Raw genomic sequence first — 115,343 nt, 5'->3', positions numbered from 1 at the left:
AAAGGCTTATCTTACCTATGGATGGTGGCTCGAAAACCCAAATAATATTCCAACTTATCCGGATAGTCCAAGAACAGATCCTGATGGACATAATGCGCAATGGTATTTTCAACAGGCTTATGATCTGGCCGTAGAAGGAATAAATAATCCGGGATCTTACGGATTGCTTGATTCTTATTACGATGTTAATGCGGGAGCAAATGACAGAAATAAAGAAGTAATGCTTTTTGCTGATCATACACAGGAGAGTGAATATTATAATGGAGCCAGCCTTACTTATGGCAGCGGTGGTGCCCCAGATAATTTTGCAGGATGGATGGTAACTTGGAATTATACTGCTATCAGAAGCAAAAACGGAACGGCAGCTGTTTCCTCGGTACAAAGAGAAGCAAATCAGTTTTTAGGGCGTCCATGGACAAGAATGGCTCCTCCTATTGAAGTTTTCACCAACACTTTTGCAGATAAAACAAATGATTCCAGATACGACGGAACATTTGCCGCAGTTTTTAGAGGGAATTGGAATCTTCAAGGAACAGGTCTTACAGAAGTAGCAACGCTGACCAATGCGAATGGTTTAACGATTAAACCGGGAGATGCTGTTTTAACATTCCTAAATGATGAACCGCTAACGGCAATTACTTATCCTTCAGGACAAGGAGACAGTGGAGTTGGAGCAGGAGTTTTGCCGGGAAGAGCAGATTATGTGATTTCTCCAAAAGGTATCAGCAGAATTGTTTATCCGGGTTTCTGGAAATTAGGGCCTTACAGAACAGATAATGCTGGAGGACTAGGGCAGCCAAATGCCGGAAGCACAAGACCTTTCCCGGTAGCAAAATTCTCAGAATTGTACCTTGTTGCAGCCGAAGCAGCGGTAAAAGGAGCTACAGGATCTTGGAGCGCCAGATCGCTTGTAAATGTATTGAGAGCCAGAGCAGGAAAATGGAAATGGGATAATAATGGAAATACGGCTAAAATACAGGATAACAGTGCAGCAATGACAAGCGCAACTCCAGCAGTAATTGATATTAACTATATATTGGCAGAACGTTCTCGTGAATTTTTTGGCGAAGGATACCGCTGGTATGACTTAGTGAGAACACAGAAATGGAATGAAATAGCTGGCAAATATTCTATAGGAGGTTCTAATTACGGACAGCATACGCCTGAAGTTATAACCAGAACTATTGATCCACATCATTATCTGAGACCTATTCCGCAAGGACAGCTGGACGGTATGGAAATGTCTGCTGACGAAAAAGCAGCTTATCAGAATCCAGGATATTAATTTGATTTATTAAACTAGCATTCATAATAGCGTTAATCTTACAAGCAGCTTCTATTAAGATCTAAGTTAGTTTGGTTGGGGCCGGGAGCCATGCTCTCGGCTTTTTACTATTCTTTAAAATATTTATCAATAATAATGAACATGAACATTAAAAGAGTATTTTTTTTAACTGCAGCCATACTGCTGTGCTCACTGCTTTTGCAGGCGCAGAATAGCACAAAAAAAATAAAAAATGGCAAGCCTCCCATTTTTTTAAATGTTGTATACAATGGAGATGACCGGATTTATAAAAACAATCCGCTAAAAGAAGATGAGTTTTATTCTCCAATTCTTCAGGGATGCTATCCCGATCCAGCCATTACCCGAAAAGGTGATGACTACTATATGGTATGCTCTTCATTTGCCATGTTTCCTGGAGTGCCAATTTTTCATTCTAAAGATTTGGTAAACTGGACTGATTTGGGTGGGGTATTAAATAAAGTTTCAGAGTTTAATCCTCATGATACAGGAATTAGTGCTGGAGTTTATGCACCTGGAATTACTTATAATCCACATAATGATACTTTCTACATGATTGTTACTGCTTTTACAGGAGGCTTAGGAAATATCATTGTAAAAACTAAAGATCCTAAAAAAGGTTGGGGAAGTCCAATTAAATTAGCTTTTGACGGAATAGATCCGTCTATCTTTTTTGATGGCAACGGAAAAGGTTATGTAGTGCACAATGATGCTCCTGACAAAGGAAAAGAGCTGTACAATGGACATCGTGTAATCAAAGTTTGGGAATATGATTTGGAAAAAGATCAGGTAATTCCGGGAACTGATAAAATTATTGTAGATGGCGGAGTTGACCTTTCTAAAAAACCAATTTGGATAGAAGCTCCTCATTTGTATAAAAAAGACAACCATTACTATTTGATGTGCGCTGAAGGAGGTACAGGAGGAAATCATAGTGAAGTTGTCTTTATTAGCGATAGTCCAAAAGGGCCTTTTAAGCCAGCATCTAATAACCCAATTCTAACACAGAGATATTTCCCTCAAAACAGACCAGACAAAATAGATTGGGCTGGACATGCAGATTTAGTGCTTGGCCCGGATAATAAATATTACGGCGTGTTTTTAGGAATTCGTCCAAACGAAAAAGACAGAGTAAATGCAGGACGTGAAACCTTTATGCTGCCGGTAGACTGGTCAGGTACTTTCCCTGTTTTTGAGAACGGTTTAGTTCCAATGGTACCAAAACTAAAAATGCCAAATGGTGTTGTAAACAAAACCGGAAAAGATGGTTTTTTCCCTAATGGCAACTTTACATTTACAGAGAATTTTACTTCAAAAAAATTAGATTACAGATGGATAGGATTGCGTGGACCTAGGGAACATTTTAGTTCTATTGTTAAAAAAGGATTGCAGATTAATCCATTTCCGGTTAACATTAAAGAATTAAAACCAACCTCTACCTTATTTTACAGGCAGCAGCACAATACTTTTTCTTTCACGGCTACATTAGATTATAAACCAGAATCAGAAAAAGATTTGGCAGGAATAGTATGTCTGCAGAATGAAAGGTACAATTACGTTTTTGGTATCACTAAGAAAGGGAAAGACACCTATATATTGTTGGAAAGAACAGAAAAAGGGCAATCGGAAATTGTGTCAAGTGCAAAAATAGAAATGAAAGGCTCTGTACGCCTGCAAGTTAAAGCAGCGGGAGATAATTATCAATTTAGCTATGCTTTGAATGGTGGCGATTTTGAAAATCTGGGAAATCCGGTTTCAGGAGATATTCTTTCAACAAATGTCGCTGGCGGATTTACAGGTGCTTTGGTAGGATTATATGCCACTTCATCGAATAATTCACATCCAAAATAAAAATTTAAAACTCCCATTTATTTTAATTTAAAAAATGATTTATGGGAGTTGCTTTTTAATTACAGCAGTCATCAAATTTTAGTAGAAATGATAAAAAGATATTTAAAATATGTATTGCTTTTACAGCTTTTCACTTTAATAATAGGATGTAAGGCCAATCAGCCACTAGCGAATTCATCTGACACAGCAACTGTAAATTGGGTCGGATCATGGGCTTGTGCGCCAATGCTTGTAGAACCAAACAATATGCCTCCAGTTCCAGGTTTGGCTGAAAATACTCTTCGTCAGATTATAAAAGTTTCGATTGGGGGAGAGCATATTCGACTGCGTTTTTCAAATGTATTCAGTGATCAGATTACAGTTTTAAAAAAAGTTAGTATAGCCAATGTTCTTGAGGCTCCCGCAATTGATAAAAACACACAGAAAAATCTCAGTTTTAATGGAAATCAAGAAATAACACTAAATCCAGGACAAGAAGTATTTTCAGATAAATTGAATTTTCAGTTAAAACCAGGGCAGCTGCTCGCCATAACTATTTATTACGGAACTTCATCACAAAAAACAACTGGACATCCTGGATCGAGAACAACATCTTATATTTTACAAGGAGATAATCTGGATAATGCGGCTTTTTCAGGTGCAGTTAAAACAGATCATTGGTATTCCATTACCGGACTCGATGTGATAGCGCCAAAAAATGCTTCTAATATTGTTTGCTTAGGAAACTCCATTACAGACGGCCGAGGTTCCGGAACAAACAGACAAAATCGCTGGACAGATATTCTGGCAGCTAGACTGGCAGTGGATAAAGCAACTCAAAATATTGGGGTTTTAAATTTAGGAATAGGAGGAAATTGTGTTGTGAAAGGTGGATTAGGCCCAACAGCATTGGACCGTTTTGATCGTGATGTACTTTCGCAGAAAGGTATAAAATGGGTTGTAATTTTAGAGGGAATAAACGATATAGGAGGAATTAAACGTCCGGAAGATGCTCCTGTAAAAGCACAGGAAATTATAGATGCTTATAAGATCATGATAGAAAAAGCACATGCTAAAGGAATAAAAGTGTATGGTTGTACTATTCTGCCCTTTCAAAAATCATTTTATGATGCATCTTTTAAACAAGAAGCAAGAGATATCGTAAATGCATGGATTCGAAATAACCATTTTGATGCAGTAATAGATTTTGATAAGGAAATGTCTTCGGAAACGGATTCAAAAACTATTTTATCTAATATGCATGATGGCGATTTTTTGCATCCTAATGAATTAGGATATCAGAGAATGGGAGAAGCAATAGACTTGAATTTATTAAAGTGAAATTCTATTTAGTTCAAAAAACAATTTAACAAGATATCATGAAATCAATAATCAGATTTTTCGCAATAGGGGTTCTTTTTTTAACAGCACAGAATGGATATTCTCAGGATCCAAATTTTCATGTTTATTTAAGTTTTGGACAGTCCAATATGGAAGGTGCTGCCCCGATAGAAGCTGAAGACAAAATAAACGTCGACCCGCGATTTCAGGTTCTGGAAGCCGTAAACTGTCCGGACTTGAATCGAGAAATGGGAAAATGGTACACCGCAATACCGCCATTATGCAGATGCAAAACAGGATTGACATTAACAGACAATTTTGGAAGAACCATGGTGGCAAATCTTCCTAAAAACATAAAAGTAGGAGTAGTAAATGTAGCTGTCGGAGGATGTAAAATAGAACTTTTTGATAAAGATAACTTTGAGAATTACATGAAAACAGCGCCAGACTGGATGCTGGGTATGATCAAAGAATATAACGGAAGTCCATATGCAAGATTGGTTGAAATGGCAAAAATTGCACAAAAGACAGGAGTTATAAAAGGTATTTTACTGCATCAGGGAGAATCTAATACAGGCGATACGCTATGGCCCAAAAAGGTCAAAATAGTATACGATAACTTAATGAAAGACCTGAACCTTGATCCTAAAAAAGTGCCATTGCTTTCCGGTGAAACAGTTCATGAAGAACAAAAAGGAAAATGCGCGAGCATGAATAAAATCATTGCAACACTGCCTAAGACCATTCCAACCTCTTATGTCATTTCATCAAAAGGCTCTGCAGCAGCTCCAGATTTCCTGCATTTTAGCGCAGAAGGATATGGAGATTTGGGGAAGCGTTATGCCGAAAAAATGCTTTCATTACTGGGTTATAAATCAGATAACCGCAATGAGCCTTTTATAGTTCAAGCGCCAGTCGGTTTTGACGAGTTAGATCCAGCAGTTCCAGCAGGAAAAGTTGACACGGTAAGTTATGATTCAAAGACAGTCGGGACAGTTAGAAAAGCAACTATTTATACGCCGCCTGGATTTAGTAAAAGTAAAAAATATCCAGTTTTATACCTTTTGCACGGAATTGGCGGAGATGAAAAAGAATGGCTTAACGGAGGAAGTCCGCAGATTATATTGGACAATCTGTATGCAGAAGGAAGATTAGAACCAATGATCGTGGTAATGCCAAACGGAAGAGCCATGAAAGATGACAGTGCTACTGGAAATATAATGGCGCCCGACAAAGTACAGGCATTTGCAGATTTTGAAAAAGATTTATTGAAGGACTTAATTCCTTTTATCGAAAAAAAATATAACGTTTATAAAGACAGAGAGCATCGCGCGATTGCTGGACTTTCTATGGGAGGAGGGCAGTCTTTGAATTTCGGTTTAGGAAATCTGGATAAATTTGCCTGGATAGGCGGTTTTTCTTCCGCACCAAATACGAAGAAAACAGAAGAGTTGGTGCCAAATCCGGAGGAAAGAAAAAAGAAACTAAAACTGCTTTGGATTTCCTGCGGCGATAACGATTGGCTGCTAGAAAACAGTAAACGTACTCACGATTACTTATTTAAAAATAATGTGCCACATATTTATTATCTGGAACCTGGAGTTCATGATTTTAAAGTATGGAAAAACAGTTTGTATATGTTTTCGCAGTTGTTGTTCAAACCTGTTGACGAATCAAGCTTTTCAAAATATACAGTTCTGGGAACCATAGCCCAAACCAACATACGAAATGCTAAATATCCCCAAATTCTGCCTGACAACAGAGTGATTTTTAAAGTCAACGCCCCTGAGGCATTGAAAGTGCAGATAGATCTCGGCCGTAAGTACGATATGCAGAAAGACGGACAGGGAGTTTGGAATGTTACAACCGATGTGATAAACGGCGGATTTAATTATTACTCGCTTTTGATTGACGGTATGGCAGTTGCGGATCCGTCAAGCGAAACTTTTTACGGAATGGGACGCATGGCCAGCGGAATAGAAATTCCGAGAAGAGAAAGCGATTTTTATGAATTGAAAACCGTTCCGCATGGCGAAGTAAGGATAATGAAATACTTTTCTAAAGGAACCAATTCATGGCGCGAAATGTATGTGTATACGCCGCCAGGTTACGATGCTTCGGCTGAAAAATTTCCTGTTTTATATCTCCTGCATGGCGGTGGGGAAGACCAACGAGGATGGAGCATGCAGGGAAAAGCAAATGCGATTTTAGATAATTTAATAGCCGAAAACAAAGCAAAGAAAATGATCATTGTGATGCTTGACGGAAATATGGGAAATACAGGCGGTATTGCAGGTTTTGGAGAAGAAACATTAAAAGCATTTGAGAATGAGTTAAAAAACGCAGCAATACCTTTTGTAGAAAGTAATTTTAAGGTGGCAACAGACAGTAAAAACAGAGCTTTAGCCGGTTTGTCAATGGGAGGATTACAGACACTTTACGCTGGAATTAAAAACTCAAATATGTTTTCAAGTTTGGGCATTTTCAGTTCAGGATGGTGGGCAAACAATCCGAAATTATCAGATCCTCAATATGAGTTTATAAAAAATAATGCACAGTCTATTAATGCTAATCTAAAAGATTTTTGGATTTCGATGGGCGGAAAAGAAGATATCGCCTATGACAACTGTAAAATTATGATGCAGAAATTCGATCAATTTGGAATAGAATATAACTATAGTGAATACTCCGGCGGACATACATGGCCGGTATGGAGACATGATTTGTTCCAGTACTCGCAGTTATTGTTCAAATAAAAAACAGAATTAAAAGATTTTTGATTTAAAGTAAACAGAATCTGGAATGAATAGATAAAAAATACCTGATGAAAAACTATTTGAAATTTATAAGCACTGTAATTATTATTTTAGCAAGTATTATATCAAAAGCGTCTCAGCCTTTTATAACTGAAGATAAAAACCAGAATGTTATGGTGCTGAAAGAAAAGTCTCTATCGCTATCTTTTTTGTTAAATTCAAATTTAGATGCAGGTGTTTTGCGGGCTGTAAATAATCTCCAGTCAGATTTTGAAAAAGTTACGGGGCAGCGTCCCATTATTTTAAATCAGAACCCCAACGTAGCAGCACCGCTCATTATTATTGGAATGATCGGATCTAATTCGATTATTGATGATTTAATTAAACAAAAAAAGATAGAAGTAAAAGAACTCAAAGGCAAAAATGAGAAGTTTATCATACAACAGGTTAAAAATCCTTTCAAAGGCGTAGATGAGGCACTTTTAATAGCAGGAAGCGACAAACGCGGTACCATTTACGGAATCTATGAATTATCTAAACAGATCGGTGTTTCTCCATGGTATTACTGGGCAGATTTACCAATAAAAAAGAAGGAAAATATTTATTTCATTAAGGGAACTTATACAGAAGGAGAACCTGCTGTAAAGTACAGGGGAATTTTCCTTAATGATGAAGCACCAGCATTGAGCGGTTGGGCAAAAGCTACTTTTGGTGGTTTTAACAGTAAATTTTATGAAAAAGTTTTTGAATTAATACTTAGACTGAAAGGCAATTATGTCTGGCCCGCAATGTGGGGAAATGCATTTTATGACGATGATGCGGCCAGCGGGCCTTTGGCAAATGAAATGGGTGTTGTAATGGGAACTTCCCATCATGAACCAATGGCTTTGGCACAGACAGACTGGCGCCGCTACATAAAGAAAAATAATTTGCCCAATATTTGGGATTATTCCAAAAACAAGACTATTCTGGATGAATTCTGGAAAACCGGTATACAGAGAAGCAAAAATTGGGAAAAACTGGTAACCATCGGGATGCGTGGCGATGGAGATGAAGCAATGAGCGAAGGCACTAATATAAGTCTGCTGGAAAATATTGTAAAAGAACAGCGCAGAATTATTCAGAATGAAACGGGCAAAAAACCAGAGAAAACACCGCAAGTTTGGGCTTTGTATAAAGAAGTTCAAGACTATTATGATCAGGGAATGCGCGTCCCTGATGATGTGATTTTATTGTTTTGTGATGACAATTGGGGAAATGTCCGCAAGCTACCTGATCTTTCCAAACCGCTGCATAAAGGCGGTTATGGAATGTATTATCATTTCGATTATGTTGGAGGTCCAAGAAACTCAAAATGGATAAACATAAGTCCAATACAAAGAGTTTGGGAACAGATGAACCTTAGTTATGAGAACGGAGTCGATAAAGTCTGGATTGTGAATGTTGGGGATTTAAAACCAATGGAATTCCCGATCAGCTTCTTTTTAGACATGGCTTGGTATCCTAAAAACTTCAACTCTCAGAATCTATTCCAATATACAGAAAGCTGGGCAGCAGAACAGTTTGGAAATAAGTATTCTAAAGAAATTGCCAGACTATTAAATACTTATCCAAAATTTAATCGACGTGTCACACCAGAAATGCTGGACAGCAAAAGCTATTCCTTAGAAAATTATAATGAGTTTGAAACAGTTGTTGCTGACTATAAAAATTTAGCGCTGGACGCTTACAGAGTGTACAATGAGCTTCCAAACGAATATAAAGATGCATATTTTCAGCTGGTTTTATATCCTATAGATGCCTGCTGCAATCTTTATGAAATGTATTTTGCACAAGCAAAAAATAATAAACTGGCATCCGAAAGAAATAGTCTTGCCAATTATTATGCAGATGAGGTTAAAGTAAAATTTGTGCGCGATTCTATTCTTCAAAACAAATACAACAATGAAATTGCGGGAGGCAAATGGCCTCATATGATGGATCAGATGCGAATAGGTTATAAAGCCTGGCATGATGGACCTAAAAATATCCTTCCTGAGGTAAAATATCTTTCTGATAGCGAAATTATTGTCCCGAAAGTTTTTGTAGAAAAAGAGGGTTATGTTTCGATTCATGCAGAACACTTTTCTAAGGCCAATAATTCAAAAAAAACACATTGGGATGTGATTCCGGATTTTGGAAAAACGCTGAGCGGTATTACAACATTTCCGCAAAATATTTACCCAACAGCAGAAGATAATGTCTTTGTAGAGTATGAAATCAATTTTGCTTCAACGGGAGAATTTAAGGTGGAACTTTTATTGGCGCCAACACTGAATTTTAACAGCAACAAAGGCCTTCGATACGAAATATCTTTTGATGAAGAAAAACCGCAGCTTGTCAATTTTAATGGGCATTATAAAGGAGAATTAGGTAAATGGCAGGCAGAACACATGATTCATTCTGTAACTAAACATACCATCTTGAAACCGGGAACGCACAAGCTTCGTTTCAGAGTTTTAGACCCAGGAATTGTACTTCAAAAAATATTGATTGATACTGGCGGTTTAAAATCTTCTTATTTAGGAGCTCCTGAAAGTGAAAGAGTGTCTCAATAATTTTGCAGGCTCTTTTGCCAGCTGAGAAGAATATTAAAATGAGTAATTAAATATGAAAAAACATTTGTTTAATCTTCTGTTTTTGTTTTCGATATCCATATTCGCTCAAGAGAAATCAGATCTAAAGCTTTGGTATAAAACTCCTTCTGGGAATGTTTGGGAAAACGCATTGCCAATAGGAAATGGTTTTCAAGGCGCCATGGTGTATGGAAATGTCGGAAAAGAAATTTTGCAGCTAAATGAAAGCACGGTTTGGAGCGGAAGTCCTAACCGAAATGATAATCCGCTAGCAAAAGAAGCTTTGGCTCAGATAAGACAATTTCTTTTTCAGGGAGAATATAAAAAAGCCGAAAAACTGATCAATGAGACTATCATTACCAAAAAATCTCATGGGCAGATGTTTCAGCCTGTCGGGAATTTGGAACTGAATTTCCCAGATCAGAATTATTCAGATTATTATCGTGAACTGGATATTGAAAATGCAGTTGCAAAAACAATGTATAAAGTAAATGGAGTGACTTTTACCAGAGAAGCTTTTACCTCTTTTGCAGACAGAGTTTTGGTTATTAAACTTTCTGCAGATAAACCTGGGCAGCTATCATTTAGAGCTGGTTTTACATCAGAACATAAGAAGCAAAAAATTACAGTTAATAATAATGAAATTTCACTTTGGGGAAAAACCAGTGATCATGAAGGAATAGAAGGAAAAGTTGAGTTTAATGCATTAGCGCAATTAAAAGCAGAAGGCGGAATCATAAGCACTGCTGGCAATACGCTGAAAGTCGATAAAACTGATTCTGTAGTGATTATGGTTTCTATAGCTTCAAACTTTGTAAATTATAATGATTTAAGCGGCGATGAAAATAAATTGGCTAAATCTTATCTAGATAATGCATTTGTAAGGAATTATGATAAGATGAAAACCGCTCATATTGCCGCTTATCAAAAGTATTTCAAAAGAGTAAAACTTGATTTAGGAACTACAGAACAAGCTAAATTGCCTACAGATGAGAGATTATCTAATTTTAGAAATGTGTCAGATCCCTCTTTTGTAACCTTATATTATCAGTACGGCAGGTATCTGCTAATTTCTTCTTCGCAGCTAGGCGGACAGGCTGCAAATCTGCAGGGAATCTGGAATCGCAGTATGACACCGGCATGGGATAGCAAGTATACCATCAACATTAATACAGAAATGAATTACTGGCCAGCTGAAAAAACAAACCTTTCTGAAATGCATGAACCTTTATTGAAAATGATTCAGGAACTTTCGGAAACAGGACAGGAAACGGCCAAAGTAATGTACGGTGCTAGAGGATGGATGGCGCATCATAATACAGATATTTGGAGAGTGAATGGAGCAGTCGACGGCGCAACGTGGGGAGTTTGGAATGCCGGCGGAGGATGGTTAAGCCAACATGTTTGGCAGCATTATTTGTATACAGGAGATATAGTATATTTAAAGTCTGCTTACGAGATATTAAAAGGAGCGGCGGCTTTTTATGCTGATTTTCTTGTTGAAGATCCCAGAAACGGATGGCTGGTGGTGGCTCCTGGAAATTCGCCTGAAAATACACCGATGGCACATCAAAATTCGGCAATGACAGCAGGTTCTACTATGGACAATCAAATTGTGTTTGATGTTTTTAGCACGCTTATAAAAGCTTCAGAAGTTTTACAGAAAGACGCAGCATTTGCAGACAGTCTTAGAGTACTGAGAAAGAAACTGCCTCCAATGCAAATAGGAAAATACAATCAGCTTCAGGAATGGCTTGATGACGTAGATGATCCAAAAGATAATCACCGACATATTTCACATTTATATGGCTTGTATCCGTCCAATCAGATTTCGGCCTATAGGACTCCAGAGCTTTTTGCCGCTGCAAAAAACACACTGCTGCAAAGAGGCGATGTGTCTACAGGATGGAGTATGGGCTGGAAAGCAAACTGGTGGGCAAAAATGCAGGACGGCAATCATGCCTACAGCTTAATTCAAAATCAATTGACACCGCTTGGCGTAAATCACGAAGGAGGCGGAACCTATAATAACCTTTTTGATGCGCATCCGCCATTTCAGATCGATGGTAATTTTGGCTGTACTTCTGGCATTACCGAGATGCTTATGCAAAGTTCAGATGGAGCAATTCATCTGCTTCCTGCTTTACCTGATGCTTTAAAAAAATACGGATCGATAAGCGGTTTAAAAGCGAGAGGAGGTTTTGAAATAAAAGATTTAAAGTGGAAAAATAGAAAAGTAATCGCTTTAACCGTTTATTCTAATCTTGGCGGAAATCTAAGATTAAGAACTCCTAATAAGCTTATACTAAAAAAGAACAAAAATTTAAAAGTAGCATCAGGTGCAAACCCAAATCTATTTTATGCGGTGGAGGAAACCGAAAAACCGATTATTTCTAAAGATTCAAACATTCAATTGCTAAATATTAAAGCATCTTACTTGTATGATATCATGACAGAAAAAGGGAAAACCTATACTTTTTACTTTTAATAAATTCAAATTCAATCTATAATGATAAACAACATTTTATTTTGCCTATTCGCCTTAATGATAGGAGCCAATACATCGGCCCAAATGAAGTTATTTGATTTAAGCGAAGTACAACTGAAAGATGGACCGTTTAAAAATGCTCAAGATGTAGATCTAAAGTATATTTTAGATTTAGATCCTGACAAACTTCTAGCGCCTTATTTATTAGAATCTGGACTTCCGCCAAAAGCAGATCGTTATGGCAATTGGGAAAGTATAGGATTGGATGGGCATATCGGCGGACATTACCTTTCGGCTTTAGCTATGATGTATGCATCTACTGGAAACAAAGAGCTTAAAGATAGGTTAGACTATATGCTTTCAGAATTGGCGCGCTGTCAGACTAAAAATGGCAATGGCTATGTTGGAGGCATTCCGCAGGGTAAAGTTTTTTGGGATCGAATCCATAAAGGAGACATAGACGGAAGCAGTTTTGGTTTGAATAATACCTGGGTTCCTATTTACAACATTCACAAACTTTTTGCTGGTCTAATTGATGCTTATCAGTATACTGGAAGCAAGAAAGCGAAAGAAATAGTAATAAAATTAGGAGATTGGTTTGTAGAATTACTCCATCCGCTTTCTGATGAGCAGATCCAGAAAGTTTTAGCTACTGAGCACGGAGGCATAAATGAATCTTTTGCCGATCTGTATATCATTACAAAAAACAAAAAATATCTTGAAACGGCTGAACAATTATCTCAAAAAGCTTTCCTGAATCCGTTATTGCAGAAAGAAGACAAACTCACAGGACTTCACGCTAATACTCAAATACCAAAAGTGGTTGGTTTTGAAAAGATTGCCGCACTATCTGATAATAAAGAATGGTCAGATGGCGTGCAGTTTTTTTGGGATAATGTAACGCAAAAAAGAACAGTTGCATTTGGCGGAAACAGTGTGGCAGAACATTTTAATCCTGTAAACGATTTCAGCGGCATGGTAAAATCTAATGAAGGACCGGAAACCTGCAATTCGTACAATATGGAACGTCTTGCAAAGGCTTTGTTTCTAGATAAAAATGATGTGCATTATCTGGATTTTTACGAAAGAACACTTTACAATCATATCCTTTCGAGCCAGCATCCAGAAAAAGGAGGTTTTGTGTATTTCACGCCTATTCGTCCAAACCATTACCGTGTGTATTCTCAGCCCCAGACAAGCATGTGGTGCTGTGTGGGAACGGGACTTGAAAATCACACCAAATATGGAGAATTAATTTACAGCCATACACAAAATGATCTTTTTGTAAATCTTTTTATTCCGTCGATTTTAAAGTGGAAAGAAAAAGGTATAGAGTTGGAACAAACCACAAAATTCCCTTATGAGAATCAGACAGAGTTAGTTTTAAAACTTAAAAAATCAAAACACTTCGCTTTGGATATCCGTTATCCAAAATGGGCTGAAAGTTTTGAAATATTAGTGAATGGAAAAGAACAGAAAATAGCGTCTAAACCCACTGAATATGTCACGATTTCAAGAAAATGGAAAACGGGAGATAAAATAAGTGTCAGATTTAAAACGTCAATACATTTAGAAAATCTGCCGGACGGTTCCAATTGGAGTGCATTTGTCAATGGGCCAATCGTATTGGCTGCCAAAACTTCGACAGAAGGATTAGACGGCTTGGTTGCAGATGAAAGCCGAATGGGACACGCTGCAAAAGGAAAATTTATTCCGCTTGATAAAGCGTATGCATTGGTTGGGGACAAAGCAGATTATGTATCGAAACTTAAAGCAGCAGGCAGTTTAAGATATCGCTTAGATTCATTAGAATTGGAGCCTTTTTTTGAAGTGCACGATGCCCGCTATCAAATGTATTTTCAAACGTATTCCAAAGAAGAATATAAGGAAAAGCAGGAGTTGCTGAAGAAGCAGGAAATTGAAGCTATGGCACTTGAGGCCAAAACAATAGATAAAATAAACTGCGGTGAACAGCAGCCGGAAGTCGATCATTTGTACAAAGGGGAAAAAAGCAATTCTGGTTACGAGGACGGAAAGTTCTGGCGAAATACACGTGCCTATATCTCTTATCAAATGCTGAACAAAAATAGCAAAGGTCAGTTTTTGAATATAGATGTTTTAGATGAATTCAACTTGGACAATATTACTATTTTAATCAATGAAAAGCCAGCGGTAATAACTTCAGCCAATACAAAAACAATCAAAATAAAAATAGATAATAAGGAAGTGCTGAACATTAAAATTCTAACAAAAGATGGCAAGATCAGCCCAAAATTTTCCCAGCTTAGTATTGTTACGAATTAACGAATAAGATCTCTTTTAGACATTTTTCAGAGATCCCGAAAATAAACAACAACAATGAAAACAAAAGATTTTATTTATGGTTTTTTAGCGATTACATTTACCATTGTAACAAGTCATTCTCAAAAAGTAAAAGCCCAAAATCCCATTATTTTTGCAGATGTCCCTGATTTATCTATAATCAGGTTTAATGATGCTTATTATATGAGCAGTACCACAATGCATATGAATCCTGGGGTTCCTATTATGAAATCTAAGGATTTAGTGAATTGGGATCTTGTTAATTATGCCTATCAAACCTTGGAAGATCATGATGACCGGCTGAATTTAGATCATGGGAAAAATGATTATGGCAGAGGTTCGTGGGCGAGCAGTCTGCGTTATCAGAATGGTGTATATTATGTGAGTACTTTTTCGGGAACAACGGGTAAAACCTATATTTTTTCTGCAAAAAATATTGAAAAAGGCCCATGGAAAAGAACTGTTTTAAATAATTCTTATCATGACCATTCTCTTTTCTTTGATGATAATGGAAAAGTGTACTTGATTTGGGGAGGAGGAAAACTTCAAATAGTCGAATTAAAAGAGGATTTATCAGGAGTAAAAGAAGAAACCAAGAAAGTTTTAATAGAAAATGCCAATGCGCCTGCACAAAGCGAGATTATGCTTCCGGCAGAAGGATCACAGCTTTTTAAGATTAAAGGAAAATATTATCTGTTTAATATCTGCTGGCCAAAAAATGGCATGCGTACCGTAATTATACACAGAGCAGATGCTATTGAAGGACCTTGGGAAGGAAAGATCGGACTGCAGGATTTGGGCGTTGCTCAAGGCGGACTCATTGATACTCCAGACGGCAGATGGTTTTCGTATTTATTTAGAGATGCAGGAGGTGTGGGACGTATTCCGTATCTGGTTCCTGTAAAATGGGAAAATGGCTGGCCAATATTGGGAGAAAATGGCAAAGTCCCTCAAAATTTAGATCTTCCTGCCAATAAAAGCCTTATTCGCGGAATCGTAAACTCAGACGAGTTTAATCGTAAAAGCGAAGAAAGTGATCTGCCTTTGGTTTGGCAATGGAATCATAATCCCGATAATGCAAACTGGTCTGTCAAAGAAAGGAAAGGCTATTTAAGATTAAAAACATCCAGAATAGACAGCAGTTTTACGCAGGTAAAAAATATTTTGACGCAGAGAACTTTTGGTCCTGTATGTTCAGCATCCACAATGCTTGAACTTTCAAAGATGAAAGAAGGAGATTTTGCTGGACTTTCGCTACTGCAAAAAGATTTTGGCTTGGTTGGAGTAAAAATAGGTAATTGGGAAAAAAGAATTATGATGATGGATGCTGAAAAAGGAAATCCAAAAGAAATAGAAATTATTCCATTAAATCAGAACAAAATATATTTTAAAGCCGAATGCGATTTTAGAAATCAAGCAGATCAGGGAAGATTTTATTACAGTTTAGACGGCAAAAAATGGATCAGCATTGGAAAATCTATTAAGATGCCATATACCATTCCGCATTTTATGGGCTATAGATTCGGGTTGTTTAATTACGCTACTAAAACTGCTGGAGGTTTCGCCGATTTTGATTATTTCAGAATTGATGAAAAGATTTCAGAAACGAAATAGTCCTTATAAAATGCATATTAAAATGAATATAAAATCTAGATTCAGTCTTGTTTTGTTTCTGCTTACGATTGCTTATTCGTATGGACAGAAAGTAGTTTTGACTTCTCCGAATCAAAAAATAGCGGTTGCATTATTTGACAGTCAGAATGCTAATTCTGGAAATTGGTATTTGCAGGTGAATTACGGCAACAAAGACAAACATGATGAAATAATTCTAAAAATAGATTTGGGAATTGTACGAAACGACCAGACCTTTTCAAAAGACTTAAAACTAAAAAAGATTAGTAAGTGTGTGCTGATTAAAGAACAGTATACCGCATTGCATGGCAAGAAAGCGCAACGATCCAATACAGCAAATGAAATGGTTTTGCATTTCGAAAATGAGCCAAAATCGCTTTTAAATGTGATTCTGAGAGTCTATAATGACGGAATCGCATTTAGTTATGAATTTCCAGAAAAAAAAGGAACTTATACGATTTCAGATGAATTGACAGCATAACCATCAATAAACAACAGGGATCGTTTCCTGAAATGATAAAGCAACGCAGATTTAAAATTATAAAAATATCTTCAGATCACTTAGAATCAGATGCATCTGCAAAGGAATTGGAAAAAATAATTAGTTACAACGGAAATCAAATTTCGGTAAAGTTGTAAGGAATAATGAAGTATCAAATTATATAATTCAAAAATTTTTAAATTAAATATTATGAATAAAAGCACTCATAAAATTATAGTTTTCTGCTCTTTTATAATGATTTCTTTTCATGGAATTGCTCAAAGTGATATTAAGCAAAAACCGATAATCCAGACGAAATATACCGCCGATCCAGCCCCAATGGTTTATAAGGATATTGTTTTTTTATATACTTCTCATGATGAAGATGATGCAGAAGGATTCAAAATGCTTGACTGGCTTTTGTATACTTCCACAGATATGGTAAACTGGACCGATAGAGGAGCTGTAGCCTCTTTAAAAGATTTTAGCTGGGCAAGACAAGACAACGGGGCTTGGGCAATTCAGACTATTGAGCGTAATGGGAAATTTTATCTATATGCACCAATGCATGGAAATGGAATAGGCGTTTTAGTTTCAGATAGTCCATATGGCCCTTTTAAAGATCCATTGGGTAAACGATTAATAGATACTGATCATAAATGGAATGATATTGATCCGTCTCCTTTTATAGACGATGATGGACAAGCTTATTTGTACTGGGGTAATCCGGATGTTTATTACGTAAAATTAAATGAAGATATGATCTCTTATTCGGGAGATGTGATAAAAGAACCAACAAAACCAAAGAATTATCAGGAAGGACCATGGATTTACAAAAGAAAAGGAAAATATTACCTGTCTTATGCTTCAACCTGTTGTCCGGAAGGAATTGGATATGCTATGGGCAATTCTCTAACAGGACCTTGGGAATACAAGGGAATGGTCATAGAAGCGAGCGAAAAAACAAGAGGAAATCATCCCGGAATTATTGATTATAAAGGAAAATCGTATGTTTTTGGACATAGTTATGATGTTATAAAAAGACAAACTTCTACATTTTATGAAAGGCGTTCGGTAGATCTGGATGAAATCATTTATAATCCAGATGGAACGATAAAGACGCTATCTTACTTTTCTGTAAACGGTCCAGAAGCAGTAGGGGATATAAATCCTTTTAATCGTGTTGAAGCCGAAACAATTGCTTGGAGCGAAGGGGTAAAATCGGATAAAAATGCTAAGAAGGGAGTTTTTATAACCCAAATAGACAACAACGATTACATTGAAGTTAAAGCGGTTAATTTTAAGAAATCACCAAAAACCTTTTTAGTAAATGCATCTTCTGTTTCGGGAGGCAAAATAGAAATTCATTTAGATGATAAAGAGGGGACGCTTTTAGGAGTCTGCGAGATAAAAAATACTGGAAGCTTGGATAATTGGAAAGATTTTACCTGTAAGGTTAATAAAATAAAAGGTCTTCACAATATCTTTTTTGTATTTCAGGGAGAAAAATCTATGTTTAATCTAGATTGGTGGATTTTTAAATAATTTTTGTCTCTAAATTTTTAAATTATAAATAGTTAATAAGTCATATTAAAATGTATTTAAAAAAAATAAAATTTTTAGCAGCTTTTATTATTCCCGTATTTGGTTTTTCTCAAAACCCTATTGTACAGACAAGTTATACCGCCGATCCAGCTCCAATGGTTTACAATAATAAGCTATATCTGTATACATCGCATGATGAAGATGGCTCTACGTGGTTTACTATGAATGACTGGAAGCTGTATACGACAGAAGATATGGTAAATTGGACAGATCATGGTGCTGTACTATCATATAAAGATTTTAGCTGGGCCAAAATGAATGCATGGGCAATTCAATGTATAGAAAGAAAAGGCAAATTTTATTTGTATGCTCCAATTACAGACAATCAAGGCAGAAATGGCATTGGAGTGGCAGTATCAGACAGTCCTTATGGTCCATTTATAGATCCGTTGGGAAAATCATTGATACAAAATAGCAATGCCGATATAGATCCAACGGTATTTATAGATGCTGATGGACAAGCTTATTTGTTATGGGGCAATCCAGTTTGTCACTATGTGAAATTAAACGAAGACATGATTTCTTATAATGATGAGATTAAAATATTTCCAAATACAGAAGAGGCATTTGGAAAAAGAACAGGAAAAGAAGATGCTCGCAGGCCTACCACTTATGAAGAAGGACCTTGGCTTTATAAGAGAAATAAGCTGTATTATTTGTTTTTTGCTGCAGGGCCAATTTCTGAGCACATAGGTTATTCAACAGGTAAAAGTCCGCTTGGGCCATGGAAATATCAGGGTGTGGTAATGCCTACACAGGGAACGAGTTTTACAAATCATCCCGGAGTAATAGATTTTAAAGGAAAAACATATTTCTTTTATCACAATGGCGCATTGCCAGGCGGGAGTGGCTTCACAAGATCTGTAGCTGTAGAAGAGCTGCAATTTAGTTCTGATGGAAAAGTTAAAGAGATGAATATGACCGAAGGCATAAAAAAAGGAATCAGTACTTTAAATCCTTACATGAAGTCAGAAGCAGAAACGATAGCTTGGTCAAAAGATGTGAAAGCAATGCAGAACAAAGAAGTGGGAGTTTTTATAACAGCGATGAAAAACGATGCTTATACAAAAGTAAAGAATGTTGATTTTCGCGAATCAGGAGCTTCAAAATTTACGGCTCGAGTAGGTACTACGCATAATGGAAATGTGTCAATGGAAATAAGATTGGATAGTCTGGATGGAGAATTGATAGGAACAGTAAAAGTGCCCATGACAGGAGGAGATGATAGATGGGCTCTAGTTACAACAGATGTCAAAAAAGTTTCGGGAGTGCATGATCTTTATTTTATTTACAAAGGAAATGCTGCGGATAAAATCATGTATTTTGATTATTGGATGTTTTCAAAGTAATTTTCTTAAATAAGACTCATTTTTTTTGAATAAAAAGAGTTTCAAATATTAGCCAGCAATAAATCTATAAATTTTATGAATTTTAAAAGTTTAATATTCTTGTGGTTAGTTAGTTTCTGTAAACTAAACGCCCAATCGACAATAAAAAGCCCAGACGGGAAACTTATCGTTTCGGTTTCTGTAAGCAATGGAGTTCCCCAGTATAGTGCTACGTACAATGATAAAATGTTTATTGAAAAATCTCCATTAGGCCTAAAAACCAATGCAGGAGATTTCAGTACTGGATTAACTTTAGAAAAAAATGGCAATCAGAATACAATTGATGAATCCTATCAGCTGCGCAACATCAAAAAAAGTAATGTCCATTATACGGCTAACGAAACTGTTTTTCCATTCACAAAAGATGGCAGATCAGCTCTGGATATAATTTTTAGAGTAAGCAATAATAATTTTGCATTTAAATATAAAGTTTACCCACAAAAAGAAACGCTTTCTTGCGTAGTTCAGGAAGAAGCTTCGGGTTTTTTACTGCCAAAAGGAACTACTACATTTCTTTGTCCGCAAAGCAACCCGATGACTGGATTTGCGAGAACAGGTCCCAGTTATGAAACTTCGTATACGTTAGATGATGCTGTTGGAAAAAATGGCTGGGGAAATGGATACACTTTTCCGTGCTTGTTTAAAGTAAATAACAACGGTTGGGTTTTAATTTCTGAAACTGGAGTTGACAGCGGCTATTGTGCGAGCAGATTGATTGGGAATGAAAACGGATTATATACTATTGGATTTCCAATGCCGGGCGAAAACAACGGAAACGGAACTGCTGCTCCAGGAATACCTCTTGAAGGAGAAACACCATGGCGTACTATCACTATTGGAGAAACACTCGCTCCTATAGTCGAAACGACTATCCCATTTGATTTGGTTAAGCCAAAATATGAAGCTTATAAAGAGTATCAGTATACAAAAGGCACTTGGAGCTGGATCATCAAGATGGATAACAATACTACTTTTCCCGTGCAAAAGCAATACATTGATTTCAGTGCTGCGATGGGATATGAAACCATTTTAATTGATGCGCTTTGGGATACGCAGATAGGCCGTGATAAAATAGCAGAATTAGCAGAATATGGCTCAAAAAAAGGAGTAGGACTGTATTTGTGGTATAATTCTAATGGTTATTGGAATGATGCTCCTCAAGGGCCGAAAGGATTGATGGATAATACAGCAATGAGACGCAGAGAAATGGCGTGGATGAAAAGCATTGGAATTAAAGGCATTAAAGTTGATTTTTTTGGAGGAGACAAGCAGGTGACCATGAAACTATATGAAGATATTTTGACAGATGCTAATGATTTTGGAATTATGGTTATTTTTCATGGCTGCACTTTACCCCGAGGCTGGGAGCGAATGTATCCTAATTATGCATCTAGCGAAGCGGTTCTGGCAAGTGAGAATCTCCATTTTGGACAGCAGAGCTGTGATAACGAAGCTGTAAATGCGGCAACACATACTTTTATAAGAAATGCGGTGGGGAGCATGGATTATGGGGGAAGCGCTTTAAACCAATTCTACAACAGCGATAATATTCCAAACAAAGGCTCAAAGAGAAAGACCTCTGATGTCTTTGCCTTGGCCACTTCGGTACTATTTCAAAGTGGCGTGCAGCATTTTGCCTTAGCACCAAATAACTTACATGATGCACCCGATTGGGCTATAAAATTTATGAAAGAAGTTCCAACAGTTTGGGATGAGGTTCGCTTTTTAGAAGGCTACCCTGGCAAGTATGCGATATTGGGCAGAAGAAAAGGGACAAAATGGTATATAGCTGGAATTAATGCCCAAAATCAAGTGTTGAAAACAAAAATAAAATTAGAAATGCTTGCTCCTGGCACAGAGGTAAACTATTATGGCGATGATGATCAGTTAAAAGGAAAAGTAAGTTTGTTAAAAATAAATAAAAGCAAAGAAGTCGAAATAAAGATACCTCATAATGGAGGAATGCTCATAACAAATTAAAATGATTTTCATGCTTATCATCATATGAGCTTTAATTCATTCTGATAAAAGCCAGCTTTAGTAGAGCTGGCTTTTTTGCGTCTGTATATGTCTGAATAACAATCAGCTATGTTGGATTTATCTTTTAAAGAATTATTTCTGAATGATTTACGGAAAACATTTTGAGTATTTTTTCTAAATTGTGTTTCAGTTATTGGCTGCAACAGGAAAACTTATTAAAGTATCTCAATTAGATGTGGCAGTAGCAACTACAGATGTAGCGGATAGTATTCTTCAAAAGCAAGCTGAAATGTAAAAATATGTTGTAGATAGGTATTCTAAGTATATTCCAGCCAAGCAAAGATATGGCATTACAGTATGGGGCTTTACTGATAGCACAAAAGATTCTTCTTGGCTTCCAGGTGAAAAGCAAGTTTTATGGAATGTTCAGTTTACACGTAAAAAGTGCGTATACAGGCTTTTCGGATGGATTAAACGGAATGAATAGACAGAATTTAAATTAAATTTTATCGCCCAGTGCAGATTATTCCCGAATCGAACTGTTTTTTTTGTTTTCAAAAAAATGGTTGTAGTGCCTAAAAAATATTTTGTTTTATAGCAACCGATTGTTTTTTGCTCTTCTTTAGGCATCTTTTTGGTTTTTATGCTATAGGATAAATTGTAAATTTCTTCTTTTTAACTAATTTTAGTAAATTTTTACTTATAATTTTTATGTTTTTTTGACATTCTATTTATTTTTTCAATATTGTATTTTTTGTATAAAATTTGTCAGTTGACTATTTAATTACTATTTTTTTATTTTAAATTTATTTTTAAAATGAAAAATTGTTAATTATTTAGACTTAAATTTTTTTTTATGTTTTTATTCTAACTATTTTTTATATATTTTTTAAAAATTTTGCAAAGCAACCGATTGTTTTATATGTTGTTTTTTTATATTTGTTAGTGCCATATTGTAAATCATATTGATCTGCAATGAAGTTTCTTTTTAAACCAAAAAGAGATTCAAAATAATAAACTGAATATAAATAATATCACAGATGAAACTTTACTAGAATTAAAAAGCAAAAAAACATTAACTATTTAAACCAAACAAAAACAATTAATATGAAGTTAAAACTCAAAATTGCACTAATCGGATTGCTGATAGTTGGCAGTCATCGTATAATGGCACAATCAAAGACCATTACTGGAGTGATTACCGACCCTTCAGGGTTTCCATTGCCAGGTGCCAGTATTAATGTAGAAGGTACGCAGAATAGCGCATCAACAGATTTTGACGGTAAATACTCTTTAAAAGAAGTTAATCCGACCGATAAAGTAACGTATTCTTATGTTGGCTTAATCTCACAAACTATTACTGTGGGCGAAAGGAATTCAATTAATGTTACTCTCGTTCAATCCACAGAAAATTTGAATGAAGTTGTAGTAGCGTATGGTACTCAAAAGAGGACTAAAGTTACTGGAGCGGTTTCAACGGTAAGTTCAAAAGATATTACAGCGGTGCCTATTACCAATGCTGAATCTGCTTTGCAAGGACGCGCAGCGGGGGTTACAGTTGTAAATAGTGCTCCTGGTTCTAATCCTACCGTTAGCATCCGTGGATTGGCGACAATGGGAAATAGTGCTCCTTTATATGTAATTGACGGAGTTTTAACAGGGAATCTTTCTGGTTTAAGCCCTAATGACATTGAGAGCATTTCTGTTTTAAAAGATGCTTCCACTACAGCCTTATATGGTTCTAAAGCTTTTAACGGGGTTATTATGGTAACAACTAAAAAAGGGAAAAAAGGCCCGGGGCAGTTATCTTTTAGCACTTATGTGGGCGGACAGGAAGTAACGAAAAGATATAGTGTTTTAAATACACAGCAATATTTGCAATATGCTAAAGATTTAGGAAGCGACTTGACGGCGAGAGCAGCAGAGTTTGGAAACATCAATACCAACTGGCAAGACCAAATTTTTCAAACAGGAGTTATGCAGGATTATAACCTAAGCTTTTCAAATGGTACAGAAACTTCAACAGGACGGTATTCTGCAGAATATATGAAGCAGGATGGAGCTATTATAAATACAGGTTTCGAACGTTACTCTTTTAGAGCCAATAACACACAGGATATTGGTAAACTAAAAATAGGAAGCAACATGGGAGTTTCTTTCAGCACGATTAATCCAGAACGAAGCTCAGGCGGAAGAACATTATTAGAGCACGCCATTAAGATGGCGCCTTATTTCCCAATTTATAATGAAGATAGCATAGGCGGATATCAAGGGCCTAGCGCTATTGATGGAAATGATGCTGAAAACCCAGTGCGTGTAGCTAATCTAGGATATCAGAAAATTAATAATTTATCTATTATTGGAAATATTTATGCAGAATTAGAAATTTACAAAGGTTTGAAATTCAGATCGCAAGTTTCTTTAGATTACTATACAAGTAAAGACCATACTTTTATTCCAAGCTTTCAGGATGGTTCTTATCACAAGCAAGCATTTTCTTCAACCAACGAAACAAATTCTCAAGGACAGACCATCGTTTTTGATAACAGCTTAACATATAAAACGACAATCGCCCAAAAGCACAATCTCGAGGTGTTGGGGGTTATCACTAAAATTGACGGAAAAGCTCAAAGCTTAGCAGCGGGAAGCCGCTACTACATTTCAAATGAAATTGATCAGTTGCGCTACAATGAGGGTAGTTTAGGCTCTGCAAATTCAGAAGAAAAAAATATTGGATACATTGCCCGTATTAACTACGACTATGAAGATAAATACATTTTAGCTCTTTCAGGACGTAGAGATGCCTCTTCTCGTTTTGGAGCTAATAACCGTTGGGGAAATTTCTATTCTGTTGCTGTAGGTTGGAATATAGCTAAAGAAAGTTTTATGGAAAACTCTATTTTCAGCACATTAAAGCTAAGGGCGAGTACTGGAACGACAGGAAATGACAGAATAGACAATTATCAATACAGCGCTACTTTATTGGCCAATTATAATTATCCAATTGGAGGGGCAAATGCGCCAGGTGTTTCTTTAGGTGTTGCTGCAAATCCTGACTTAAAATGGGAATCAAAACTAGATAGAAATATAGGTATTGATTTTGGTCTTTTTGACGAAAAACTCACCGGATCATTTGAATATTTTAACAATAAAAGTAGTGATATTCTTTTTGCAGTTCCTCTTGCTGCTTCTGTCGGATCTGCAGGTGGCGGAACTCAAATTCAAAATATTGCAGATGTAAGAGTAAGCGGTTTCGAAATTTCGCTTGGCTACAATGACAGAAAAGGAGATTTTACTTGGTCTGCAATAGCAAATTTAGGAACAAGTAAGAATGAAGTACTAAGCTTAGCACCAGGAGTAACCAGCGTATTAGGAGGCCCTTCGGCAAGAGCAGGTTTGGAAAATTTCTCTAGATTAGAAGTAGGGCAGCCATTATTCTATTTTTATGGATATCAGACCAATGGCATTTATCAAAATCAGGCAGAAGTAGATGCTGTTTTTGGACCGGGTCAGACTGCTGTAAAACCGGGTGATATTAAAATTGTAGACCGAGATGGCAATAAAGTGATCAATTCGGATGATAAGACAAACATCGGAAATCCATATCCTGATTTTACTTACGGATTAAACTTAAGTGCAGCGTATAAAAACTTTGATTTTAACTGTTTTCTTACTGGAGTTGCGGGCAACGATATTTATAATGCAAACACTTTTGATCTAAAAGGAATGAACCGTTTGTTTAACGCCAGCACAGATGTTTTAGACAGGGCAAATGTTGTAAATGGTGTTGTAACAAATCCTTCAGCTACATTGCCAAGAGCTCAAGGAGCAGATATTAACTGGTCTTCTGCAAACCAGCGCTATATAGAAGATGGTTCTTTTACAAGATTAAAAAACATCGCTTTAGGATATACATTGACAGGAGATGCATTTAAGAGTTATTTCTCAAAAGCAAGATTCTACATAAGCGGACAGAACCTTATAACAATTACAAATTACTCTGGTTTAGATCCTGAAATTGCACGTGCAGATGGTAATGCAAATTCAGCGGGTATCGATTTAGGAAGATATCCGCAGCCAAAGTCGGTAATTTTTGGAATTGATGTTACATTTTAATATTTAAAGACGATGAAAAAAATTAAATATATGCTTATAGTACTGTCTGGAGTTTTAACCTTAACTTCTTGTGACAGTAGCGAATTGGAATTGACTAATCCCAATACTTTATCGCCTGAAACTTTCTTTAAAACGGAAGCGCAGGTACAGTCTGCTGTAAATGCTTCGTATGCAAATCTTCAGACAAGAGGACTCTATGGAAGAAATCTTTTTTTTGCGATGGATCTTATGGGACATGATGCTTTAGGAAATCCACAATTAGAAGGCAACAAAAAGCCTTTTCAGGATTTTTCTTTTAACGGCGGAAATGATATCATTCAATATTACTGGGAATCTTGTTATATCGGAATATCGAGAGCCAATTTTGTACTGGATAATGAGCAAAAAATTAAAACGCTTCCAAATTCTGTTTTATCCGAAGAAAAAAAGAATAAATATTTAGGAGAAGCCCATTTTTTAAGAGCGTACTATTACTTTTTGCTGGTAAGACGTTTTGGTGATCTGCCTATTTATAAAACAGGTACTATTGTAGGAAACGCAAGAAGCCCTAAAGCAGAGGTGTATGCCTTGATTGAAGAAGATCTTGTATTTGCATCTCAAAATCTTTTGCCAAAAGCTTCAGAATCATCTGGAAGAGCTAATAAAGAAGCCGCTTATGCGCAATTAGGTAAAGTATTGTTGTATGAAAAGAAGTATAATGAAGCTTTAGCTGCCTTGAATAATGTGACAAGTTACAGTCTTGAGGACAAAGGTAATTTTTACAACAACTTCATGGAAGAGACGGAACACGGTAAAGAATCGATTTTTGAAATTGAATTTGATGAAAAAAATGGAACTGGGGATCAATGGGGAGCTGTCGGCGATAGCGGCGGAACTGGTTTTGACGAGTCAACACTTAGAGGTCAGGAATATGGTAATCTTAGCTGGTATAATGTCTATCCGTCGGATGAACTTTTAGATTCTTATGAAGTAGGTGATAACCGTTTTGGAGATACTTTTTATGTGCCTGGTTCATCTTATTTAAAAGGAACCAAGGTAATGGTAGCAAGTAACTTTACTACTTCTGCTGGTATTAGAAGAGCAGGCTGGAAAAAATACCAAAACTATTACAACAGAGAGGATGAAGCGACACGATCAAGCATTAACTTTAAAGTAATGCGTTACGCAGATGTATTGCTAATGAAAGCAGAATGTGAAAACCAGAGAGATGGCGGTTCTCAGACAGCAGCAATAGCATATATTAAAGAAGTTCGCGACAGAGCAAATCTGACAACTACTATTGCACCAACAAAAGATGCGGTTTTTGCTGCAATTGTGCACGAACGTCAAATTGAATTTGCTGGAGAACAATCTCGTTTTGATGATCTTATAAGATGGGGCACAGCTGCGACGGTATTGCAGGGCACAGGTTTTACTGCTGGTAAAAGCGAGCTATGGCCAATACCAAACAGAGAAACATCTTCTAATCCGAAAATAAAACCAAGTGATAATAATCCTGGCTATTAAGATAATTAAATTTTGGTTAGTTTAAGTTAAATAAAGTCAAGTTAAGTTAAGTTAGTTTTTTTATAAACAGCGCAGTAAATGCGCTGTTTATTGTTTAGAGAAATGCAACTGAAGAAAAAAGATTGCATTCTAGAACCATTTTATTAAATGAAAACAAAAATGAAAAATACAGGTAAAATTTTATTTGTGCTTCTTTGTAATTTATTTACCGCAAATACAGAAGCACAAAACCCTATAATCAAAGGCATTTTTACTGCTGATCCGGCTCCTCTGGTGCATAAAGGCACTTTGTATTTATACACAGGTCATGATGTGGCCACTCAGGAAGACACCAATTATAAAATGGCCGACTGGCATGTGTTTTCTACAACCAACATGAAAGACTGGAAAGATCATGGAGCATTGCTTTCGCCCAGTACATTTTCGTGGGCAACAGGCGATGCATATGCTGCTCAGTGCATAGAAAGAGACGGAAAATTCTACTGGTTTGTTTCTACATTTCATAAAAAAGATACAGTAAGCCAAGATGGCGCTGCAATAGGTGTTGCGGTTTCAGACAGTCCTATTGGACCTTTTAAAGATGCCATTGGAAAAGCGCTTATTACAAATGAAATGACAACAGATATGAAATATGGTTGGGATGATATTGACCCAACAGTATTTATAGATGATGATGGACAAGCCTATATGTTTTGGGGAAATGGAAGCTGCAAGTGGGTAAAACTCAAGAAGAACATGATAGAGACGGATGGTGAAATTACCACTTTCACACCTAAAAATTATATCGAAGGACCGTGGGTATACAAAAGAAAAGGGCTTTATTATTTAGTATATGCTAGCGCTGGGACAAAACCAGAAATGATAGAATACTGCACTGCAAAAAAAATTACTGGACCTTGGACTTATCAAGGAATTATTCAGGAGAATGTCCAAAATAGTTTTACTACTCATCCTGGCATTATAGACTATAAAGGGAAATCGTACTTTTTTTATCATAACGGGAGTTTGCCAACAGGAGGCAGTTACAGACGTTCAATTTGTGTAGGCTATATGCATTATAATAAAGATGGAACTATCCAAAAAATAATACAGACCACTGATGGTGGCGCTATAAAATAAAAATCACATTTTATTTTTTCTGGTGGATATTTAAACAGATAAATATGACTACATATAAAAAAAAATCAAACCGATATTGGATTATAATTTCCGCTTTGATAACAACTTTTGCACTGACTTCTCCATTTTCACTCTTTGGACAAAATAAAAAGAAGATGGCAAAAACAGTAACTGAAAGACCCCACTATCGAAATCTTTTTAAAGAAGCGGGCTATAGCCAAGATGAAATAGAAAAAAAAGTAGATAAAGCCTATTATGATATTTTTGAAGGGCCAAATAAGGTATATTTTACTGAAGGAGATTCTCTTGGATACGTCTCAGATGTCAAAAATAAGGATGCTCGTACTGAAGGAATGTCCTACGGAATGATGATTGCTGTCCAGCTTAACAAAAAAGAAGTTTTCGATCGTCTATGGCGCTGGTCTGTGAAATACATGCAGCATCAGGATGGACCAAGAGAAGGTTATTTTGCATGGAGCGTGAATCCGCTTACTAAAAAACAGAATTCTCCAGGCTCTGCTTCAGATGGGGAATTATACTATGTAAGCAGCCTACTTTTTGCTTCTAATAAATGGGGAAATAATACAGGAATAGACTACTACAAAGAAGCCAGAAGAATACTGGATGCAATGTGGAAAAAAGACGGTACGGGAAATGTGCGCAATATTATAAATACTGAGCATAAACAGATTTCATTTGTTCCTGAGGGAGGTGGCTATAACTGGACAGATCCTTCTTATCATGTTCCAGCATTTTATGAAATATGGGCATTGTATGCAAAAGATGGGCATGAACAATTTTATAAAGAATGTGCAGAGGTTTCTCGTAACTTTTTGCATAAAGCGTGCCACCCCGCAACAGGTCTTAATTCCGATTATACTGAGTTTTCTGGAGAGCCGCATCCAACACCTTGGATGCCTGCAGGATTTCGCTATGACTCTTGGCGAGTGCCTATGAATATAGCCATGGATTATGCTTGGTACGGAAAAGATAAAAAATGGCAGGAAGAATACGCTAAACGATTCCAAAATTTTCTGAGATCTAAGGGATTGGACAAATTCGAAGATCAGTTTAATCTGGATGGTTCCACTCCTGATTTTATTCTTCAGGCTGGTCCAGTGAAAAAATTAAGGCATTCCATCGGATTGGTGGCAACTTCGGCTACAGCGTCACTGGTGAATCACGATAAAGAAAGTATAGATTTTGTTCATTCCTTATGGAATGCTAAGCTGGAGCCTTACAGCGACGGTTATTTTGATCCATACTATGACGGTCTGATGTATCTTTTTAGCTTAATGCATCTTAGTGGAAAATATCAAATTATAGTTCCAGAAGTAAAATAACTTTTTAAACAAAAAATTATGAAACGGTATAAAATTGCTTTATTATTAATTTTATTAGGATTTGTTGGGTCCGCACAGCCAACCGCGGCATCGATTATTGAAGATTTTAAGCCGTCGTCACTCAATCAGCCAGGACAGGAATATCCAAAAGTTAATTCACAAGGGTACGCAAGATTTCAAATTTTAGCTCCCGATGCCAGATCCGTAGCAGTAAGCCTAGGATTGGGGGGAGTAAAAGGAGGGACTGTTTTGGAAAAAGATCAGGATGGCTACTGGAGGGGTACTACAGCAGGCGCAATGGATGAAGGGTTTCACTATTATCACGTAACAATTGATGGCGGTGTTTTTAATGATCCTGGCGCGCTTAATTTTTACGGATCCGCTCGCTGGGAAAGCGGTATAGAAATTCCGGCTCACGATCAAGATTTCTATGCCTTGAAAGAGGTCTCTCACGGAAATGTGCAGCAGATTCTTTTTCCTTCAAAAAGCACTAAGGCCTCATGCAGAGCCTTTGTATATACTCCGCCTTCTTATTATAAAGATAAGAATAAAAAATATCCGGTTTTGTATCTGCAGCACGGTTGGGGGGAAGATGAAACGGCATGGAGCAATCAAGGTCGCGTCAACTTAATTATGGACAATTTGATTGCAGAAGGCAAAATAAAGCCATTTATTGTAGTGATGGCTTACGGAATGACAAATGAAGTAAAATTCGGCGGTCTGTCAAGCTTTAAAATAGAGCCTTTTCAAACGGTTCTGGTAGATGAGCTGATTCCCTACATCGACACAAATTTCCGCACCATTTCCAATCGAGCAAATCGTGCAATGGCAGGGCTATCGATGGGCGGAATGGAAACCCATTCCATTACGTTAAATAAACCGGATGCCTTCTCGCATTATGCCCTTTTAAGCGGTGGCACATACAAACCTGAAGAGATTAAAGACAAATCAAATGTAAAGCTGATTTTTATAAGCTGCGGCAGCCGCGAAAGACCAGAATCTGTGCAGAATGCCGTAAAAACACTTAAAGATGCAGGATTTAATGCTGTCGCTTATATCTCTGAAAATACGGCTCACGAATTTTTGACTTGGCGCAGAAGTTTCAAAGAATTGGCTCCTCTTTTATTTAAATAATATCGAATTGGCATAAAACGATAAACTAAAAATAAAAAAATATGAGACTATCTATTAGCGCAGTGATTGTAATTTTGAATTTGTGTTTCCAGTCAGTAAATGCTCAGTCAGAACAGACCATAACTGAAGATTTTAAACCTTCATCGTTGAATCAGCCAGAAAAAATATTTCCTCAGGTAAATTCCCAAAGGCGCGTTCGCGCCAGTATTTCGGCAACAAATGCAAGCAAAGTACAGCTTGATATTGGCGGTGTAAAATATGATATGCGAAAAGACAACAATGGAGTATGGACGGGAGAATCAAATCCGCAGGATGAAGGGTTTCATTATTATCAGTTAAATATTGATGGAGCTTCTGTTCCAGATCCGGGAAGCCTTTATTTTTATGGGGCGGCAAGATTAGGAAGCGGTATAGAAATTCCATCGGCAGATCAAGATTTTTTTGCTCTAAAAGATGTGCCTCACGGTCTGGTAAGCGAAAATATTTACTTCTCAAAACTGACCAATTCTTTTAGACGCTTTTTTGTTTACACTCCTGATGGTTATAACGAAAACACCAAAATGCGTTATCCCGTGCTTTATCTACAACACGGAAGTTTTGAAGACGAAACAGGATGGTCTTCACAAGGTAAAGCAAACCTGATTTTAGATAATCTGATTGCTTTGAGAGACGCAGTTCCGATGATTATTGTAATGGACAATGGTTACGCTTATAAAACTCAAGATGGTAATTCTTCGCATAAAAACAAGCCCAAGGAGTCTATTTTTGAAAAGGTGCTTATTACCGAACTTATTCCAATGGTTGATGCTAAATTCCGTACCATTGCCAAACGGGAAAGTAGGGCTATTGCGGGTCTTTCCATGGGAGCCAACCAGACCATGAGAATTATGATGAATCATCTGGATACTTTTTCTTATTACGGAGGATTCAGCGGTACGGCAAATTATCCAAGCTCTGATGCGATTGATGCTTCGACATTTTTAAATGGAAAATATAAAAACGGAAATGTTTTGAACAAGCAAATTAAACTTTTCTGGCTGGGATTAGGGACAAAAGAACCTGCACCATTTCCTAAATCAGTTGGTGCGTTTAGAAATATGCTAGAACAACAGGGAATTAAGTATCAATATTACGAATCGCCTGAAACAGCTCATGAATGGCTTACTTGGCGAAGATGTTTGAAAGAGTTTGCATCTCAATTATTTAAATAGATAATGGCGATACACTCAAGGACAGCAACTAAGTTTGGTATTAATAGTTTGCGGCACCAATGATTTTCAAAAAGATCTAAAATCTGTTCAGATGAATATTTATCGTTACTGTTGATTTGAATAAGAACGGGATAGGCAATCCTAATAAAACTGAAACCAGCGTTAAACAGACACTGAATGAATCCATTGGTAATAGGTTTTAAGCTAGTAAAAATCTTTAAATTTAAAGATAAGAGTCAAATTTATGTAAAATGAATCTTACTGCCTTAAGTATTTTTAGTAAAATATATTAACAAAACAGGACATTGGCAGGCTGCAGGGAACAAGCAAATTAATTAAGCTATTTTTTCTTTAAATTGGGTAGTCAAAATAATAAGCTGCCGGAGGATTTACCGACGGCTCTTTTTTGTTTTTACTGTCTCTTTCCTACTGCCAATCCCGCAAGTTTTTCACTCAGTTCGCTAAGACCAGCCCTGCTTAAACAGTCCGCAGAAAGCTGTCTGAGTTCGTTAATGTTTTCTGTTGCGGTGTGCTGTAAAAGCACCGAAGGACTGCCGTTATTTTCCAGCAGGCCAAGCTCTGGACGCAATGGATGAGCTTGATCTGCATATTAGAGTTGGGCAGGCCGCCGACGGAGGGCAGCTTCTGCAGTGCCTTTGGGGGAGCGGGGCAGAGATGCCAGAGCTGCTGTTTTTAGATATCAACATGCCCGGAAAAAACGGGTTTGAATGCCTAAGGGAGATAAAAGGCGCAGAGGGGCCTTTTGGCTGCCTTAAGGTGATTATGCTCTCCACAAGCAGGAATCCTGAGAACATTGAGCTTTCCTACGCGCTGGGGGCTGATCTCTATGCCGTGAAGCCCGCCACGTTTCAGGAGCTTAAAAAGCTGCTGTGGGCTATTTTTATGATCGACTGGAGCGCATTTGCAAGAGATAAGAAAGGGTTCATTCTTACCTGAAAAGGCTGGGATCCTTACAGAAGACAGCACCGCAGCTCAGATGCGGACTGTATTTTTATGATTGTAAGGTAAGGTGATGCGGTGTTATGGACAGGTCAGGCGTCGGCCTCGGACTTCTCCGGGTTATGTTCTGATGCTGTCATCTGAGTTGTATTCTCTTGAGCTGCGGTTTCCTCTTCGGGAATTGCTGGCGCAGGATTCTGCTGGCTTTTTTTCATCAGGATGTAAAAATCCCGCAGGTGCCAGAAGGCAGGGCATCTCTCCACGGGGCCGCTGAAATTTCTAATGGTGGAGTAGCAGCTCTTAAGGAACACCTGGGTATCGGTGATATTGGCCCAGGGGGTCAGCTGCACTTCTTTCGGCGGGGGATGGTTCTCGAAATGGCGTTTGATCTCTTCGTAATTCATGGGGCAAAAGTAGGCAATAAGCGCGCGCGTGTCAAGGTTGGTGAAGTGTTTCTGTTATATTTAGTGCCAGTATTGTTTTGATAGGAGAAAGAAAGCTTTTGTTTTTTTCTTGCAGATGGAGTGGATTCTGCAGGGCTTGAATAATGACCTGTTGGAACGTTTTTAGCGTAATGCAGTTGGGTATGCGCGAGCCGCCGAGTGCATATAATTTTTTTGGAGCTAATCCCGCTATCCGCTCAAATCTTCTGCGCCGAACCCCGGCGCGGAAGGATTTCCGCTTCTATCGGGGCTAGGATGCCGGATTGTATTGTGAAAAAAAAGCGTCAGATCCGCTTGTTTAAAGTCCTTTGGAAATAGTAATCTGGATTCTGATTGGCTATATTAAGCCGGCATTGCATTATAAAGAAATGATCATCGCCCTTGGCGCAGGCTTTTCCAGTTTAATAATACACATTAGATGGGCTTTTTGCAGCAAAATTTTCCACAGCCTTACAGTGCATTCAAACACAGGGGAGATCTTCATGTCACTGTTTAAAAACCTTCAACAGCCTGATCACTTTTGGTTACACGGCAAATCAAGGAATGATAGTAATATTTTGCCTGCCTGCTGTGGGATTTATTGATCAGCAGGGTTTTGCCGTTTAGCTTCCAATAGGAAACCTGTCTCAGCCCTTCAGGCAGAATTTCCTCGCTCTGCTTCATTGGGGCGCAATTATAGAGCTGTGAGTATTTAGAATATAATTCATTGTAGCTGCTGGAAAATTCCTGTTCTTTAAAAACCTTTCCTGAATCCCATAAAATCTGCTTCTGGTAGCCGATTATTTTATTGTCTTTCACAAGTATTGATATATCCCCTGTCTTTACTGTGCCGTATAGTATATTAACGGGAAGAAAATCAAATTTCAGATCTGTGCTGTAAAAGTCATAAGAGCTTTTAGGCTGATACAGGTCAAACCTGGTTCCTTTAGTGAGTTTGTATTTCTTTTCTCCCAGGGCATTTGGGTATTGGGACAGGAATTCATCAAGGGTGATGTCAAAAGGCAGGCTGTCGATTGAAAGTGCATCAAAGCCTTTTGAGCATTTATCCGATATCTCCTGTTTTTCTTTTGCTATGCGCGTGCTTTCCTTCAGGTATGCCGCTCTGCTTTTTGGCAGATTCAGGCTTTTTAATTTTTCGCTGATGGCGTATACCTCCTTGAATTTATCGTCCAGCCCTTTGCTCTCCATTGCTTTGATATATTTCTCTGCATCAGCCGATAGGGAAAGGTATAGGTCAAATTGTTTCTGGTCATCGTAAAAAGTAGAAGGGTCAAGCAGTTTGTCCTGGGACACTACCCTTAGATAAAGCGACTTATCGCTCACCCCGCCGACGGCTTTTTCAAATTCGTTAACTTTTTGGATTGTGAGTTCGTATCTGCCCTGGTTATAAGCGGTCTCAGCCTCTTCAAATTTCAGTTCAGCAATGGCCTGGGCAGAAGCTGGCGCAGCAGCAAGCAGGAAAAAGTAAAGTATCAGCTTCATAAATTGTTCATTTTTGGGTTTGGTGTACTCTGGCTGTTATCATCTGCAGAGCGCTTATTCGATAATTGTGCCGTAATTTTTTTCAGGCTTCTTTTGTGTGGATTTTGCAGCTTGGGTTTTTGGCGCGGCCGCATCTGCGGGGCGCAAATCGGCTTTTGCCGGTTTTTCAATTAAACTGCCATAGTTTGGCCCCTGGTTTTCTATTGTTTGAGCCGCCCCTGCAGCGCCGGGCTTTCCTTTATAAGTAATATAGTTTATCATAACGCCGTAATTCTGCAGGCTGCCGATCAGCTCCGATCTTTTTTGTTCGGCCTGATCCAGGGTGTAATAATAGCCATGCAGTGTTTCAGGGTAAGGGGTAAGGCCGGCAATTTCATTTTTAACTGTGGCCGTGTAGGCCCGGGTGCCGTCATTGTATCTTCCCACTTCAAAAACATTCGAAACGTAGGCGCTTGCGCCATACTCGCTTTCCAAACCGTTATGGGAATAGATGAAATAATAAATGGTTGGGGCTTTTTCCTGAGATGCCAGCGGAATATCTTTCCCGGGGAGTGCCTGGAAGGCGTTTTTTCGGCCGCTTATTTTCAAACTCAGCTCATATTGGCGCTGCTGCTCTTCCAGAGCGCGCTGCTCTTCCAAGGCTTCTTTTCTTTCTTTGTCGGCGCGGTTCTGCTGTATATATCCCGATATCAGGTTTGTCATATCGCTGACGCCTTTATTTATAGTCTCTTCACGCTGTGCATTGTATGCCCGATCCGCAGCCAGTTTCTGCCGGTACTGGGCCTGCTGCTCTGCAGGGCTGCTTTGTACAGGCTGGCGCTGGATATTGGGCTGGGCCTGCCCTTGAAGGGCTGCTGGGTTCTGCAGTTTTTCCTGCCTCTCCTGCTGGGCGGATCTTTGCTGGTCTTGCTGCTCTTTGCGGATCTGCTGGTTTTTTCTTTCCGCTTCCATTTTCTGCTGCTGCTGTGCGTTCTTTCTCGCCGCTGCATCTTCATTTTCCCTGCTTATGTCCACCACGCTGCTGATGAAATAGCGCAGGCTCTTAAAAAGGGTATATGATTTGCCTTCCGCAATTGCGCAGTCTTTGTTTCCGAAATAATTATGCACATAATCCTTGGAAGGGGTGAATTTTTCATTGGCCCGCAGATGCACTATGCTGTTTACGCCAAGCTTGAATGATTTTGTCCCTTCACAGGCCAGCTCAAGATCGATCTGGACAACAATTTCATATTCCCGTGCGGTATTGTTCTGGACATAAAACAGATAGCTTTCATATCCGCTTCCCAATCCGCTGCGGACAGCCGTGAGGGTGAAGTTTGGATTGGTCTGCTCTATGGGGATGGCGATGCTCTGCGCGTGGGATGAAAAACCCATCAGGGTTATGCCCAAAGCAATGCAGTGCCGCAGGCAGGCATTAAGCAGGAGGTCAAAACCGATCTTTATGCGGGCTGGATTTGATTTTTTCATTTTGTTTGTTTAATCACTGGCATAATCGCTGCAAATTAACATAAATTCGTCATTATTTGGAAATTATATGCAAATATATTTATGTTTTGATTTGTGAAGCTTCATTGTCAGATTCTTTCAGCCCCCAGGTCCGCTTTAGGAGCAGGAATGCAAATTATAAAAAAAGCCTGCGGAATGCTCTCATCGCGCAGGCTTTTCTTTTTTGTATCGTTAAGATGAAATCTTAATGCTCATCGTCCTTGTCCTCGTCCGCCTGGGACTCGTCAAGGGTCCTTCTGTCGGCGTCGTCATGGTCAAGTTCGGTGGGCTGGCGGTCGGCAGACCGCTCCTCGCTCAGATGAAGGCTAGCGGCCTCTTCTGAGTGCTCCATTTCTTCCCAATGGTGTTGTTCTTCCCCGATGTGATAGGCATTATCATCCTGATAGTGCGTATCGTGGTTCTGCTGTGGTGTCATAATGTTTTAATTTAATGGTTTGTAATTTTTGTAAAAGCCCTGCTGTGTGTTAGGGGCCTGTTAGAATTTCCGCTCCGAGGGCTTGTGGAAGCGGGCAGGGCCGCCTTCTGACTCGTCCCTTGCAAGTTCATCCTGCTGAAGCTCTTCACTGCCGAGCTGGCTGATCTCGAATTCCCTGTTTACGGGATTGCCATCATCGGGATCGATCGTTTCAAAGGAATCATTTTGTTCCCCATCTCTCTTCTGGGTATCAATATCTGTTTCAAACCCCTCAGATGGGTCGTTCTCCATAAGGTCTTTTTCGATGTCCTTTTCGGTTATGTCCTTGGAGGGGCTGTCTGATTCCTGGTCCAGGTCCTCCGAGTCGTAAGGGTTGGTGTTTGGGTTACTGCTATTGGGGCCTGCGGCCTGGTTCTGGGGATTGCCTTTGTCCTGCGGCGTATTCTGCGGTGTGTCTTGATTTTTCATTTTATTGTTTTTTAAGGTTGACTGCTGGTGTTTTTTTTTAGCGGCCTGCCCGTAAAGCGGCTGTATCGGCTTTCAGGTGCGAGCCTGCGCTCCGGGCTTTCAGCTCTGCGCCCTGCGTTCTGCCTCTGGGTTTTGGATTTTGGTTTTCTGCTTTCCCTTTATGTTCTGCCTTATGTCAAATGTAAGGGAGGCGGGGGCAGTTTTTCTTACAGAAAAATGGTTTTCATTTATAAAATGGCAATCAGATGGGCAAGGCGGACGGGACAGCCGGACAGGGGCGGCTGTGTATGGGCGGCAGGATGCAGGTGATAGAATATGTGCTGGCAGGTATGGGTGGCGGTGTTTGGGCGATAGGGTAAGAGAATGGGGTATGGGGATGGGGTATGAGGTATGAGGTATGAGGTATGATGAATAGGGTATGAGGAAAGGGTATAAGTATTGGTTTAGTTTTATTTTTTTTATTTTTTTTTTTGGAGCTGTTCCCGCTATCCGTTCCACACGAGCGATAGCGAACTTACGAAGTAATCTTTTGCGCCGAAAACCGGCGCAAAAGGATTCCCGCTGCTATCGGGGCTAAAAGTTGTAACGGCTGCCATTTGTATTAATTGCATATTCTTCTTCCAGTCTTTTGTCTATTTTTTTGTTTTAGAAATATAAATTCAATTACTAATTACCGACACTATTAATAAGTATTCCAATAAAGCTTCATTTAATAAATTACTGGCGAAGAATGACTTAAATCGCTACAAGCTAGGAGGAGATTCAAATGGGTTAAAAAGAAATAATGACGGCTCCTTTGAAATTATTATACAGAAATGCGATGCCGAAAAACACAGATAACTGCTGCCGGCTCGAAATGGGGCATTTTATGTAATGTTGACAATGTACCAGCCAAAAGAAGAAGCGCTTAACGGAACTTATAAACTGTCTCAGCTTGTTAAAAAATAGGATGGACCGACAGCTATTTCTAAGTTTTTTTATATAAAAGCATAAATACTAAAAAGTAAATTCATTATTGATCTCATTTGTAGGTAAATCATACTCCTTAAATATTATGGAAGCAAAACAGATATTCACAGTTTTGATTGTATGTTTTCCTAGTTTGCAATGTAAGCAGCAGGAGGAAAAAATGATGCAAATTCATTGGAGGGCTGAAAAGTATTTTTCAGGTCGTGCATTTTAATTATACAACAGAGCAAATTTTAATTTATAAGGAATAAAATCCTGAATATTAGCAGGTTTCTATTTTAAAAATGGTATCCTTGAGCAATTAAATACATTAAAATGCAAGAAGGTACAGTAAAATTTTTCAATGAAGAAAAAGGATTCGGATTCATAACCCCTAATAATGGAGGAGCTGAAATTTTTGTTCACGCTTCAGGCCTGTCAGAAAACATCCGCCAGGACGACGCAGTTCGATATGATATCCAAGAAGGCCGCAAAGGTCCAAACGCAGTAGACGTAGTCGTAGCATAGCCATACTATCACAGTTAACTTGTAAAGCACCTTTAACCAGGTGCTTTATTATTTTATGGATATCGCTAAGATTGTTTTCAGTGATAAAAGGCTTAAAATTAAAGACGCCTTTTTTATATAATAACCATGCGGACCGCTAGAAAAAAGAGAGCAGCTTTACAACATACCAGAACGTGATCAATAAAATTGTCAGCTATTGGCAGTGCCGCAACAGCCCCTCGGCAATGTAATGATTATACCGCTGTATTATATTTTATCAGCCTGCAATATTTGATGCTCCCAAGGACAATGCTCGAGCCTTAAAAGATCTTTCCTGAAATCACTTTTATTTGTAATAATTAAATTAGTATAATGATTTTTCTAATAAACATATCTCTATGGAAACATGTAATTATGGGTCTGTTTTTTGTAAATTCATGGGAAGATATTTCAGGATGCTTGTAAGATAAGTTTTATATTTAATAAAACATTTAAGTTATTAATTAAAAACATGGAGATCATGAAAAATGTAATTTTATCGTTGGCAGCAATGTTTGCTTTTGGAACAGCCTCCTCACAGGATACACCTAAGAAATTGACCGCCACTAAGACCCAGACCGATACTGTAGTGCATAAAAAAAGCACTAAAGGATTTAAGGGCGCATAGACCCCTTCCAAAACTAGTGCTGAGAAAAATAGCACCACAAAAACCACAACAACCAAAAAGTCAGCTTCCACTTCAAGAAGCAAAGACAGTGTAGGCACTCCAAGGCCTTAGTTGATTATTAATTCTTGAAAGAGCCTGTAATTTTCGGGCTCTTTTTTGTTTTACAGCCCGGGGAGTTCTTCCCGAGGTGAAAATCTCAATTATAAGACCAAAACGGGCAATATGCTAGACAGCCAATCCTTGAGTTTATTTAAAGTTCTGCCGTAAATCAATTATCGTTTGATTCGGCACATTAAGATTAACAAATCCTCGGCGCGGTCTGTCCAGATCCAGTGTAAAGAATACCACCAAGGATACCAGAAGACAGAATCCTATTTGTATGAGCCAGTCCACTCCGCCTTTACGGGCTTCGTTGTAAACGCTGTAGAAGGATGTTATGGCTGCCAGAAAAAAAAGCATTATTAAAATACTTTGAGGGACTTTTGCTTTCTCACCTGAAAGCCTAGTAGTAGCAACATCAATCATTGCATTTAGGGCGGGTATCATCTGCTGGGTCGCAGCGAGATGTGCAGGATGCTGTGAAAGCCCCGCTGCACGTTTCCATAATTTTGTGGCAATAACTTGGGAGAGGCTATCAGACTTTAAGACTGCATTTACATTGGCACTGGCTTGGTAATAGTCTATTCGGGTCTCGACATAATCTTGGAAATCACGACGGAAAGCTGCTCTAATGGTATCTGGATATAAGTCACTGCGCAATATTGCGGTGCCAATATCATTGGCTTCTTCAACCACAATTTGTCTTCTGGAATCATAACGGCTGCTGCTCATCCCATAGGTAAAGGCCAGCAGAAAAAAAAGCAGGGCGGTAAGAGAAGAAGCTTCGCCGGATCTGCCTTCGCCGGCTTTTTGCCGAAAATAATTTCCTGTAATTTTTCCCAGAAAACTGGCCAAAAGCATTGATGCAAATAAAAGCAGGGTAATAACCCAAGCGTCGGTATCTAGTAGTGTATCATTTTCCATATCATATTATGTTAAAGTCTGCAGAGAGTTTTTTTACATTTTGGTGATGATGAATTCGCTTCGGCGATTGATTTGATGCTGTGCTTCTGTGCAGGGAACTCCGTTGGAGCAATTATTGATTAATTGGGTTTCGCCGTAACCAATGGCGCTTTCGATTCGTTCGGGTGCTACGCCTTGAGAAATTAGATAATCTCTCGTTGCTTTGGCTCTTCGGTCAGAGAGTTCTAAGTTGTATTGATCGTCGGCTCGTGAGTCGGTATGTGATTCTATTTTAATGACTACAGAGTTATACTGATGCATTAAGAGAACTACTTTATTTAATTCTATTGCAGCATCATAACGAATATCAGATTTGTCTAAATCAAAGAAAATAATTCCGATTTTTATTTTTAAAAGTCCGTTTTCACGAACAATCAAGGCGGGATCTAAACCAATCGGAACTTCTGTTATTCCAGAGTAATTTGGCATTATAACGGACTTATTATTGCTGTTGAAATTGTCTTTTGAAACTTCAATTGTATAAGTCGAATTACAATTTAAAGTGCTGCCGAATTGATATTTTCCGTCAATCTGCGAAACTGTTTCTGCTATTTTTTCGCCATTTTGGTTTTTAAGAATCACTATAGCGCCTGCAATTTTACTGTTGGAAATGGCATCAAAAACATAACCATTGATCGATTGATTGCAAAAGCGCTCAAACGAATAAATATCGTCGTCGCCTTTTCCTGTTTTTCTATTCGAACAGACAAAACCGCGATTGGTTTCTTCGTTTACAATAAAAGCAAAATCGTCAAGATTGCTGTTTAAAGGCGCTCCAAGATTGGAAGGAGAATCAAAATTGCCATCTGCTATACGGCTTTCAAAAACATCAAGTCCGCCGAGGCCTAAAAATCCGTCAGAGGCAAAGTACAAGGCTTGATCGGTAATGTACGGAAACATTTCACGTCCGGTTGTATTGACTTTTTCGCCCAAATTTCTCGGATTAGAAAATTGATTATTGCCTAGAATGTCCACTACAAAAATATCGGTAGAACCAATAGTTCCGGGCATATCAGATACAAAATATAGTTTTTTGCCGTCTTTGCTTACTGTAGGCTGCCCAACTGAATAATTGTCGCTGTTAAAAGGAAGTTCTTTCACGTCTTTCCACGAAACGGTTCCATTATTGTTTTCTACCGCTGTAGCAGAGAAAATCTTTAGGTTATTAATTCCTTTGCTGTCGCGTTTTAATTTGCCGTTATAATTGTTTCTGGTAAAATAAATTGTTTTTTCGTCAGGCGAAAATGCCACGCAGGCCTCGTGATACTGTGTCGTAATGTCTTTTCCGAATTTTTCTTTAAAAGTAACGTTTGATTGCGTTTCGCTAATTTTTCCCAATTGCATGTTGAGATAAGGCTGATCGTTCCAGCCGTATTTGCTTGTTTTCACATACGAAGAATCGATTGTTGTGGAGTAGACCAAATCTCCTTTGTAAAACATTGGCCCAAAATCAGAATATGCGGAATTGATTTCAAGATTTTCCAGTACAAATGAAGGTTTAATGTTTTCAATATCTTCAATTGTCACATTTTTGAGCGAATAATTCTGTGCTCGAACATCGGTAGTTTTTTGTTTAGCTGCAAAAGCTTTCATCCATTTTTTCGCCAATTCATAATTTTGAATTCCCTGCAATGACTGGGCGTAACGAAATAGATATTCTGGAGCCACTTCATTCGGATATTCGGCAATCAATTTTCCGTACCAATTGCTGGCTCTTCGCATTTGCGTATTAAAATAGTGCGCGTCGCCAATACGCTGCAGTATTTCTCTGGAGTTGTCGCCACTGTTTATAGACATTTCATACGATTTTGCTGCTTCGACATAGTACATTTTGTCAAACAACGCATCGGCGGCCTTGTTTTTGGTCTGCGAAAATGCCATCTGAATGATGAGCAGTACGAGTATAGTAATTCTTCTTTTCATAGACGGTCGTATTAAAAGAATCTTGGTGATCTTAGTCCTTTTTTGCGGTTAACCAATTCAAAACGAAGCACGATTTCGTGGGTTCCGTTGTTGTAGTTATTCAGCTGTGTCGTGGTGTAATCATAAGAATATCCAACCATAAACATGGGCGAAATCTGTATTCCTGCCAAAGCACTTACCGAATCTGAAGTTCGATAAGAAGCACCAAGCGTAAAAGCATTATTAAACATGAAATTGGCTGAGAAATCGGCAATTATTGGCGCTCCGGAAACATATTTAAATAAAACCGCCGGTTTGAATTTAGTATGCGCCGAAAGATCAAAAACAATTCCTCCAATCAGATAAACATGTATCCTTTGGTTAACAAGATCATCGCTTATATCATCATAGGTATAGCGTTCTCTGGTCATGAAATTAGGAACCGAAAGTCCGATATAATCTCTTTCGCCATGCCAGTATAATCCAGCGCCAACAACAGGAAGAAATTTATTGGTTATATTTTCTCTAAACTCGGCATCTGGGTCTCGGTAACTTCCTTTTGTCCAGTCAATATTGATCACGCGTCCGCCTCCTTTAATACCAAAAGAAAGTTTGTGCGTTTCTCCCGATTGAATGGTATAAGAGAAGTTGGCGTCGAGATATTGTTCTTCTGAAGGGCCAATTTCTTCATTAACGATCGAAATTCCTAACCCCAGATTTTTGGCAACTGGAGTGTCTAACGAAAAGCTCTGCGTGTCTGGCGCGCCTTCAATTCCGACCCACTGCGTTCTTATAAGTCCGGTAACGGTTAAATGTCCTAATGAACCTGCATAGGCTGAGTTTACGGTCATGGTATTATACATATACTGCGTGTACTGCGGATCTTGCTGCGCCATTGCTCCAGAAACCGAAAGCAATGTGATGATGGCGAAAACCTTTTTTATATTTTTAATCATAGCCAATTTGAATTTTGGTTAATCCTATTTCTTAATTTGTAGTGCCCTGCTGTTTTATTTTAGATAAAGCCATCCAGAGGTTTTTTTAGAACCGTCGCCTAAATCGAGAATATAGAAATAGGTGCCTTCAGGGAGTGTTTTGGCAGAGCCATCTGCTTTTCCGTCCCACGTATTGTCGTAACCTTTTTTATAGTAAACCAAATTACCCCAGCGGTTGAATATTTCGAGCTGATTGTCTGGATAGCGTTCGATACAGTCAATGTAGAACGTATCGTTTTGTCCGTCATCGTTTGGCGAAAATTCATTATAAATCTTAAAGCAGTCTGCTTTTACGCTGGCGCTGTCTTGATTGTTGCTGGAATTGGTATCGATCTGATCCAGTTTGGTTAAAGTAGCGGTATTTACATAGTCGTTAAAATCTACCACTTTTACAATCAATGTTAGAGTTTGTGCAGAACCAGGATTAATAGAAGGTATGGACCAAATTCCTGTTGAAGCATTGTAGCTTCCTGATGTAACGGTTGCGCCTACAAATGAATATCCTTTTGGAAGAACATCTTGAACTTCAACATTTGTCGCTGCGAGACTGCCTAAATTATCTGCAGTAATGGTAAAAGTGACTTCGCTGTTCATCGGCACATCTGTTTTATCGACAGTTTTATTGATGGCTACATCAGTTGATGGAATATTGATGAATTCCGAATCTTCATCGTCTTCACTTTGGTCACCTTTATCGTTATTTGGCGTTGAATCAGGATCAAATTGATTGCTCGCGGTAACTTGCGCGATGTTTACATAATCGGTATGTTGCAGTCCGTGAGGATCTCCGACAACTGCGGAGTAGGTCAGGGTGATACCGCCAATAGGAACAGTTAAGCCAGTCCATTTGATGCTGCTTAGACTTAAAATACCGCCATTGCTGATGTTTGAAATGTTTTTGTAGCCAACAGGCATTACATCTTCTATACTCACGCCAGTTGCTTCTGCAGGGCCTTCATTGCCAATTTGAAGGGTGAAATTAACCGTTTCGCCAACATTCGCTTTTTGATTATTGACTGTTTTGTTGAGGCTTAAATCGGCTACGTTAACATTTATCGTAAGACTGTCATAATCATCTTCTGTAGTGACACCGTTGTTTGGCGTCGAATCTGGATCGGGCAGGTTACTGGCGGTGATTTCCGTAATATTGGTGTATTCTCCGCTTTGACCAGAAGGTGGATTTACACGAACATATACTTGCAATGTCTGTGTAGCGCCAGCATTTACAATTCCGGTGTTCCAGTTTCCGGTAACAAAGTTGTAAATACCGCTTGTTGCCGTATAGGTAAGATAGGTGAATCCTTTTGGAAGCAGGTCTTTTACCATAACGCCGCTGGCATTTCCTGGACCATCATTGCTAACGGTTACTTCGAATATGATGTTAGCACCAACATCAAAAGAAGTATTTCCGCTGAGTGTTCTTTTTTCGATAGACAAATCTGCCTGAACAATTACTGGTGTCACAGCAATACTGTCATAATCGTCTTCTGACGATATACCATTTCCAGGCGTACTGTCTGGATCATGCTGGTCAGATGTCATAATTTCTGCGATGTTTAAATATTCGTTTGCAGCACCTGTAGGCGTTTTTACAAATACATTTAACAATAATGTGTGACTGTTTCCAGGAAGAATAATTCCCGGAGTCCATTCGCCTGTAATTTGATTGTAACTTCCAGAAGTAGCATTATAGAATATATAATCATATCCTGGAGGCAGAACATCTTTGATCGTTACGCCTGTGGCAGCGCTCGGACCCGAATTTCGCACCGTAATGGAGAATGATATCGGTGCGCCTACATCTGGCGTCAATATATTATTAACGACTTCTTTTTCTAAAGAAAGATCGGCAACAGCCACAACAGGAGTGAGCGTTTCAGAATCCATGTCGTCTTCGCCTGCAATTCCGTTGTGTGGCGTACTGTCTGGATCAGATTGGTCTGAAGAATATACTTCTGCTATATTTTGATAATTTCCTGTCGGATTTACAATTGCTGATACCAATAAGGTTTCCGAATCTCCGGCTAGAATAGTGCCGATATTCCATATTCCCGACGTATTGGCGTAATTTCCAGCGGTTGAGCTGTAAACCAAATAATCATAACCGCTTGGCAGTAAATCCAGTACTTGTACTCCTGTTGCATTTTGTGGGCCATCATTTTTAACTGTAATTTCAAATGTTACTGTGGCGCCAAAAATCGGACTAAGATTACCGCCAACTAATTCTTTCGTTAGAGATAAATCGGCTTGAGAAGCAACTGGAACTGTTCCCACAGCCGAGTAATCGTCCTCAGTTGTGACACCATTATTTGGAGTCGAATCAGGATCAGGAAGCGTGCTAGCCGTTACTTCTGCAATATTGAGATAATTTCCAGTTCCGTTTGCAATAGCGGTCAATTGTAAGGTTTGAGAATCGCCGCTTATTAAAGAACCAATTGTCCATTTACCGGTTGTACTGCTGTATGTTCCTTTTGTAGCGGAGAAACTGCTAAAAGTGTAGCCATTTGGAAGAAGATCTGTAACTTCTACACCAGCAGTATTTTCAGGACCGTCATTTTTAATGATGATTTCAAAAGTTACCGGGGTTCCAATTAAAGGAGTCGGATTATTGACTGTTTTAGTCAATGATAAATCAGCAGCTTGGCCTATTGGAGCGGTACTTACTGCAGCATAGTCATTTTCACCACTAATTCCATTACCTGTTGTAGAATTTGGATCTGGCAGGGCGCTAGACGTTACTTCAGCAATATTTTCATAGTTTCCTGTCGGATTTACTACTGCTGTAATTTGCAATACGTGAGTATCTCCGTTTAGAATTGAACCAATATTCCATTTTCCTGTAATACTATTGTATGTGCCTTTGGTAGAGGCGTAGCTGTAGAATGTATAACCGTTCGGGAGTAAATCTGTTACTTCGGCACCAGTTGTGTTCTGCGGTCCATTATTGGTAATGGCAATTTCAAAAATCACTTGTGAACCAGCAAGTGGAGTCGGATTATTAACGGTTTTTGTTAAAGCCAAATCGGCAGATAATTGGTTTGGAACTGTAGTTGCTGATGCATAATCATTCTCTGTCGTAATTCCGTTATTTGGAGTAGAATTCGGGTCAGGAAGATCGGCGGCTGTAACTTCGGCAGTATTCAAGTAATCTCCGGAAGCATTTACAATTGCTGAAATCTGTAAAGTTTCTGAATTTGCATTTAATAAATTGCCTATTGTCCATACTCCAGTTATAGGATCATAAGTTCCTTTTGAAGTGGTAAATGATGAAAAAGTATATCCAGACGGCAGTAAATCGGTTACCGCAAGTCCAGTGTTGTCATTTGGACCATTATTTGTAACTACAATTTCAAAATTAACAATCGATCCAACTAAAGGAGCTGCATTGTTTACTGTTTTAGTTAAAGAAAGATCTGAAGATTGTGCTGTTGGAGTGGTTGAAACCGATGCGTAATCATTCTCTGTCGTAATTCCGTTATTTGGAGTAGAATTCGGGTCAGGAAGATTGCTGGCGGTCACTTCTGCCACATTCAGATAATCTCCAGTTGCCTTTACCGTTGCTAGAATTTGCAGTGTTTCTGATTTTCCATTTTCTAAATTCCCTACAGCCCAAATTCCTGTGGTCGGATTGTATGTTCCAGTTGAAATCGTAAAGTTGGAGTAGGTATATCCAGACGGCAATAAATCGGTTACGGTTACTCCAGCTGTATCTTGCGGGCCATTATTAGTTACCACAACTTCAAAAGTAACTACAGAACCCACAATCGGTGTTGCATTATTAACGGTTTTGGTTAACGATAAATCGGCGTATTGTAGTGTCGGCGTTGTTATAGCAGTGGCATAATCATCTTCTGTGGCAACTCCGTTATTTGGAGTAGAATTCGGGTCTGTAAGATCAGCGGCTGTTATTTCGGCAATATTCAAATAATCTCCTGTCGCGTTTACAGTTGCTGTAAGCTGTAAAGTTTCAGATTTTTGATTAACGATATTGGCCAGTGACCAAACTCCCGTTATAGGGTCGTAAGTTCCTGTTGAAATCGTAAAACTGTTGTAGGTATATCCTGAAGGCAGTAAATCTGTCAATTCAACATTTGTATTGTCTTGCGGCCCGTTATTGGTGATAACAATTTCAAAAGTTACCTGAGAACCTACAAACGGAGTTGGATTGTCTACTTTTTTAGTCAATGATAAATCAGAAGAAAGCGGAACTGGCGTTACGGCTGCGGTAGCATAATCGTCTTCTGTCGTTACTCCATTGTTCGGTGTAGAATTTGGGTCAGGAAGATCGGCTGCTGTTATTTCAGCTATATTTAAATAATCCCCTGTTGCGTTTACGGTTGCTATTATTTGAAGAGCTTCCGTTTTTCCATTAGGGATAATACCGATATTCCATACCCCAGTAACAGGATTATAAATTCCAGTTGAAGCATTATATTCGCTGTACGTGTATCCTGAAGGCAATAAATCTGTTACCAGAACTCCAGGATTATTCTGAGGGCCATTGTTGGTTACGGCAATTTCAAAAGTAACTCTAGAACCAACTAATGGAGTTGTGTTATTGACTGTTTTAGTTAATGATAAATCGGATGAAAGCGGAATAGGAGTGGTGCTGGCCTCAGCATAATCATCTTCTGTCGTTACTCCGTTGTTTGGGGTCGAATCTGGGTCTGGCGTGTCACTGCTGGTTACTTCGGCTGTGTTTATGTAATTTCCGGTGGCATTTACTATTGCGTTAATCTGTAGGGTTTCAGACTCGCTGCTTTCGAGTATATCCAATGTCCAAAGTCCGGTTGTGCTGTCATAAGTTCCGCTTGTTGCATTAAAACTGCTGAAAGTGTAGCCAGCTGGCAGCAAATCGGTCACCTGAACCTGTGCAGCATCCTGCGGACCGCTGTTTGTTGCAATAATAGTAAAAGTTACTGTTGAGCCCGCTAAAGGAGTTGTGCTGCTCACGGTTTTAGTCAATGATAGATCTGCTGATGGCGGAACAGGCACTACAGCAGCGTTATCTTCATCGTCTTCGCTCTGATCTCCGTCATCATTGTTTGGTGTGCTGTCAGGATCAGGAAGATTACTTGCTGTTACTTGGGCTGTATTCAAATAATTCCCAGCTGGCAGTACTTTAACATCCAAGATAAGTGATTCTGAAACGCCGGCATCAACTGTGCCTACGCTCCAAATTCCCGAAGCACTGTCATACAAACCAGCGGAGGAACTATAATTTATGTACTGAAAGCCTGAAGGGAGCAAATCGGCTACTTGGACTTCTGCAGCATTATCAGGGCCATCATTTTTGATAATAAGCTCAAATGATACCTGGCTTCCTGCTATAGGACTCGTATTTCCTGCAACGACATTTTTTACTAAAGATAAGTCGGCAGAAGGTCCGATAAAGGTAATTTCGGCATCGTCCTGATCGTCTTCAGTTGGAATACTGTTATTTGGAGTACTGTCAGGATCGGGCAGATCGCTTGCCGTTATCTGAGCTGTATTTAGATAGCTACCTATAGGATTTACCACGGCGCTGAAGCTTAGATTTAAATTGGCGCCGCTGCTTAGAACCAAATTCTCCCAGTTAATTGAGGAATTTGCGGCTTGATAGGTTCCTCCGTTTGACACCGAACCGGGCACCAAAGTATAACCAGCAGGAACAATATCCTGCACATTCACTCCTGTTGCATTTCCAGGCCCTATATTTACAACATTTATTGTAAAATCTACCTGCTGTCCTGCTGCTGCAGAAGCAGGAGTTACCGTTTTTGCAAGTTCCAAGTCGGCTGAATTCAGGACAACATTGGCACTGGCAATATCGTCTTCTGGAAGGCCATTGCCGGGTGTACTGTCTGGATCTTTTTGTTTTGCTGTCTGTATTTCGGCGGTATTGATATAATTGGCTGCAGAAGCAGTGTTGACTTTAGCGGTAATCTGTAATGTTAGAGCGTTTCCATTATTTAAACTGCCGACATTCCAGATGCCTGTAGCATTGTTATATTTTCCTGCTCCATTATCGCTTACGTAGGCATATCCTGGAGGAAGGTGGTCTGAAACAGTAATTTCTGAAGCATTATTCGGCCCGCTGTTGGTAACTCTGATTGTAAATATCACGTTGTCATTTATGCTTACAGCGGCTGGCGAAACTGTTTTTTGAAGAGATAAATCAGCCAGATCCAGTGTAATAGCAGCATCATCCTGATCATCTTCTGCGAGAATATTATTATTAGGCGTGCTGTCCGGGTCAAATTGATTAGAAGCAATAATTTCTGCACTATTTACGTAAGATCCTGCCGATTTGATTACAGCCTGAAATGAAAGGGTGATTTTGCTGCCAGCAGGAATCGTAAGGCTGCTCCAGGTAACAGTATTGTCGCCAATATTATACTGTCCCGCAAAATTAACTGAACCTGGCACAATTGTATATCCCGATGGGATATAGTCTCTTACAGAAACCCCTGTTGCAGTCACAGTTCCGCCTGAGGAGTTGTTATTAAATACCTGAATATTGAAGGTGGCTGTATCTCCAGAACTTCCGCTGACAGGAACAACTGATTTTGCCAGCTCTAGATCGGCAACTGAAAGAATTGTCAGATTCATAGTATCTGAAGAAGCTGCGCAATTGCCATTGCTTACAGTCCATTGCAGCACATAATTTCCAGCAACTGTTCCAGTAACAGCTGTTGTTTCAGATGATGCATCTGTAAATCCTACAATACTCGGTCCTGAAACCTGAGTCCAAACTCCTGTGCCAGCCGCGGGAGCGGCTGCATTGAGGTTTACGGGAGAAAATTGCGGAATTATTTGGTTTGGTCCTGCATCTGCAGTTGATGGCAAATCGTAAATAGTAATGATTACTGTATCTTCAGAGGAGCATCCTGTTGTTGCAATTGTCCAGCTGAATTCATAAGTGCCCGCCACTAATCCTAAAATTAATGAATTTGGATTGTTTGGCGATGCTATTGTCGCTGCCGGCCCGGAAATTTGAGCCCATGTTCCTGTGCCAATGACTGGAGCATTAGCTGCCATAGTCACTGAAGCGGCATCACATAACTCCTGATCAGGCCCAGCGCTTGCTGCGGTTGGAGGATCGTCATTGAAGGTGATATTAACAGTGTCTGATGAGGGCTGACATAATGATGGGCTGGTAAAAGGTCCATTTGAAACTGTCCATGTCAGTGTATATGTTCCCAAAACCGTAACATTTGAAAGCGTTGTCGCTGGGCTGTTAGGGCTGTCTATTACTGCTGCAGCTCCTGGAGGCTGACTGGTGATCGACCAAGTTCCAATGCCGACAGCTGGAGGCACAGCAGCTGTCTGATAAGTAGTTTGGCAGGCTGCAGCATCATCTGGTCCAGCATTTGCGGCACTAGGCGCCGCATTCATTACTATTCTTACAATATCTGACAATGTTCTGCATGACGGGCTTTCAAAAACCCATTCCAAAATATATAAGCCGGGAACTGTTAAGTTCGAAACGGTTGTTGAAGCAGCAGAGGGATTGTCTATTACTGCGACGCTTCCGGGAGGCTGAAATGCAAAACGCCATTCAGAAACCGAAACATCAGGCGGCGGAGCATTTCCCTGCAAAGCAGCGACTCCGCCGACATCAGAAATACACAATGTCTGGTCGGGACCTGCATCGGGCGGTATGCTCGCCCCGCTGAAGATTTCGACATTAACAGAATCTGATGATCCATTGCAGACAGACCCGTCAGGGAAAGTCGTTGAAGCAGTTGTGTAAGTAAAGACATAGCTGTTTCCTGGAACCACAGTTGCATTGGCAATATAGCTGTCAGCAGGAGATTGAGTTATGCTGACGGCTGCAGGATTTCCTGATGTGCTGGTAAGGGTCCAGGATCCCGTTGAATTTTCATTTCCTTTAAGCTGAATGCTTGTAACGTCGCAATAACTTTGATCACTTCCGGCATTTGCAGCCGGTGTGACTACTACAACCGCATCATCGAATGTGCCCTGGCATAAGAAAATGCTTTTTGCAGTTATTGTCCATCTAAAAGTATAAGTTCCGGCTACAAGTCCGTTAATCACGGTATTAGGATTGGCAGGGTCAACAATATTAGGCTTATTTGGCGCGCCGGTTAGAACCGACCATTGGCCAGTCTCAAAAAAACTGTCATAAGTGCTTGCGGCCATTGTAACGCTGGTGTTATTGCAGATATTTTGATCAGGTCCGGCAACGGCCTGGTGGGGCGGAATGCCAATGGTTAAATTTATGTCATCAAAAGCTTCACCGCATACATCAGCATTTACTGTCCACCTGAAAATATAATAACCGCTGCTGGTGAAGGTAAAAACTGCATTTGGATCGTGTATATCACTTATAGTATAACCGCCCAAACCTGAAATTCTTGTCCAGGTTCCCATTGCTCCGCTGCTGGCTGCAGCAGCCATTGTAATTGCTGATCCGCAAATTTCCTGATCAGGGCCGGCGTCCGCCGCCGGCGGCGTATCTGCAATAGTTACAGTGACGCTGCTCTGGTTGGGCAGGCACAGTCTGAGTCTGTTTTCGATAGACCATGTAAAGGTGTAGGTTCCGCTGGCGGTAACAATAACCTGCGTGTTTGGATCTGCAGGATTTACGATTGTTACCCCCGATGAAGGCACAACGGTCCAAGTCCCAAAATCCTGAGGCTGAGTTGTATTTCCGTTCAGATTAAATGATGTTGTTCCATTGGGATAACAGGCATCAGGTCCAGCATCTGAAGGGGTCGGTGCATTTCTATCATTTGTAATAATCTGCACAGTGTCGGAAACAGGGGCGCTGCAGGAGGGACCCGGATGAAGATAAGAGATAGTCCACTGCAGTTCATACGCTGCTGTTGAGACAGCAAATCCTTCTGCCGTGGCATTAGGATCATTAATATTGGAAAATGTTATTGCGCTCGGACCGGAAATCTGGCTCCATGTGCCGATCTCACCGCTTAAAGCCTGCGTGGCGGCCAAGGGTACTTGCGAGCCTGTACAGACAATCTGGTCAGGTCCTGCATTTGTTGTTCCCAGTGAACTGCCAGATACATATATGGTGACCGTCGAAACCGAAAAGCCGCAGGTTGCCCCGCCCCCTTTAGTGATATATTGAAACACATAGGTTCCAGGTATCAGCCCTGATACTTGTGTGTCTAAAGCAAAACTATCGGCAATTAGAGCATCATTCGGGCCGCTGAGCTGGCTCCAGAAATGCATGCCGTCCTCTGTGGCGACCCCTGAAAGTATGGTGCTGGTATCGCCGCAGGGAAGGCTGACATCAGACCCTGCATTTGAAGGTGTAGGTTTCCCGGAAACCAGAATGTTTAAAGTATCAAAACCATAACCGCATCCAACAGGAAGAGATCCGTTCTGGCTTCTTATAAATTCAACTGTGTAATTTCCTGGTTCGGTAAGTGTAAGGGTGAGTGAATTTCCAACGTTCTGAAGGGCAGTAGGAAAGGGTCCGAGCGGTGAATTATCCGGGCCTGCCACAATTCTGTACTGGTTTACTCCGGTTCCCGTTACCGTAAGGGGAATTGTAAAGACTGTCGCATCACAGCTCCCGACCATATCATTGCCATTATTGGCGGCAATGGTTCTTGTAGGTCCATTGTACTGAATATTGTAATCTTTAGTAAATACGCAGCCCGTATTGGCATTGGTAAGCGTATATCTAAACTTGTACGGGTCTCCTGAATCTGAAATATTAGTGACCAGAGTAGTGGGATTTGCCGGTGAAACAATCACAGCACCGCTGTCGCCCGATATTTGCGTCCATTGAACCGTTTCACCGGCATATAATGGGGTTTGAGCTGCTAAAGTAACTTGAGTAATGGTATTGTCGCAAAAGAAAATATCTTCGTCGCCGCCAGGAAGCGTTGTTACATCCTGCGTCGCAGCGGGAACAATAATGTTAACGGTGTCATTGCCCGAGGCGCAGGGGCCTGTTACGGTCCATCTGAAAGTGTAAGTTCCCTGTACAAGATTTGATACTTGCGTATTATTGGAACCAGGACTGCTTATAGCCGGCGTATTGGGACCGCTGACAAATGTCCATTGCCCATTTTGCCCGTTTAGGCCGCATCCTCCGTAAGTTGCGCTTAAGTTTGCGCTTTGCGTCGTGGTGTAGCAGTTGCTCAGTGTCTGGTCCGGTCCGGCAGAAACTGGCGTAACGCCTCCGTAGTTTGTAACTGTTATCTGCGAGGTGGTCCTGCAGCGCTGCCCTGGCGCAAATTCAGGGCCTTCTATAACCCATTGAAGGGTTGAAACGCCGCAGCTTGCTGCCGGTAATGCTATTGTTGAGGTTGGCAGATTCGGAAAATCAATTGCAACACCCGCATTGTTAGCACCAACTATTTCCCAATATCCGGTCTCTCCAGCATTTTGCGGGCTATTGGCCGAAATTGTTAAATTGCCGGAGCTGTTGGGACAGCTTGCAATATTTCCCCCTGCATCTGCAATAGTTATAGGCTGTACGTTGACCACTTTGTCCTGATAGGCCGCAATCCCGTCGCCGCAGGTTGCGCTGTATCTAAAGATATAAGTGTTTCCTCCAGTGTATCCTGTTACTGCTGTACTTGTACTGTTTGGGGAGGCTATAACCACGGCGGGTCCCGATATCTGTGTCCAGGAAACGTTTCCGATAATTGGAGATGGATTATTTCCGGTGAGAACCAAAGCGTCAGTTTCACAGATAGTAACGTTGAGCACTCCTGCGTTTACAGTACAGTTTTGTGCTGCCAGCTTATTTGCAGCGCTGAGCAGAACAATTAAAATTAGGACATGTTTCTTAAAAAAAAAGCGGATGGGTAAAGAATTATTCATAGGCAGTAAAATAAATTCTATAGCTGAAAATTTGAGAAATAAGAAGTGGCGATTTTTGATAAGGTATGCTTAATTTGAAAAAAGCTTCTCAAAATTACGCCAAAAAAAGCTCCGTTTTTTTTTAAAGATGTTGCAGATTATAATTTGAAACATATAAAAATCGCATGAGAATCAGGTCTTTTTGATTTTTTGTGCCTGTTAGTTGTTTTTGAAGATTTAAATGTGTAATGATTTGTTTTTTAAGTATTTATGTGTTTTTTTATTGATGATCTTTCATGTTTTGATGCAGCTTTTAAATTATAAAATGGTTGCAGATTATAATCTGCAACCGTTTAATGCGGCAATAATCTGCCAAGCTTTAGAAGAATATTTAAATTTGATTGACTTGCTTTTCGAGCTATGCTCTAGGGACTAAATGGAATCCCTTAAGCCAAAACAATTCACCATTATTTAATTCTGATTTTAATAAGTCAATAAAAGGAAGATAATGCAATTAAAAAAATTAATTTAAACCTAAGATTATGGAAAAGAGAATTTTACAGATTATTTTTACCGGCCTGATGGTCTTTACCTTTATCGGATCTGCATTCAGCCAGACTAAAAAGAAGCCCAATATCATAATGCTAATCTCTGATGACACCGGATGGGGAGATCTAGGAGTATTTGGAGGCGGCGAGTCCAGGGGGATGCCGACCCCTAATCTTGATAAAATGGCCAAGGAAGGGATGCAGTTCTGGGAGTTTTACGGACAGCCAAGCTGCACGCCGGGAAGGGCAGCAATGATCACCGGACGTATACCAAATCGAAGCGGAATGACTACCGTGGCATTTCAGGGGCAGGGGGGAGGACTTCCAGCGGGAGAATGGACACTGGCTTCTGTTTTAAAGAAAGCAAATTATAAAACTTATTTTTCAGGAAAATGGCATTTAGGCGAAGCTGATTATGCTATGCCCACCGCTCACGGATTTGATATTATGCAGAACGTGGTACTGTATCATTTAAATGCTTACACCTATGCTTTTCCGTCATGGAATCCGGATATGACACCAGAGATGCTTAGTTTTTTCAAAAAGGTAACTACCGGCGTGTTGGAAGGTGAAGCAGGAGGAAAAGTACGAGAGGTTTCTAAAGTGACAGAAGAAAACATTGCCGAACTTGATATGATGATGACTGACAATGTCTTAAAGCAGCTTGACACATACGCAAATGGAGGCAGCCCTTTTTTTATGTGTGTAAACTTTGCCAAGAACCATCAGCCTAACCTGCCATCCAAACAATTTAAGGGAAAATCGCCTGGAGCCAGCAAATATGCAGACTGCGTGATGGAGATGGATTATAATGTAGGGCGCGTGATGGATGAAATTAAAAGGCTGGGAATTGCTGACAATACAATTGTGATCTATACCGTTGACAATGGGGCATGGCAGGATGTTCATCCAGATGCAGGCTATACACCATTCAGGGGATCGAAAGGGACCGACAGGGAAGGGGGAAGCAGGGTGCCTGCTATAGCATGGTGGCCTGGACAGATAGAGCCAGGAAGCCAGAATCATAACATAGTTGGGGGATTAGATCTGATGGCAACTTTTGCGGGTCTTGCAGGAGTTGAGCTGCCTAAAAATGACCGTGAGGGCAAACCGATGGTTTTCGACAGCTATGATATGGCAAATGTGCTGTTCAAGAAAGGAAAGCCGCTTCGCAATACGTGGTTTTACTTTACCGAATCAGAACTTTCGCCAGGTGCAGTAAGGGTCAGCCACTTTAAGGCAGTGTACAATACAAGAGGAGACAATGGAGCTCAGGCGGGAAGTGATGCGCCGGGACAGCAGCTTGGATGGAGAGGGGATGAAACTTATGTTGCGACTGTTCCGGCCATTTATGATCTATGGCAGGATCCGCAGGAACGATATGACCTGTTCATGAACAGTTTTACCGAAAAAACTTGGACGCTGCCGGTCTTTAATAAAGCCATCCAGGATCTCATTAAAACTTATGTGCAGTATCCGCCGCGACAGATGCAGGGAGAGGTCTATACGGGAAGTGAAAGCATTTCGAGATTTAGAAATATTCAGGAAGCCAAGAAAATGCTCGACGAGAAAGGAATGAAGCTGCCTGAGGATATAAAGTATTAGTTTTTAGTGATTTAAATAATAAAATAAGGCAGGTTAAAAACTGCCTTATTTATAAATGCTAATATTGGGGCATTGTTCCAGTAACGTTTTCAGCAGATAGCAAATCGCCAAAACTTTTGGCTGTGTTAATGCGCCAGCTGGCATTTCCAGTTATATTTTATAATTTTTAAATATAGATATATGTCGCTTCCTAAAGATTTACAGAATGAAAAGTTTGCCCAGTATATGGAATCGATTACGGTATTTTATCTGGCAGATGACCGTTTTAAAATGATCTGTGATGAATACTGCAGCATTAAGGAGAATGTCAGGAAAATTAAAAAGAAGATCGATGAGGATTTCAGCAGCAGGGTGGAAAATGAAAATTTATCGGCAGAGCTGGAGGAGGAAATCTTAATTTATATACTCAACAGAATGGAATGAAAACTTTGGATAGCCGCAACATTAGAAGTTCTTAAAATAAGTAATATGAAAAACATTAAAAATTTAAGCAAAGTCCTGGTTTCCTGCGCTGCCCTTCTGCTGCTGGCAGCATGCAGAAAAGAACAGGCCCAAAGCGCTTCACAGGCTGGAACGCCAATTGAGCGTACAGATCCGCTTGCCTCGTGGAATGATACAAAAGTGAAAAAAGATATTATTGCTTACATAAAGGATGTCACAGATTCCAAAAGCCCTAATTTTATTCCGGTACAAGACCGCATTGCTGTATTTGACAACGATGGGACGCTGTGGTCCGAACAGCCTTTCTATTTTCAGCTTTTCTTTGCATGGGATCAGGTCAAAGCCCTGGCACCCCAGCATCCGGAATGGAAAAATAAGCAGCCTTTCAAGGCGGTATTGGAAAACAATATGGGCGATCTGATGAAGCAGGGAAAAAATGGGCTTCTGCAGATTGTCGGGGTGAGCCACTCGGGCATGACCACAGAAGAGTTCAATTCAAATGTCAGAAAGTGGATAGATTCCGCGCGGCATCCCGTCAAGAAAAAATTATATAAAGAGCTGATCTACCAGCCTATGCTGGAGCTGGTAAAATACCTTCAGGAGAGGGAATTTAAGGTCTTTATTGTCTCTGGAGGCGGAATAGACTTCATGCGCGCCTGGACAGAAGAGGAATATGGAATTCCAAGCTATCAGGTTGTGGGCAGCACGCTTCAGGCGAGGTATGACTACAATAGTGGCAAGCCGTCTATCGTGAAGCTTCCGGCACTTGATTTTAATGATGACAGGGAAGGCAAGCCGGTTGCTATAGAAAAATATATCGGCAAAAAGCCGGTTTTTGCGGCTGGAAATTCCGACGGGGACCTCCAGATGCTCCAATGGACCGCATCCAATAAATATAAAAACTTTGAATTATATGTGCATCATACCGACTCAGTCCGAGAATGGGCTTACGACAGAAAGTCGCCTGTCGGAACTCTGGATAAAGGCCTGGATGAAGGCAAAGCTAAAAACTGGTCCTTTGCCGATATGAAAACAGACTGGAAAATTATCTATCCAGAAAAATAATCCTCTAAATCGGCGTTATGAAATATACAAAAGCATATACCATCCTTCGTGAAACAGCCTTGCAGGCTGTTTTGCTAATTTTTATATTTGGAATGCAGGGCATCAGCGCCCAAGAGAACCCGCTGGAAAAGGACCAGCCTGAGGGCAAGACGTCTGTGAAATTATCCCAAGAGGTCATGAATCCCACAACGCTGGCCTGGCAGCTGCAGCTTGAAGAATTTGCAATCCTGAAAACGGAAAATCAGGATGGATTTGCGCAAAATTTCAGGGTCAGAGGAATCATACCGATGAAAGAAGGCTTTGTAATTAAAGTGCCTCAGCTCATCAGGGTGATCGCTTTTCTAAATACTGCACCAGGCGGAAGGACCGGTCTTGGCGATGTGACGCTGAACCAGTTTTTTATCCTCAGTAAAAAAGAATGGGGACAGTTTGGAGCCGGGTGGAATCTTCAGATTCCCACCGCGGGAGATCCCAAGCTGGGCTCGCCGCAATGGAGTCTTGGACCTGCCTTTACAGTAACGTTTACAAAGTTAGGCAAGTGGCAGATGTACTGGATACTGGAAAATTTTTTCACGGTTTCAAAAAATGGCCAGTACGGATCTTCTGCCTATGCGGTGCTGCAGCCTAATGTATTTTACACTTGGCCGAATGGCGTGTATGCTGGAATTGAACCCGAATGGCAGATTGATTACAAAACAGGAAAAGTCGCCATACCGATGGATTTCAGATTAGGATATATCTGGTCGGGCAAATTGAAATATAATGCTTATATAGAGCCTGAAATAATGGCTTACAGATCGGAGGGATATCCTCGAAATTCGGCAAATTTTGGCATTAGGCTGGGTTTCAGATGGTATATTCCCATGTAATCTGCTGTCTGGACGCAAGTGCGCATACTGCATTTGTTCCCTATAGGCAGCTAAGAGGGCAGACTGAGAATCCTTTTAAGGTTTGTTCGCGGCGGGCCTTCGCCAGATGGTATTTTCACGCGTTTATAGATTAAGATAGTGGGCAGCAGTTACAGTTCGGCTTTACAGAAAGCTTGCTTCTGATGCTTTTATGGGCGGATCGGCGCAGGAAAGCAGATTTTCAGGGAGCATCCTCAGAAAGCTGTCTGGATAAATCACGAGCATGTTTTTGCAGGGCCAGACCAGAAGGGCGCCGCAGCACATTGAACCTCAAGCTTTGTGAAATGATTGCACAGGCATCCTTCTTCAAAGCAGTCTTGCGCTCAAAAAGTGCTGCGCCTGTCAGGGCGGCAGAGACAAATATTATTATGTTTTGAGTATAATCCTCTAGAGAAACCTGAGAGATTAAAACCCTTTATTATGAAAAACAAGACTTTTTTGATTTTAGCTTTGCTGACAGCTTCTATTATTATTTCGTCTGCTTACAGTTACAGCAGATCTGCAGATAAAGAAGAGAAAAAAACTGTCGCAGAATGTCATGAAACTCCAAATAATACAGCATCTGAATTTAAGCCAACTGTAGAAAATAAATTCAAACCCGCTGTAAAAGCCCCAAAAGGAATGGTTTGGATTCCTGGAGGCGAATTCTCAATGGGTTCAAACGTTGAAGACGAGAGTTTGTGCAGCATTAAAGGCGCTGCAAAAGATGCGGCTCCCATTCACAGAGTTTACGTTGACGGCTATTATATGGACCAAACCGAAGTGACGAACGGAGAATTTGAAAAATTTGTAAAAGCGACAGGCTATGTAACCGTTGCGGAACAAAAACCAACAAAAGAAGAATTTCCAACTGCAAACGAAGAGGATTTGATTACAGGCTCTGTTATATTTACCCCTACAACATCTGCAGTTAATTTGAATAATTTTCTTCAATGGTGGCGTTATGAACCGGGAGCAGACTGGAGGCATCCAGACGGGCCGCAAAGCAGCATTAAGGGAAAAGAAAATTATCCTGTTGTTCATGTGGTTTATGAAGATGCCCAAGCTTACGCGAAATGGGCAGGAAAAAGGCTTCCGACAGAAGCTGAATGGGAATTTGCAGCCAGAGGCGGTAAAACAGGAAATCTTTACGCCTGGGGAAATAATTTAAAACCTGACGGCAAATTTCAGGCAAATATCTATCAGGGACATTTCCCTATAAAAGACGGCGACACTGGAGAAGACGGATTTAAAGGAATTGCTCCAGCAAAACAATATGCTCCAAATCCATACGGTTTGTATGATATGGCCGGAAATGTTTGGGAATGGGTACACGACTGGTATAGCGTGGATTATTATAAATCATTGGCAGAAAACGGAAAAACAATTAAAAACCCTCAAGGGCCATATGCTTACAACGATCCAAATGATCCTTCACAAATCAAAAGAGTGCATCGCGGCGGTTCTTTTTTATGCACCGATCAATATTGCACACGCTACATGGTTGGAACCAGAGGAAAAGGGGAATATCGGTCTGCAGCCAATCACTTAGGTTTTAGATGCGTAAAAAGCTTAGAATAAAAAAATGGCCTGATCTGCATGGGATGATTCTGGACAAGATGCAGTAAACGGCACATGGAAAATGCCTCTGCCTGATAAAGTTAAATAAGCCTAAATTTCAAGTTTGCGATTGGATATCGCGCAGGCAAATACCAGATGCATCCAGGAATAGGGCAAATCGCTCAAATATTTTTCAATGAAGCGCCCTCAAAGGGAAAATTAAATCATTAAGTATTAATTAAAATCAGAAATTATGAAAAAGTACCTTTTACCAGCTGTTGTTTTTTTCTTTTCAATTACGGCTTCGGCACAGAGTGCCCAGTCGCTGCTGCTTAATTTCTACGCAGGCTACACCTTTTCGGACAGGGTGGATTTTGATTCCTCTTATGCAAGAGTGGAAGACGGTTTTGAATATGGGGCCGGTCTGGAATATTTTATAATTGACAATGCTTCCATAGAATTGAAATACAACAGGCTGGATGCCAGAATGCCCCTGTACACCAAAGCCGCCCTGCCTGCGGCAGGCATCCCGGCAGGAGGACAGGTGAATGCCGGAGATGACAAAGGCGCCATTAATTATATACTGGCGGACTATACCTATTATTTTGGTTCCAGTTCGCAAAAAGCGCTGCCTTTTTTGGGGGCCGGTGCAGGGATTGCTGTGCTGGAAGCGCCGCAGAGCGGCAACGGGACTTATTTTGCATGGGAGGCCAAAGCGGGGGTTAAGATCAAAACCGATTCTGCGTTTTCCATCAACCTGAACGCCTATCTGCAGTCCATGTCGGCGGCCGTCGGTTATGACTACTATTGGGACTACTACTGGGGACCGGTCGCAGTGACCGATTATGCCTCAACATTCCAGTTCGGCCTGGGGGCAGTGCTGAGCTATGATTTCAGCAAATGAGAAAATGCGCGCAACCCCTGAAATGCAGCAGAAAATTCTCATATATAGGCGGCGATAGATAAAGCCCGCATGATAGCGTGCCAATAAGACACCTTATCTGCGGGCTTGTCCATAAACATAATCTTCCATTTATGCCTATATGAGGTGAAGCACTAACGCAAAAAAGCGCCGGTTATTGCATCTGCGGTGAAATAACAGCAGAAAAGACCCCCGGGCGCGAAGCACTTGCGGCAGGCAGGCGGCATCTGAGGAAAATCAGCAGCTTTTTAAGGGGCCAGGCAGGCGGTTTTCTCTTTGATGAATGAAATTATTTTTTGTGAGCTTTTCCCGCTATGCATTCCACCGAGCGCAGGCGAACCGGCCAAGCAGTCTTTTGCTGCCGCGCAGGGCATTTAATCCCGGTTTTAAAATTTCCGCTCCGAAGGCTTATGGAAGCGGGCAGGGCCGCCCTCTGATTCGTCCCTTGCAAGTTCATCCTGCTGAAGCTCTTCACTGCCGAGCTGCCCGATTTCGAATTCCTTTCTCACGGGATTGCCATCATCGGGATCGATCGTTTCAAAGGAATCATTTTGTTCCTCATCTCTCTTCTGGGTATCAATATCTGTTTCAAACCCCTCAGAGGGGTCATGCTCCATAAGGTCCTTTTCTATGTCCTTCTCGGTGATGTCCTTGGAGGGGCTGTCTGATTCCTGGTCCAGGTTCTCCGAGTCGTAAGGGTTGGTGTTTTCATTATTGCTTTTTGGGCTTCTGTTTTGGTTTTGGGGATTGCCTTTTTCCTGTGGCGTATTCTGCGGTGTGTCTTGATTTTTCATTTTATTTTTTTTTTTAAGATTACTTGCTGTTTTTTTTTAAGCGGTCTGCCCGTAAAGCGGCTGTACCGGCTGGTCCGGGCCGGGGCTTTGGGCTTTCAGCTTTGCGCCCTGCCATCTGGCTCTGGTTTTTGGTTTTTGGTTTTTGGCTTTCCCTTTATGTTCTGCCTTATGTCAAATGTAGGCAGGGCGGCGGCAGTTTTTCTTACAGAAAAATGGTTTTCATTTATAAAATGGCTATCAGGTAATTAAAGAGGCAGGTGTAAATAGTGGAATATATGTTGGAGCTAGCTAATTTTATCTTGATAATCCGCTTATCCAATGCACCCTACTAATTTATCTTTTAGGTATGAATAATTTTAACAAATTCTATTTGGAGTGACTATATAGTGAGTTGCATTTAGTTCTTTTTTCAGGAACTTTTTCCCGCTATGCGCTCCGATCTTTTGTGCCGAACCCCGGCACAAATGGATTTCCATTTTAAAACAAATTATTTATGTATAAGTTTCTAACCTAATCTTCCCGAAGCTTTATTTTAATGGATTTCCTGTTTTCAAAAACACCATGTGCCACGATTTTGCCACAAAACTTAGAATATAAATTTTATGATTTTTAGACAATGTTAAATATATTGGTAAGCCAATAAAACATGAATTTCAAGTTCGGGCAATATTTTTTTCTCACTCTCCAGTATATTGTTGGATATCCAACCTGTTACAGATTATAATATGCAACCAAATTAAAAGAAGATAAATGTTTTCTTGTTTATGTTTCATTTTACAATAGTGGTTTCATTTTATAATCTGCAACCTAAAATATTAAAAATGATAAAACATGTTGTGTAATTTTGGAAGGATCCTTTATGGAATAATCATGAAGTTAACGAAAATAGAAAATCAATATAAATCAAAAACTTATATTATGACTAAAAAGAACTTTTTATTAGCATTAACGGCACTGTTTTTTCTATCATTTACATTTTTAAATGCCCAGAACAAAAAGTATCCTAATATTATTATCCTGCTGTCAGATGATACGGGATGGGGAGATCTAGGTCCTTATGGAGGCGGTGAAGCACGTGGAGCAGCAACACCAAATTTTGACAGAATGGCCAACGAAGGTATGCAGTTTTGGTCTTTTTACGGCCAGCCAAGCTGTACGCCAGGAAGAGCAGCATTAATTACGGGAAGAATTCCCAATCGAAGCGGAATGACAACAGTGGCTTTTCCAGGTGATGGTGGAGGACTTCCAAAAGCAGAATGGACATTAGCATCACTGTTAAAACGTAAAAATTACAATACCTTTTTTGCCGGAAAATGGCATCTTGGCGAAGAAGATTATTCAATGCCAATTGCACAGGGTTTTGATGTAATGAAAAATGTGACCTTGTACCACTTAAATGCTTACACATATACTGATCCGGATTGGAATGCAGATATGCCGGACGATATTCGAGCAACATGGGCAAAAGGCACCAAAGGAGCTTTGGAGGGAGAAGCTGGAAAAGCTTACAGAGAGGTTCGAAAAATAGATGGAAAAGTAATTCCGTTTTTAGATCAGTATACAGAAGAAGAATCTTTAAAATGGCTTAAAGAAAATGCAAAGAAAGATAAACCATTTTTTATGGAAATATCGTTTGCAAAAAATCACCAGCCAAACCTGCCGCATCCTGATTATGCAGGAAAATCTGCTGGAAAAAACAAATATGCAGACTGTATCGTAGAATTAGATGCGAGAGTAGGCCGTATTATGGATGAAGTTAGAAATCTGGGAATTGCAGAGAATACTTTAATAATTTATACTGTAGATAACGGTACATGGCAAGATGTTTATCCTGATTGCGGTTATACTCCTTTTAGAGGGACAAAAGGAACTGATAGAGAGGGCGGAAGCCGTATTCCTACCATGGCATGGTGGCCAGGGAAAATTAAACCAAACAGCAAGAATAGTGATATTTTAGGTACGCTTGATTTTATGGCAACATTCGCTGCGCTAACAGAACAGCAGCTGCCTACTGTAGATAGAGACGGAAAACCTACAATCTTTGACAGTTATGATATGTCACCGGTTTTATTCGGTACGGGAAAATCAAAAAGAAATATGTGGTTTTATTTTACAGAAGATGAATTGCTTCCCGGAGCAATAAGAATTGGGAAATTCAAAGCGGTATTTAACCTGCGAGGTGATAACGGGCAGGCAACAGGAGGCCTGGCGGTAGATTCTAATTTAGGCTGGAAAGGCGCATCAAGTTATGTAGCAACTGTGCCGCAAATATTTGACTTATGGGCAGATCCGCAGGAGCGCTACGATTTATTCATGAACAACTTTACTGAGAAAACCTGGTTCCTACCGACTGTCCAGAACATTATTGGAGAATTTGCTAAAACCTACGAAAAATACCCGCCTCATACCGTACAGAGCAATCTGTATCCTGGTCCAATTACCATCGACAATTATTTGAAGCTAAAAGATGCACAGGAAAAATTAAAATCCATATCAACTGCCAAAAGAAGTAGTGGAGGTTGATTTTTAGTTTGACAATATTTCTTTCGGACCTTATGGTCCAACCATATATTTTTCACTAAAATCTGTATTAGATCTGACGCAATAAATTTAAAGATTTGATTTTGTTTCTTGATAAAAATGCATGGAAGCTTATGCTTCTGTGCATTTTTTTTGATCTTTCGTATACAGTTTCGAACCTAAGCTTGTTAATCCCTGATTTTGCTGAGTTTTTTGTTCACCAAAAAACAATGTGCCACGATTTTGCCACAAAACTCCAACTGGTCATATTTTGGATAATTTTTGGTATACAACCCTAAACTCGGCAGAACTTAATTTTGCTGAGTTTTTAATTATGCTAAAAGTACTGTGCAATGATTATTCCATTAACTTATTTAAAAAAATGATGGCAAAATACACTTTAGTGACTTGTTGCAGATCTAGTAACACGTCCAAAGCTTTTTGGGGATAAAAAATCGAAATACTGTTTTCTTCAGAACTATTTTCCACTTATCTTCGGATTACTTTTTCGTTTGAAGCAGGAATCTGAACATCAAGAACGGTAAGATCAGATTTTTGATAGATTTGTTTTTTATTTTGATACTTATATTCTGTACCAACTACTACAGACTGTAGGTTAAAAGTTTTAAAAATCATTTTTGTTCAATGATGCTTGCCAATGATAATATTTTGTTGCTTCTAATTGATTTGCAGAGTTATTAATAGTGAAATGTAAGTATTCTTCGTCTCCTAAAATTTTCTTCATTAGCTCTTCATCCAAGATTTCCTCGACTTTATTATTTTTTAGATATTCCATTGCTTTGGGGTGATGTAGGATTGAACTTCTCATTTCCTGTAGGTCCTTGGCGTATGCATTTTTTATATTTTCAATTGTCTGTTCTGTGTAATGTGTGAAATATAAACACTCATCAAAATCAACTCTTTTTTTATAGTTAAGATTTTCATCATAAAGAGACCATTTATGTAATTTTACTGAAAATAAATCCGATCCCATATTCGAAGGGAAATTTACTCCACCACCATCATTGTACAATAAAACCGTATCATTTTTGTAATACAGATTTAAGATATATAAAGCCGACATTATATCAAAAAGATATTTTAAATTGCCGAATCGTAATGAATTTGCTCTATCATGTTTTAAATTTTGGTATGAGTTATTCCAAGTGTAAGTTATTCCATTGTGAAAAGTACTAGTTTCATTTTTTATAAATGGTTTTAATTCTTTCAATGTTTGAAAGCAGTTTACTGACGTTACAATTACAGACTTTAAATCAAGTTTCCAAAGATTATTAAGGTGCTCAAGTGCATCGGAGTCATATTTTATTTTTGATGTTTTTAGGCCACCGTTGGATTTGTATAATTCTTTTGATATCGATTCAATTTCTGCTGATGCTCTTAAAATTAGATCTGAAATTTGCGAAGAATATACATTTAATTGATTATCGTCTATATGAATCGAATAACTTAAATTAAGAACTCCCAATTCTAAATTTTTATAGACCGGCCAGTATATATTTGACATATATTTAAAATTTGGTAAGTATACCCATTTTACACTAGATTTTGTGTTTCTAGTTTTTTGTGGGTGGAGTTAAAAATAATAATTGATTACGAAACATGAGTAAATCACTATGCTGTTTATCAATCAATTTTTGAAATGTTGCAATATTGCTTTTAGTATAAATTTGGTTATTTTTCAAATCTTGATAAACTTTATCAGATAAATCTTTTTCAAAACCTTGTTTGTACATATTCAACAAATGTTGAAAAGTTATATCAGGATAAATAAAATGTTCAGCTCCATTATTCTCGTCAATATACTTTTGAAGTATTGACTGAACTTCTAAATGCAGTTTTTGAGTAGTTAGGAAAGTGCCTAGAAGGTTATTCCTTTCTTCATCAGGTTTAGAGTAGAATGTCTTTTGAAATGTTAGCCAAGCAATTATAAGTCCCGCAACACCTATAAATATTTCCATACTTGTTTTTTATTCAAATATAGCAAATAAAAAAGCCTCTGGTTAAAGAGGCTTGATTTTTATATTACTGCATTTTTAAGCTTGACCTTGTGTAGAAGGAATATTTAAATATTCATCTGCATATCTTGTTACATCTTGAATCTTTTTAAGTTCCCATTTAACTTCCTCAAACCCTTTTTCAGTAGAGCCATCAAGTTTATCTATTTTGGTTTCTAAGTTTTCCAAGTGCTCTTTTATTTCCTTAAAATTGCTATCCAAGGCGGGAGCTACATTTTTTAATGTACTTATGATTTTATCTATTTTGTACTCTAAAGTATCTATCCTATTTTCAAGATTTGTAATTTTGTCTTCACTCATAGTTAGCTGGTTTACCTTACAAAGGTATAAACTTTTCTTTGATTTCCAACTATTTGTCATTTCTTAAAATGTCTAGCTTTTAGAAGTGCTTTATTAAAGTCTGATAGCTCTTCTTTTTTACGTCCTTTTTCTATGTCTTCGAAAGTGGCTGTTTTAACTGTTTTTCTTTTCCCGCCGATTAATAAAGGAAGTTTTAAGTTCTTAATCTCTGATAAATCTTCCTGCAAATACTCTGTCATATCTTCCAGACTAAAATACCATTGTTGTTCAAATTCTGTTTTGTGTATGCTTTCATCTTGTAAAAGCTTTTCTTTTTCTAGTATTTTCAAATTACGCCGGATTTTATAACTTTTGATAAATTTATTACGTCTTTGTTGAAGCATTTTGTCATTAGAATCTGGATGAAGAATCCAATAACATTCGAAACGCTATTAGCAGCAGATAATGTTTTAGATTTATCTCGAATAAGAGACGTAAATGAATACGATCGAGACAGTACAATTGATAAGTCAAAACCATTTGGATTTTTAAAGCTTGATGAGGCTTCAAACGATTTCAACTTCATTTATCTAACATACCAATAAAAATATTATATCGTGCACCAAATATTATCTCGGTTAAAGATATTGAAAACAGTAAACTATATATTCCTATCGGTTATAAAAATTCACACATGAAAGAATTGTTTATTCAAGATGAATTAAGTGAAGTTGAAAAGATTTTTAAAGACATCTCAGTTGGTAATTTCTATTTAAATTCTGGACTGACGTATCACGCATCTTATAAAAATTTAAAAGAGACTTCTGGAGTTTATATAGTTAATGATTTTCAATGTAAAGAACACTAAAATCACTCACATAACCATTTGAATCTAAATTACCCAGATCTTGATACTACTGAGTTTTTACTTTTTTCAAAAGCAAATGTGAATTATCCTAATTTGTGAATCTGCAGCGACAGAATCTGTGAAGATTGAGCATGGTTTCATGGCATCGCATACCGGCTATTATTTTATGATGTTACTCAATCATATGCTACGTTATGAGCCTGAAAGGATCCTTAGGCTCTCAGCTTCTGTTATTCGCAGCGCTTCGAATAATAATTTTGCCTACGACCAGACAGGATTTCGGGAAATAATTCGTCTTACCGAAAGAATCTGGCGGACCACAAGCAGATTTTGAGAAATAGGGAGAATCTGGATTATCTTCTGGAGATTCTCGAACTTTTTTACCGCTTCAGGATTTGATCAGGCAGTGGAGCTTACACTCAAATTAAAAGAAGCATTTTAAGCTGTGTAAAAAAAAAGATTTTTTGATTTTAATCAACAAATCTATTGAATTAAGAATAAGGTTTTCCGTACTTATCAGAGTTTTAATTTTGTTAAGTTTGTCCGAATGAAGACTTATATGATGTAAGTTGATGATTAATAGAATATTTTGCTCTTAAGCCTATTTAATAATAAAAACCATTTATAACAAGTATGAATAAACGTGATTTTAACCGTGTACATTTTTATTCCAGGGAAGATTTGGCTGGATCTCGTGAACTTTTAAAAGGTGAGTCTATCTTGAAAAGTGAAATAAAAACTAGTTACAATGACATAAATGATATTTTAGAACTTTATCACTTAAAAAAATATTTCGATAATGATTTGTACTTAAAAAATTGGACTATAGAAGATTTAGACAATTTTAAAGAGAAAACTAATGAATATGGAAATAAAGTTGGGCAATTTTTCGCTGGTATAAATGAGATAAATGCTATGGTTTTATATGAAAGTGTTCAGCTAGGATATACACAGTCATTTTGGGAAATTGTAAGTAGTCACAGTACATTTAAAAGAATATCAAAAGTAACTTTTAGAGCTCTTCTTGATATAAAACCACACTTGATTACTGAAATTTTAATTCATAAGCCACTTGTTGATTATTACTGTGCAGAGTTAAAAAACTTTCTTCTAGATTATGAAAAAGCAGCTGAAATTTTACTGACCCACTATGAAGCTGAGAAACAGAATCGCGATAGACAATATTTTATACCTAGTAAGCTAACTGTTGTAGATAAAGAAAATATAATTTTAAAATATTTAGATTCAGATGTTATAAATCTCAACTACCTTGCGCTAATTCAAAATGTTAGAAATAAGGCAGAATTTAAAATTTCAGATAGAACAAAACTGAAGGCTAAACGATTAAACAAAAAAGAAACTGAAAAGCTGTTCGTTAATAATTCTTCTATAAAATATGGTGTTTCAGTTAGCTTTCCCGATGATACAGCCAATATTATAAATGCCTATTTTGATGATGAACATGTTATTCATTATGAATATAGCCTAAATTTTATTAAGAAAAACGATACCCCTTATGTATTATTTCAAAATTTTAGAGATCTTTTTGGGTTTGTTGATAATCAGTGGAGAATAAATTTAGTAAGCAAGAAAAATCAGCGTGTGCTGTTTGAAGAATTAATGGGAGTCCGTTCAGAAAACGAGTACAGAACGGGAACAGCCTTTTCCTTATCAGAAATGACTTCAGGAGCTCAAATTTACGGATATAGTAGAATTGTTAAAGGGCTAAATACAACGTTGGAAGATATTTTGCATTTAACTTTTACAGCCTTTTTCAGAGAAAAATATGGTTTTGCAGAAAATGCTCGTTTTCTAATACCATCCGCTACAAATTCTTATTTTGAAAAAGTAAGGTTGCTTGCGCCAGAATTTGAGTCAATACTAAAACAGTTTAAACTTTATGTTGAAGATGGATTTATCGATTTTGAACTTTTACAGATATCTTCAGTACCTACAGTGATTAGTGATATACCAAGTCTAAATAGTAATAAATACATTTATTTCAATTCCGATAATAAAGAAATGGGTTATAGTTCAAGTTTATTATTTTCAGATCAGTCATTTTTAAATTACGTGGAGCCTTTCGCGGAAAAAAACTATAAAAATTTCTTTAGGCTAGCGTTAAATGAAAATTTGAATTACAACAATTTTGAGCAATACCAAAAACAACAAATCGATTTCTTGATAGAAAAAGATTTTTTCAAAGTTACAGATAATGAAATTCTAGAAATTGCGAATATTGAAAGACTGCTTATACTTCAAGATTTATATGAAAATGAATTTGCATCATATCACAGATATTCTTTAAAACTTCAAAATGAGGTTTTAAGAATGGTGGATGAGAAAATTTTATTTTTTGATAGTTCACTGTTTTCAAAATCTGAACAATCTTATTTTAACTATTTTCTTAATAAAAAAGAATTTACAAATGGGCTAGAACTGCGAAATAGCTATCTGCACGGAACACAGGCAAATCCTGAAGAGATTCAAAAGCATGAATATGCATATTTCTCCTATTTAAAATTGCTGGTTTTAGTTATTCTGAAGATAGAAGATGATTTGCAAATTGCTCTAAATATAGAAAAATAATACCATGTAACTTAATGTACTGGAAGGACTATATTTTACTTAGCGCTAAGTGCGTAAGTAAGTAATTCGCCAGCAATTTTCTGTAATTGTATTTCTTTCCACACTGTTTTCGTATTTTTAGGAGAGTTTATGTAGCAATTTAATTCATCATAAATTGTAATATTATGAAAACTAAATTGAAGATCATAAACTTCTATGTAAACGCAATTTTGCACTTTGTCAATGTAAATTTGTGCATCAAATTTTATGTTGTGATTATCTGTAACATATACTAAAAGTTTTGATACATGCTTTTTGAGCATACCATAATAAATTTCTCCTCTGAATTCTTTAGTTTTTATAGCTGCATTGATTAGGTTCATAGCGCATAAAATTACGAACAAAGCTTTTGTTGAGGAAGGTTTGCTATTTATAATATTTTTTGATTGAATAACCTGTTCACGATTTATGGTCGTTTTAAAATCCTTGATCTCTGATAATTGAATAAGATTTGATAATGCATCCAGCATATTTATTTGGTTTTTTAAAAAGCTAAAAGTAATGATAAAGCGTTGGAATGTTATAAATCTTTTGTAAAAAATGCCCGTAAATTTGAATCAAAATTAATTGCGGATACAATGGTTCCGCATTTTTTTTGGAAGAGTATTACTAAGCATACGTTTTGGAGATGTCGGAAATAATGACATGAGAAAAAGTGTATTCAACTAACTTTGCATGAGATGAATGTGAAAATTTATTAAAATTTTTCTAACACTGCAACAATTGGTCGTGAAATGATAGTTCTGAAATAATACTAAGCAATAAAAACAATTTTTAATATGATTTAACTCTTCAAATCCACTACGGAAGAATTTACTAAAAGCTAGGACATGCGTGTCGGTATTCTTTGTCCATTCTGTCAATCATACTTCTTGTGTCGGAGGACTGATTTCGAAATGTCGTATTTTATCTTTGTACTTCATTTCCAAAATTATTTACAAAGTGGGGTGGGGGCAAGTGAATATTGAATGTGTGAAAAGATTATTTCTTTTTTTTGATTACTAAATGAGACAATGCCGGGTCATGTAAAAGACGTTCCAATTCTGAATTTACAATCTCAGCTATATCATCTTTTATCTGCAGATAATTGCGTTCAATCATGGTGTTATTTATGATCCGTACCGGACTGATCTGCTGATATGAATTCTCTTCTTTTTTAAGCTCATTATGATTATTTATTATTTCGGAATGGAATGTTTTAAGTTCAATTTTACACTCAGGATTGTCGGCAGTCATGCCGACAAATTCCCCTGAACTTAAGCAGGAAATCTTAGATGCCGGAACTGCCGCTTCCAATTGTTTTGACCTGCTGACCGAGGTATCTGAGCTGTTAATTGAAAGGCTTTCACGTTCCTGCATTATTTTTCCAAAACGTTCAGAAAGCTGTTTGGCGGTGTCGCCGTTCACCTGACCGCTGATGATATTCCCGGTGATATTGAGTATGACATCTGCCTGCTCGCGGCCGTAATCTTTGCGCAGCTGGCTGAAGTCCTGAATCCCCAGACAGGTGCTTACTTTGTTGCTTCTTGCTGTAGCTATAAGACTGTCCATATTGTTGAGATAAATGGTAGGGAATTCATCAAATATCAGGCTGCTTTTAAGCCTGTCTTTCTGATTTACCTGCTTGATGAGCCTGCTCACAAAAAGGGAAAGCACAGCACCGTAAGTCTGGATTTTCAATGGATTGTTTCCCATGCAGACTAGCTTAGGATCTGCAGGATTATTAATATCGAGCGTAAAATCATTCCCGGAGAGTACATAATAAAGCTGCGCACTGGACAATCGTGCCATGGAAATCTTAGCGGAAGCGATTTGCCCCTCAAGCTGCTCCATGACATTGTTCAGATAGGCGCTGACAAAAGGGTCGATCAGAATCTCTATTTCTTTTTCAGTCCTGAGCAGCGTGAAAAGACTATTGTATTCAACCTGCATCAGTTCGATTACATGTGGAAGAGTGCAGAATTCTCCGTCATTATATTTTTTAAGATACCATATTACGGCAGAAAGAAAATTAATGGGAGATTCTACAAAAAAGTCCCCCTGTTTTTTTATCCATTCCCGGTTTAATCCCAGAAGAATTGTGCGTGCTGATTCAGCCGCATCTGTTATATCTGTCATTGATTTTGGATCCAAAGGATTACACCTATGGGTGCGGCTTAGGTCATCAAAATTAATTACATAAAACTTAGGTTCGACCATATATAAATGTTTATACTTAAGCCAGGTATTATAGGCAATAATGCTGAGGTCATCAAACTTAAAATCATACACAAACATTGTGAATCCTTTGCGGATGTGCTGGGTTATGACATGGCGGATCACAAAATAAGATTTTCCAGATCCGGGTGTTCCAGCAACCAATATTCCACGAAAGGGATTTATGATATTAATCCAGCTTTTCCTCACTTTATTTTTCAGATTATACTTTGCCGGAAGGTTAACGGAGTATTCATTTTCAAGAAGCCTTTCTTCCTGCGGAAATGTTTCATTTTCCCTGTTAAAAATGTCACTGCTGCCCAGATTTCTGCGAATGATTCTAGAAAGCAGTGTTCCTCCTGAGAGCAGCAGCAGATATCCTAGAGCAGTACACAGCATATAGAGAATCAATTTTGTTTCAGGCATCAAGAAAGCAATCAGAAAAAAGTAACTTGAGAAGTAAGCCGTGAATCCTGCAGCGATATAATACATGGCTGTTTTAAAGTTCAGCTTTTCGTTTTTTCTGCCCTTAGCACCAAGAAGGGAGATGCATAAAAATCCCAAGGCAAAAATTTTAGATGTATGGAAATAACCCAACAGTCCTGTGCGGAAAATGTTCTGCAGTATTTTATTCCCAAAATCATTAGTAAGCCCCCAGAACTTAAAAACATTATATCCGAAATAGTAGAAATGAAAGCAGAGCAGTACCATGCTGATAAGCCTTGTCATATCTAGAATTTTTCTAAGCGCCTGTTCATTTTCTCCTGTCTGCATTGTCTTAGTTTTTTATTTGTTAATCATTAAGTCCTTTTCTTCTTCTTTTCTTTTTTCTTTTGAATTCCTTTGAAATGTAATCAGCAGTTGAAACAGATTGCAGCAGAGAATCAAATATCATTTGCAGTTGGCTTCCGCTTATAGAAGATGAGTGCTGCGTTTTATCTATAAGCTCTTTATGATCGATATCTGCAACAGCTTTTCGGCTAGTATTGAATTCTTTGAGACCGCACCGTTCTTCAATTCCAGATGCAGCATATGGCTTTCCTAAAATACTACCTTTAAAAACGCATTTTGTTATGTGGTCCACGTAGGTTAAACCGTAAAGAATTCCATGTTCATTTCTTCTTTCTACAATCTTAATTCCGCCCTTTATAAGAATTGCGTCTAGATCGGAAACAGTCTTTATTTTGTTCTGTATAAATGCCATATCAACTGCATTTTTAATTCTTTTCAAATTAGGATTTCGTTTTGTTTTATTTGCAATGAATTTTAATTCCAGATATTTTAGGATGGGTTTAAGATAAAAACTGCTTGCTTTTATGGGAACGCCAACCGGCTGTTTTTTATCATTGAGAATCTGGTATGCGAGTCCTTTATGCTGAAACATTTTTGAATCTTTTCCTCCCTGCAGCGCGGTGATATTATATAGGTTTAGAACAGCATTTAATTCTCCCACGGTGGTATACTTATAATTTGGAATAACAGCGTTCAGAACATTGGCAATTGCTTTTTTAGTTTCAGATTCCCCATATTGAGCAACAATACTTTTTACAGGCTTTATATTGATTTTTTCCTTCTTACTACTCTGGGCGACTACCAAACCAAATGCCTTTTCAATCTTCCTTCGTGCTGTTTCGGACTGGTTTTTCCCTATGTTATTCATGTCAATTCTTTTCCCGTCCGATTTCACTTTTACAGAAACAATGTGGATATGGGGATGTCCCGCGTCATGATGCTGGTACACCAGATAAGGCTGGGACCCGAACCCTATTTTTTCCATATAAACGGTGGCAATTTCCATGAGTTTTTCTTTCGGCAGATTGCTTTCAGAGGAATCAAAATTCAGTGAGATATGAACGCTTCCCCGTTTCACATTTGAATTTAATTCAAGCTGTTTTAAAAGCAGTTTCAGCCTGAGATCTCTGTGAAGTACAGAGGCTTCTACAGGATAATTTACGTCTCCGATAAGCTCTGCTTTTTCTGCTTCGATCTTATTTTCATTGTAATTAAAAATACTTCTGACTGATGATCCCGTATTTATGACTGCAACCATTTTTCTGCAAGATTTTGGATTGTATTTTTAATCGCATCAATAGAGTTAAACAGCATTTTTTTATCTGTTTCGAAACTTAGTATCCATACTTTGAATTCAGAAATCTGTGAAAGTGTGTGCAGTTTTTTTACAGCCTGGTTAAGATTATTACCAATAGAATTAAGCTCTGTTCTGAGTTTAATTAATTCAGCCATCAAATCATCAAGGGAAGTATCTCTGGTTTTTAGAATAACAGGCCTTTTCAGAAGATTCAGTCGTGCGAAATCGCTAAGTTTTGGGCAGAGTGATTCTTCAAAATTTTTGTTCAGGATTTTAAATTCTTCTTCGTTTAGACGCAGATGAAGCCATCTGTTTCTGTTTTTTTTCTCTTCTTCCATCATTTTTTCCTTTTCATTCTACATTAAAAGTCTTCCAGTTTTCACTGCCAGCGAGTTCCGAGCAGAGAGGCAGCAAGATAGCGGTTGTGATACAACCGGACATCTTGCAGATTGCAGCAAGGCGTGGCAATCCTATAGAGTCTGTTTAAAAACTCAGACTTCTTTGAATTAGTCAGACGAATTTATGCAGGAAATTCCAATGTATCCCATCATAGGTAAATTTTGCTTATGATGCTTTGGAGCGTCATCCCTAACTTTAGGCTTTGATTTATTAATTTAAAAACGCTGAAATTATGAGTACGAAGAATTATGCTGCCAAGGTATTCGATACCGTTATGAGCATCCAAAGCATGAGCGAGCCGGTGAAGATTGATCTGAAAATTTCACGCAAAAATGTACTGCTTTTATGCCACTTTATTGACAGGGGAGTGCTGTTGGAAAAAGATGAAGTAAGCCTTATGGGAAGCATTGCAGAGGAGGAGCTGGCTGAACTTAAAAATGTTTCGAAGGAATGCCTTCAAAAAGCAGGACTCGTTGAGCTTAATCAGAAGCTTTTGAGTTTTATAGAGGACGTGAAAACCTAATTTAAAAAGATTAAAAAAAAAGAGGAAAATGCTTTGCGGATTTTTTCTGTAAAGCATTTTTTATTGCAGAAATCTTGAAATGTAAATTGGTATGGTTTTGATGTTTTTTGGTTTGTTTTTGATGTGTTTTCTTTCAATTTATGGATTTAGTTTTGTATATGCTTTTGCTATTAATGTTTTGGATATAAATCGTTCAAATTATTTGTTATGAAACTCAATGATAGTTATATAGAAAAAACTGTAGAGATAATAAGTCTGATTTTGGTGCTTTTATTTGTATATGCCGCGGTGAGTAAATTGATTGATTTTGAGAATTTTAAAATCCAGCTTGGACAATCACCAATATTAACTCCTTATGCAGAATGGATGGTGTTTTTTATTCCATTGTCAGAATTTGGAATCTGCTTGCTTCTGATGTTCAGAAGTTTCAAATATTTAGGACTTCTACTCTCCTTTACAATGATGTTCTTATTCTCTCTTTATATTTATATAATGCTTAATTACAGTTCTTATGTTCCCTGTTCATGCGGAGGCATTTTGGAAAAGATGACATGGCAGCAGCATCTTGCATTTAATCTGATTTTTACTGTTTTGGCAGGTATTGCGTTTATACTTCTCCAAAGCAGATGTACTGAGAGTAGAATACTATTCTACAAACAGAGGTTTAAACTTTTTTTGTTATCTGTATGCGTATTATTACCTGGTCTGATGCTCGTATTTCTTTTCAATTTATCAAATCATATTATTCATTATAAGAACAAATTTGTCAGACGCTTTCCACAGCATACGGCACAGGAACTTTTTCAGATTGATTTAAAATCTAATTCATGCTATTTTGCTGGCAGTTCATCTGGGACAATTTATCTGGCAGATTCAAAGTATCTGCTTAAAGTTAAAGCCCTAGATACAATGTCAAAGAAATTAACCGAGCATATAATTACACTTGAGAAAATTAAAATGCCTTTCTCGATTCCGAGTGTCAAGATTTATCAAGATCATTTTTTTGTGTTTGAAGGTAGAGCACCTTATTTTTTTAGCGGGAGAAACAGCAATTGGAATGCAGATTTTAAAATGCACAGCGGTAATTATTTTTCAAGTGTTGCACCCATGGATTCTATTCACTTAGCAGTGCGATATTTCATGCCACCAGCTAATGAAAACGTAATTGGAAAAATAAATTTGAAAGATACCACCAAGATTTTATTGAAAACAGATCTTCTTGAAAAACAGATTGACGGAATTATTGACACCGATGGTGTTCTATTGTACAATTCAGAGATCGAAAAAATAATATATGTATATGCATACCGAAATGAATATCTTATTATAAATCCAAAGTTAAAACTCGAGATGAAAGGTAAAACTATTGACACTGTGAGTAAAGTACATCTAGACTTAGCTGAAGATAAGAAAAAGGGAAGAATTACACTAGCTAAACGACCGTTAATGGTTAATCGGTTAAGTGCAACTTATGGAAATCTACTTTTTATAAATTCAGTACTGCCGGGGCAATACGAGTCCGACCATTTATGGAGAACGGCTTCAATTATAGATGTGTATGACCTTTCAAACAGAACTTATAGGTCAAGTTTTCCTGTTTATGATATTGATAGAAAAAAGATTAAAGGCATATATGTATATGGCAGCCATTTATATGCCATAATCGGGAGCAAATTAATATGCTACCAATTAAGAAAACATATGCTTCAAGATCATGCAGCAAAAGCAGAATGACATTTAAAATACATTGGCCAAAGTCAGGGATTTGATCGAAAACCTGTAATAGAGTAGATCGTAACCATATAAATGTTATAAATATGAAATCAAATTTGTTAAAAAGATTTTCGGCTCCGTTGGCAGTCGCAATCTTAGGAGGAGCAGGGGCATTTTTTACTGCATCTATGGGTAGTGCTAAGGCATTTGATGAGCGTCCAGCTTACCGCTATGTTTCGCAGCTAGATCCGTGTCATCAAGAAGATGAAAGATGTCAGACTGAGCAGACTATTGAAATCTGTTCTTACGGAAGCACGCAATTATTTGGTAAAGTAGATGAAAATAATCCAAATAATAACTGTAATCTTCCTATGTGGAAAGTTCAGGATTAAAACGTCCTGATAAAGTGCAATGCCGTTTTCGTAAGAAAACGGCATTGTCTTTTTAATAGGCATTCATCCATTCTGGTTTAGGTTCATGTTTTAAAAAATGCCCAAACCATTCCATACTTTTTTGGGTTAGATCAATTTGGCTGGACTTATTTGTAAAAACATGATTTTCATTTGGATAAATCAATAAGACCTGCAGCTTCTGAAGTCTTCTGAGTGCAAGATGAAATTCTTTGCTTTGAAGAGGCTCAACAGCTGTGTCCGAATCCCCGGTATATGAAAGCAGAGGTGTACTTATGTTAGATGCATGTCTTACTGGACTGTTGTTTTGATAGCCGTCGTAATTCTCAAATAATGAGGAGCCCATTCGCATTTGAAAGGTCTCGAACCGCCATGCTTCGGGAATAAAATCGTACTTGTTAAAAGTCAGATAGGCACTGTTGAGATCACTAAGCGATGCGCCAGAAATGGCTGCACTGAATATGTTGGTCTGAGTAATAATGAAATTGACCTCAAATCCCCCGAAAGAATGCCCCATAATTCCAAGTTCTTTAGAATTGACGGGATAATTTGAAAGGACTTCATTCACTGCCTCTGTTACACACTCTAAAGCTGAAAATCCCGGATTTCCAATTTCATAAGATATGTCCGGTAGAAGCACAAAATAGCCGCTGTTGGTATAATTCGAAACATTAAATGAGCATCCGTTTAAAAGTGTGGGATTAAAATATCTATGCAGCTTCGATGACTGTTTCTCATAAACATTTACAATCATTGGATAGCTTTTGTTTTTATCATATCCCGCAGGAAAAAAAAGTGCGCCATTTAGGGTTTCACCTTTCGAGTTTTTGTATTTGATTAGTCTAGAGTTCCCCCATAAAAAGTCTTTTTGATGGGGATTGCTATTAAATAGGATACGAGGTTGATGCTTATTTATTTTAACTGTCAGGTTAGGGGGCATATTAAATTTTTCCCTCGTATATATAAAACTGTTACCAATTCCTTTTTTCACTGCTGAAACAAAAACCGAGTCAAAAAATACCTTCTGAAGTTTCCATGACCTGTCGAGAATTGCAATTCCAGTTTTTGAATTGTCATCTGTTTTTAAATTTAAAATAGTATTTTCTCCAGGTATTAAAGTGTGAGCTTTGGAATCCAATATTGAAAGGTCTTCAGGCTTCGTTGATACAAGCTTGTATATTATTTTATTTTCCCTGCCGTCTGTAAGTCTCTTCGCTCTTCGGGTCTTTGTATCGAATTCCCAGAGATCGTATTTATCGTAAATTACCACAGATCTGTCATTTTCGGTCCATCCTGCAAAACCGTATGGAGAAACAGAAGTGCCGTACTGCGTACTATTATTTGCAAAACTGTGCTTGATATTTCCTGTTAAGCTGAAACTAGATTTATTTTTAAAATCATATAGCCACCAATTCTCATCTTTGAAATAAGATATAAAATTTCCTTGCGGAGAAAAGGACATCGTTTTAGTCAATCCTGTACTCTGCTGCTTGGTTAAGAATGGCGTTATTTTACCTGTTTTAATATCTAGAATTGAAAAATCCAGTTCAGGCTTCTGCTTGAATGAAGGTTTGTTTTTTTCACTATTACATAGAAGTGCAAACAGCTGGTCGCCATTTAAAAGCACATATGAAAATTCTTCGCTTCCGATCTGCATAGTCTTACCCGTTTCAGGATTCCACCTGAAAAGAAGGGACTTCTCTCGGGCAGTAGGAAATGCTTTTCTTTTAGGGTAAAGGTCTTTGTCAGTTGTATTCCATATCTGTACATTTTCAGAAGCAGAATTAACATCGACATCAATTATTTGTCTGGCTTTAAAAAATACATAATTCATATCATCAGAAATGACAAATGAGCTTAAATGTCTGCCATCTATATAGAAATTATCAGGAATGTTTTTATCATTTATAATGCTGTAGAAATAATTCTTCCCCTCTCTAATTTTGTAATATATTATAGCAGTGAAATTTCGGTTTAACGCATCCTTACCTGAACCAGAAAGTAGAACACTACCGTTTTTACTATTCCATTTGATTATATCAAAATATATTTGAGGGTTAATTGGTATGTTAGTAATGGAAATTTTGTCGATAAGATTATAGAGTTGTGCTGATGTTCTATGTGAAAGCTTTGTGCATACTAACATCGATTTATCAGGACTTATACAAAAAGATCCAATATCTATTATTTCTTTAAGAACATGACCTTTTAAATTGCAGATGAGCAGTGATTTTTTTCCATCAGGGGACGACTTGATCAAGAGAATCTTACTGTTCAGGGAAATAAAATCCGTTATATTTTCAATATATAATTTTTTGTTTCTTTCTAAATCAAAAAGCATAAAACGTGTTTTTGAAAGCAAACAGCAGAAAAAATTGTTTTTTAAAAACATCCCATTACTGGCCAATGTAATGCTGTAAAGTGTAGGTTTATCAGTATTTTTAATAAATAGAGTATCAATACTATTTTCATAGGTCATTGTATAACTTGCCCACAACGCATTGTCAGAAATGCTTCCAACTGATAAGGTTCCCCATCTTTTGTAGTCATCAATACGTACAGCATTTTTTTTAATCTGCCCCATAATGGGGCAGACTGCCAAAAACAGATAGATACTAATCCAAAAAGATCTGCTCATATTTAATATGTTTGTCATTAGTAGCCAGTATTTTGCGGATTTAAATTTGAGTTTAGAATCAATTCGGATTCAGGAAGAGGGAGCACTGACTTGAACGTCTGCCACTGAGGTTTTACAGGAAAAAGTACGGTATCAAGAGAGCCAAATCGTTTAAGGTCAAAAAAGCGGTGACCAAATTCAGTAAACAGTTCGTGTCTTCTTTCCTGCAACAGAGCATTCAAAATTTCATTTTGTGAAACGGCAGGAGTATCTGCTAGTCCTGCAGAGTGGCGGATTTTATTAATATCTTCTTTACTTCCTATCAGATCCCCAGCATGCGCGCGAGCTTCTGCCCGCACAAGATAGATTTCACTTAATCTTAGAATGATTGAAAATTCAGTTGAAGTACCGGTTCCCTTATTTTTGTATTTGGAAGGATAATGCCAACTTGTGATGCCGTTTGTTACAGATGTTATCCAAAGAGTTCTTCTCAGGTCACCATTTTGGAATGAACTTAAAAAAAACGGGCTGAGAGCTGTGATAGCTGGCGGACCGGAGCTGAATATAAATGTCTGCGCTTCAAGCGTATTACCAATAGCGGTATTGGCAGAAAACTGCCAGATAGTTGCCTGCGATCCCTTTAAGAAAGTTTTCGATAGATTATTTTCGTATGTATAAAGCCCAGTATTATTTAGTACTGCCGAAGCTTCATTGGAAGATTCTGCCCACTGCTGGGTGTATAGATAAACTCTTGCAAGCAATGCCCTTGCGGCAGATCTATTAGGTCTTGTGCGGTCAGGTGCACTATAACTTTCAGAGAGTAGCCCTCTAGCACGTTTCAAATCATCGATGCAGTGAAGATATATTCTACCTGAAGACTCTTTTGATATTGATCTGTTGGTCTGATATTCTGTCGTACTCACATATGGAATGCTTCCGTAAATGCCGGTTAGGTAAAAGTGGATTAATGCCCTAGTGAACAAGGCTTCCCCCATAAGCTGTTTTCGGTCACTGTCAGGAAGTTTTTGTGAGGCTGTAACTCCTTCCAAAACTGCATTTGCTCCATAAATCTGATTGTAGCTACTGTTCCAGATCGATTTTACTGATGAATTTGAAGGAAGCACCACATTATTGTAGAAATTAACAGTGCCTTCCTGCGCTGTCCCATAAAATGCAAGTTCGTCTGTATAATTGCCTAAAAGGTTTGAAAGTCCTGTTGCATATCCCGTAAAAAGCCCTCCGTCCCTCATTTTGGCGTATACCTGTGTCATTGCAGCATTGGCAGTAGACTTTTCTTCAAATACCTCGGAGGCTGCTAACTGGGAGTTTGGAAGATCAACATCCACAAAACCATCACAAGCAATAAATACAAAAGCCAATAAAGTTAATAATTTTGCATCGAATGCATTTTTGCATATGAGTTTTATAAAATAATATTTCTGGAATATAATTGTATTTTTCATGATTATAATTTCTTTAAAAATTAAACTGTAGGCCAGCTGAAAACACTTTTAAAGGTGGCAGATACCCAAGAGAAGTAAATTCGGGGTCTGCACCATTGTATTTGGTAAAAGTCAAAAGATTCTGTCCCTCTAAAAAGATTCTGCATTTAAGGTTCTGTAAAGGAATGTCGTATGAAATTGAAATATTTTTCAGCCTTACATAGGATGCGTCGCTGATTGCACCGTCGCTTTCAAAGTATCTGAAATAAGCGGCTGATGCCGAGCTATTTGTTCCAGAGGTGTAAATCTGATATGCGGCGTTGTCACCAGTCTTCTGCCAGCTGTTTTTAGCTTCAGCCATTTGATTGCCTTCGGTTCCAGGCATTACAAAGTAAGAGGAGCCATTGTAATTTTTTTGCTTTGCAAATTGAAACAAAAAATCAAGCTGCCATCTTTTATATTTTAAAGTATTCTGCACTCCTCCAAAAAAATCAGGAGTTAAGTCACTAATTGTCTTTTTGTCTTCAACCGCTGTTAGCATACCGTCCTCATTAACGTCCTTGAAATCATAGGTTCCACTCTGCTGGTTAATACCTACATAATGATAAACCTTTTTAATGTTTAGAGGTTCGCCAATTACCAAGGTATTTGCGTATGTCGAGCCGGCAAGATTTGGAAATTCAAGGAGCTTAGTATGACTGAAGGTGATGTTGAAGTTTGTGCTCCAGTTCAAGTTTTTGCCGCCCGCATTTAAACTTCTCAGAGTAAATTCCAAGCCGTTATTTTGAACAAGTGCATCTAAGTTTGATTGTACCGAAGTAAAACCTGTCGTACCGGGAAGCGGGATACCCGCAAGCTGGTTGGATGATCTGTTATCATAGTATGCTGCAGTAAGAAAGAGACGGTCTTTAAAAAAGCCAATTTCAAGAGCAGTTTCAAATTTTTTATTTATCTCCCAGCCAAAATTGGGATTAAAAAGGCGGCTTGGCTGGAGCCCGCTTATATTCGAATATTTTATTCCCGCTATGGTATATGTGTCAAGGAATTGATAGTCTCCAATTTGGTCGCTACCAGTAGTTCCGTAGCTGGCTCTCAGCTTTCCAAAACTTAGAAAATGACTGTCTTTGAAAATTTTTTCTCGAGCGAAAAGCCAGGCAATTCCTACTGCCCCAAAACCAGCGAACTGTCTGCCTGGTCCAAAACGGCTAGAACCATCTCTTCGTCCAGTAAGGTTTACGATATATTTATCATCAAAACTATAGTTTAAACGCCCAAACATTGCTTGATATTTGTATAGTGTTTCGCTACTTAGAAGTGTTGTCACTGATGATGCAGATGCAATATTGCTTATTAGTCCATTGTTCGCAAATCCTGAACCATACTGTACTTGCTGATTGGATTTTTGAGATTGAAAAGTAGCACCAGCAATGAAATTGAAGGAATGCAAAGCAATTTTTTCACTCCAGCTCACCTGCGGTTCAATAATCCAAGAAATACGATCCATCCTGCCTGTAGTAAGTGTAGAATTTTCAGGTCCATAGCCAAATGATGGATTGAAACGTGTTGAAGGATTTTCAGTATTTTCACTATTGGTTAGGCTTGTGTATCCAATGTTAGTCTGCAGTTGCAAATTGCTGGTAAGAGAATAGGATATAAATGAATTTGCAATTAAGTCATTTGTAAGAGCGATATATTTGCCAGTTAGATTTCGAAGTGGATTGTTAAATGTGTTGTTTTCCCAATTAAGTGTGCCATCAGCATTGTAGAGTGCGGGGGCGTTAGGAGCAATGCTGTAAGTTTCCCGCATTAAATCTACTTGAGGCTGATTATTATTCTGCATCGTATATCCTACGGAGGCATTGATCTTAAATTTTCTATTTTCAGATTCGTGATTTACATTAGTGCGGAAACCTCCTTTTTTATAACGGAAATCACCAATGTATACACTTCCCTGATAATTGTAGTTTGAACTGACCATAAACTGAGTTTGTTCCGAGCCGCCAGTAATGGAAGCCTGCAGATCCATTACCTCTGCGGTACCGCCTAAAAGTTCTTTCTGCCAGTCAGTATATCGGCTTTGGTCCCATGTTCCATCAATGTCGTACGCCGTAGATGGGATTAATGCGACTCCATCATTTGCGTATGCCTGCTTTCTCATAGAAATATACTGTTCGGTATTCATAAGATCCATAAATCTGGTAACAGTCGAAGCTCCGGTAGCTACCTTTACATTAAAGCTCGTTTTACCTGTCCGACCTTTCTTGGTGGTAATTAAGACAACACCATTTGCGCCTCTCGATCCATAGATTGAAGTTGCATCTGCATCTTTAAGAACTTCAATACTCTCAATCTGTTCAGGATTTATGCTATTAAGTGGGCTGGGCTGAGTAGGGAGAACTGCCGAGCCAGTTCCTGAACCGATTGGATCAGCAGTGTAAGGAACGCCGTCTATTACATATAGGGGGTTGTTAGCTCCTGCACGAAAACTATTCTGTCCCCTTATCTTAATTTCAAAACCGCCTCCGGGGACTCCTGTAGTCTGAACTATATTTACGCCCGCCATTCTTCCCTGCATAGTTGCTAAGACATTTGTCACCGGCTGGTTTTCTATATCTTTAGAGGTAATTCGGGCAATACTCCCCGTTCGGTCACTTTCCTTTACGGAATAATAACCAGCATTTACCCGAACTTCCTGTAATGTTGTTGTATCGTATTGTAGTGTAATATCCAATTTAGTGTTTCTGTTTATTGGGACATACTTAGTTTTAAATCCCATAAAGGAAACTATCAAAGTGTCATTAGAAGCAGCATTAATTATATACTGTCCACTATAGTCTGTAATAGAGTAGTTATTACCACTACCTTTTACACCAATAGTTACTCCAGGTAGAGGAACAGAGCCGTCTGTAACAGTTCCTTTTATCTGATTCTGTTGCAAAACAAAACTGAAATGCCGAGATGAATTAACGGCAAACGATGATGAAAAAGTGAACAAAACTGCCGTAAAAATGAGGCAATAAAGCGCTTTCCCATCCTTGTAGAATGAAAAATAATTCATAATATTGGGATTGGTTAGTTAAATTGATTTTGATTAGCTAAGGTCCTCTACGCTAGTTTGGTCGCTGCCGTTGAGGGCCATTTTTTTTTGCTTTGAGATGAAGCAAACAATAATTTTTTAATTCACAGGCATTATTATTTCAAGGTTAGATATTACTAATGCGATAGAAAAATAAAGAAAGTATTGCTAAGAATAAAGAAGATGAGTAAAATAAAAAAGGCGTAGAACTCAGCTTAAACGATTCAGAGGTACTGGTATACCTTACGCACGAATAAGTGAGCCCACGCCTATGACGTGAGCATCTTACTTATCATCTCGTGCGTTAAAAATTACCAGTTTTCTGAAACGAGATTCAAAGCGAATGCTTCAAATATTTTAATTGAAGAGTCGCAAAATTACATTTTTCAATGTTTTATTTGTGACAAATATAACAAAATATCTTATTCAGTACAAATTTGTATCGAATAAATTAATCTTTTTTCTCAATTTTTACTAAATGGAAACAAGTAGTGAAATAGAGTTATGTTTAATTAATTTGCAAATTGGGTGTATGCTTAGATTGGCAAGATTAAAACAAAACTTATCTCAACATTCACTTGGAATGAAAATAGATTATACTTCAACAATGATAGGCAGGGTAGAACGTGCCGAAAGTGTTAGCGGATGGGACAAGATATATGTAATAAGCCGTTTTCTAAGAATTGACTTTAAATCTTTATTTGCTTTAAAAAGTTTGGAAGCACTATTATTAATTGTGGATGAGTCATTTAATTTGGAGGTCAAATTAACACAGGAAAAAATCGACTATTATAATTTTCTAAAAAAGACATTAAAGGTCCAATACGAGTTACTTGAAAAAGAACGCAAAACAAAAAGATAAAAAAAGCCTTTCATTTTTGAAAGGCTTTTAATTTGAGAAAATAACAATTACTTTTTAGACTCCTCGATAGAAACTTTTCTGAACTCCTTTAAAAGTTTTTCAAGTTCTAAAGAAGATTTACGAGCTCTTGCTCCAGCAGCTTTAATTCCTTTTTCAGAAAGAGATTCAGATTCTATTCTGAATGTTTCAATCTCTGCATTAATTTTCGCGATTAGATCTTTCATAATGTCATGTTTTTTTAATTACGTCAGCAAATTTAGAAGTTTCAGATTATAAGAAGTTCTATAAAATGAATTATTTACTTAATTGCTCAATGAAAAAATTAACAGGCATTTCAGTTTTCTGCTTGAATGCTAGTGCAAATTGCTGTGTACTACTGAAACCAGCCTCTTCAGCCAAAGCTGAATTGCTATATTTTCTGGACATTCGATCATCGTTTAGTAACGCTATAATATAGTTTATTTTAAGATCGTTAATGTATTCTACGAAACGCTTGCCTTTATAATGAGAAATGACTTTGTAGAGATATTTGGAGTTTGTGTGAAGCATGTTGGCTACTACATTGAGCCGAAGATCTTTTCCAAGAAATTTTTTAGAATCTTCAAAACTCTGAAGTCCATTCAAAATGAAAGTAATTGTTTCTGATGGTATGTCAAGTGTTGGAGATTTTTCTTTTGGCAATTCTTTTTTATCTTTAGGTTTTGTATTTAATCCAAGCATTAGCTCATCAAATTTCTTTTTATAGAACTTTTTATTCTTTTGATGCCTATAGTTGAGGTAAAACGAAACTGTAAAAAGAACCAATATTATACCTGCAAAAATTAGATCATAGTGCTTCTCCTTTACGAGTTCTTTATGAATCTTTTTATTTTCATTTTGGATTTTTTCTTTCTCAATTAGCAATTCTTTAGTATCGTAATTCTTATGTATTTTTGTTACTAAATACTTGTAGGTATTGTTAAGTATAGTGTCTGCTCGGAGAAGCTGATCGATATAGTAAAGTTGTTTACTAAGATCTTTTTTGTTTTTGTAATAAGTGATGAGAAGTTCGTATGATTCCCGAAGATCTGGTCTAATGTAATTTTTTTCTTGAAAAGCTTTGTCTACTTTTAATAAATAGGGTAGGGCTTGGTCTCTATTTCTTACAGACCAAAAACTTTTTCCAATATAAAAATATCCGACTGATTCATTAGCAAAATCTCTGTTATCTTTTATTTTTTCAACTACAGATTCTAATTTAGAAATAGCTAACTGATAATTTTTTTTGAAATATTCATTAATTCCATCCGAATGAATGAAATAAATTTCCATATCGGAAAGCCCCAGGGATTTACCCTCATAAATCCCTTTTCTATTAATATCAGAACATAAACCGTAATTTCCAATTCTGTTATAGCATACACCTATGGAGTGAAGAGTGTTTAAATAGGCGGAGGTGTTTTCTACTTTAAAATAAGTTAAGCAATCATTAAATAACGTGAGAGCTTCATCGTAAAAACCAAGATAGTATTTAATTTGGGCCATATGATATTTTACTTTATTAATCAAGTATTTGTCATTTGACCTAGAAATGTAGTTATTAGCTCTAATATAGTTTTGAAAGGCATTCTCATAATCTTTACGTCCATAATATACAATTCCTTTTGAAAGATATGAAGAACCAAGTAGCGTATTATCTCTTGCCTTTTTAGCAGTGTAAATCATGCTGTCTGCATAAATTATCCGCATTTTATCAGGTGAATGATGAAGATAGTTTTGATAAGCAAAAATTATTTCTTTCCAGTTTTTCTCGTTTTTGGCTTTTTTTAGATAGGTTAGAAGATAAACGGATGCTTTTGAACTGTCTTTTCGATGATTGTATAATTGATCATCAAGGTAAGTGTAACTTTTATTTTTTAATGAATCAGAAGCTTTAAATTCTTTTTTCTGTGCAAATCCGAAATCAAAAGAAAAAGCACAAAGCAGCATTACAAATAATAAATTTTGTTTCATAGGGGCAATGTTTTTTTAGATATTTCTTCGTGATATTATAAATCCTGAAAAAAAAGTTGCCGCTACAGGATTATCTTGCTAAAGCCAACTGTAAAAATAGGTTAAATTATTGAATGTTAAGGAATTGTTATGTTAAAATGAAGTATGGATTTCCATGAAATCCATACTATAAATTCATGGAAATCCACACATAATGGCTTGCGGAACGATTTTTAACGAAATAGTTTTGTTTCGAATTCAACGGCAAAATGTTTAGCAGAGTGCTGAATTAAAGTTCTGCCAATCCGGATGAAATGGACTGGGAAATTCCCGTTCACCATCAAACTATTATCAAATGAAAAGTTTATTATTAATGAGCATGACTGCAATTTTATTATTATCATGTTCGGCTGACCAAGATTATAATTCAGAAATTGAGAGCAGTTCTGCTCCGCAGACAAATGAAAAAGCAATTTATGCCTTAAACACATTGAATCCTTTTGAAGAAACTGGTATTAATTTTTTCAATGATTTTGATTTTTATGTTTCTAAAAATGGATATCCGACTTCTAATGAACAGCTAATTAATCAGGTCCTTTTTTTGATTGATAAGAGAGTTAATAACAAACAAAGTGGTAAAAGTATCATTACTATAACACCAGAATTGATTCTCTTAATTTTAGCAAACCCTGAAGAAAAGCTTGTGGAAATTATTGATAATTCCGATTTGAGTATTGCAGTTAAAGTAAATCTGAATTCATTTATTGCAGATCTAATCAGCAAGCAGCAGGATGATTATGATGAGGTTTACGACCACATTGTTACATTTGAATCAGCTATCGTAGTAGATTCACTTTTGGAAGAAGATGAAAAAGATACAATTTTGAAAGTTTCTTCCATTTCAAGATATTCATTATATGCTGAAGCTAGAAAACGAGATCCAGATTGGCAAACTTCAGTAACAAATAGACCATCAGGCGAGTTCCTAAAAAAGAACCAAATGACATTTATTAATCTGGCAGTTCTTCTAAATGTGCTCAAATAAAAACTTAGGTTGATTTATAAAATCCTATAAAAATGAAACTGCGAAGCATTTTATTCACGCTTTTGATTTTAATAAATGTAATAAGTCTCTATTTCATCTTAGGTCTATTTTTCTATGATGGAATAGAGGACTTAAATATTAATGGCCAAAATTTACGAAATACTAGTAGAACTTCAGGATACGTGCTTTATATCACAACTCTCTCAAATCTGTATTTCTTCTTTTTTTTAATTATAAGAAGAAAATTTAAAGACTGACTAATTTAAATAAGTTCCTTAAAAATAGGATTATGCTAAAGAATTTAATTAATATAAAAATAGAAGATGGTCCAATTGACGGATTCGACATTCATCTTATTAAAAAGTATGAACAGAGTCAAACTAAGGAAGATTCTTTTATGTCTGAAAATCTAGCAATTTTACTTATTAGATCTGGCAGATTCATACTGAAAATTGAGGACATAATTCAAGATTTGTCGGCGCGGGATCTTATTATAATTCCTAAAGATGCAGACTGTAATATTCTTGAGATTCGAGATAAATCGCAAATTTACCTTGTTACATTCTCATCTGATTTTGCCATTAGAAATTGTCTAAAGAAAGAGCTAGTTGATTCTTTCTATTTTTTTATCAGAAAAGAATCGATAAAAGCTTCACTAGATGAAAATGAATATTCAGTCTTATCGCTTATATACAGACTCATTTATTATGTAAATTTAGAAGCAAAGAGAGAAGCGTATGAAAGTGAACTTCTTCGAATAAGTTTGAATCTATTCCTTTATGAGCTTAAAATAATATATTCAAAGTATGCGTCAAATGTTCTACCAAACTTCACTAGAAAAGAAAATATAGTTATGCAGTTTCTAACTATTTTGTCCATTCACTACAAAAAGCAGCATCAAGTTCAGTTTTATGCGGGTGCTCTATTTATGACCTCAATATATCTAAATAGAGTGGTAAAAGAAATAACAGGAAAAAGCGCTAAAGTACTAATTATAGAAGCACTTATCAGCGAGTCGAAAATTCTATTGGAAGACGTTCAGATAAGTTTCTCCGAAATAGCTGAAGAAATGGAATTTCCAAGTGTATCAGTTTTTGGAATATTTTTTAAAAAATATACTTCATTATCGCCGTCGGAATACAGAACCAATTTTATTGAGAAATTCAAAAGCGGGTAGTTAATGCACTTTTCAAAAAAAGCTATACTATGATGAATAATATATATCCATTAGAATGGTTTGATTCTTTGATACTGCAGACATTTGATCCATTAAGTACAAATACTGATAGTCTGACCGATAACGATATTGCAGTTATTTCTGCAAACATTTCCAAAGAATCCATAAAAATTCAAGTGCACCTGAAAAACGAAGTTTTTTCATTGAAGAAGAAAAGACATATTCGTGTAACAGTCAGGCAATACCATTCAACATTAATTTTCCTGCTGGACAGCATTATAGAGAATAGAACTGAGAAGGTTCTTCAATCTGAAAAAATAAGACGTCTTGCTGATCTTCTCATTACAAATCTTGATTATCTGATTTCTTTTATTGAGGATAGGTTTTCGTACTATCTAAGTCTCGATGAGAGAGTGCCAATTACTTATCTAATGGTATGCAGAAAAGAACTCGCGTTAAAACTGCAGAAAATCAACAAAAGAAATTTAAGCGCAGAACCTGATAAATTGACTATTATAATAGTAGTGAAAATACTTCAGAATGCAATCGAGGCTGACAACGGTAAGAAACTTACCTACCGGCGCATTCTTTACTTTAGAGAACTTTCAAAGCTTCTGGAGGAGCATTCGGGTGATATGGAAAATCCTTCGATTTTCACTCCGCTAGATGAACTGCTGATTGACCATAATTTTAATTCCGTACAATATATTTCAATCTTGACAGAAAGAATGACTGAACAGATTTATGCCGCTGAAAATCAGTCAGCCAAATTGAATCTGCTGCAGCTGTTTTTCAAAGACTTCAAGCAATTACACTCTAATGTAAAAATAACCTTTGATGCCAGCCATCAGAATATTAAGGATGTCTTGGAGAATTGGTTTACTTCTGAGATCAGTTTTCTTCAGAGTCGCGATGAATGTGAAGAATCAGCGCATTCACTTTCTCGGAGAAATGCAAATCCATCTCATCAAACAGTGGAAAATAAAATTCAATGCACGCTTTCATCTGACCAGATGGGACTGATTTTAAGGGCCACGGATGAAACGAGAATATTAAAGGCAAAATCAATGAGTCTAATCTTTAAGACAATCGTTCCTTATCTCTCAACTCCATTCAAGAGAAATTTATCGTATCAATCGGTGAGGAGCAAGTCATACAATCCAGAAGAAAAAGACAAAGAATTTGTAATTAAAACATTGGAGAAAATTATTAAGCATATAAGAGAATACTAATTTAATTTATGAGATCATGAAATCACTAGTAAGAATACTGCCATTGTTCAGTCTTTTGTTTATCTGCTGCCAGAACGATGAACTGGATAGCAAAACAGCAGAAAGTATGATTGTAAAAAAATACCAATTTCCTAAAGAAATTGATTTTGAAGTTTTCTGCAATGATCCTGTGCATGCAAAAAGAATGCTGGATTCAGGATTAGAAGAAAAAGGCTTTGTAAAAATAATGAAAGTTACAGGATTTAAAGATAGAGATAAGCCTTTGATAGAGTTCACGGAATTATCAAAACCTTTTCTGCTCAAAACAACATTAGAAGATAGAGAATACAAAATCCAGAAAGTCAAAATCGGAATGAAAAAGTTTGATAAAATCATTCAGATAACTTCCGAGCCAATCGATAAAAAAATGGCAGTTGCAGAATACATTGTCAAGTACGAACTGAATGAATTTGGAGTGTTATGGCCTGGACTACCAGAAGAAAAGAAAGAAAAAGCGTATTTTATCCTCTCTGACAACGGCTGGAAGATTATTGATAAAAAAGACTCCGAACTGATGATGTTTAGGAAGATTATGGAAAATTAACTATAGTAAGCTGTAAAATAGACCTCCTTTTAAGGAGGTTTTTTTATGGACTCAATTTTTTTTTCATTCGGTCAGCCCTTTAGATTACTTAGGAGGTACAGGGGTACAACTAGGGTACAGAAAAAGTTGTACTTGTAGAAGTTTTATTTCCGAAGTTACTTTGGACTGTATAATAAACCATAATTGTTCTTCTTGGTTTATTCATAGTATGAGATGATGTTGAATGATAAATGAAAATGCTATGTTAAATTCTATTACATGGAACAGCTACATTGTAACTGTTATTGCTCTATTAATTTTATGGTATCTGTTTGTTGGATTGCGCTATTATTCTTTTGAAATAAAGGAAATTCTGCAGGGCAAAAAGAAAATTAATTTTCTGCACTTGCGAAAGAAGCCAATCAATGACCCATTCCAATCTTTCGATAAAGAAAAAACTAACCACACAAATCTTAATGAAGCCTTTGAAGAATCATTTGCGACCCTTGATGAGGTTAAAGAACTGTCAGCACGTTTGACCGCTGCAGTTTCAGAAAGTGCCGACTTAAAACGATCAAATCTAGAATTTAAGAATTATATCAGATTAATTCTTTCTGATTATCCCTATGTAAAGATCTCTTCTTTACGCAGCAATGTAAACATTTTACTTGCTCTTGATTCCGAAAAGTACCCTGAACTGCTTCTTACTTCAAGTGAAGCAGATGAATTATGGGAAGACAATAATTAAAAAAACAGCAGAGGAACTTTCCCCGTCCGCTCTAGTGCGGTATGGTAAAATGTGACAAGGAGAATAGATGATGAGACGGCGCTGTTCCTCTGCTTTTTGAATTAGTATTAATCTTTAAAATGATGTACGATGGTGAATGATGGAATAAAATTAAAGTGTTTTTTCAAAAAGAGCAAGAACCTGCTGAGCATAATTTTTCTGCTTTTTATTATTAATGGAATTGGATATGCCCAAGATGGGGTGGCAGGAATAAATGAGGCGAACCAAAAGGTGAGAAGCTATTTCGATGCAGGCACTGAACTTATGTATGCAGTTGGTGCTATTCTAGGACTAATAGGTGCCGTAAAAGTTTACCAGAAATGGAATGCAGGAGATCCTGACACAGGCAAGGTTGCAGCAGCATGGTTTGGAAGCTGCGTATTTCTTGTGGTAGTGGCCACAGTAATCAAATCTTTTTTTGGTGTATAAGCATTCTCAAAGATGAGCAGTGTTTATCAGATCAACAAAGGAATCAATCAGTCAATTGAGTTTAAAGGCCTTAAAGCCCAGTACATATGGTATCTGGGAGGAGGTGTTGTTGGACTGATGATCGTTTTTGCAATACTTTTTATAATCGGCATTCCTTCACTTCTCTGCGTGGTTTTAATCGGTGCAGCTGGGACAGTCATGGTGATTAAGATTTATAAGATGAGCCGGAAGTATGGAGAGCATGGCATGATGAAAGCTTTAGCGTCCAGACAAATTCCGAAATGTGTAAAAGTGCGAAGCAGGTCTGTTTTTATAAAGTGATAGTCTTAGGACGTTAAATGAGTATTAGATTATGAAAGTCTTAAATCTTTACGCTGGAATAGGGGGTAACAGAAAAAACTGGACAGATGTATCGGTTACGGCTGTAGAGCTTGATCCGCAGCTTGCTGCTGTATATGCGGAGAATTTCCCAGAGGATTTTGTTGTAATTGGAGATGCTCATCAGTATCTGTTAGATCATTATAAAGAGTTTGATTATATCTGGTCTTCGCCTCCATGCCAGTCCCATTCATCCTTCAGGCAGAATATCTGTGTGAGATTCCGCGGCACTCCTGCGGTATTTCCCGATATGCGGTTGTATCAGGAAGTCTTGTTTCTCAGGCATAATGCCGAATGCTTGTGGACTGTAGAAAATGTCAAGCCTTACTACAAGCCGCTGATTGATCCTGATGCGATACTGCAGCGCCATCTTTTCTGGTCAAATTTTGAAATTTCTCAGACTGATCTGTGCACTGCGATAAAAATCCGTCACGCCCAGATTCCTGATCTTGAACAGGCTTTAGGCTTCAGTTTAAAGAAGTGTAATATTCCAAATAAAAGGCAGGTGCTTCGGAACTGCGTGGATCCAAATCTGGGAGGGTATATTTTGAATGCAGCAAGAAGCCTATGGCAGAGAAAAGAAAATATTAGTAAAACGAGGAAAAATGGAAAGGGAGTTGGATGATGTTTTACCGATTATGGATGTGCAGCATGACTGCATTTTGTCGAAGCAGGGTGATATAACCGTTGTATTTAAAGCTGATCTGCCTGAGATTTTTACGCTGTCGGATCAGGAATATGAAGCGTTTCACCAGTCATGGATAAAGGCTGTGAAAGTGCTTCCCAAGTTTACAGTATTTCACAAGCAGGACTGGTTTTTAGAAAGCAGTTACAAGGCGGATTTTCAAAATGAAGACAGCAGTTTTTTAACCAGAAGCAGCGAACGTTTTTTTAATGAGAGGCCATTTCTTGATCATTCCTGTTATATTATGATTACCAAAAAACCGGCAGGAAGGAGAAGCTCCAGTTCCTTATTTTCTAGTATTGTAAGGAATAAAATAGTCCCAGAAGAAAATTTAAAAATGCAGATTCTTCAAGATTTCATTGACAGTACGGGGCAGTTTAAAAGGATTATGGAGGACAGCGGATTTATCCAGCTGACAAGGCTGAGAAATAATGAACTGAAGAGCCAAAGGAGAAAAATAGGGCTTATTGAGAAGTACTGTTTTTTATCTGAAAGAGAAAATTCTTTTGTTTACAGTGATCTTAAATTTTCAGACGGTATGCAGATTGGCGATATGCACAGCCAGCTTTTCACGCTGGGAGACGCAGCTGACCTGCCGGCACTCTGCGGGTCTAGGATCAATTTTGACAGGTATTCAACCGATAAGACAAAATTCAGTGTCGGTTTTGCATCGACCCTGGGACAGCTTCTTTCCTGCAATCACATATACAACCAATATATTTTCATAGAAGATGCGCAGAAAACGATCCAGAAACTGGAAAGCAAGAGATTGAGGCTCCAATCGCTTTCTGCCTACAGCAGGGAGAATATGATTGCGAGAGATGCAACCAACGATTTTTTAAATGAAGCCATTTCGCAGCAGCGTCTGCCTGTTAAAGCACATTTTAATGTCCTGGCTTGGACTTCTGAAAAAGAGGAATTAAAAGACATAAAAAACAAAGTGTCATCGGCTCTCGCGCAGATGGATGCGGCCGCCAAACAGGAAACTGTCGGTGCTCCCCAGATATACTGGGCTGGCATTCCCGGCAATGCAGCAGACTTTCCGATGAATGATGCCTTTGACACTTTTACGGAGCAGGCTGTCTGTTTTTTAAATATGGAAACAGGCTACAGATCGTCTTTAAGTCCGTTTGGAATCCGGTTGGGAGACCGTCTGACTGGAAAACCTGTCCACGTTGATATCAGCGATGAGCCTGTCAAGAAAGGAATCTGCACCAACCGCAATAAGTTTATACTTGGGCCTTCAGGAAGCGGGAAATCTTTTTTTACCAACCATATGGTAAGAAGCTATTATGAGCAGGGAACACATATTGTATTGGTAGATGTCGGGCACAGCTATAAAGGATTATGTGATATGGTAAACGGGTATTATTTCACTTATGATGAAAAAAATCCGATCCGTTTTAATCCTTTTTACATTTCAGATGGAGACAGTCTGGACACCGAAAAAAAAGAGAGTATTAAAACACTGCTTCTTGCATTGTGGAAGAAAGATGACGAAACGTTCAACAGAAGCGAGTACGTTGCACTATCTAATGCTTTACAGCTGTACTATGAAAAACTTGAAAAGGATAAGACTATTTTTCCGTGTTTCAATACATTCTATGATTTTCTTAAAGGAGAATTTGTTTCAATACTTCAGGGAGATAAAGTGAAAGAGAAGGATTTCGATGTCAATAATTTTCTTTACGTGCTTCGTCCGTATTATAATGGCGGCGAATTTGATTATCTGCTGAATGCAACAGAAAATCTGGATCTTTTAAAAGAGCGTTTTATTGTTTTTGAACTGGATAACATCAAAGATCATCCTATACTGTTTCCGGTGGTAACAATAATCATTATGGAGGTTTTTATCAGCAAGATGAGAAAACTCAAAGGGATCCGTAAGATGATTCTGATTGAAGAAGCTTGGAAAGCAATTGCAAGGGAGGGGATGGCCGAATATCTGAGGTATTTATTCAAAACCGTGCGTAAGTTCTTTGGAGAGGCAATAGTGGTTACCCAGGAGGTGGAAGATATCATTTCGTCTCCTGTAGTAAAGCAGGCCATAATTAACAACAGCGACTGTAAAATACTGCTGGACCAGAGCAAATATCAGAATAAATTCGATCAGATTCAGGAACTGCTTGGACTAACTGAAAAAGAAAAAGCGCTTGTGCTGTCAGTCAATAAGGCTAATGATCCGGATAAAAAGTACAAAGAAGTTTTTATCTCGCTCGGTGGAATGCTTTCAAAGGTGTACCGGACAGAAGTGTCTTTGGAAGAATATCTCGCTTATACTACAGAGGAAAGCGAGAAAGTAAGAATGAATGCTTTTGCAGCGAAGTTTGGCGGGGACATCAAAAAAGGCATTGCGGCAATGGCACACGAAATAAGAAACGGAACTTAAAAATAGTGGGAAATGAAAACGAAAATTAAAGTGATCTCATGCCTAATGTGCTTTCTATTAGTCAGCGCGCCTGCACGACCAGCAGAAAAGGCAGCTGCTCTGCCGATACTGGAGATCGTCAAGGCAGTAACAAAAAAAGTAATTAAGGCCATCGATATTGGCATCCAGAGGATGCAGAACAAAACCATCTGGCTTCAGAATGCGCAGAAGCAGATTGAAAATACTTTGTCCAAGTTAAAGCTCAATGAGATTTCTGACTGGACCAAAAAACAGCGTGATCTTTATAAAGACTATTACGAGGAGCTGCAGAAGGTAAAATCGATTATTACCTATTATCAGAGAATTAAGGAAATTTCGATAAAGCAGACCCGCCTTATTGAAGAGTACGAAAGGGCATGGAGCCTTTTTAAAAGGGATGAGAGTTTCAAAGTTTCTGAATTGCAATATATGGAGAAGGTATATGACGGCATACTGGAAGAAAGCATGAAAAACATAGACCAGATTTTTTTAATAATCGACTCCTTTACCACACAGATGAGTGATCTGAAGAGACTCGAAATTATAAATAAAGCAGCAGATCAGATTGATTTAAATTACAATGATCTCAGGCTTTTCAATCAGCAGAAAGTGCTGCTCAGCCTTCAGAGAGCAAAAACTGATGCCGATGTAAATAAAGTGAAACAATTTTACGGAATTCCGTAAACAGCATTAAAAAAGATGAAAAAGACAGTATTGTTACTTGTGATGGTAGGGTTATTTGTGGGCAGTCTGCAGGCGCAGCAGGCAAAACAGAAAAGAATGCTCCTTCTTCAGATTGCAGCTTTACGGACTTATTTGGATTATGCGGCAAAAGGATATAAGGCAGTTAAAAGCGGTCTGGACTTTATATCAGATGCAAAGAAAGGCGAAGTAAACCTCCACAGTGATTATTTTACATCACTAATATCAGTTAATCCAAAAGTTAAAAATTATGTGAGAGTTGCTGAGATAATTGCTTTGCATGTTCAGATTGCGAAAAATTATAAGAGGACTATTGATGGCATCCGACAGGATGATCTCTTTCATGGAAAAGAACTGGATTATATTGAACGGACATTTAAGCGTCTGCTTAACAGCTGTGGTGAAAGCCTGGATACCCTGTTTTTAATTACGACAAGCACAAAGCTTGAAATGAAAGATGACGAGCGTATTGAGCGGATCGATCAGATTTATGAGCAGGCAAGTCAAGATTACGCCTTTTGCGAGAAATTCAGCAGGGAAATCAAAATGCTTTCATTATCGAAAGCTAAAGAAAAAAATGATGTCAAACAGGTTGGGAAATTACTTGGCTTATAAATAAACGGATCATGAAAAAGAAGTATTTGATTTTAGCAGTGCTGCTTCTGCTCTGTAAACCAATCGAAGTAAAGGCGCAGTCTGCAGAAATCCAGCAGCTCATTTTAAATATCGAAAAACTTTCGCAGTTTAAAAAAATATTGAGTGACATGAAGAAAGGTTATGACATACTAAGCGGCGGGTATAAAGCCGTAAAAGATATGTCGGAAGGGAATTTTTCACTTCACAAGACTTTTCTCGATGCCCTGATGCAGGTAAGTCCAGTTGTTAAAAATTACAAGAGGGTGGGAGACATAGTGGACTATCAGTTTACGCTGATTAAGGAAAGCCGGAAAGGTATTGACCGAATCATTAAAAATGACAGGTTCAGCCAGCAGGAAATACAATATTTTGAAAAAGTGTATTCGAATTTAAGTAAAGAAAGCCTACGCAATATCGATGAACTGACATCAATTGTAACAGCGGATAAACTCAGAATGACAGATGATGAAAGATTGGATGCAATTGATAAAATATATGAAGATATGCAGCAAAAAGTGCTATTTCTCCGTGATTTTAACGGATCAGCATCTGTACTGGCACTGCAGCGTTCCAAGGAATTTAATGATGTAAACGTAGTTCGAAATAGCTACAAGCTTAAAAATTAAATCAATTGACATGATAAAAATTTTTAAAACAGCTTTTTTACTTTTCACGATTCCCGCTGCGGTTTCAGCTCAGGGACTTGGAGATAACATCGGCAGCCTTCATAGCGTTCTCGAACAGCTTTATGATGAAATGATGCCGCTCTGCAGCAATCTTATGGGCGTAGGGCAGGGGCTGGCTGGATTTGGGACACTATTCTACATTGCTTCAAGGGTCTGGCGCCATATTGCCAATGCTGAGCCAATTGATTTTTATCCGCTTTTCCGGCCGTTTGTAATTGGTTTCTGCATTATGATTTTCCCTTCAGTGCTTGTACTCATTAACGGGGTCATGAAGCCTACCGTTACAGCAACGGCTTCTATGGTGCAGGGTTCCAATAAAGCAATTGAAATCCTATTAAGGGAAAAAGAAAAAGCAGTGAAGGAAAGCGCTCCATGGAAAATGTATGTAGGCGTTCTTGGAACGGGTGACCGGGACAGATGGCATAAATATACCCATGATGGAGCGGATCCTTCTGATGAAGGACTTATGGAAGGAATAGGGAATGATGTAAAGTTTGCTATGGAGAAAGCCTCATACAGTTTCAGGAATTCGGTTAAGGAGTGGGTAAGCGAGGTGCTGCGGATTCTATTTGAGGCCTCTTCATTGTGTATCGATACCCTGCGGACTTTTCAGCTGGTAGTGCTTTCCATTTTAGGGCCTCTGGTGTTTGGAATTGCGGTATTTGACGGATTCCAGCATACCCTTACGGTCTGGCTGGCCAGGTATATCAATATCTATCTGTGGCTGCCTGTTGCCAATATTTTTGGAAGTATTATCGGGAAGATTCAAGAACAGATGCTGAGACTCGATATCTCTCAGATCAATACATCAGGTGATACATTTTTCAGCAGGACCGATATCGGATACTTGATTTTTATGATCATAGGTATTGTCGGATACTTCACTGTTCCTTCGGTTGCCAATTATATTGTACATGCTTCAGGCGGAAGTGCTCTGGGACAGAAAGTGACCAGCTTATTTGGCGGTTCAACTTCTTCTGTAATTGGCGGTGCGGCGACTGGGGCAGGAATGGTAATGGATGCGATGGGAAATTCTGCAGGAAAGATGAGCCAGAGCATGTCATCGTCATCGACATCTTCGCCTTATTTTGAAGATAAAGGAAGTTACATGAGCGAAAGACTCAAAGGAAATTCTAAAAATTAAAAACATACAGCTATGTTTAACAAGATGAAAAATATAGATACAGCTTTCCGTCATGTCAGGGGATTTACTATGCTGGTTGTTGCAGGCAGTACGATCATAACGTTTTATGCGATTTTCAAAAGTTTCAGTTCTGTAGCATCGATGCAGGATAAGGTTTATATTCTTGCAAATGGAAAGGCTCTGGAAGCTTACGCATCAGACCGTAAAGATAATGTTCCAGTGGAGGCCAGGGATCATGTCAGGACTTTCCACCATTATTTCTTCAGTCTGGATCCTGATGATAGAGTAATTAAAACCAATATAACAAAAGCACTTTATCTGGCTGATAATTCGGTCAAGCGCATCTATGACGATCTGAAAGAAAATGGATACTATTCAGGAATCATTTCAGGCAATATCAGCCAGACTGTTATCATTGACAGCATAAAAATTGATATTGAAGAATATCCGTACCGCTTTAAATGTTTTGCCAAGCAGAACATCATAAGGACTACAAGTATACTGAGCAGAAACCTGATAACAGAAGGAAAGCTGCGAAATGTTTCAAGGAGTGATAATAATCCGCATGGTTTTCTGATTGAAAGGTTCAATACACTTGAAAACAAAGATCTGGGAGCTCTAAACAGAAAGCCATGAAAAGCATATTGAGAAAAGAGAATCAGGTTCAAAAAGATTTACGGTTTTACGTAATGCTTAAGTTGTGGTGGGTGAGAAAAATGAATAGCCTTACTAAAGATCTATCTAAATCACAGCTTTACTTTTTTCTGATCTTTTTCATCATACTGGGAACGACTCTTTGTTTTTATACAGCAGTTAGAGGGTTTTTGATAAATAGTACTGAATCGATTAGTATTGATGGAGTATCAGCTATTAAATCTGTCTATAATGACCTGGTGTTCGAACCTTATTTTATGGATACCGCATTTGAAGGAAATATAAAAAAGCCTTATATCAGCAGGTATATAGACAGTGTTATAAATACTACACCTCCAATCTACTTATATAAGATAGATACTTCAAGAGCTGAAGATTTTTACAGCATTATGGAATCCGCAGAAAATAATACAGCTAATAAAAAAAAATAAAAATATGGAAAATCAAAGACTTTCAGTAAAAGATAGAAAGAATCGAAAAATGTTTCCTGTTCTTCCTTTACTTATCCTGCCTTTTGTAACGACGCTCTTCTGGGTGCTTGGAGGCGGAAAAGGCGTAGAAACGTTTGTTTCAGAGGACAAAAAACGAGGTTTTAATATGCTGCTTCCAAATCCAAAATTAAAGGAAGATTCCAGTTTAGATAAGATGAGCTACTATGATCAGGCATCAATTGATTCGATAAAGCTTCTGGAACAAAAGAAAAAAGATCCGAATTATTTGAGGGCTATGGAAGATGAAATTAATCTTGAAGCAGAAAATTATATTGATTCAACAGAAATGTTGGGCAATCATAAAAAGGGAGGTTTGAATACAAGTTCTTTTAAGACAGAGAATGACCAGAAGATATATCAGAAGCTGCAGGCCCTGCAGAAAGCAATTGCCGAGCCTCCTAAAACAAATAACCATACTCAGGACATGAGAGAGTTTCAATACTCAAAGCCTCCATTCGGCGAATCAGAGGAATTGAAAAACTTGGAGCAGCTAATGACCGCTATGAGCGCGCCCTCTGAACCTGATCCCGAGCTCGCGCAGTTAGGCGGGATGCTTGAAAATATTTTGGACATACAGCATCCTGAACGTGTTCAGGAAAAACTTAGGCAGAATTCGAAGCTTCACGAAGGAAAAGTTTATTCTGTAACTAGAAAAGCTGGAGAAGAAAACCTCACTTCTTTACAGGGCGGGATGCAATCCCCTAAAGAAGATAATGGAAATTCTTTTTATCCTCTTGAAGAAGACAATGCAAATGAAGAACTTCAAAACGCAGTTGAAGGTGCAGTACACGAAACACAGACCATTGTAAATGGCTCAATTGTAAAAATCAGACTTGTAAATGATGTTTTTATAAATGGAGTTTTAATTCCAAGAAACAGTTTTGTTTTCGGAACAGCATCTTTAAAAGGAGAAAGACTTGAGATAAAGATTAGTGCAATAAAATACCAGAATTCCATATTCCCTGTGGAGCTTTCAGTTTTTGACATAGACGGCATAAAAGGCATTTACATCCCAGGAACTATTAACAGGGACGTTGCTAAAGCATCTGCAGACAGATCGATGCAGAGTATCGGAATTGCGGGATTAAGTGATTCATGGGGAGCTCAGGCTGCCGGTATGGGAGTGGAGGCGGCAAAAACACTTTTGAGCAAAAAAGTAAAGCTTATTAAAGTTGCAGTTAAAGCTGGCTACAAAGTGCTTCTGTATGATGAAAAGGAAAAGAATCAAAAATAACTGTAAACTATTCAAAATGAAAAAAATACATCTATTAATAAATATCTGCATTTTTCTGATAGCAGTTTCAGTATACAGCCAGTATAATTCAAAATCTGAATATAACAACATACAGTTAGGCTATTCAAAAACCACCAGTATCTTATTTCCCTACGCTGTTAAAAGTCTTGATATCGGCAGCCGTGATGTTCTTGTGCAGAAAGCTAAAGGAGTTGAAAATATACTTCTTCTAAAAGCAGGAAAACAGAATTTTCAGCAGACTAACCTAACGGTAGTTACCTCAGATGGTAAGCTTTACAGTTTCATATTGAACTTTGACGATTTGTGTCCGACTTTAAATATCGATGCCGGACTGCGAAATGCGGATGATAAACAGCTGCTGTTTTCGCTGGAGAATGAAAACCAGAAAGAAATAAAGGATTATGCAATACTGGCATTAACTAAGAAAAACAGGGTAAGCGGACTTAATTCAAGAAAATCGGAAATAGAAATGAAAGTTGATGGTATTTTTATCCATCAGGACATAATGTACTTCAGAGTTTTTTTAGGCAATGATTCTAAAATTAATTACGATGTCGACCAGCTGCGTTTTTTTATCCGTGACCAGAGAAAATCGAAACGTACGGCATCACAGGAAATAGAGATTATACCGCTTTTTAATACTAGTGATTTCAACCGGATTTCTGATAAATCTGAAATCACTGCTGTATTTGCCATGCCTAAATTTACAATACCCGAGAAGAAAAAATTTACGATACAGGTCTTTGAGAAAAACGGAGGCAGGCATCTGGAGCTGGATATAAAAAACAGGAACCTGATAAATCTTGAAATTCTGGTTAACCTATAAGAAATACTAATTTTAAATGTAAAGATCATGAACGAGAAAAATTTGCAATATCTGAAAGACCAGTTAAAGTATACTGGATTTGGAGAAACTTTTGATGCTGAATTAAGAGAGAATATTTTGAAAGGGGATAAGGATTTTAAAATAATCCATACCGGCATTATGAATAATGGTGTTCCTAACAAGGATACTGTGACTGTTGAGTTGAATTTTAAAAAGTCCGATCAGAGTGATATGTGTTTTTTTAATTCCTATAAGGTTAATCTGCAGAAAGAGGAAAATAAGCCGGGATTAGAGCAGACTTTTTATATTAATAATGATAACACCAGCATTACCCTCAAAGAAGCATATAATTTGATGGAGGGAAGGTCAGTCAATAAGGATTTAAAAACTAAGGAAGGCGAGACTTATAATTGCTGGATTAAATTCGACTTTAAAAACAGTGACGATAATGGAAATTTTAAATTGCAGCATTATCATCAGAATTATGGCTACGATCTGGAAGCTGCTTTGGAAAAACATTCAATAAAAGAGCTGTTAACACCACAGTATAAAGAAGATTTAATGAATTCCCTTAAAAAGGGAAACCTGCAGTCTGTAACTTTTGTGGTGGGCGGTGAGGAGCGAAAACAGTTTGTGGAAGCTAATCCCCAGTTTAAGACCCTTAAAGTTTATGACTCTTCAATGCAGAGGATTAATGATCGGGAAAGCAAAACTGAAAAACAGTCCCAGTCAAAAGAAAAGAGTGAAGCGCAGAGCAATAGCGATGATGAACCTGCAGAGAAAGAGCAGACTAAGAATTCGCGTTCTAAGACAGCAAGCAGATCAATTTAATAGTTATGCCAACTGAAAATAATAGAGTAAAAAATGAGATTAAAGTATGGCTTTCTAAGGAGGAAAAATTAAAGTCGATATTTGAAAAAAGCCCGCGGATTGAGCGTTCAATACAAATTGAGAAGCTGAAGTTCTTAAAATTGCTTCTTTTTAAATATAAGAAGACTAAAGCCTTGGATGAAATTATGACTTTGCGCTTGGTGAAGGATGAATTTAGAAATGTGAGCCGGAAAATATATCCTAATATGGTTCACAGATTATTTAATGAAGCTATTATTGCCGCCGGTTTTGAAAGAAAAGATAAACCCGAGTATTTAAGGGAAAGGGAACTGAATCAAAAATCTATAGAAGACCAGCTTAAAAACAGCGGGTTTCACGATTCATACATGAAAGTTTTGGACCTTATGAAAGATGAGCAGTTAAATTTTGATGTTCCCGTTTCGTATCATATCTCAGAAAATGAGACGATGGAACATTCATTGTCTTTTGGTAAGGATGAGCAGGGTACGTACAAGTTTAACGGATTCAGTTCAATACTCAGGGATTTTTCTTCGCCATCAGGCTACAGCTCGCACTTTTTTAAATATGATAAATCTGGGAGTTTTAATGCCGAGGAAGCATACAATATGCTGGCCGGAAGAGCAGTGCTTAAAAACGGTACGTGGAAACAATTCAATTTTTATGACAAAGATAAACTGGATAACTACCGCTTGCACGAATATCCAGAAGCTTACAAGTTTAATCTCAGCAATGTGTTAAATACCCTTCCACTTAAAGGTGATGACGACGACTCATTTGAATCCCTTGCAAATTCTTTAAAAAAAGGTAGACGTGAAGAGGCGGTACTGCTTATTGAAGGGAGAGAAATGAAGGTTTTTTTAGAAGCAAATCCGCGTTTTAAGACACTCACGTTTTATAATGACAGGATGCAGAAGATTAGTTTGAGGGAGTTACAAAGTGGCTGTAAAGTCCAGCAGGTAAAGAAATCTGACATGCAATTTGAACGAGCTCCGAAAAAGTTGACACCTAAATTTTGAGCAATAAAAGCCATACTATGGATAGTATTAAAATCGCAACCATTTTTTTTCAAGCTATTGAAAATGACTTTCGGATCGGAACGACCCATATCGCGATATTTGCTGCACTGCTTCAGTTTCGTGCCACTAAAGACTTTATCAATCCTATACAGGCTTACAGTCTAGAAATTCAGAATATCGCTAAAGTGGTTTCTCCAAAGACTTATCATAAATGTATGAAGGAACTGGATTCTTATGGATACATAGTCTATGTTCCTACAAAAAATAAAAATAAAAGAAGCAGTATCTATTTTCATGTAGAATAATATAATTTTAGAAGTATGGAAGATTTTCTAACAAAAGACGATTTAAGACAATTTGGACTGATGCTGACTGAGTCCATGCGTACACTGATTTCACAAGCAATTCCACCAGTGAAAGATACTACCGAATCTTTATGGATTAAAAGCAAGTCAGTGAGAAAACTGCTTGATATATCTGCCGGTTCAGTCCAAAATCTTAGGATATCACAGAAAGTACGTTTTAAAAAAGTCCTTGGTTCCTATTATTACAGCAGAGAAGATCTTTTAAAACTATTTGATGATGAAAAGAAATAATAGAATAAAAGAGAAACATATTATGGATTATTTGTCAATCTACATTGATGATCCCAAACTTAATGTCTGGCATCTGTCAATTTTAACAGCCATATTAGGATTAGGATATAGGCAGGGGGAGAGAAAGAGGATAAAAGTCAGCCGCAGCAAGATTATGGAGCTGTCGCATGTGAACACATTACCAACTTATCACAAATATTTCAAACAGCTTCAGGATTTAGGATACATAAAATACAAACCGTCTTATCATCCAGGCTATAAAAGCGAAGTAAGACTATGCAGAAAGGGATTATCTCAAAATATTTGAGATAATCCCTTTTTTAATTAAATTATATCTTGAAATTATTGATCAAGAAGAAATGTTATATTTCTTTTTGATAGCCTGTATCTCTTTTTCCAGTCTTGTAAGAATCTCCAGGTCTGGCTTAGATATTTTGGACTTGGTCTTGTTCAGTTTTTTATTCAAAATAGACATTTCCCGCCCGATAGTTGCCTGTTCTGTGATGGCGTATGCTTCTGTCTGTTTTACCGATGAATGTCCGAGAAGTTCCTTTACTACATTAATTGGGACATTGTTATTGAGGGTTACCGTACTTCCGAAAGTTCGGCGGGCCATATGTGTGTTGAGCGTAAAAGCAAAACCGCATAAGTTTGCAACTTCTTTCAAATACTCGTTCATTTTCTGATTGGAAGAAACAGGCAGTACCGTGCCGCGCTGAAGACAGAGGGGATGGTCTTTGTACTTTTCAATTATTTTTAGTGCCTGGGGAAGAAGAGGCACGTTAAATGATGAATTGGTTTTCTGCCTTTGAGACATTATCCATAGATTGCCATCAATTCCTTTCTTAATATCGGTTTTCTTTAATTGAAATGCATCAATATAAGCCAGTCCTGTGTAGCATTGGAATACAAAAACATCTCTTACTACATCAAGTCTGTCTGTCGTAAAATAATGTTTCTCCAGTTCATATAATTCCTGCGTGGTAATAGGTTTTTTCACCAATTTGGTTTTTCGTCCCTTAAAGTTTTTAAACGGGTCTTTACTGATAATTTCATTGTCAATGGCTCGGATAACAATTTTCTTGAAGTTGGCAATGTATTTCAGTGTTGTATTATTGCTGCATTCGCGAACTGTTCTAAGGTAAAATTCAAAATCCTTAACAAACTCCAGATTTAAATCTTCAAATTCATGATCATCCTTTTTGAATTTAAGTTTGATAAATGACGTGAGATGGTTTTTAGTGATTGTAAAGCGCTCAAGGGTGCCTTTTGCATATCCTTTTCCAAGCAGCGCTTCCATCTCATCGTTGTGCTTTTGAAATTCTTCAAGGACTTTCACCTTTGGCGCAGTTCTTCCCAGAACCTGATCCATTACTTTTTCAGCTGTGATAGATTTGCCGCTGTACATCATTTCCGTTTTGATCTCATTAATCTTTAAGGTCAATGAGTCTAAAAAGAAGTTCAGCGATTTTGCATCTTCCTTGCTGCCGACTGCCCTTTCCATTTTTTGATCCCATCGGGTAATGTCCCATTTTCTTTTGGTTGATGCTTCCTTTGGAATGCCGTCCACGGTAATTCTGAAGTAGACGGTTCTAATCTTACTGTCATTGCGGGGGATTTTCAAAAAGAAAACCAACCCAAAGCTGCTTTCTAACATAATTCAATGTTTTAGGTTAATAAATGTAGAATTATGGCGTGTAAAATACAAGTCGTTAACCTCTTTAACCCCTGTGTTTACAAGGGATTAACCCAAATTCTGTGGCACATTTGCCCGACACCTGAATGTGCCACGATTTTGCCACAGAAGTTTTGGGCGCTTTTAAAAAATTTGAAAAATGCCTTAAAAGCAAAAAACCTGCGAATCCATTGGATTTGCAGGTCTTACCACGTTTTTTTCGGGCTTTTGAAAAGATTGAAAAACTTTCGTTTTCGCTTCTTTTACCCTTTTGGTGGGGAGAGCAGGATTCGAACCTGCGAAGTTTTCACAGCAGATTTACAGTCTGCCCTCGTTGGCCGCTTGAGTATCTCCCCGAATCTCTAGCGTTGTGCTTAGTTGTTCTTAGCGGTGGCAAAGATAGGAACTCTTTCTACATTTCCAAACAAAAAAATGACTTAATTTTAAGTTATTTTAAAGTTATTTTTTAATCCGCTGGAATTGAATAAAATAAAAATCTGTTAAATTGAAGTTTTTTTTAATTTGCCATAAAAAGTAAGAATATATTTATGGTGATTTTACCAATTTTGTTTTAAGTTTAGCGCTAAATAAGTTGTCAAGTGTTGCATTTATTGACGTATTTAAATAAATAACGATGAAAAAAATCTATTTACTTTTTTCAAGAATTATGTTTTTCCATTTTTTAGCAGCAACAAGTTTAAGCTATCTTTATAATAATCATTCGAACCTTCTTGCAATTTTATATTAGTGAAAATTGATTTTTAAGTTTAGAAAGGTATAAAAACAAAAAAATCTCCACAAGGGAGATTTTTTGATTATTTTAAAGCGGATTACTTTGCTAGCAATTCTTTGATTTTTGCTTTCAATTCGTCGCCTCTTAAATCCTGTGCTACCACTTTTCCTGATGCATCAAGAATAAAAGTAGCTGGAATAGATTCAACATTATATTGTTTTGCAATGGGCTCTTCCCAAAATTTCAGATTCGAAACCTGAGTCCAAGTTAAACCGTCTTTTGCGATGGCTTCTTTCCATTTTGCTGCATCTTTATCTAAAGATACTCCAACAATATTTAATCCTTTAGAATGAAACTCTTTGTATAAAGCCACAACATGCGGATTTTCCTGTCTGCATGGTCCACACCATGAAGCCCAGAAATCTACAATCGTTACTTTACCTAAGCTTTCTTTAAGGGATACTACTTTTCCTTCTGGATTTGGAGCCGAAAAATCTGCTCTTCATTTAGCGCTGCCTACTGCTGGAGCTGTAGCACCAACTGATGGCATTTTTGCTTGACCAAATCTAGTTTTGATTTCTTTTCCAGGAGCAGTATTTTTTAAAGACTCATCCAAAGTGTTGTAAAGGCTTTCTAATTTTTTCATGTCAGCAGTTGGATCATTCAATAAACTTTGAATAATTAAAGCAGTAATGAAAGATTTTGGATGGTTTTCAGCATAAGCTAAATATTTCTTTTTGCTTCCTTCTTGTACTTCTTTCTGAATTTCCATGTATTGTTTCATCAAGCCATTGATAGTTGCTGTATCTTGTGCTTGTTGAGCTTGTTTCATTTTATCGTTGTTCTTTTTCTGGAAATCAATTAAACTTTTTTGAGTTTTATTCATATCTTCCATGAAAGTTACATACTCATCATTGTTGTAAGTTCCAGAGATTTTAGATTTGTGGATACTATCTTTATCAATAGCAACTTTAATTTCTCCAGTTTCTAAAATGAACGGGATAGGACCGTTTGCACCTTGTAATATTAATGTATGGAAAGCTGGTTCAGTAACTTTTCCTTTTATTTCAAATTTTCCGTTTTCAACTTTTACTGTATCAAGAGAAACTGGCATTCTTGTAGCAGGATCTTGACCTTGTAAGATAATAGTTTTTCCATTTTCAATTCCTGTAGCAGTACCAGTAATAAGGTATTCTCCATCTTTAACTTTACTGCAAGAAATGATAGCTGCAGAAGCTGTAAGTACAAAAAGTATTTTTTTCATTATAAAAAATTAATTAGTTAATTGATTTGTGCAACAAAAGTATCTAAAAATATAAAACATACAGAATTTTGCTACCTAAAATTTTGTTATAGTTTTTTTTGCTTTAAAATGCCTAAAATCAGCGTGTTTGTTGACTTGATTTGATCAAAAACTCTTAATAAGAAACTTATTTGAGCGATCTGTGTTCAAATATTTGAATTTTAAGCATAAAAAAAGCACTCGTTTAACGGAGTGCTTTTTTGTAAATTATAGTAGTCTAAAACTATTCTTGGTTTGTTTTCTTTCTCCAAGTAAAAGAGTTTAAGATATGTCTTTTTGCGAATCTAGCTGGAGAATCTGCATTTACCATTTTCACGTAAGTTGCTTTAGGAACACTGATGTATTCGTAAACACTTCCGTTAGAAAAATCAATAATTAAACGACCTTCAACAAATTTGTAATCTGTGATAGAACAAGTTGAAATTGTTTCTGTATACTCAGGTAAATTAAGTTTGATAGTATCAGGGTGAATACTTACTAAAAAGTGGTAAGCTTCGATAATCGTTTTGCTTTTTTCTTCTGCTTCTTTTAAACCAGCTTCATTTCCCACAAATTTATCAGGATGAGATTCTTTCATCGCATTACGATAAATTGTCTTTAAATCTTTTAACTCTGCAGTCTTTTCTACGTTTAGTAACTTGCGGTATTCAACTATTTTTTTCATAAATAAAAGGTAACTACTTGTCTATTAGTTTGAAATCGTTTTGTTTTAGTTCAAATCGACAAATTTTTTGCAAAGGTACACTTTTTTTTAACTTTTTAGTTTTGATGCAAAAAATATTCAGGAAAGTTGGTTTATTAAAACGTTAACTGAGTATTAGTATGTTTTTTTTAACCGCAAAGGTCGCAAAGTTTTTTACGCAGAGTTCGCAAAGTTTTTTTTGAGAATCATTTAAAAATGAAAGTTCGCAAAGCTATGTCAACACAAAGCTTTGCGAACTTAATATTAGACCTCGTTTCAGCTGTTAATAAAGTATCTTAGCGAACTTTGCGTTAAAAAAAGCTCCAAATCTAAATTTTATGTCTAGTAATTTTACCGGAAAACACGCAAAGATTTTACACAGAATGCGCAAAGTTTTTTTGAGTATCATTTAAAAATGAAAGTTCGCAAAGCTTTATCAACACAAAGCTTTGCGAACTTAATATTAGACCTCGTTTAAGCTGTTAATAAAGTATCTTAGCGAACTTTGCGTTAAAAAAAGCTCCAAATCTAAATATGTCTAGTAATTTTACCGGAAAACACGCAAAGATTTTACACACAATGCGCAAAGTTTTTCTGAGAATCATTTAAAAATGAAAAGTTCGCAAAGCTTTATCAACACAAAGCTTTGCGAACTTAATATTTAGATTTTGCTTAGGTTCTTAATAAAATATCTTAGCGACCTTTGCGGTAAAAAAAAACACCCCCAACAAGCAACTTGAAACTAAAAAAACATGAAACCTGAAACAAATAATTTACTCCGGTTTATGATTCGCTTTATCAAAGTTTCTAGATTTCTTTGGATATTTCTTGTAGCTCATGTCACTTGGATTTTCGATAACAGACTTAATCGTAATCCAATCGCCTTCTTTAAATTTAGCCTGAACCATTTTATAGTCTAAAAGATATTCTCCACAGAAATAATTATTGTTTTCATCTTTTTCTATAATGCCTGTAAAAACTCCTTTTTGTGGCATTTTTTGTTCTGTATCTTTAGACATGATTTTTTGTTTTAAAATTAAAAGGCAAAGGTAAGCATTTAATGTTTGTTTTAGGGAGTTCGCTGTAATCTGAGTATATTTGCACATGCAGAAAAATTTTAAGCCACATCCTAATTCCTTTAAAAATACGTTTTGTGCTTTTAATGAAGTCCTTTCAGATTCGATTAAAGGATTGAAAAAACAATTTGAAAGCAAAGCAGGAAGCACCTATTATTATACTGAAGAAGGAATGTATCGCGTTTCGAACCATTGGGGGCGATTGGCCAACAGCAAATGGCGTCTGATTGCCCGTAACCCCGAGACTGAATCGAAAACCAAAATAGGTTTTGCAAAGTGGGAAGAGTTTTATCCCGATAATTCAGAAGAAAAATTATACTATATAAAAGCTGATTTCGAAAATAATCTTGCCAATTACGAGCACAAGAATAATCCAGAATATGACGAAAAAGCAATTTTAAGAACAAGTTTTGAAACTGCTAAAAGATTAAAACAAATTCGAAATCTACAGCAACTGACCAATTGGGCAAAACATTTTGATTATGATGATATTGATGAGCTTCGAAAAGAAATCATCAACGAATTGATTTTTACAGAAAAAACGTTAGAACAAATTAAAAGAGAGGTGTAATGGGAAGAAATAACGAAAAAAATATCAAAAAGCATAATGATAAGCTCCACAAAGCTCAAGCAAAAGCCAAACAAGCCGAAATTTCAAGAAAAGAAAAGCTCAAAGAAATAGTAAAAAAATACAACGAAAGTAAAGAAGAAGAGAAATAAAAATAATTTTGCCACAGATTAAAAAGATTAGCACAGATTATTAAAAAAAATCTTTTGAATCCTTTTAATCTGTGGCAAAAACACGAATTAATTCTTTATAAATACTAAATTAAAAATTAGTGAAAATTAGTGCAATTCGTGGCAAACAAAAAAATAAAACACAATGAACGCAAAATTTGAAACTTTAAAAGCAGACGTACAGGAAATCATTGATTTAATTGCTGCAAAAAACGATAGAGAAGCCAACAATAAATTATTGGAAGTAAGCGAAAAACTGGACGAAATGATTGACTTCGCAGAAGAAGACGAAGAAGTGAGAGAAATTACCCGTTATCAAGTGTTATTAAATCAACTTCACGTAAAAATTAACGGAGAAGAACCAGTTGATGGAGAATAAAAAATGTTTCTGTGATACAGGTTTGCCTTTTGATGAATGCTGTAATTTATATTTAGGCGGAAAACAAAAAGCGCCATCTGCATTAAGTTTAATGCGATCCAGATATTCTGCGTATGCAACTCATAACGCAGATTATCTGATGGAGACCACTCACATATCAGAAAGAAAATATTATTCGAAACCTGAAATTTTAAAATGGGCAGTTTCGAATAAATGGCAGCAATTAGAAATTTTGAGTTTCACTGAAAACACAGTCGAATTCAAAGCTTACTTTTTAGATTCAGCTAATAAGCCGCAAGTTCACTACGAATTTTCTACTTTTAAGTTTGAAAATGGAGCTTGGTATTATGTTGACGGAAAGTTTGAATAATTATTATATCTAACACTGTTAGTTCAAGATTTTGCTTAAATATTTTAACTAAAAATTAATAAACGATTCGTTTTTCATAATTCCAAAAAGATGTAATTTTAGATTTATGAAAAACGAATTTAAAAAAGGCTTTTATTTTAAGACTTACGAAGCTCCTTTTCAGTCTCCGTTTGACAAACTTTTTACAATTTTTAAAGAGTTAATCACCCATACCTCGGGCGATTTTGATGAAGCAATCAACTGGCTTCGGGAGCTGGACAACGAATATAAACTTACCGATGAAAATTATACAATCGACGATTTTATTGAAGACCTGAAGAAAAAAGGGTACATCAGAGATGAAGTGAAAGGCGATGGAAGTTCTGGTTTCGGCATCACTGCAAAAACCGAAAGAGCAATCAGGCAACAAGCCTTAGACCAGATTTTCGGAAATTTAAAACGTTCTGGAAGCGGAAATCATAAAACAAAATATGCTGGAAGCGGTGACGAACATACGGGAGAATTCCGAGAATTTAATTTTGGTGATAGCTTAGAAAGAATTTCTCTAACAGAAAGTCTTCGAAACGCACAAATCAATAATGGTGTTGATGCTTTTAAATTGACAGAAAACGATTTGGTTGTCGAAGAAGCGCAGTACAAAGCACAAATGAGTACGGTTTTGATGATCGACATAAGTCACAGTATGATTTTATACGGCGAAGACCGAATTACACCTGCGAAAAAAGTTGCAATGGCATTGGCAGAATTAATCACAACAAGATATCCAAAAGATACTTTAGATATTTTAGTTTTTGGAAATGATGCCTGGACAATTCCGATCAAAGATCTGCCGTATTTGCAAGTTGGTCCTTATCATACCAATACGGTTGCTGGTTTGCAATTGGCGATGGATATTCTTCGCAGAAAGCGAAATACCAACAAACAGATCTTTATGATTACGGACGGGAAACCAAGTTGTGTTCGCGAGCGTGACGGTTCGTATTATATGAACAGCAATGGACTCGACGAGTATATTGTCGATAAATGTTACACGCAAGCGCAACAAGCTAGAAAACTTCATATTCCAATTACCACTTTCATGATTGCGAGAGATCCTTATTTACAGCGTTTTGTGAATCAGTTTACAGAAGCCAATCAAGGAAAAGCATTTTACACTGGACTAAAAGGTCTTGGTGAAATGATTTTTGAGGATTATGAAGCAAATCGCAAGAAGAGGGTGAAGTAAGCTACTAAGGTTCTGAGCTTCTAAGTTTCTAAGGAAAGTGACAGAGTAACAAAGAGGCAGAGAGGCAAAGGTTTTTCCGCACGCTTAATCGTAGAGACGCACTGCAGTGCGTCTAACACATGCAAAATAAATCAGCAAAATCTCCTAAATCTGCGGGAGAAAAATTAAATATTTCAAAAAAATACAAACCGATATCTGAATATACGATGAATATACTAGACGTAAAAACATTAGGCCAATTAAAAGCCTCAGGATATAAAACCAAATCAATAAAAGACGAATTGAGAGAAAATCTCCGTGAAAAAATCAAATCTGGAAAGCCGGTTTTTGAAGGCGTTCACGGATTTGAAAATACGGTAATTCCAGAATTGGAGCGTGCAATTCTTTCTCGTCACAATATCAATTTATTAGGACTTCGTGGTCAAGCAAAAACACGTTTGGCGCGTAAAATGGTTGAATTATTAGACGAATATATTCCGTTTGTGGAAGGCTCAGAAATTAATGACGATCCGTTAAATCCAATTTCTCGTTTTGCAAGAGATTTAATCGCAGAGAAAGGCGATGAAACTCCGATTGCTTGGTTACACAGAAACGATCGTTTCTTCGAAAAATTAGCAACACCAGACGTTACAGTTGCCGATTTAATTGGAGATGTTGACCCGATAAAAGCAGCAAATTTAAAGTTGTCTTATGCAGATGATCGTGTTATCCACTTCGGAATGATTCCGAGAGCAAATCGCTGTATTTTTGTTATTAATGAATTACCTGATTTACAGGCAAGAATTCAAGTTGCTTTATTTAATATTTTGCAAGAAGGCGATATCCAAATTCGTGGATTCAAATTGAGAATGCCTCTAGATATGCAGTTTGTTTTCACCGCAAATCCAGAAGATTATACCAATAGAGGAAGTATTGTAACGCCTTTGAAAGATAGAATTGGTTCGCAGATTCTGACGCATTATCCTGAAAGTATTGAGATCGCCAGAACTATTACAGAACAGGAATCGAAACTGGATCAAAACCAAACCGATATTGTTTATGTTCCAAGTTTAGCGAGAGATATTTTAGAACAGATAAGTTTTGAAGCTCGCGAAAGCGAATATATCGACAATAAAAGCGGTGTAAGTGCGAGAATGAGCATTACAGCATTCGAAAACTTAATTAGTACAGCAGAGCGTCGCGCTTTGATTTCGGGTGATGATAAAACGACTTTACGTTTGTCTGATTTTGTTGGAATCATTCCAGCGATTACAGGAAAAGTAGAATTGGTTTATGAAGGAGAGCAGGAGGGAGCCGATGTCGTGGCTGAAAGTCTGATTGGTTCTGCCATTCGAACTTTATTCCCAGAATATTTCCCGAAAATAGAAAAATTAGAAAAACCAGATGAGAAAACACCTTATTCTGATGTTGTAGAATGGTTTTTCGCAGAAAGCGGTTTCGAATTATTAGACGACGCTTCAGATGCAGAATACAAAAGTATTTTAGACGAAGTGAGTCCGTTAGATGAATTACTGAAAAAATACCAGCCTCAATTAGCAAAAGAAGATGTCTATTTCATGAAGGAATTCATTCTTTGGGGATTGGTCGAATATAAAAAATTGAGCAAAGACCGTTTTGCAAAAGGAAATCAGTTTAGAGATATTTACGGAAGTTATATTAGTAAGTTTTAAACTTTTTACGATTTAAAAATTGTATTAGACCCGATGGATTTTTAAAACCTGTCGGGTTTGTTTTTTAAACACAGTAATATCCCGCTTTTTGTCATCCTTGTAAAGGTTAGATAATTCGGTAACAAAATTTAACTTTAATAAATTTTGTTACGATGAGACATAATAGCAGAGATT

91 protein-coding genes, 1 tRNA gene and 1 pseudogene (1 of these 93 running past the window's edge) are annotated in these 115,343 nt (G+C 37.6%); 63 read left to right on the top strand and 30 right to left on the bottom strand.

Features of this window, described 5'->3' with window-relative positions; translation table 11 throughout:
- From Q9Q97_RS11735 to Q9Q97_RS11645, 19 genes are all read left to right on the top strand, one after another.
- Positions 1-1,285: the 3' portion of a RagB/SusD family nutrient uptake outer membrane protein gene (locus Q9Q97_RS11735; RefSeq protein ID WP_306157183.1), read on the top strand. The gene continues 656 nt to the left of window position 1, outside the view; 1,285 of the gene's 1,941 nt are visible here — the last part of the coding sequence; its start codon lies off the left edge, out of view; its stop codon occupies positions 1,283-1,285.
- A gap of 141 nt (positions 1,286-1,426) precedes the next feature.
- Positions 1,427-3,154 (top strand): glycoside hydrolase family 43 protein, encoded by a 1,728-nt coding sequence (locus tag Q9Q97_RS11730; protein WP_306157181.1) that lies wholly within the window; start codon positions 1,427-1,429, stop codon positions 3,152-3,154.
- Between the two features lie 87 nt (positions 3,155-3,241).
- Positions 3,242-4,474, top strand: coding sequence for an SGNH/GDSL hydrolase family protein (locus Q9Q97_RS11725; RefSeq protein ID WP_306157179.1), 1,233 nt, complete (start codon positions 3,242-3,244; stop codon positions 4,472-4,474).
- 38 nt (positions 4,475-4,512) lie between these two features.
- Positions 4,513-7,230, top strand: coding sequence for an alpha/beta hydrolase-fold protein (locus tag Q9Q97_RS11720; RefSeq protein WP_306157177.1), 2,718 nt, complete (start codon positions 4,513-4,515; stop codon positions 7,228-7,230).
- 68 nt (positions 7,231-7,298) lie between these two features.
- Positions 7,299-9,827 carry a glycosyl hydrolase 115 family protein gene (locus Q9Q97_RS11715; RefSeq protein WP_306157175.1) on the top strand — a complete coding sequence of 843 codons (2,529 nt, stop codon included), beginning with the start codon at positions 7,299-7,301 and terminating at the stop codon, positions 9,825-9,827.
- Positions 9,828-9,879: 52 nt separating this feature from the next.
- Positions 9,880-12,333 (top strand): glycoside hydrolase family 95 protein, encoded by a 2,454-nt coding sequence (locus Q9Q97_RS11710; RefSeq protein ID WP_306157173.1) that lies wholly within the window; start codon positions 9,880-9,882, stop codon positions 12,331-12,333.
- Positions 12,334-12,417: 84 nt separating this feature from the next.
- Positions 12,418-14,637: a glycoside hydrolase family 127 protein gene (locus Q9Q97_RS11705; RefSeq protein ID WP_306157171.1), complete on the top strand. Its 2,220-nt coding sequence runs from the start codon at positions 12,418-12,420 to the stop codon at positions 14,635-14,637.
- A gap of 54 nt (positions 14,638-14,691) precedes the next feature.
- The gene (locus tag Q9Q97_RS11700) at positions 14,692-16,269 is read left to right on the top strand and encodes a glycoside hydrolase 43 family protein (protein WP_306157169.1); all 1,578 of its coding nucleotides are present in this window, start codon (positions 14,692-14,694) and stop codon (positions 16,267-16,269) included.
- A 22-nt stretch (positions 16,270-16,291) separates the two neighbouring features.
- Entirely contained in the window at positions 16,292-16,768 is a 477-nt protein-coding gene (locus Q9Q97_RS11695) for a glycoside hydrolase family 97 N-terminal domain-containing protein (RefSeq protein ID WP_306157167.1), read from the top strand.
- A gap of 210 nt (positions 16,769-16,978) precedes the next feature.
- Complete coding sequence (locus Q9Q97_RS11690) at positions 16,979-18,313, top strand: glycoside hydrolase family 43 protein (RefSeq protein WP_306157165.1); 1,335 nt, start codon at positions 16,979-16,981, stop codon at positions 18,311-18,313.
- Between the two features lie 50 nt (positions 18,314-18,363).
- Positions 18,364-19,722, top strand: coding sequence for a glycoside hydrolase family 43 protein (locus Q9Q97_RS11685; RefSeq protein WP_306157164.1), 1,359 nt, complete (start codon positions 18,364-18,366; stop codon positions 19,720-19,722).
- A gap of 75 nt (positions 19,723-19,797) precedes the next feature.
- Positions 19,798-21,741, top strand: a complete 1,944-nt coding sequence (locus Q9Q97_RS11680; protein ID WP_306157162.1) for a glycoside hydrolase family 97 protein — start codon at positions 19,798-19,800, stop codon at positions 21,739-21,741.
- Positions 21,742-22,848: 1,107 nt separating this feature from the next.
- Entirely contained in the window at positions 22,849-25,857 is a 3,009-nt protein-coding gene (locus Q9Q97_RS11675; protein WP_306157160.1) for a TonB-dependent receptor, read from the top strand.
- 12 nt (positions 25,858-25,869) lie between these two features.
- A complete protein-coding gene (locus tag Q9Q97_RS11670; protein WP_306157158.1) occupies positions 25,870-27,363 on the top strand; it encodes a RagB/SusD family nutrient uptake outer membrane protein in 1,494 nt (497 codons plus the stop codon).
- Positions 27,364-27,522: 159 nt separating this feature from the next.
- Positions 27,523-28,482, top strand: coding sequence for a glycoside hydrolase family 43 protein (locus Q9Q97_RS11665; protein WP_306157156.1), 960 nt, complete (start codon positions 27,523-27,525; stop codon positions 28,480-28,482).
- Positions 28,483-28,526: 44 nt separating this feature from the next.
- On the top strand, positions 28,527-29,825 hold the full coding sequence (locus Q9Q97_RS11660; protein WP_306157154.1) for a glycosyl hydrolase family 8: 1,299 nt from the start codon (positions 28,527-28,529) through the stop codon (positions 29,823-29,825).
- 18 nt (positions 29,826-29,843) lie between these two features.
- The gene (locus Q9Q97_RS11655) at positions 29,844-30,959 is read left to right on the top strand and encodes an alpha/beta hydrolase-fold protein (RefSeq protein ID WP_306157152.1); all 1,116 of its coding nucleotides are present in this window, start codon (positions 29,844-29,846) and stop codon (positions 30,957-30,959) included.
- Positions 30,960-31,000: 41 nt separating this feature from the next.
- A complete protein-coding gene (locus Q9Q97_RS11650; RefSeq protein ID WP_306157150.1) occupies positions 31,001-32,170 on the top strand; it encodes an alpha/beta hydrolase-fold protein in 1,170 nt (389 codons plus the stop codon).
- 588 nt (positions 32,171-32,758) lie between these two features.
- On the top strand, positions 32,759-33,127 hold the full coding sequence (locus Q9Q97_RS11645; RefSeq protein WP_306157148.1) for a response regulator: 369 nt from the start codon (positions 32,759-32,761) through the stop codon (positions 33,125-33,127).
- Positions 33,128-33,222: 95 nt separating this feature from the next.
- Here Q9Q97_RS11645 and Q9Q97_RS11640 read toward each other — a convergent pair whose 3' ends face one another.
- From Q9Q97_RS11640 to Q9Q97_RS11620, 5 genes are all read right to left on the bottom strand, one after another.
- A complete protein-coding gene (locus tag Q9Q97_RS11640) occupies positions 33,223-33,534 on the bottom strand; it encodes a hypothetical protein (protein ID WP_306157147.1) in 312 nt (103 codons plus the stop codon).
- Between the two features lie 531 nt (positions 33,535-34,065).
- Positions 34,066-35,055, bottom strand: a complete 990-nt coding sequence (locus tag Q9Q97_RS11635) for a hypothetical protein (protein ID WP_306157144.1) — start codon at positions 35,053-35,055, stop codon at positions 34,066-34,068.
- Positions 35,056-35,109: 54 nt separating this feature from the next.
- On the bottom strand, positions 35,110-36,522 hold the full coding sequence (locus Q9Q97_RS11630) for a hypothetical protein (protein ID WP_306157142.1): 1,413 nt from the start codon (positions 36,520-36,522) through the stop codon (positions 35,110-35,112).
- A gap of 223 nt (positions 36,523-36,745) precedes the next feature.
- Complete coding sequence (locus Q9Q97_RS11625; protein ID WP_125721039.1) at positions 36,746-36,976, bottom strand: hypothetical protein; 231 nt, start codon at positions 36,974-36,976, stop codon at positions 36,746-36,748.
- Positions 36,977-37,036: 60 nt separating this feature from the next.
- Complete coding sequence (locus Q9Q97_RS11620) at positions 37,037-37,444, bottom strand: hypothetical protein (protein ID WP_306157140.1); 408 nt, start codon at positions 37,442-37,444, stop codon at positions 37,037-37,039.
- A gap of 657 nt (positions 37,445-38,101) precedes the next feature.
- On the opposite strand from Q9Q97_RS11620, the gene Q9Q97_RS23270 reads away from it, so the two are divergent.
- From Q9Q97_RS23270 to Q9Q97_RS11610, 3 genes are all read left to right on the top strand, one after another.
- A complete protein-coding gene (locus Q9Q97_RS23270; protein ID WP_125721378.1) occupies positions 38,102-38,284 on the top strand; it encodes a DUF1214 domain-containing protein in 183 nt (60 codons plus the stop codon).
- Between the two features lie 444 nt (positions 38,285-38,728).
- Positions 38,729-38,920 (top strand): cold-shock protein, encoded by a 192-nt coding sequence (locus Q9Q97_RS11615; protein ID WP_125721035.1) that lies wholly within the window; start codon positions 38,729-38,731, stop codon positions 38,918-38,920.
- A 499-nt stretch (positions 38,921-39,419) separates the two neighbouring features.
- On the top strand, positions 39,420-39,566 hold the full coding sequence (locus Q9Q97_RS11610; protein WP_164515298.1) for a hypothetical protein: 147 nt from the start codon (positions 39,420-39,422) through the stop codon (positions 39,564-39,566).
- Between the two features lie 246 nt (positions 39,567-39,812).
- On the opposite strand, the gene Q9Q97_RS11605 is transcribed toward Q9Q97_RS11610, so the two are convergent.
- Genes Q9Q97_RS11605 through Q9Q97_RS11590 form a run of 4 tightly spaced genes read right to left on the bottom strand, consistent with a single transcriptional unit; the run spans position 39,813 to position 54,328 of the window.
- Entirely contained in the window at positions 39,813-40,589 is a 777-nt protein-coding gene (locus Q9Q97_RS11605; RefSeq protein WP_125721033.1) for a DUF4239 domain-containing protein, read from the bottom strand.
- Between the two features lie 33 nt (positions 40,590-40,622).
- Positions 40,623-42,551: an OmpA family protein gene (locus Q9Q97_RS11600; RefSeq protein WP_306157137.1), complete on the bottom strand. Its 1,929-nt coding sequence runs from the start codon at positions 42,549-42,551 to the stop codon at positions 40,623-40,625.
- A gap of 11 nt (positions 42,552-42,562) precedes the next feature.
- Positions 42,563-43,486, bottom strand: coding sequence for a type IX secretion system membrane protein PorP/SprF (locus Q9Q97_RS11595; protein ID WP_306157135.1), 924 nt, complete (start codon positions 43,484-43,486; stop codon positions 42,563-42,565).
- A gap of 54 nt (positions 43,487-43,540) precedes the next feature.
- The gene (locus Q9Q97_RS11590; protein WP_306157133.1) at positions 43,541-54,328 is read right to left on the bottom strand and encodes a gliding motility-associated C-terminal domain-containing protein; all 10,788 of its coding nucleotides are present in this window, start codon (positions 54,326-54,328) and stop codon (positions 43,541-43,543) included.
- Between the two features lie 521 nt (positions 54,329-54,849).
- On the opposite strand from Q9Q97_RS11590, the gene Q9Q97_RS11585 reads away from it, so the two are divergent.
- The 6 genes from Q9Q97_RS11585 to Q9Q97_RS11560 all read left to right on the top strand — a co-directional run bounded on the left by Q9Q97_RS11585 (position 54,850) and on the right by Q9Q97_RS11560 (position 61,317).
- Positions 54,850-56,460, top strand: coding sequence for an arylsulfatase (locus Q9Q97_RS11585; RefSeq protein ID WP_125721025.1), 1,611 nt, complete (start codon positions 54,850-54,852; stop codon positions 56,458-56,460).
- Positions 56,461-56,640: 180 nt separating this feature from the next.
- Entirely contained in the window at positions 56,641-56,883 is a 243-nt protein-coding gene (locus Q9Q97_RS11580; RefSeq protein WP_125721023.1) for a hypothetical protein, read from the top strand.
- Between the two features lie 45 nt (positions 56,884-56,928).
- Positions 56,929-57,966: an HAD family phosphatase gene (locus Q9Q97_RS11575; RefSeq protein WP_306157130.1), complete on the top strand. Its 1,038-nt coding sequence runs from the start codon at positions 56,929-56,931 to the stop codon at positions 57,964-57,966.
- A 17-nt stretch (positions 57,967-57,983) separates the two neighbouring features.
- On the top strand, positions 57,984-58,835 hold the full coding sequence (locus tag Q9Q97_RS11570; RefSeq protein ID WP_306157128.1) for a hypothetical protein: 852 nt from the start codon (positions 57,984-57,986) through the stop codon (positions 58,833-58,835).
- Between the two features lie 459 nt (positions 58,836-59,294).
- Positions 59,295-60,434, top strand: coding sequence for a formylglycine-generating enzyme family protein (locus tag Q9Q97_RS11565; RefSeq protein ID WP_306157126.1), 1,140 nt, complete (start codon positions 59,295-59,297; stop codon positions 60,432-60,434).
- A 232-nt stretch (positions 60,435-60,666) separates the two neighbouring features.
- Positions 60,667-61,317, top strand: coding sequence for an outer membrane beta-barrel protein (locus Q9Q97_RS11560; RefSeq protein WP_306157125.1), 651 nt, complete (start codon positions 60,667-60,669; stop codon positions 61,315-61,317).
- A gap of 404 nt (positions 61,318-61,721) precedes the next feature.
- Here Q9Q97_RS11560 and Q9Q97_RS11555 read toward each other — a convergent pair whose 3' ends face one another.
- Positions 61,722-62,129, bottom strand: a complete 408-nt coding sequence (locus Q9Q97_RS11555) for a hypothetical protein (protein WP_306157123.1) — start codon at positions 62,127-62,129, stop codon at positions 61,722-61,724.
- A 918-nt stretch (positions 62,130-63,047) separates the two neighbouring features.
- On the opposite strand from Q9Q97_RS11555, the gene Q9Q97_RS11550 reads away from it, so the two are divergent.
- Positions 63,048-64,652, top strand: coding sequence for an arylsulfatase (locus Q9Q97_RS11550; RefSeq protein ID WP_306157121.1), 1,605 nt, complete (start codon positions 63,048-63,050; stop codon positions 64,650-64,652).
- A gap of 486 nt (positions 64,653-65,138) precedes the next feature.
- Here Q9Q97_RS11550 and Q9Q97_RS11545 read toward each other — a convergent pair whose 3' ends face one another.
- The 5 genes from Q9Q97_RS11545 to Q9Q97_RS11525 form a co-directional block, all read right to left on the bottom strand.
- On the bottom strand, positions 65,139-65,285 hold the full coding sequence (locus Q9Q97_RS11545; protein ID WP_164515296.1) for a hypothetical protein: 147 nt from the start codon (positions 65,283-65,285) through the stop codon (positions 65,139-65,141).
- Positions 65,275-66,174, bottom strand: coding sequence for a hypothetical protein (locus Q9Q97_RS11540; RefSeq protein WP_125721007.1), 900 nt, complete (start codon positions 66,172-66,174; stop codon positions 65,275-65,277). Before Q9Q97_RS11540 ends, Q9Q97_RS11545 begins: the two co-directional genes overlap by 11 nt.
- Positions 66,175-66,223: 49 nt before the next feature.
- Positions 66,224-66,628, bottom strand: a complete 405-nt coding sequence (locus Q9Q97_RS11535) for a hypothetical protein (RefSeq protein WP_125721005.1) — start codon at positions 66,626-66,628, stop codon at positions 66,224-66,226.
- Between the two features lie 75 nt (positions 66,629-66,703).
- Positions 66,704-66,985, bottom strand: a complete 282-nt coding sequence (locus Q9Q97_RS11530) for a hypothetical protein (protein WP_125721003.1) — start codon at positions 66,983-66,985, stop codon at positions 66,704-66,706.
- Between the two features lie 56 nt (positions 66,986-67,041).
- Positions 67,042-67,314 carry a hypothetical protein gene (locus tag Q9Q97_RS11525; protein WP_125721001.1) on the bottom strand — a complete coding sequence of 91 codons (273 nt, stop codon included), beginning with the start codon at positions 67,312-67,314 and terminating at the stop codon, positions 67,042-67,044.
- 72 nt (positions 67,315-67,386) lie between these two features.
- Between Q9Q97_RS11525 and Q9Q97_RS11520 the strand changes: the two genes are divergently transcribed.
- From Q9Q97_RS11520 to Q9Q97_RS11510, 3 genes are all read left to right on the top strand, one after another.
- Positions 67,387-67,569 carry a hypothetical protein gene (locus Q9Q97_RS11520; protein ID WP_306157119.1) on the top strand — a complete coding sequence of 61 codons (183 nt, stop codon included), beginning with the start codon at positions 67,387-67,389 and terminating at the stop codon, positions 67,567-67,569.
- Between the two features lie 89 nt (positions 67,570-67,658).
- Positions 67,659-67,832, top strand: coding sequence for a hypothetical protein (locus Q9Q97_RS11515; protein ID WP_164515295.1), 174 nt, complete (start codon positions 67,659-67,661; stop codon positions 67,830-67,832).
- A 633-nt stretch (positions 67,833-68,465) separates the two neighbouring features.
- Entirely contained in the window at positions 68,466-70,421 is a 1,956-nt protein-coding gene (locus Q9Q97_RS11510; RefSeq protein WP_125720999.1) for a hypothetical protein, read from the top strand.
- A gap of 35 nt (positions 70,422-70,456) precedes the next feature.
- Here Q9Q97_RS11510 and Q9Q97_RS11505 read toward each other — a convergent pair whose 3' ends face one another.
- From Q9Q97_RS11505 to Q9Q97_RS11490, 4 genes are all read right to left on the bottom strand, one after another.
- Complete coding sequence (locus tag Q9Q97_RS11505; protein WP_125720996.1) at positions 70,457-70,930, bottom strand: hypothetical protein; 474 nt, start codon at positions 70,928-70,930, stop codon at positions 70,457-70,459.
- 511 nt (positions 70,931-71,441) lie between these two features.
- Positions 71,442-73,430 carry a conjugal transfer protein MobC gene (gene mobC, locus Q9Q97_RS11500; RefSeq protein WP_306157116.1) on the bottom strand — a complete coding sequence of 663 codons (1,989 nt, stop codon included), beginning with the start codon at positions 73,428-73,430 and terminating at the stop codon, positions 71,442-71,444.
- Between the two features lie 19 nt (positions 73,431-73,449).
- The gene (locus Q9Q97_RS11495; RefSeq protein ID WP_306157114.1) at positions 73,450-74,706 is read right to left on the bottom strand and encodes a relaxase/mobilization nuclease domain-containing protein; all 1,257 of its coding nucleotides are present in this window, start codon (positions 74,704-74,706) and stop codon (positions 73,450-73,452) included.
- Positions 74,691-75,086 (bottom strand): plasmid mobilization relaxosome protein MobC, encoded by a 396-nt coding sequence (locus Q9Q97_RS11490; RefSeq protein WP_306157111.1) that lies wholly within the window; start codon positions 75,084-75,086, stop codon positions 74,691-74,693. Before Q9Q97_RS11490 ends, Q9Q97_RS11495 begins: the two co-directional genes overlap by 16 nt.
- Before the next feature lie 290 nt (positions 75,087-75,376).
- On the opposite strand from Q9Q97_RS11490, the gene Q9Q97_RS11485 reads away from it, so the two are divergent.
- The 3 genes from Q9Q97_RS11485 to Q9Q97_RS11475 all read left to right on the top strand — a co-directional run bounded on the left by Q9Q97_RS11485 (position 75,377) and on the right by Q9Q97_RS11475 (position 77,772).
- Positions 75,377-75,667 (top strand): hypothetical protein, encoded by a 291-nt coding sequence (locus Q9Q97_RS11485; RefSeq protein ID WP_306157109.1) that lies wholly within the window; start codon positions 75,377-75,379, stop codon positions 75,665-75,667.
- 207 nt (positions 75,668-75,874) lie between these two features.
- Positions 75,875-77,401: a MauE/DoxX family redox-associated membrane protein gene (locus Q9Q97_RS11480; RefSeq protein ID WP_306157107.1), complete on the top strand. Its 1,527-nt coding sequence runs from the start codon at positions 75,875-75,877 to the stop codon at positions 77,399-77,401.
- Positions 77,402-77,484: 83 nt separating this feature from the next.
- Positions 77,485-77,772, top strand: a complete 288-nt coding sequence (locus Q9Q97_RS11475; RefSeq protein ID WP_306157105.1) for a hypothetical protein — start codon at positions 77,485-77,487, stop codon at positions 77,770-77,772.
- A gap of 52 nt (positions 77,773-77,824) precedes the next feature.
- Here the strand turns inward: Q9Q97_RS11475 and Q9Q97_RS11470 are convergent, their stop codons facing one another.
- The 3 genes from Q9Q97_RS11470 to Q9Q97_RS11460 are packed head-to-tail and all read right to left on the bottom strand — an operon-like array spanning position 77,825 to position 84,907.
- A complete protein-coding gene (locus tag Q9Q97_RS11470; RefSeq protein WP_306157103.1) occupies positions 77,825-80,446 on the bottom strand; it encodes a S9 family peptidase in 2,622 nt (873 codons plus the stop codon).
- Positions 80,446-81,870 carry a RagB/SusD family nutrient uptake outer membrane protein gene (locus tag Q9Q97_RS11465; protein WP_306157100.1) on the bottom strand — a complete coding sequence of 475 codons (1,425 nt, stop codon included), beginning with the start codon at positions 81,868-81,870 and terminating at the stop codon, positions 80,446-80,448. Before Q9Q97_RS11465 ends, Q9Q97_RS11470 begins: the two co-directional genes overlap by 1 nt.
- 13 nt (positions 81,871-81,883) lie before the next feature.
- Positions 81,884-84,907 carry a SusC/RagA family TonB-linked outer membrane protein gene (locus tag Q9Q97_RS11460; protein ID WP_306157098.1) on the bottom strand — a complete coding sequence of 1,008 codons (3,024 nt, stop codon included), beginning with the start codon at positions 84,905-84,907 and terminating at the stop codon, positions 81,884-81,886.
- A gap of 496 nt (positions 84,908-85,403) precedes the next feature.
- On the opposite strand from Q9Q97_RS11460, the gene Q9Q97_RS11455 reads away from it, so the two are divergent.
- The gene (locus Q9Q97_RS11455; protein WP_306157096.1) at positions 85,404-85,787 is read left to right on the top strand and encodes a helix-turn-helix domain-containing protein; all 384 of its coding nucleotides are present in this window, start codon (positions 85,404-85,406) and stop codon (positions 85,785-85,787) included.
- 47 nt (positions 85,788-85,834) lie between these two features.
- Here the strand turns inward: Q9Q97_RS11455 and Q9Q97_RS11450 are convergent, their stop codons facing one another.
- Complete coding sequence (locus tag Q9Q97_RS11450; protein ID WP_306157094.1) at positions 85,835-86,011, bottom strand: histone H1; 177 nt, start codon at positions 86,009-86,011, stop codon at positions 85,835-85,837.
- A 70-nt stretch (positions 86,012-86,081) separates the two neighbouring features.
- Complete coding sequence (locus tag Q9Q97_RS11445; protein WP_306157092.1) at positions 86,082-87,779, bottom strand: helix-turn-helix domain-containing protein; 1,698 nt, start codon at positions 87,777-87,779, stop codon at positions 86,082-86,084.
- 334 nt (positions 87,780-88,113) lie between these two features.
- Here Q9Q97_RS11445 and Q9Q97_RS11440 point away from each other — a divergent pair, with 334 nt between their 5' ends.
- The 21 genes from Q9Q97_RS11440 (at position 88,114) to Q9Q97_RS11340 (ending at position 105,318) form a co-directional block, all read left to right on the top strand.
- Positions 88,114-88,803, top strand: coding sequence for a hypothetical protein (locus Q9Q97_RS11440; protein WP_306157090.1), 690 nt, complete (start codon positions 88,114-88,116; stop codon positions 88,801-88,803).
- Between the two features lie 289 nt (positions 88,804-89,092).
- Complete coding sequence (locus Q9Q97_RS11435; protein WP_306157088.1) at positions 89,093-89,980, top strand: AraC family transcriptional regulator; 888 nt, start codon at positions 89,093-89,095, stop codon at positions 89,978-89,980.
- A 29-nt stretch (positions 89,981-90,009) separates the two neighbouring features.
- A complete protein-coding gene (locus Q9Q97_RS11430) occupies positions 90,010-91,212 on the top strand; it encodes a hypothetical protein (protein WP_306157086.1) in 1,203 nt (400 codons plus the stop codon).
- 16 nt (positions 91,213-91,228) lie between these two features.
- Complete coding sequence (locus tag Q9Q97_RS11425; RefSeq protein ID WP_306157084.1) at positions 91,229-91,795, top strand: hypothetical protein; 567 nt, start codon at positions 91,229-91,231, stop codon at positions 91,793-91,795.
- 241 nt (positions 91,796-92,036) lie between these two features.
- Entirely contained in the window at positions 92,037-92,522 is a 486-nt protein-coding gene (locus Q9Q97_RS11420) for a hypothetical protein (RefSeq protein WP_306157082.1), read from the top strand.
- A gap of 129 nt (positions 92,523-92,651) precedes the next feature.
- Entirely contained in the window at positions 92,652-92,990 is a 339-nt protein-coding gene (locus Q9Q97_RS11415) for a DUF4134 domain-containing protein (RefSeq protein WP_306157080.1), read from the top strand.
- Positions 92,991-93,002: 12 nt separating this feature from the next.
- Positions 93,003-93,311, top strand: a complete 309-nt coding sequence (locus Q9Q97_RS11410) for a DUF4133 domain-containing protein (RefSeq protein WP_306157078.1) — start codon at positions 93,003-93,005, stop codon at positions 93,309-93,311.
- Positions 93,312-93,342: 31 nt separating this feature from the next.
- On the top strand, positions 93,343-93,993 hold the full coding sequence (locus tag Q9Q97_RS11405) for a DNA cytosine methyltransferase (protein WP_306157076.1): 651 nt from the start codon (positions 93,343-93,345) through the stop codon (positions 93,991-93,993).
- On the top strand, positions 93,974-96,442 hold the full coding sequence (locus Q9Q97_RS11400) for a TraG family conjugative transposon ATPase (protein ID WP_306157074.1): 2,469 nt from the start codon (positions 93,974-93,976) through the stop codon (positions 96,440-96,442). The genes Q9Q97_RS11405 and Q9Q97_RS11400 overlap by 20 nt, the downstream gene beginning before the upstream one ends.
- Before the next feature lie 12 nt (positions 96,443-96,454).
- A complete protein-coding gene (locus Q9Q97_RS11395; protein WP_306157072.1) occupies positions 96,455-97,144 on the top strand; it encodes a conjugal transfer protein TraI in 690 nt (229 codons plus the stop codon).
- Between the two features lie 15 nt (positions 97,145-97,159).
- Complete coding sequence (locus tag Q9Q97_RS11390) at positions 97,160-97,777, top strand: hypothetical protein (RefSeq protein ID WP_306157070.1); 618 nt, start codon at positions 97,160-97,162, stop codon at positions 97,775-97,777.
- 11 nt (positions 97,778-97,788) lie between these two features.
- Positions 97,789-98,424 (top strand): TerB family tellurite resistance protein, encoded by a 636-nt coding sequence (locus Q9Q97_RS11385; RefSeq protein WP_306157068.1) that lies wholly within the window; start codon positions 97,789-97,791, stop codon positions 98,422-98,424.
- Positions 98,425-98,434: 10 nt separating this feature from the next.
- On the top strand, positions 98,435-99,628 hold the full coding sequence (gene traJ, locus Q9Q97_RS11380; protein ID WP_306157066.1) for a conjugative transposon protein TraJ: 1,194 nt from the start codon (positions 98,435-98,437) through the stop codon (positions 99,626-99,628).
- 24 nt (positions 99,629-99,652) lie between these two features.
- The gene (gene traK / locus Q9Q97_RS11375) at positions 99,653-100,264 is read left to right on the top strand and encodes a conjugative transposon protein TraK (protein ID WP_306157064.1); all 612 of its coding nucleotides are present in this window, start codon (positions 99,653-99,655) and stop codon (positions 100,262-100,264) included.
- On the top strand, positions 100,261-100,713 hold the full coding sequence (locus Q9Q97_RS11370; RefSeq protein ID WP_306157062.1) for a hypothetical protein: 453 nt from the start codon (positions 100,261-100,263) through the stop codon (positions 100,711-100,713). Before traK ends, Q9Q97_RS11370 begins: the two co-directional genes overlap by 4 nt.
- Positions 100,714-100,717: 4 nt before the next feature.
- On the top strand, positions 100,718-102,007 hold the full coding sequence (traM, locus tag Q9Q97_RS11365; RefSeq protein WP_306157060.1) for a conjugative transposon protein TraM: 1,290 nt from the start codon (positions 100,718-100,720) through the stop codon (positions 102,005-102,007).
- 16 nt (positions 102,008-102,023) lie between these two features.
- Positions 102,024-102,854 carry a conjugative transposon protein TraN gene (gene traN, locus Q9Q97_RS11360; RefSeq protein ID WP_306157059.1) on the top strand — a complete coding sequence of 277 codons (831 nt, stop codon included), beginning with the start codon at positions 102,024-102,026 and terminating at the stop codon, positions 102,852-102,854.
- A 27-nt stretch (positions 102,855-102,881) separates the two neighbouring features.
- On the top strand, positions 102,882-103,685 hold the full coding sequence (locus tag Q9Q97_RS11355; protein ID WP_306157057.1) for a hypothetical protein: 804 nt from the start codon (positions 102,882-102,884) through the stop codon (positions 103,683-103,685).
- Between the two features lie 5 nt (positions 103,686-103,690).
- Complete coding sequence (locus tag Q9Q97_RS11350; RefSeq protein ID WP_306157054.1) at positions 103,691-104,722, top strand: hypothetical protein; 1,032 nt, start codon at positions 103,691-103,693, stop codon at positions 104,720-104,722.
- Between the two features lie 17 nt (positions 104,723-104,739).
- Positions 104,740-105,027 carry a hypothetical protein gene (locus Q9Q97_RS11345; RefSeq protein WP_125720991.1) on the top strand — a complete coding sequence of 96 codons (288 nt, stop codon included), beginning with the start codon at positions 104,740-104,742 and terminating at the stop codon, positions 105,025-105,027.
- Positions 105,028-105,042: 15 nt separating this feature from the next.
- Positions 105,043-105,318: a DNA-binding protein gene (locus Q9Q97_RS11340; protein WP_306157051.1), complete on the top strand. Its 276-nt coding sequence runs from the start codon at positions 105,043-105,045 to the stop codon at positions 105,316-105,318.
- A 349-nt stretch (positions 105,319-105,667) separates the two neighbouring features.
- Here the strand turns inward: Q9Q97_RS11340 and Q9Q97_RS11335 are convergent, their stop codons facing one another.
- The 6 genes and pseudogenes from Q9Q97_RS11335 to Q9Q97_RS11310 form a co-directional block, all read right to left on the bottom strand.
- Positions 105,668-106,975, bottom strand: a complete 1,308-nt coding sequence (locus Q9Q97_RS11335) for a site-specific integrase (RefSeq protein WP_306157049.1) — start codon at positions 106,973-106,975, stop codon at positions 105,668-105,670.
- A 290-nt stretch (positions 106,976-107,265) separates the two neighbouring features.
- Positions 107,266-107,349 (bottom strand) — tRNA-Tyr (locus Q9Q97_RS11330).
- Positions 107,350-107,823: 474 nt separating this feature from the next.
- Positions 107,824-108,210, bottom strand: a pseudogene (locus tag Q9Q97_RS11325) (TlpA family protein disulfide reductase); the annotation flags it as partial.
- Positions 108,211-108,228: 18 nt separating this feature from the next.
- Positions 108,229-108,990 carry a DUF4369 domain-containing protein gene (locus tag Q9Q97_RS11320; RefSeq protein ID WP_306157047.1) on the bottom strand — a complete coding sequence of 254 codons (762 nt, stop codon included), beginning with the start codon at positions 108,988-108,990 and terminating at the stop codon, positions 108,229-108,231.
- A 262-nt stretch (positions 108,991-109,252) separates the two neighbouring features.
- Positions 109,253-109,693: a KTSC domain-containing protein gene (locus Q9Q97_RS11315; RefSeq protein WP_095931645.1), complete on the bottom strand. Its 441-nt coding sequence runs from the start codon at positions 109,691-109,693 to the stop codon at positions 109,253-109,255.
- Positions 109,694-110,484: 791 nt separating this feature from the next.
- Complete coding sequence (locus Q9Q97_RS11310) at positions 110,485-110,730, bottom strand: hypothetical protein (RefSeq protein WP_306157044.1); 246 nt, start codon at positions 110,728-110,730, stop codon at positions 110,485-110,487.
- Positions 110,731-110,815: 85 nt separating this feature from the next.
- On the opposite strand from Q9Q97_RS11310, the gene Q9Q97_RS11305 reads away from it, so the two are divergent.
- From Q9Q97_RS11305 to Q9Q97_RS11280, 6 genes are all read left to right on the top strand, one after another.
- Positions 110,816-111,358 (top strand): hypothetical protein, encoded by a 543-nt coding sequence (locus Q9Q97_RS11305; RefSeq protein WP_306157042.1) that lies wholly within the window; start codon positions 110,816-110,818, stop codon positions 111,356-111,358.
- Complete coding sequence (locus tag Q9Q97_RS11300) at positions 111,358-111,507, top strand: hypothetical protein (protein WP_306157040.1); 150 nt, start codon at positions 111,358-111,360, stop codon at positions 111,505-111,507. Before Q9Q97_RS11305 ends, Q9Q97_RS11300 begins: the two co-directional genes overlap by 1 nt.
- A gap of 163 nt (positions 111,508-111,670) precedes the next feature.
- The gene (locus Q9Q97_RS11295; RefSeq protein ID WP_306157037.1) at positions 111,671-111,904 is read left to right on the top strand and encodes a hypothetical protein; all 234 of its coding nucleotides are present in this window, start codon (positions 111,671-111,673) and stop codon (positions 111,902-111,904) included.
- The gene (locus Q9Q97_RS11290; protein WP_306157035.1) at positions 111,894-112,274 is read left to right on the top strand and encodes a YchJ family protein; all 381 of its coding nucleotides are present in this window, start codon (positions 111,894-111,896) and stop codon (positions 112,272-112,274) included. The genes Q9Q97_RS11295 and Q9Q97_RS11290 overlap by 11 nt, the downstream gene beginning before the upstream one ends.
- A 106-nt stretch (positions 112,275-112,380) precedes the next feature.
- Positions 112,381-113,499 (top strand): VWA domain-containing protein, encoded by a 1,119-nt coding sequence (locus tag Q9Q97_RS11285; protein WP_306157033.1) that lies wholly within the window; start codon positions 112,381-112,383, stop codon positions 113,497-113,499.
- Between the two features lie 206 nt (positions 113,500-113,705).
- Positions 113,706-115,169, top strand: coding sequence for an AAA family ATPase (locus Q9Q97_RS11280; RefSeq protein WP_306157447.1), 1,464 nt, complete (start codon positions 113,706-113,708; stop codon positions 115,167-115,169).
- The last annotated feature ends 174 nt before the right edge of the window (positions 115,170-115,343 follow it).

The sequence above is a fragment of the Flavobacterium sp. DG2-3 genome (assembly GCF_030730925.1).
Classification (GTDB): Bacteria; Bacteroidota; Bacteroidia; order Flavobacteriales; family Flavobacteriaceae; genus Flavobacterium.
The sequence above is the reverse complement of the archived record's forward strand: the minus strand, read 5'-3'. Positions and strand labels throughout refer to the sequence as shown.

What these genes read in the sequence shown, in the direction of transcription:
- Q9Q97_RS11645 (WP_306157148.1), top strand. Translation starts at nt 32,759, where the DNA reads ATGGATGAGCTTGATCTGCATATTAGAGTTGGGCAGGCCGCCGACGGA.
- Q9Q97_RS11340 (WP_306157051.1), top strand. Translation starts at nt 105,043, where the DNA reads ATGGAAGATTTTCTAACAAAAGACGATTTAAGACAATTTGGACTGATG.
- Q9Q97_RS11370 (WP_306157062.1), top strand. Translation starts at nt 100,261, where the DNA reads ATGAAAAGCATATTGAGAAAAGAGAATCAGGTTCAAAAAGATTTACGG.
- Q9Q97_RS11705 (WP_306157171.1), top strand. Translation starts at nt 12,418, where the DNA reads ATGAAGTTATTTGATTTAAGCGAAGTACAACTGAAAGATGGACCGTTT.
- Q9Q97_RS11390 (WP_306157070.1), top strand. Translation starts at nt 97,160, where the DNA reads ATGAAAAAGACAGTATTGTTACTTGTGATGGTAGGGTTATTTGTGGGC.
- Q9Q97_RS11630 (WP_306157142.1), bottom strand. Translation starts at nt 36,522, where the DNA reads ATGAAAAAATCAAATCCAGCCCGCATAAAGATCGGTTTTGACCTCCTG.
- Q9Q97_RS11430 (WP_306157086.1), top strand. Translation starts at nt 90,010, where the DNA reads ATGATGAATAATATATATCCATTAGAATGGTTTGATTCTTTGATACTG.
- Q9Q97_RS11485 (WP_306157109.1), top strand. Translation starts at nt 75,377, where the DNA reads ATGAGTACGAAGAATTATGCTGCCAAGGTATTCGATACCGTTATGAGC.
- Q9Q97_RS11475 (WP_306157105.1), top strand. Translation starts at nt 77,485, where the DNA reads ATGAAATCAAATTTGTTAAAAAGATTTTCGGCTCCGTTGGCAGTCGCA.
- Q9Q97_RS11480 (WP_306157107.1), top strand. Translation starts at nt 75,875, where the DNA reads ATGAAACTCAATGATAGTTATATAGAAAAAACTGTAGAGATAATAAGT.
- Q9Q97_RS11405 (WP_306157076.1), top strand. Translation starts at nt 93,343, where the DNA reads ATGAAAGTCTTAAATCTTTACGCTGGAATAGGGGGTAACAGAAAAAAC.
- Q9Q97_RS11725 (WP_306157179.1), top strand. Translation starts at nt 3,242, where the DNA reads ATGATAAAAAGATATTTAAAATATGTATTGCTTTTACAGCTTTTCACT.
- Q9Q97_RS11320 (WP_306157047.1), bottom strand. Translation starts at nt 108,990, where the DNA reads ATGAAAAAAATACTTTTTGTACTTACAGCTTCTGCAGCTATCATTTCT.
- Q9Q97_RS11720 (WP_306157177.1), top strand. Translation starts at nt 4,513, where the DNA reads ATGAAATCAATAATCAGATTTTTCGCAATAGGGGTTCTTTTTTTAACA.
- Q9Q97_RS11355 (WP_306157057.1), top strand. Translation starts at nt 102,882, where the DNA reads ATGAACGAGAAAAATTTGCAATATCTGAAAGACCAGTTAAAGTATACT.
- Q9Q97_RS11335 (WP_306157049.1), bottom strand. Translation starts at nt 106,975, where the DNA reads ATGTTAGAAAGCAGCTTTGGGTTGGTTTTCTTTTTGAAAATCCCCCGC.
- Q9Q97_RS11530 (WP_125721003.1), bottom strand. Translation starts at nt 66,985, where the DNA reads ATGAGTGAAGACAAAATTACAAATCTTGAAAATAGGATAGATACTTTA.
- Q9Q97_RS11585 (WP_125721025.1), top strand. Translation starts at nt 54,850, where the DNA reads ATGGAAAAGAGAATTTTACAGATTATTTTTACCGGCCTGATGGTCTTT.
- Q9Q97_RS11575 (WP_306157130.1), top strand. Translation starts at nt 56,929, where the DNA reads ATGAAAAACATTAAAAATTTAAGCAAAGTCCTGGTTTCCTGCGCTGCC.
- Q9Q97_RS11595 (WP_306157135.1), bottom strand. Translation starts at nt 43,486, where the DNA reads ATGATTAAAAATATAAAAAAGGTTTTCGCCATCATCACATTGCTTTCG.
- Q9Q97_RS11345 (WP_125720991.1), top strand. Translation starts at nt 104,740, where the DNA reads ATGGATAGTATTAAAATCGCAACCATTTTTTTTCAAGCTATTGAAAAT.
- Q9Q97_RS11730 (WP_306157181.1), top strand. Translation starts at nt 1,427, where the DNA reads ATGAACATTAAAAGAGTATTTTTTTTAACTGCAGCCATACTGCTGTGC.
- Q9Q97_RS11670 (WP_306157158.1), top strand. Translation starts at nt 25,870, where the DNA reads ATGAAAAAAATTAAATATATGCTTATAGTACTGTCTGGAGTTTTAACC.
- Q9Q97_RS11400 (WP_306157074.1), top strand. Translation starts at nt 93,974, where the DNA reads ATGGAAAGGGAGTTGGATGATGTTTTACCGATTATGGATGTGCAGCAT.
- Q9Q97_RS11315 (WP_095931645.1), bottom strand. Translation starts at nt 109,693, where the DNA reads ATGAAAAAAATAGTTGAATACCGCAAGTTACTAAACGTAGAAAAGACT.
- Q9Q97_RS11650 (WP_306157150.1), top strand. Translation starts at nt 31,001, where the DNA reads ATGAGACTATCTATTAGCGCAGTGATTGTAATTTTGAATTTGTGTTTC.
- Q9Q97_RS11505 (WP_125720996.1), bottom strand. Translation starts at nt 70,930, where the DNA reads ATGCTGGATGCATTATCAAATCTTATTCAATTATCAGAGATCAAGGAT.
- Q9Q97_RS11460 (WP_306157098.1), bottom strand. Translation starts at nt 84,907, where the DNA reads ATGAATTATTTTTCATTCTACAAGGATGGGAAAGCGCTTTATTGCCTC.
- Q9Q97_RS11685 (WP_306157164.1), top strand. Translation starts at nt 18,364, where the DNA reads ATGTATTTAAAAAAAATAAAATTTTTAGCAGCTTTTATTATTCCCGTA.
- Q9Q97_RS11565 (WP_306157126.1), top strand. Translation starts at nt 59,295, where the DNA reads ATGAAAAACAAGACTTTTTTGATTTTAGCTTTGCTGACAGCTTCTATT.
- Q9Q97_RS11285 (WP_306157033.1), top strand. Translation starts at nt 112,381, where the DNA reads ATGAAAAACGAATTTAAAAAAGGCTTTTATTTTAAGACTTACGAAGCT.
- Q9Q97_RS11640 (WP_306157147.1), bottom strand. Translation starts at nt 33,534, where the DNA reads ATGAATTACGAAGAGATCAAACGCCATTTCGAGAACCATCCCCCGCCG.
- Q9Q97_RS11675 (WP_306157160.1), top strand. Translation starts at nt 22,849, where the DNA reads ATGAAGTTAAAACTCAAAATTGCACTAATCGGATTGCTGATAGTTGGC.
- Q9Q97_RS11690 (WP_306157165.1), top strand. Translation starts at nt 16,979, where the DNA reads ATGAATAAAAGCACTCATAAAATTATAGTTTTCTGCTCTTTTATAATG.
- Q9Q97_RS11680 (WP_306157162.1), top strand. Translation starts at nt 19,798, where the DNA reads ATGAATTTTAAAAGTTTAATATTCTTGTGGTTAGTTAGTTTCTGTAAA.
- Q9Q97_RS11415 (WP_306157080.1), top strand. Translation starts at nt 92,652, where the DNA reads ATGGTGAATGATGGAATAAAATTAAAGTGTTTTTTCAAAAAGAGCAAG.
- Q9Q97_RS11570 (WP_306157128.1), top strand. Translation starts at nt 57,984, where the DNA reads ATGAAATATACAAAAGCATATACCATCCTTCGTGAAACAGCCTTGCAG.
- Q9Q97_RS11715 (WP_306157175.1), top strand. Translation starts at nt 7,299, where the DNA reads ATGAAAAACTATTTGAAATTTATAAGCACTGTAATTATTATTTTAGCA.
- Q9Q97_RS11695 (WP_306157167.1), top strand. Translation starts at nt 16,292, where the DNA reads ATGAATATAAAATCTAGATTCAGTCTTGTTTTGTTTCTGCTTACGATT.
- Q9Q97_RS11620 (WP_306157140.1), bottom strand. Translation starts at nt 37,444, where the DNA reads ATGAAAAATCAAGACACACCGCAGAATACGCCGCAGGACAAAGGCAAT.
- Q9Q97_RS11455 (WP_306157096.1), top strand. Translation starts at nt 85,404, where the DNA reads ATGGAAACAAGTAGTGAAATAGAGTTATGTTTAATTAATTTGCAAATT.
- Q9Q97_RS11510 (WP_125720999.1), top strand. Translation starts at nt 68,466, where the DNA reads ATGAATAAACGTGATTTTAACCGTGTACATTTTTATTCCAGGGAAGAT.
- mobC (WP_306157116.1), bottom strand. Translation starts at nt 73,430, where the DNA reads ATGCAGACAGGAGAAAATGAACAGGCGCTTAGAAAAATTCTAGATATG.
- Q9Q97_RS11470 (WP_306157103.1), bottom strand. Translation starts at nt 80,446, where the DNA reads ATGACAAACATATTAAATATGAGCAGATCTTTTTGGATTAGTATCTAT.
- Q9Q97_RS11610 (WP_164515298.1), top strand. Translation starts at nt 39,420, where the DNA reads ATGAAAAATGTAATTTTATCGTTGGCAGCAATGTTTGCTTTTGGAACA.
- Q9Q97_RS11555 (WP_306157123.1), bottom strand. Translation starts at nt 62,129, where the DNA reads ATGAAAAATCAAGACACACCGCAGAATACGCCACAGGAAAAAGGCAAT.
- Q9Q97_RS11590 (WP_306157133.1), bottom strand. Translation starts at nt 54,328, where the DNA reads ATGAATAATTCTTTACCCATCCGCTTTTTTTTTAAGAAACATGTCCTA.
- Q9Q97_RS11660 (WP_306157154.1), top strand. Translation starts at nt 28,527, where the DNA reads ATGACTACATATAAAAAAAAATCAAACCGATATTGGATTATAATTTCC.
- Q9Q97_RS11520 (WP_306157119.1), top strand. Translation starts at nt 67,387, where the DNA reads ATGAAGAATCCAATAACATTCGAAACGCTATTAGCAGCAGATAATGTT.
- Q9Q97_RS11295 (WP_306157037.1), top strand. Translation starts at nt 111,671, where the DNA reads ATGAACGCAAAATTTGAAACTTTAAAAGCAGACGTACAGGAAATCATT.
- Q9Q97_RS11665 (WP_306157156.1), top strand. Translation starts at nt 27,523, where the DNA reads ATGAAAAATACAGGTAAAATTTTATTTGTGCTTCTTTGTAATTTATTT.
- Q9Q97_RS11300 (WP_306157040.1), top strand. Translation starts at nt 111,358, where the DNA reads ATGGGAAGAAATAACGAAAAAAATATCAAAAAGCATAATGATAAGCTC.
- traK (WP_306157064.1), top strand. Translation starts at nt 99,653, where the DNA reads ATGAAAAATATAGATACAGCTTTCCGTCATGTCAGGGGATTTACTATG.
- Q9Q97_RS11535 (WP_125721005.1), bottom strand. Translation starts at nt 66,628, where the DNA reads ATGGAAATATTTATAGGTGTTGCGGGACTTATAATTGCTTGGCTAACA.
- Q9Q97_RS11420 (WP_306157082.1), top strand. Translation starts at nt 92,037, where the DNA reads ATGTTAAATTCTATTACATGGAACAGCTACATTGTAACTGTTATTGCT.
- Q9Q97_RS11545 (WP_164515296.1), bottom strand. Translation starts at nt 65,285, where the DNA reads ATGATTTTTAAAACTTTTAACCTACAGTCTGTAGTAGTTGGTACAGAA.
- Q9Q97_RS11350 (WP_306157054.1), top strand. Translation starts at nt 103,691, where the DNA reads ATGCCAACTGAAAATAATAGAGTAAAAAATGAGATTAAAGTATGGCTT.
- Q9Q97_RS11540 (WP_125721007.1), bottom strand. Translation starts at nt 66,174, where the DNA reads ATGTCAAATATATACTGGCCGGTCTATAAAAATTTAGAATTGGGAGTT.
- traM (WP_306157060.1), top strand. Translation starts at nt 100,718, where the DNA reads ATGGAAAATCAAAGACTTTCAGTAAAAGATAGAAAGAATCGAAAAATG.
- Q9Q97_RS11305 (WP_306157042.1), top strand. Translation starts at nt 110,816, where the DNA reads ATGCAGAAAAATTTTAAGCCACATCCTAATTCCTTTAAAAATACGTTT.
- Q9Q97_RS11310 (WP_306157044.1), bottom strand. Translation starts at nt 110,730, where the DNA reads ATGTCTAAAGATACAGAACAAAAAATGCCACAAAAAGGAGTTTTTACA.
- Q9Q97_RS11490 (WP_306157111.1), bottom strand. Translation starts at nt 75,086, where the DNA reads ATGATGGAAGAAGAGAAAAAAAACAGAAACAGATGGCTTCATCTGCGT.
- Q9Q97_RS11710 (WP_306157173.1), top strand. Translation starts at nt 9,880, where the DNA reads ATGAAAAAACATTTGTTTAATCTTCTGTTTTTGTTTTCGATATCCATA.
- Q9Q97_RS11465 (WP_306157100.1), bottom strand. Translation starts at nt 81,870, where the DNA reads ATGAAAAATACAATTATATTCCAGAAATATTATTTTATAAAACTCATA.
- Q9Q97_RS11700 (WP_306157169.1), top strand. Translation starts at nt 14,692, where the DNA reads ATGAAAACAAAAGATTTTATTTATGGTTTTTTAGCGATTACATTTACC.
- Q9Q97_RS11615 (WP_125721035.1), top strand. Translation starts at nt 38,729, where the DNA reads ATGCAAGAAGGTACAGTAAAATTTTTCAATGAAGAAAAAGGATTCGGA.
- Q9Q97_RS11600 (WP_306157137.1), bottom strand. Translation starts at nt 42,551, where the DNA reads ATGAAAAGAAGAATTACTATACTCGTACTGCTCATCATTCAGATGGCA.
- Q9Q97_RS11515 (WP_164515295.1), top strand. Translation starts at nt 67,659, where the DNA reads ATGAAAGAATTGTTTATTCAAGATGAATTAAGTGAAGTTGAAAAGATT.
- Q9Q97_RS11435 (WP_306157088.1), top strand. Translation starts at nt 89,093, where the DNA reads ATGCTAAAGAATTTAATTAATATAAAAATAGAAGATGGTCCAATTGAC.
- Q9Q97_RS11635 (WP_306157144.1), bottom strand. Translation starts at nt 35,055, where the DNA reads ATGAAGCTGATACTTTACTTTTTCCTGCTTGCTGCTGCGCCAGCTTCT.
- Q9Q97_RS11580 (WP_125721023.1), top strand. Translation starts at nt 56,641, where the DNA reads ATGTCGCTTCCTAAAGATTTACAGAATGAAAAGTTTGCCCAGTATATG.
- Q9Q97_RS11385 (WP_306157068.1), top strand. Translation starts at nt 97,789, where the DNA reads ATGAAAAAGAAGTATTTGATTTTAGCAGTGCTGCTTCTGCTCTGTAAA.
- traN (WP_306157059.1), top strand. Translation starts at nt 102,024, where the DNA reads ATGAAAAAAATACATCTATTAATAAATATCTGCATTTTTCTGATAGCA.
- Q9Q97_RS11445 (WP_306157092.1), bottom strand. Translation starts at nt 87,779, where the DNA reads ATGAAACAAAATTTATTATTTGTAATGCTGCTTTGTGCTTTTTCTTTT.
- Q9Q97_RS11605 (WP_125721033.1), bottom strand. Translation starts at nt 40,589, where the DNA reads ATGGAAAATGATACACTACTAGATACCGACGCTTGGGTTATTACCCTG.
- Q9Q97_RS11410 (WP_306157078.1), top strand. Translation starts at nt 93,003, where the DNA reads ATGAGCAGTGTTTATCAGATCAACAAAGGAATCAATCAGTCAATTGAG.
- Q9Q97_RS11290 (WP_306157035.1), top strand. Translation starts at nt 111,894, where the DNA reads ATGGAGAATAAAAAATGTTTCTGTGATACAGGTTTGCCTTTTGATGAA.
- Q9Q97_RS11560 (WP_306157125.1), top strand. Translation starts at nt 60,667, where the DNA reads ATGAAAAAGTACCTTTTACCAGCTGTTGTTTTTTTCTTTTCAATTACG.
- traJ (WP_306157066.1), top strand. Translation starts at nt 98,435, where the DNA reads ATGATAAAAATTTTTAAAACAGCTTTTTTACTTTTCACGATTCCCGCT.
- Q9Q97_RS11550 (WP_306157121.1), top strand. Translation starts at nt 63,048, where the DNA reads ATGACTAAAAAGAACTTTTTATTAGCATTAACGGCACTGTTTTTTCTA.
- Q9Q97_RS11425 (WP_306157084.1), top strand. Translation starts at nt 91,229, where the DNA reads ATGAAATCACTAGTAAGAATACTGCCATTGTTCAGTCTTTTGTTTATC.
- Q9Q97_RS11625 (WP_125721039.1), bottom strand. Translation starts at nt 36,976, where the DNA reads ATGACACCACAGCAGAACCACGATACGCACTATCAGGATGATAATGCC.
- Q9Q97_RS11655 (WP_306157152.1), top strand. Translation starts at nt 29,844, where the DNA reads ATGAAACGGTATAAAATTGCTTTATTATTAATTTTATTAGGATTTGTT.
- Q9Q97_RS11280 (WP_306157447.1), top strand. Translation starts at nt 113,706, where the DNA reads ATGAATATACTAGACGTAAAAACATTAGGCCAATTAAAAGCCTCAGGA.
- Q9Q97_RS11395 (WP_306157072.1), top strand. Translation starts at nt 96,455, where the DNA reads ATGAAAACGAAAATTAAAGTGATCTCATGCCTAATGTGCTTTCTATTA.
- Q9Q97_RS11495 (WP_306157114.1), bottom strand. Translation starts at nt 74,706, where the DNA reads ATGGTTGCAGTCATAAATACGGGATCATCAGTCAGAAGTATTTTTAAT.
- Q9Q97_RS11450 (WP_306157094.1), bottom strand. Translation starts at nt 86,011, where the DNA reads ATGAAAGATCTAATCGCGAAAATTAATGCAGAGATTGAAACATTCAGA.
- Q9Q97_RS11440 (WP_306157090.1), top strand. Translation starts at nt 88,114, where the DNA reads ATGAAAAGTTTATTATTAATGAGCATGACTGCAATTTTATTATTATCA.